This is a genomic window from Constrictibacter sp. MBR-5 (assembly GCF_040549485.1).
GTDB lineage: Bacteria > Pseudomonadota > Alphaproteobacteria > JAJUGE01 > JAJUGE01 > Constrictibacter.
Genome location: NZ_JBEPTK010000017.1, coordinates 1 through 84,488 on the forward strand (window position 1 = coordinate 1; position 84,488 = coordinate 84,488).

Below are 84,488 nucleotides of genomic sequence, written 5' to 3' on the forward strand. Positions count from 1 at the left end.
CCGACCAGCACGTCGTTGCCCTCGACGCCGTAGAGGCGGTCATTTCCGGTACCGGCGTTCAGGATGTCGTTGCCGCTCGTGCCGATGATGGTGTCCGCCGCATTGGTGCCGGTGAGGATCGCATTCTGCAGGCCCGCCAGACTAGCTGTTGTCAGTGTGTGCAGTCCGGTGATCTCGATCTGGAAGTCGCCGCGCCCGTCGCCATCGACGCCGCCGAGGAGGTAGGTGTTGCCGTCGTACTGGAAGGCGCGCAGTTCGCCGGCGTTGGCGGCGCTGCTGACGGCGGTCATGCCGAGGAAGGTGAAGCCCTGGTTCCCCGCGGCAGTGAGGTCGGCGTCCATGGCCGATAGGTCGATCACGTCGCCCGTGTTCCAGTCGGCGACGACGTCGCGCCCGGCGCTGAACGGCGTCTCGGTGGCGGCACGGTAGACGAAGCGGTCGGCGCCCTCGCCGCCGGAGAGCCGGTCTTTGCCGGTGCCGCCCTCGAGCACGTCGTTGCCCTCAACGCCGTAGAGCCTGTCGTCGCCGCTCGTTCCGATGATGGTGTCGGCCGCATTGGTGTCGGTGAGGATGACGTTCTGCAGGCCCGCCAGAGTGCCCGTCGTGAGCGTGTGCAGTCCGGTGATCTCGATCTGGAAGTCGCCGCGCCCGTCGCCATCGACGCCGCCGAGGAGGAAGGTGTTGCCGTTGTGGTGGAAGGCGCGCAGTTCGCCTGCTCCGGCCGCGCTGGTCACGCCCGTCATGCCGAGGAAGGTGAAGCCCTGGTTGCCGGCGCCGGCGAGATCGGCATCCATCGCCGAGAGATCGATCACGTCGCCCGTGTTCCAGTCGGCGACGACGTCGCGCCCGGCGCTGAACGGCGTCTCGCCGGCAGATCCGAACACGTAATTATCCGCGCCGGCACCGCCCGCCAGACGATCCTTCCCCAAACCGCCTTCGAGCACGTCGTTGCCGGAATACCCGTAGAGCGAATCGTCGCCGGTCGAACCGATAAGGACGTCGTCACCCTCCACACCGTAGAGGCGGTCGTTTCCGGCACCGCCAATCAGGCGGTCGCGCCCGACGCCGCCGAGCAGGACGTCGTCGCCGGCCCTGCCGTCGAGATAGTCTCCTCCCAGACCGCCGGCCAGTCGATTGGCGCCGGCGTCCCCGAGAAGGTAGTCGCCCGCGCTGCCGCCGATCAGGTTCTCGATGCCGCTGAGCGTATCGCCGCGCGCACCGGCGAACTGGCCGTTGTAGTCGGTCACGCCGTCGTAGAGCCGGACGTAGACGACCTCGGTCTCGCCGCTGTAGTCCGCCGTGTCGTTGCCGGCGCCGCCGATCAGCGCGTCGCCGCCGGCTCCGCCGGCAAGCAAATCGTCGGAAAAACCGCCGATCAGGGTGTCGTTCCCCGCGCCGCCTGTTGCGACGATACGGCGGTCGGAAGCGCTTCCATCGACAGTGTCGGCTTCCAGACCCCCGTCAAAATAAACAGTTCTGTCTAGAATGTCAGTCCCTGAAAGCGCCTGGAGAATCAAGTTGATGGGTGCTCTCGTGGCACTGAATTGAACTGCGCTGAAATCATCCACATAGAAAAGGGTCTCGCCAGAAATCGGATCCCTGACTTCGACACGATTGCCAGCGGCACCGACTTCCCAATTGGTTGCAGTAAAGTCCGAAGAGCGCACCTGAAGCTGCGGCGTCGATCCTGCGGTAGTCGTCGGTACAAAGACCGAAAACTCCGGCGCCGTTGGAATCCCGAAAACGACGGTTGACGCATCAGGCTCGATACGGTCCGGATAAATAGTGCTTCCCAAAGGCTCCGATATGTAGCGTGTAGCGCCTATAGAAACCGGAATGAACAGCGAGTCATAGCTGCTGTTTTCCAGGTTTCCGAAAATCTCGTCCCGGAATCCATCAAGGTAACTAGCGACCTCCAGATAAAGCCCCATGTCGTGGAGCTCGGTTGGAGTGAAATCTGAGTTGTCGTTCAAGTCCTCGAGAACATAGCGATCGCCAGCGTTGTCGGACAGTGCCTGCGCCCCTTGAATTGCATCTCCGCTCACTGTGATGTTTGCAAAGTTATCCAAATGTGGGAATAGCAAGCCAGTGGGAGCTAGGTTGTAACCTGGGTTAGCAAATACGACACCTTCGACATTCAGGGCATCGCCCGAAATGGGATCCAAACCCAAAAGCTCAAAATCTCGAATTTGATTGGCAGTCGCAAATGCCTGTGCCATTGCGCCGCCCATGCTGTGCCCCGTTACATAAATTTTATCATAATTGGAATAATCTATCTCTTGAAGTAGCTGGCTATAGAGGGGGAAATGAGCGACGGTCGCAGTTGACCAGTCCAGAGCCCATTCAAGCTTAGAATCGGTTCCAGTAAATGCTATGACAAGTGAGTTCCCGTCCGGCGACTCCGCGAGCAAAGCTGAAGCGCGACCGTTAATGGCGCCTTCACCACTCCGAAAATGATCCCCAACGATTAGTCCAGTGCTTATGCCAAGACTCGCGGCATATGTGCTGTCTACAATTTTCCAGCCAGACTCCCGCAATTCGTCCGCGCCATCGTTTTCTACGTATGCGGCATAAGAGAACTGCGCCATAACGCTCAGCTTCTGCTGCCCGAACAGGTCTTCAGCCGATGCCAACTGCGGCCCTTGGACCTGCGCCCCTGAAACCGAAGCGACTACGGTTGAGTTAAAGGCGTCTTCGCTGTCAATCGCGTTGAAGCCGACATAATCTGTCCCCGGCGGGCCCACCACAAAGGCCCAATCCCCGATCTGATCGATCGGGCGCTCATAGGCCACGTTCGGGTCCATCTTCTGGCCCAGATAGGTAAGATGGCCTCCGCTGCTCGTTCGGTCCTGTACCGCGAAACTCACGATGTCTGAAAGCCCGTCGGGGTCACTGTAGGTGAACAGGTCGGTCACCGAGATGGTATCGCCGGGGTCGCCGATGTAGTTGGTTGCGCTAGCAGTTGGGCGGTAGTTCGTCGGAGGCGCGGCGCCCTCCGTTGTCAGGCTGACGGAATAGGCGCCGGTATCGTCCCACCAGGCCCCATCTCCGCCCGCGCTAATTGCGAGGTAATAGGTCTGCTGCCCGCTTCCGGGCGCATCAAAGACGAAGTCGGGGTTGGCGCTCTCATCACGAATATCCGGCGACAGCGTCCGCCCTTGGGCATCCCTGAGACGAATGAACACCTCGTCGAGCGTGTCGCCGCCGTCCAAGCCCGCGTTAGCGCTGAATATGTAACGCTGTCCGCCCGTCAGCGTGACCCGGAAGTAATCGGCATCGATGTAGTCGCCGCTGACATCGTCCTGCTGAATCTGGCCGAACGCCGTTGCGCCAACAGCAAGAGATGCACTCGTTGACGTGGTGGCCGGTACGCTGTCAGTTCCCGATGCACCATTGTCAGTCAACCGCAATCGGAAATCGCCGGTCGCGGTGCGAAAGTCGCTGTCGTTGTCGTCGCTCGCGCTGACGGCGACATAATAAGTGCCGCCGGCCGAGCCGGTCGTGTAGGAGAAGCTCGGGGCGGTGCCCTCTGCGAGGTTCGATGACCCGCCGCCATAGATCCCCGTCACAGTATTGCCCGCGCTGTTCTTGAGGCTGATCGCGACCTGTCCTGTGCTCAGCGACAGAGATTCGGCGTCGAAGACATAGCTGCGACCAGCGGCCAGCGTGACTGCGTACCAGTCTTTGTCAACATAGCCGCCGGCCAAGTCCGACGTCACCCCGTCGCCAGAGATCGGCTCGGCGTCGATCGTGCCAATTTGCCAATTCCCTCCGCTGAGGTTCGCGGACGTGTCCGTGCCCTCATGCACGGTGTCACCCGCAACCGTAATGTAAAAGAACTGAAGGTTGTCGTTCTCGTCCGGCTCGGCGATCCGGTCGTCGTAGTCCGTCATCACGGGGACCTGGTATGTGCCGGGCCCGAAGTTGCTTGGGATCGCTATCTCAAGGGTCTGGTTCGAAGTCGTGTCGCCGGCGGCCACTACGCCTGTGGAGTTCGTGTCCATCTGGATCAGGTTGCCGCTGGCATCCTTGATGAAGGCTGCGGCCGTGCTGGAGCCGGCGTCGGCCGTGCCGTCGTTTCTGATGTTGATGTCGACGGTAAAGGTCTCTCCTGCGAAGAACGTCTGTGAGACGGTTTCGCCAAGATCCAGATCCTGGCTCCCGACATCCATGTCGCTGATCCGAAGATTTGGCTCGCCGCCCACAACCGTTATGTAAAAGAACTGAAGGTTGTCGTTCTCGTCCGGCTCGGCGATCCGGTCGTCGTAGTCCGTCATCACGGCGACCTGGTATGTGCCGGGCCCGAAGTTGCTTGGGATCGTTATCTCAAGGGGCTGGTTCGAGGTCGTGTCGCCGGCGCCCACTACACCTGTGGAGTTCGTGTCCATTTGGATCAGGTTGCCACTGGCATCCTTGATGAAGGCTGCCGCCGTGCTGGAGCCGGCGTCGGCCGTGCCGTCGTTTCTGATGTTGATGTCGACGGTAAAGGTCTCTCCTGCGAAGAACGTCTGCGAGACGGTTTCGCCAAGATTTAGGTCCTGGCTCCCGACATCCATGTCGCTGATCCGCAGATTTGCTGCAGCCATCGCAGTTGCACCCCATGGTTTGCGACGCCAGCCATCGGCCGCTTGTCGATCGCGCCGCTTATTCGTCCAATAGTTGTTTATCAGGCTGACCCGTTTCCGGTCGACCTAAATCGTCGGAGCTTACACGCTCGTTTTTGCTCATTCCCATGGTCGTCACCGCGACACTCAACCTACCTCCGCGACATCCTGGCCCGCCTCGCCTCCCACTGTGCAAAGCAGATCGAGGAACTGCTGCTCTTGAATGGGCCGCCGCCAAGCGCCCCGCGGACATTGCCGCATAACGACCCGGCCAATCTCTCTCGGCTTGGCAATCGGCGCGCCTTCATCCGCGAGATCATCGACCAACGTCCCTCGCCGGACGCTTGCCGTAGGGACCTTCGAGGTAGGTCGTAGCGTCTACCAGGGCTCACAGTAGACCCTGCTCCCCAGGACGAAGGTACCATTCCTCAGGCTGGTCCCGGTCTGGCCGCCATGGATGCCGCCGTGGAAGGTCACCGTCGAGCCGGACACGCTGCAGGTGCCAGGATTTGCCTCGTCGGCGTCCACGTAGCGGCCACCGGGCCGCACATGGAAGGCGAGCCCCGCCAGCAGCTGACTTCGGCCGCCAGCAACTTGCCCCGATCCTGAGCCGGTGCTACCGCCGTAGCAGGCGTGCTCGCCCATATTTAGGCCACCACCACCGGAAGTGGGAGAAGCGCTGCCAACCGCGCTGGCCGGTGCCGTGCCTGGGCCGGCTGAACCGGGAGCGCCGGACGGCTGCCCGATGCCAGCTTTCCTGATGTGGTCCGGCCGATTAGTGACGCGATAGATGCCGCCATCCCGGCTTAATTGCGGGTAGGGCGTGCAGCGCACGCGCATCGTCTCACCGGGTGGCGCGGTTTCTATTACCACGCACGGCACCCAATGGTCGGATGCTTCAATCTCAACAGCGTCGTCGATCCGGAAGCTCTGGGCCCGTGCTGCCGAGGTGTCCGACGCGACAGCGGCCGCGATTAGAGCGAGAATCGTTCCGTAACCAGAAAACCTTATCATGATTCGGTCTCCAGATAGCCGATGCGCCGCGGTGCGGCGCTGTGAGACAGTGAATAGGCTCCGGATGATCGTGTCCCATCCTGTGGTGTAGCTGCGGCGGTGCGATCGCCGCGATCTCCGGTAGGGCCGGGTTCTGTCAGGCGGATAGGATGGGCAGGCTGACGAAAGGATCATCGCTCAGGGCACCGACGCTTTCCAGGGTCATGTAGCGCAGCGCTGGATGGCCCATTCGTCGTTCTGTTCGAGCAGGATGGCCCCGACCAGGCGGATGATGACCGCCTCGTTGACTCGGCGAGCTTGCGCTCGGCCTCCACCCAGCGGCCATAGGCCTGGCAGTAGGCGGCGAAGGCGGGGCGGTCGTCGAGCTGGCTGATGATGCCGAGCTTCTCCAGCTGCTACGCCAGACGCTTCCACTCCGCCTTGGCGGTGGGCTGAGATGCGCCGGGCAGGTCGGTACGGCGGTGACCGGCTTCGGCTCGTTCGGGTTGAGCCGGCACTTGCCGGTATTGCCGTGGATCAGCTTCAGCGCCGTCGGCGTCGGCCGCCGCCCCCGCATCAGCCGGTCCCCGGAGCCGGTTCGCGCGCGGGGCTCTCCTGTTCGCTTCCGTTTGACACTTCTTGCGCCTGATCGGCAAGTGGCTGAGGGCGGGGGTGCTCGACCAGGGCACGTTGCTGGCCATCGACCGGGGTATGCCTCAGGGCGTAGCAACTGGGCCGGCGCGGAGTAATCAACGCCGACGGGACCTGCGCCCGCCTCGGTATTAAGTTTCTCTACCGTCGTCCACGACGCAGGATCGGCCGTCTGGAAGCCGTTTTCCTTGCGCTTCCTGCTCTTGTCGGGATAATTGCATCCATTAGAAAGGGCAAACTGATTTGGGCGGGGGGGAGTCGTATGGCAACCGTGGTTGCAGCTACTCAGTTCGGAAATAACTATGTTGACGGGATTCTTTACGGCACACGCTGGTCCGGCCAGGTTACTTACAGTTTCGCGGACAGTGTTGCGGACTTCGGCTCGCCTTATCCTTTCACGCTGGGCGGTTTCCAGACGATCACTGCTGCCCAGCAGGCGGCGATCCGCTGCATAATCGGCGACAATGTCGCGGCGGTTCCTCAGCCTCCGTTTACCTACGGATCGTTCTCAGATGTCTGCAACATCCAGATCGCATTGGCCGACAACCCATTCGGACCACCGGACATTGTCATTGGCGAGGTCGACACAGTCGATGGGCAGAACCTACCCACGGCCCGCGTGCTCGATTTCCCGGAACTTGACCAGCGCAAATCCGGGGGCGACGTCGTCTTCGGCAACGACGGAGCGATGTTCCGCAACCCGCTTCCCGGTAACTTCGCATGGATAACCCATGCCCACGAACTCGGACATGCGCTGGGCCTCAGCCACGGCCACAACTCCGGCGGTTCGAGCTTCGGCATAACGGTCCCGGACGACCGGAACGCCGAAGAGTTCACGATTATGAGCTATTCGACCGTCCCCAATGACTTCATCAAGGCGTACGACAACGAGCCATGGGGCCACCCGCAGACGCTGATGCAGCTCGATCTTCTCGCGCTGCAGCATCTGTACGGGCCGAACTACAGCACGAACAGCGGCAACACGATCTACAGATGGTCACCCCTCACGGGCGAGATGTTTCTGAACGGCGTCGGCCAAGGGAAGCCCGGGGGCGGACACCCGGATGCCAACAAGATCTTCATGACGGTCTGGGACGGCAACGGGATTGATACCTACGATCTCTCGAACTACACGACGAACATGCACGTCGACCTGCTGCCGGGCGGCTGGTCGCGGTTCAGCGATGCGCAGACGGCCGTCAAGGGCATCACCCAGCTGATCGTTGAGCAACAGCCATCCGAGGCGCACCAGGCGAGCGGCAATGTCTACAACGCCTACATGTTCAAGGGCGACCAGCGTTCGCTGATCGAGAACGCGAATGGGGGCTCTGGCCACGACTGGGTCGAAGGTAACATCGCCGCGAACTTGTTGCGCGGGAATGGCGGCGCCGACATTCTGAATGGCCGCGAAGGCAATGACCAGCTCTTTGGCGGCTCCGGCAACGACCTTCTCTTCGGCGACAAGCGCGAAGGCGGCCCTGCCTATAGCGGTTCCGGATATCTTCAGCTGGGCTCCGGCGCGACGAATTCCTCGTTGCAGACCGCCTTCGATCTCACCCCCTATGCCGGGCGGCAGTTCAACCAGGACGTCCGCAATAGCGACACCAATCCGCACGTCAGCGTGGACGTCACGGGGAACGGGAACGGGCAGGATTACTTCCGGATTTTCATCCCTGGCCCCGGTCTGCTCGTCGCCGACATCGACTACGGCACACAACGTGGCCTCAATGCCTACATGGTTCTCTTCAACTCCAGCGGGGCTCTGCTTTCGTCGAGTGACGAATCGGGCGTGGACTCCGGTTCTTCTTTCGATCTGCTTGCGAAGCCCAACGATGCGACGAGCGAACGGGGTTCGGAAGATCCGCACATCGTCTACAGCGTCAGCGTCCCCGGCTGGTACACGCTGGCCATCGACGATCACATCGGCCGCGGGGTGTACGTCAACGGCAGCTATCGTCTTTCGATCACGCTGCCGAATTACGACGAGAACCCGGGCAGCGAAGGCAACGACCGGCTGGACGGCGGGATCGGGGACGACCGCCTGTTCGGCCAGGGCGGCAATGATATCCTGCTCGGCGGACAGGGTGCCGACACCCTCCAGGGCGGAGCAGGGACGGATACAGCGGACTACTCCGGGTCGCCCGGAGGTGTCACCGTCACACTCGTGAACGGCACGGGTCAGGGCGGAGATGCCCAGGGCGACCTACTGTTCGAGGTCGAGAACCTCACTGGGTCGGCGCATGCCGACCGGCTGACCGGCGACGCCGGCCGTAATGTCCTGATAGGCAATGGCGGCGACGACACCCTGTTGGCCGGGCCGGGGAATGACGGCGCAGTAGGCGGTGCCGGGAACGACCGTCTATATGGCGAGGAAGGCGACGACGAGCTGGTCGGCGGCATCGGCGACGACATGCTGTATGGGCATTTCGGCGCCGATGTGCTCGAAGGCGGCCTGGGCAAGGACCGGCTGGCCGGCGGGGACGGCGCCGACCGGTTCGTTTTCCGCTCTATTACGGAGACGCCGTTCAGCGCCGGCCGGGACGTCATTGTCGGCTGGGGTACGGGCGACGTCGTTGACCTCTCTCCGATGGATGCCGACGCTACCCTCGTGGGCAACCAGGGATTCACCTGGCTCGGCATGACCGCGGTGACCAGCGCCGTGGCCGCGGCTGAGCTCCGGGCGTTCCAGGTGAACGGCAACACCTTTCTGCTTGGTGGCGTGGATGCCAGCGGCCGGGGCGACTTTCAGATCGAGCTGACAGGCCTGCATACGCTCAGGACGTCCGACTTCCTCGGCATTGACCGGGTCAACCTCACGGGGACCGATGGCACCGACACCATGATCGGCCTTAGCGGAGACGACGTCCTCGACGGCGGGTCTGGCAACGACCGTCTGTACGGCGTTGAGGGCGACGACGTGCTGGTCGGTGGCGCCGGCGATGACATGCTGTACGGCCATTTCGGCGACGACGTTCTCGAAGGGGGGCTGGGCAAGGACCGGCTAGCGGGCGGCGACGGCGCCGACCGCTTCGTCTATCGCGCCGCCACAGAGACGCCGTTTAGTGTGGACCGCGACTTGGTCGTCGGATGGGACGGCGGCGATATCGTCGATCTCTCGGCCATGGACGCCGATCTCGCCGCCGCCGGCAACCAGGGCTTCACCTTCCTCGGCATGACGGGCGTGACCAGCGCGGCCGGAGCAGGCGAACTGCGCGCCTTCCAGTACAACGGCAACACCTACCTCCTCGGCGGCGTCGATGGCGACGGGCGCGGCGACTTCCAGATCGAGATCGCCGGACTGCACACGCTCGCGACAGGCAGTCTGGCGGGCCTGCAGAATGCGATCCTCACCGGCACCAATGCGGCCGACACCATCATCGGCACGAGCGGCAACGACATCCTGAACGCCGGTACCGGAAATGACCGCCTCTACGGCGTCGAGGGCAACGACGTGCTGGTCGGCGGAGCTGGCGACGATGCCCTCTACGGCTATTTCGGCGACGACGTGCTCGAAGGCGGCCTGGGCAAGGACCGGCTCGCCGGCGGTGACGACGCCGACCGCTTCGTCTACCGTGCCGCCACCGACACGCCCTTCGGCACCGGCCGCGACCTGATCGTCGACTGGGACCGCGACGACGTGATCGACCTCTCGGCCATGGACGCCGATCTCGCCGCCGCCGGCAACCAGGGCTTCACCTTCCTCGGTATGACCGCCGTCAGCAGCGCCGCCAACGCCGGCGAACTGCGCGCCTTCCAGTACGACGGCAACACCTTCCTCCTCGGCGGCGTCGATGGCGACGGGCGCGGCGACTTCCAGATCGAGATCACCGGACTGCACACACTGACAACAGCTAGTCTGGCGGGCCTGCAGAATGCCATCCTCACCGGCACCAATGCGGCCGATACGATCATCGGCACGAGCGGCAACGACATCCTCGTCGGCAACAGCGGCGACGACCGGCTCTACGGTCTGGACGGTGACGACATCCTTATGGGTGCGACCGGCGACGACGTGCTCGAGGGCGGATCGGGCAAGGACCGGCTCTCCGGCGGCGAGGGCGCCGACCGCTTCGTCTACCGCGCCGCCACCGAGACACCGTTCAGCGCGGATCGCGACCTGATCGTCGGCTGGGAGTCCGGCGACGTGATCGACCTCTCGGCCATCGACGCCGATCTCGCCGCCGTCGGCAACCAGGGCTTCACCTTCCTCGGCATGACGGGCGTGACCAGCGCGGCCGGAGCAGGCGAACTGCGAGCCTTCCACCACAACGGCAACACCTACCTCCTCGGCGGCGTCGATGGCGACGGGCGCGGCGACTTCCAGATCGAGATCGCTGGGCTCCAATCTCTGGGGGTGGACCAGATTTGGCTGGGGTGAACTGTTTGGTAGCCGTAAAAGCGCACCGGCGATGGAGGTCAGCGCCGCAGACGGCGGCTTGCGCTCGAGAGCGTCTTCGCCAATGTGACCCTGCTCCGTCTCCGCCGCCCGCGGAGAGGACGAGCATTTTCTGCGAACCGGCCGGCCTGCGCGGAGTGCAGCCGCACCTCACTGTGTCCCGCCGTCAGCTCCGGTCCGACACAGTCGTGCAGACTTCCCCCTGGAGGCAGTGGTCGGGGCCCGGTCGCCGATGCTCTCGGCCAAGCCGTTGGGAGGGTCTGATCTACGGGCTCTTTCCACCCTTACCGCGTTCTGATTGGTGAGAGGCGCTCTCTATCGCCGCGGTCTTCGGCTCGCCGCCCAACGTTTCATCCCGCGTCCCGCTCATCACGCTTCCGAGGCGCGCACTTCGAGCCAGATCAGGCGGCGCATGTTGTAGGCAAGGTTGACCATGCCGGTCTTCATGCGCGCGCGGGCGCGAGCGGTTTTGCAAACGTCCGCGTGCTCGACGCAGCGCGGACCGCAGACGTCTTTGCGTTCGGCCAGTCGTGCGCGTTATCGGCCTGCCTTGGGGCTTGCAGTGCTGGATGCGGCTCACCTTGCCTTCCGCGCGAGGAAGCGTGCGAATCTCTGCCTCGGCGGCGGACCCAGCCCGACGACTTGTGCTGCGACCAGTAATTGCGATACCACCAACGGCTATACCTGATAGCAAGCGGAAGGGGATGGTTTTGTCCACGATCACCGGCACGTCTGGGGATGACGATCTGAGCGGGACGCTCGGCGACGATGTGATCGAGGGGCTCGCGGGAGACGATACCCTGCGCGGCGGTGCCGGTGACGATCGGCTGGAAGGGGGAGACGGCTGGGACGATCTCGATGGCGAATATGGCGACGACACGCTGATCGGCGGCGGCGGCTACGACACGCTCAGAGACAGCCTCGGCGGCAACGATCAACTCTTCGGCGGCGAGTACAACGACTATCTCTATGTGTCGCGCACCGGCAATCAGGCCGTCAGCACGGTGCTCCTCGATGGCGGTGCAGGGAATGACGTCGTCAGCTTCTATGCACCCGGACGATATGTGGACACGGTGGTCCTCAATGGGGGTGCGGGCGCCGACGACATCGACGTCCGGGGGGGAGCGCAGATCTCGATCGACGCGGGCTCGCAGAACGACCGCGTCACGATCGACACCCTCGGCGGAGCATACACGATCACCCTGGGGTCGGGCGCGGACGTCCTGGAACTGTATCGGCCGTACAATGGGTTCGCGGCGGGCAATCCGATCCTGGTGACGGACTTCGCGACCGGCGCAGGTGGCGACCGGCTGGACATCCAGGCCTATCTCGGGGACGCACTTCAGAACTGGAACCCGAACACCAACCCGTTTGGCGAGGGATATCTGCGTCTGGTTCAGGATGGTTCATCGACGCTGCTGCAGATCGACCGCTACGGCGGCGGTGACGCCTATGCGACGCTGCTCACCTTCCAGAACACCACGGCAGCGGACTTTACGGCCGAGAACCTCGGCGGCTATCCAAGCGACGGCTCCAGCCCGCCCGGTCAAGCGATCACCGGCACGTTTGGGGATGACGATCTGAGCGGGACGCTCGGAGATGATGTGATCGAGGGGCTCGCGGGAGCCGATATCTTGCGCGGCGGTGCCGGGGACGATCGGCTGGAAGGGGGAGACGGCTCCGACGATCTCGACGGCGAATACGGCGACGACACGCTAATCGGCGGCGGCGGCTATGACACGCTCAGAGACAGCCTCGGCGGCAACGACCAACTCTTCGGCGGCGAGTACAACGACTATCTCTATGTGTCGCGCACCGACAATCAGGCTGCCAGCACAGTGCTCCTCGATGGCGGTGCGGGGGATGACACCATCGGCTTCCATGATACAGCCGGACGACATGTGGACACGGCGATCCTCACGGGGGGTGCGGGCGCCGACGACATCGACGTCCGGGGGGGAGCGCAGATCTCGATCGACGCGGGCTCGCAGAACGACCGCGTCACGATCGACACCCTCGGCGGAGCATACACGATCACCCTGGGATCGGGCGCGGACGTCCTGGAACTGCATCGGCCGTACAATGGGTTCGCGGCGGGCAATCCGATCCTGGTGACGGACTTCGCGACCGGCGCAGGTGGCGACCGGCTGGACATCCAGGCCTATCTCGGGGACGCACTTCAGAACTGGAACCCGAACACCAACCCGTTTGGCGAGGGATATCTGCGTCTGGTTCAGGATGGTCCGTCGACGCTGCTGCAGATCGACCGCTACGGCGGCGGTGACGCCTATGCGACGCTCCTCACCTTCCAGAACACCACGGCGGCGGACTTTACAGCCGAAAACCTCGGCGGCTATCCAAGCGACGGCTCCAGCCCGCCCGGTCAAGCGATCACCGGCACGCTTGGGGATGACGATCTGAGCGGGACGCTCGGAGACGACGTGATCGAGGGGCTCGCGGGAGCCGATATCTTGCGCGGCGGTGCCGGGGACGATCGGCTGGAAGGGGGAGACGGCTCCGACGATCTCGACGGCGAATACGGCGACGACACGCTGATCGGCGGCGGCGGCTACAACACGCTCAGAGACAACCTCGGCGGCAACGACGAACTCTTCGGCGGCGAGTACAACGACTATCTCTATGTGTCGCGCACCGGCAATCAGGCCGTCAGCACGGTGCTCCTCGATGGCGGTGCAGGGAATGACGTCGTCAGCTTCTATGCACCCGGACGATATGTGGACACGGTGGTCCTCAATGGGGGTGCGGGCGCCGACGACATCGACGTCCGGGGGGGAGCGCAGATCTCGATCGACGCGGGCTCGGAGAACGACCGCATCAGGATCGACACTCTCGGCGGAGCATACACGGTCACCCTGGGGTCGGGGGCGGACGTCCTGGAACTGCATCGGCCGTACAATGGGTTCGCGGCGGGCAACCCGATCCTGGTGACGGACTTCGTGACCGGTGCAGGCGGCGACCGGCTGGACATCCAGGCTTATCTCGGGGACGCACTTCAGAACTGGAATCCGGACACCAACCCGTTCGGCGAGGGATATCTGCGTCTGGTTCAGGACGGCCCGTCGACGCTGCTGCAGATCGACCGCTACGGCGGTGATGACGCCTATGCGACGCTCCTCACCTTCCAGAACACCACGGCGGCGGACTTCACGGCCGAGAACCTCGGTGGATATCTCGGACGCACAGTGAAGCCTATTGGTCAGCCCATCACCGGCACGTCTGAGGACGACGATCTGAGCGGGACGCTCGGCGACGATGTGATCGAGGGGCTCGCGGGAGCCGATACCCTGCGCGGCGGTGCCGGTGACGATCGGCTGGAAGGGGGAGACGGCTCTGACGATCTCGACGGCGGAGATGGCGACGACACCCTGGTGGGTGGCGTTGGTGCTGACCGATTGATCGGCGGCGCCGGCAACGACACGGCGGACTACAGCGGCGAGACGGAGGTGGTCTACGTCCGACTGTACGACGGCGTGACCGACTACAACGGCCGGTTCGCCGGCGCGCGCGGCGATGCTCTAAGCAGCATCGAGAACCTGATCGGCGGCAGCGCGGACGACTACCTGCTCGGCGATGCCGGCACCAATCGACTGACCGGCGGTCTGGGCAACGACTACCTTGACGGCAAGGGCGGTGACGACGTCCTGCTCGGCGGAGCCGGACGCGACCGCCTCATCGGCGGCACCGGAGATGACCGGCTCTACGGCGTCGAGGGCAACGACGTCCTGATCGGCGGGGCCGGCGACGATGCCCTCTACGGCTATCTCGGCGACGACGTGCTCGAGGGCGGCACCGGCAAAGATCGCCTGGCGGGCGGCGACGGCGCCGACCGGTTTGTGTTCGGATCTGCCGGCGAGACACCGTTCAGCGCCGGGCGCGACGTCGTCGCCGACTGGAACACGGGCGACGTGATCGACCTATCGGCCATGGACGCCGACCTCGCCGCCGTCGGCAACCAGGGCTTCACCTTCCTCGGCATGACGGGCGTGACCAGCGCCGCCGGAGCAGGCGAACTGCGCGCCTTCCACCACAACGGCAACACCTACCTCCTCGGCGGCGTCGATGGCGACGGGCGCGGCGACTTCCAGATCGAGATCACCGGACTGCACACACTGACAACAGCGAGTCTGGCGGGCCTGCAGAATGCCATCCTCACCGGCACCAATGCGGCCGACACCATCATCGGCACGAGCGGCAACGACATCCTGAACGGCGATGCCGGGAACGACGGGCTCTACGGTCTGGACGGTGACGACGTCCTTGTCGGTTCGACCGGCGACGACGTGCTCGAGGGAGGGCTGGGCAAGGACCGGCTGGCGGGCAACGGTGGCGCCGACCGCTTCGTGTTCGGATCTGCCGGCGAGACGCCGTTCAGCGCCGGGCGCGACGTCGTGACCGACTGGAACACGGGCGACGTGATCGATCTCTCGGCGATGGATGCCGATCTCACCGCCGCCGGCAACCAGGGCTTCACCTTCCTCGGCATGACGGGCGTGACCAGCGCGGCCGGAGCAGGCGAACTGCGCGCCTTCCACCACAACGGCAACACCTACCTCCTCGGCGGCGTCGACGCCGACGGGCGCGGCGACTTCCAGATCGAGATCACCGGACTGCACACACTGACAACAGCGAGTCTGGCGGGCCTGCAGAATGCCATCCTCACCGGCACCAATGCGGCCGACACCATCATCGGCACGAGCGGCAACGACATCTTGAACGGAGATGCCGGGAACGACCGGCTCTACGGTCTGGACGGTGACGACATCCTTGTCGGTTCGACCGGCGACGACGTGCTCGAGGGCGGGCCGGGCAAGGACCGGCTGGCGGGCAACGGTGGCGCCGACCGCTTCGTGTTCGGATCTGCCGACGAGACGCCGTTCAGCGCCGGGCGCGACGTCGTGACCGACTGGAACACGGGCGACGTGATCGATCTCTCGGCGATGGATGCCGATCTCACCGCCGCCGGCAACCAGGGCTTCACGTTCCTGGGCACGACGGGCGTGACCAGCGCCGCCGGAGCAGGCGAACTGCGCGCCTTCCACCACAACGGCAACACCTACCTCCTCGGCGGCGTCGACGACGACGGGCGCGGCGACTTCCAAATCGAAATCTTCGGTCTGCAATCTCTGGGGGTAGACCAGATTTGGCTAGGGTGAACTGATCTTGGTAGTCGGTCGGGGATACCGAGCTGCCACGCTGGTGCAGAATTCCTCCTGCAGGCACTCGTCCGGGACCGATCGACGATGCCCTCGGCGTCCGCGACTTGGCGACACACGGGGGGCCTCAACGGAGGAAAGCCCTTGGAGAAGGTTGGACTCGGGTCCCTCTCCCTCCGCCAATGCGCCCTGGGGCGACTCTCTCCGTCGCCAGTTGCGGGGCCGGAAAGCGCGCAGAACAGCGCCGTTTCGGCCGAAAGCTCATGACTGCGCGGCTCCGCCGGAGGGGCGTTTTCCTCTCTCTCGGGGCGGTTCTCTCCGAACCTCATGACTTCGGCCGTTTAGTACCGAGCTCATAAGTGTCTGATATGGCGGGGTTTTATGGCCGCTGAAGCTCGGTACTTTTCGAAGAACAGATTGGCAACCGAGGGAAGCCGGCCTCCAACTACCGCATTGATTTTGCTGCGCATAATGCCGCCCCACGCACGGCGGCTGATGAAAGACCCCGGAGCCGCTTCAGTGCTGGTCCCGAAAGATATCGACCTTCGTTTCCAGGCATTGGCGGAGAGAGAGATCCGTGGCGCCGATGGCGAACCAGCTGCGGATGTAGGGGTCTTCGATCGTCACCGTCCGTGCACCGACCAGATAGGGGCCGAAGATCGAGTCGTAGGTGTGGCCGCTATCGCCGTATTGAATCGTGAAGTGCTTCTCGGTCGGTGCTCCGGATGGCGGCTCCGGCTGCGGCTCCGCGGCCGTCGGAGGTGGTGCGGGAGGGCTTGAACTCGCTGGTGCGTCGTGCGGCGCAGGCTCCTCCGTCGCCACGACGCGGAGGCGCCGCCGAGCCGGTTCCAGGGTCGCCGCGGCATTCCGCGTTTCCGGGCAATAGACGATGATCTCCTCGCCCGCCGCATTGAGATAGGAGAGGTCGATGCGGGCGAACTCGTCGTCCGGCTTGCGCTTGTTCATCTGCTCCTTGATGCGACGGCGGCATTCGATCGCATAGGCCGCATACTCCTCGAACTCCTCGTCGCTCGGCTGGTCGACCGGGTGGAGGATCTTCAGAATGGCGCAGAGCGTTTTCTTAATGCCCTTCTCGTCGCGGCCCTCGACGGCACGGCCGAGCCGCAAGCGCCTACTGACCTCCTCATAACGGTTCGAATGCTTGAGCTGGTAGTGGAACGCTTCGGCCAGATAGTCGGTGATGAGGCCGTAACGGTCGGTCAGGAAAGCGCTGCTGTTCTTCGGCATCTCCCACCCGGGGAGATAGCAGGCGAAGCGGTCCATGATCGCCAGGTCGAACTGCGGCGGCAACGGCAAGAACAGGTCGTACTCGGTCGAGTTGACGATCTGTTCGATCGACTGATCGATATTGCCGACGAAAGCCATGCTGGCGTCCGCGATGACCTCCACGCCGCGCGAGAAGCGGCCGTTGGCCATGTAGTCCTTCATGATCTGGATCGTGTCGGGATCCTTGACCTCGTCGAAAGCGACCGTATCCCAGAAACCGACCAGCCCGATCTTGTGGCGGGCATTGTTGTAGAACAGGATCGACTTCGTTGCCTGACCACCGCTGATCAGCGTCGAATAGGGCGAGAACTCGCTGAAGAAATAGGATTTTCCGGTTCCGCGGGGGCCCAGTTCGATGAAGTTGAAATTAGCCTCCACCAGCGGCGCGAGGCGGGCGATGAAGTGGAATTTCAGGCGCTTCGACAGCTTGGCGGGTTCGAGCCCCACCGAGCGCAGCACGACGTCCATCCATTCGTCGCGCGAGAAGGCCGCACGCGCCTCGCCGTAGGCCGAGAAGTGAAACCGGCTGAGCTGGATCGGCCGAAGATCCTCGACATAGAAGGCGTAGTTGTCGGCGTCGACGTCGTTGTGGGCAATGGTCACCTCGGCCCAGATACCGCCCTCAAGCAGCCGGTCGTTGTCGCGGTACCATTTCTCGCCGATGGCGATACGCTGCGAGGCGAAGTTCTCCAGCGAGGCCCAGTGGCGCTTCTCCTTCTCGACATAGCGCACATGGACCTTGTCGATGAACTTGTGCTTCCCCTTCATCGCCACGCGCGACTGCGCCGCATTGGATTCGTCGGGGCGGACGTAGTTCTCCTGAAGGGTGGCTAGCACCGCTTCCATGCCGGCCTGAATCTCGGCGGCGTCGTCGCTGGCGCAGTAGCGGGCGAGCAGGAACTCCAGCACGAAGGTGGGGACGTTGGTGCCCTTCTTGATCCGGTGCAGCAGGTCCTTGCGGACAACCTTTCCCGAGAGCACATCGTTCAGCTTGCGGTCGAGCGCATCGAGGCCAGGGTCAGACTGCATAGTCGGTTTCCAGATCGATCGTCGCATACGCCGTCATCGTGACCGGGTTCAGCGCCTTCAGCACGAACTTGCCCTCATAATCCGGCTCCATCCGCAGCGTCACCTGTTCGCGTCCGCCCGGTTTCAGGGCGATCGTCCCGGTGGCGGCGTTGACCGGTCCGCCGGGTTTGGCTTCGCCGACCACGTTACCCTTGCGATCGTGCGCCTCCAGCAGGATTTCGACGTCGGCGCCGAGCGAGAACATGTCCGCAGACTCCGCCGCGACCTCGACGACCGGCAGGCGGGTTGTGATGCGCTTCGCCCCGTTCTTGTAGGAGAGCGTCACGCTGGCCCTGGTTAGTTCCGGCTGCCTTTCTTGACGCAGGCGCACCGTCAGCACCGGCACGATCGCTTCCTGCAGCGATGCGCCGCCGTGAAAATAGAGCAGACCTCGGCGATAGGGGGCCATGCTGCGGGGACCGGCGAAGCGGGCGAAGTCGCCGCGAATGCCGACCTTCTCCGCTGCGACGGCGAAGTTGCCGGTATCGCTGGCGCCGTCGCCGAGCAGACTGCGGTCGTGGACGGTGATCCAGTCACCCGGGGGCCGGGCGCAGAGGTCGCCGGCCTCGGCGTGGGCGTTGAGGAAGAAGCCGTGATCGGTTGCGATCACGACGTCGGCGAAGCGTGAAGCCTTCAGCTTGTGGACGGCCAAGCGGATCTGCTTCAGCATCTTGGGAAGCAGGCTAAGTGCGGTGCCGGCGCTGTGTTCCAGGTGACTGTCGATCTCGTTCGTCCGCAGCACCAGCAAGTCGACCGTGCTCGGCCTCGCACGAGGCGGTGACGCAGCGGCCCTCGCGGACATCACGGGCGCCGCGCAGAACTACCTGAACGCGCAGCGCGCGATCAGTGCCAGCGGTCCGGCGTTCTTCCAGGTCTTCGACCGGGTCACCGACAGCCTGAAGGCATTCGTCGGCGACACGACCGGCATGCTGTCGTCGGGCGCCACGGCGTCCGCATCCCTGGCACCGCTTCTCGGCGACATCGAGAAGGCGACTGCGGACGGGAACGCCGCCATCGTCGCCGAGCTGGTCGGACTGCGCGGGACCCTGGCCGGTGGGCTGGCGAGCGGGCCGACCGCCGCTGCGATCGTCAACGTGCAGCCCGCCGCCGTTACGGGAATGGCGGACTTGGCTGCAGCCGGTGCCGCGACCCGCGGGGCGACCGGCGACGCGGCCGGCGCCATGGCGCGGGTGGCGAGCAACACGGAACAGCTGGGGCCGATCCTGAAGAGCCTCTCGTCGGAAGCGGCGCGCGGCTTCGAGCGCCTGGTGCAGGAGAACCGCATGCTGAACCGCAAGGTGGAAGAGCTGACCGAGGCGGTCCGTCGCCAGCAGGATGCGCTCGACCGGCTCACGGCCAGAGTGAGGGCCGCCTGATGGCGATCGTCGGCCTCGCCGCGCACCAGACGAGTGCTACGACCGGAACGGGAGCCTACGATCTCGACGGGGACGTCGGCGGCGCCCTGAGCCTCGTGCAGGGTGCTGCGATCGAGAGCGGCGACAATGTCGGGCCGTGGGCGGTCGAGTATGTCGCACGCTCCGGCACCGACATCGAGAACGGCATCGGCACCCTGACGGCCGGCGCCCCGGCGACGTTGACGCGCGACACGATCATCCGGTCGACCAATGGCAACGCGGCGATCGCCTGGGGCGGCGGTACGCGCGACGTCTTCCTGGCGCCGGGTGCCACGACGCTGAGCCTCCTGTCCGAGGCGACCGCCGATGCCGATCCCGACACGCTCGCGCGCCGGGACGCCTCGGGGCGGCTGCGCGCCGCCACGCCGACTGCCTCGTCGCATCTGACGACCAAAGGCTATGTCGACGCGGCAGACGTCTTCCTGCAGGACGCGGTCGAAGATGCGCAGACCGCGGCCGATGCGGCCCAGGATGCGGCTGATGCCGCGGCGGGTGCGGGCACCGCGCACGCGGCACGGACCGACAACCCCCACGCCGTCACCAAGGCGCAGGTTGGCCTGGGCAATGTCCTGAACGTCGCGCAACTCCATCTGAACGCCGCAACGGTCGGTGCGGCCGGCTCCCTGGCCCTCTCGGACGGCACGACGACCTTCATCTTCAAGTGGGGAACGGTCGCCGGCCTCACCCAGGAAAGCGGCACAGGCACAGTCTTTCCCGAGCCGTTTCCGACGGCCTGCCTCGGCGGCTGGACGCAGCATGCGGCGTGCCTCGCCCTCGGCGTGGTGCGGCTGGGGGCGCCGCCGGGTGGGGCAGGTCACGGTCGACTTCGAGGGCGACGTTTCGTCCGGCTATCCCGACACGGCCGCCGCGATCGTCCGGCGCCTCGCGACGCTCTATGGCGGTGTCGTCGATCCGGACGAGATCGACGCCGCCGCGTTCGCCGGACTGGCGGCGCCGCAGGCGATGCACCTCTGGCTGGGCCCGCAGGACGGCCGCACGATCGATCAACTGATCCGCACGCTGATGGACAGCGTCGAGGGCTGGGCGGGCTTCACGCGCGACGGCCGGCTGACGCTCGGACTGCACCGGTCGCCGGAAGTGGAGCCGGCGACGACGGATATCGGGGCGGCCGACGAGATCGGCCGCAGCCTGACGATCGTCCAGTCCGACGACCCGGTCTGGCGCGCGCGCATCGGCTACGACGGACTGGAGCTGGTGCAGTCGGCCGACGAACTCGCCGAGGGCGTGGCCGCCGACGAGCGCGCCTATTACGGCCGGCAACATCGCGTCGCGCCCTATGCCGACACCGTCGTCGAGGGCCTGCACGCGCGGCCGCGCGACGTGGAGCGCACGACGCAGCTCGACGATCCGGCCGATGCTGCCGACCTCGCCCGGACGATCGTCCTGCGCGACGGGCAGATCCGGCGGGTCTGGAGCCTCGATGTCGCACGCGGGCTGCTGCGATTCCGGCCGGGTGCCGTCGTGCGCCTGACCTCGCCCCGCTACGACCTGGGCAGCGGCCGGACGCTGCGGGTGCTGCGCGTCGTCGAGCGCGCGAATACGCGAACGGTCCGGCTCGATCTCTGGGGGTGACATTGGGCAACATGATACTGGCGCTGCCGACGATCTCGGACCGTGCGGTCATCGCGGCCGGCAGCGCCGCGGCGACGATGGAAGCGGCGAACCTGCAGAGCGTGCAGCCGGGCGACCGCTGGCGCGCGACCGACCTCAGCAACGCCTGGCTGCAGATCGACCTGGGTGCGGCCGCGGCCTTCCGGATGATCTGGCTGGGCTACACCAATGCGAGCTCGGATGCGTCTTGGCGGGTCCGCGCCGCGGACGCCAGCACGGATCTGCTCGGCGACCCCGACTACGACAGCGGCTGGATCCCGCATCGCGTTGGCGACACGACGGACTGGGGCCGGACGCATGCCTTCCTCTGGCTGACCGCGGCGATCGCGCGCCGGCACTGGCGCATCGACATCGACGATGGCGACAACCCGGACGGCTGGTACGAGGCCGGGCGGCTCTATCTCGCCGACCCCTGGCAGCCCAGCCGCAACCGTCGCTACGGCGCCGCCGACGGCTATGCCGACGACAGCGGCGCCGAACGCGCGCGCGGCGGGCAGTGGCGCGAAGGCAGCTTCACCCTCGGCTTCATGGATCGGGAAGAGATGCAGGCGAACGCCGCCCGCATCGACCGGCTGGTCGGCACGCGGCGCGACCTGCTGATCGTCTACGACCCCGACGACACGGGCCGGCTGATGGACGAGTGCTTCTATGCACGCCTGACCGAGCTGCGCCCGCTGCTGCTGCCGCATCACCGGCTCTACGAGAAGAGCTACGCCTTCGCCGAGTGGGAGCTGCCCTGATGAGCCTCGCGAACCGCGCACAGCAGACGAGCAGCACGAAGGGCACGGCCACCTACGTCCTCGACGGAACCAAGCCGGGGCGGCAGCGCCTGTCGACCGCGATGGCGAAGGTGGCGGCGCGGCTGGGGCTGGCGGGCGGAACGGCGGGCCCGTGGACGATCCGCTACACCGCAACGGATGCGACCGGCCGGCACGAGGTCGGCTACGGCACCCTCACGCGCGGGACGGCCGGCGCCTTCGACACGCTGACCCGAGACGAGATTCTCGACAGCGCCGCGAACGACGGCGCCGTCAATTGGCCGACCGGCACGCGCACGATCACCGTCACGATCGACGGCGATGCGGTCGCTTCGCTGCTCGACCTGAACGCCCCGCTCGGCCCGGTGCAGCGCACCGGCCGGGATCGCTACGGCTGGGGCATCGTCGCCGACGGCGAGACGGACAATGCCGACGCGCTCGAAGCGGCGATCAACGGTGCGAACGGACAGAAGATCATCCTGCCGCCGGGCACGTTGCGGGTATCCCGCGCGCTGAACATCACGGCCGACGCTTTCCACCTGTGCGGCGAGAAGGCCGAACGCGGCCAGCCGACCCTGGTCATCGACAACGCAGGCACGGTCATCGACGCCAGCGAGATCGAAGCCGGGCAGTGGTTCATCAGCCGCTACGAGACCTCCAACCCGGCGAGCATCATCGGTCCGTTCGTCGTCGAGAATCTGGGCGTCGTGCTCGGAGCGGCGCACGGGTTCGAGTTCGGCCGCGCCGACCTGGCCGCCGGCAGCCTCGATCGCGCGAACTACGACCTGCTGCAGGATGCGCTCGGCCAGCGCTACGTGTTCGGGGTGCAGTTCCGCAACGTGCGGATCAAGGGCACCGACCCGGTCCGGAACTCCGATGCCGGCGGCGTCCTGCCCCGAAGCGGCCAGCGGCTGATCATGCTGACGAAGGCGTTCGAGGTCACCATCGAGAACCTTTCGACGCGCGGCGGCGACATCGCGATCGAGACCTGGGGCGCCGATTGCATCGTCATCGACAACGTCCGCCTGAACCACAATCACATCCCGCTGCTGCTCCAGCGGTCGGGGTTCTTCGGCGCGGTCCAGAATCGTGTGCAGCGGTTCCAGTCGGAGCACTACACCTTCGGCTGCATCATCGCGGACTCGATCACGGCATCGATCATCGACTATCGCTGCGAGGCGAACGTCAATTTCGGCGGGGTGCCGCCGAAGCACGGCCGCTGGGACATGACCGACGACCTGGGTATCACCTGCGCGGTCACGGCCGACTTGGCACCTGGGACGGCGGGCATCGTGATCCCGTTCTCAGAGAACATGGAAGGGGTCATCCACCCCTACGCCTCGCTGCTGCGGATCTTCAACGACGGCCACTCGGAATATGTCTGGCCGATCGCGGTGTCGGGGGCGAACGTTACCGTCTGGAGCCTCGCCTTCGCCTTCGACTGGAGCGACGCGACGGCGAACGTCGAGCGCATCCACGGCTACTCGATTTTCGGCGGCGGCACCTACAACGTCGAATGCCTGAACGGCGACCCGGAGGCGTATCTGAGTTGCCCGACCTTCGTCTATTTGAAGCAGTCGGGCTCGATGTATGTGAAGAACGCCGGCAAGAATCCCGGTCTGAAAAATCCGACTGGCATGGAGGTCAGCTCCGTCGTCATCGGCAACAAGGTCGATCTCGATCCGAACTTCAATGCCGGCCTCTATATGGACGGGGTGTCGTCGTCACTATCCCCAGAGCCTCACCCGCTCGCTTGGCACGCCGACTATCCCGCCCAGAAGGGCTGGCACCCGCAGAACGCCGGCTTTCGTATGGCGCGGCGGACCGCGCCGGACGAGATCGCCGATGTCCCCGGCTTCCGGCAGTGGGCCTTCACGCCGGACGGCTACACGATCACGACGGACAGCCTCGACGCACGGATCGTGCGCAAGGTCGCGGGCGATGCCGACACCGAGGAGAAGCACTCGGTCTGGGAGATCCCCACCACGGCCGCGGCGACCTTCTACAACAAGACCATCCCGAGCCAGGCGCGGGGGACGGCGCTCGAAGTCGTGATCGTCGCTCGTGCCCGCAGTGTCGCCACGACGATGACGTGGCAGGTGCTCGGCGTCGGCGGCTCGCTGGCCAAGAACGTGGCGCTCGGCACTGACTGGGCGATCGTGCGGGTGCCCTACAACGGGGTGCCGACGCAATGGGGCAGCGGCCGCACCGGCAGCAACGCCGGCGTGCGTCTGGTCGCCGGCGACCAGGACATCCAGATCCGCGCCGTATTTGTGCGCGAGAAGCCGATCCAGGACATGCCGAACGGGCATCTGGCGCGCGCGTCCTATCGCAAGTTCCTGGGGATCTCCGGCGGTCCGCCGAAGACGTCCGGCGCCGTCGCGATGGCGGTGGCGAAGCCGACCGCGGGGGCGCCGAACAACGCGCGGCTGCGGGTGCAATTCTCGGCCACGCCGCGCGGCGGCACCCAGGGCTATTGCTGGGTGAGCGGCGAGTATCTCATCCACGTGAGCACCTATAGCGGCACCGCCGCGGTGGTCGGGGCGATCGTCGAGAAGCACAAGACCCAGCAATCGATCAACGCGTCCGTGCTGCAGCTGGACGTGACGATCACGGTTGCCGGATCGGGCTCCGACCTCACGCTGTCCGCGAACGTATCGCTGGCCGGCTCGTCGAACGGCGGGGTGACCGAGGTCATCGCCTACATGGATGTCGAGGTCCTGGGCGAGCCGGTGCAGCTGGAGGCGGTATAACCCATGCCAGTGATCGCGCGGGCGCCTCAGCAGCTTCACTGGCCTGTTCGCCTGGAGCGAACTGGGCCGCCTGAAGGCAGGGCACCAGTGAGCTGTTGCCCTTCATCGGCACCAGCTACGATGACATGCTCGCGGGCGATTCCGAAGCCAACCGGATCGACGGCGGTGCCGGAAACAACCTGATCAACGGCCATGCCGGCGATGACTGGATCGTCGGTGGAGCCGGCGCCGACCAGATGGATGGCGGCGACGGCATCGACACGGTCGACTACTCGACTTCGCCGGGCGCTGTGTTTGTCCGGCTATGGGCTGGTGATGGGCAATGGTCGGACGCGCAGGGAGATCGGCTGGCGCGGTTCGAGAACCTCATCGGCTCTGCCTTCGACGACATGCTGGCCGGTGATTCCGGAGCCAATCGGATCGAAGGCGGTGATGGCGACGACCTCATCAACGGCCATGCCGGGGATGACTGGCTGGTCGGCGGGGCGGGTGCAGACCGGCTCGACGGGGGTGCCGGTTTCGACACCGTCGATTATTCAGCCGCTCCGGGCGCTGTGTTCGTGCGCCTCTGGGCTGGGGACGGACAGTGGTCGGATGCCGCTGGCGACCGCCTGGCTGGCATCGAGGCAGTGATCGGCACCGCTCACGACGACGTCATAGCCGGAGGCGCTGGCAACGATACGTTGATCGGTGGTGCGGGTGACGACTTCCTATCGGGCCAAGCGGGCGATGATCGGCTGGAGGGCGGTGCCGGGAACGACACGCTCCTGGGTGGCGCGGGCAACGATGTCTTCGTCTTCGCCGATGGTGGCGGGAGTGACGTTGTGATGGATTTCGAGGTCGGGGATCGGCTGGATTTCTCGCAGGTATCGGGGATCACCAGTTTTGCCGACTTCCAGGCGGCTGCGGTCGAAGAAGTTGGCGGTTTCGGGATTCGCATCGACGATGGCGAGATCACGATTCAGGGGATATCGCTAGGTGCCTTTCAGGAGAGCAGCCTGATCTGGTGATCCGGCTACGACGGTTGGCTTGGGACAGGCGCGTGATGGTAGAAGGGGATTTGCCGGGCCAGGGTGGCCACCCGGGCCCCCCATCAATCCTTGTCACTCCGCTGCGGTCGCCAGCGGCACGAGCCGCTCGATCTCCGCAATGGCCTGGAATTCGGTCAGGTACTCCTGGCGGTGCTGCGACAGCCAGCGCACGACCCGCGCATTGTCGAGGAGCTTACGGAGGTATCCCCTGGTGACGGTCAGGTGCAGGTTGTCGATGCCATAGGTCTCCTCCACGGACTTTACCTGCGCCTGCAGGCTCGCCAGCTCCCGCTCGAGGCGCGCAATCTGTTCAGAGGTGACCGCCCTCTCGCCAGTCGGTTTCTTCTTTCGGGGGTCGACGATCTGGGCCTCGGGCGTCGCTGCCAGGATCGCCTTGGCGAACGTGACGCTATAGTTGTGTTGCCCCATCATCAGCTCGGCCGCCTCCATCTGGCGCATCGGCGCCATGCATCTGAGGACATCGAACGTCTTCGCCGGACAGGGCGTGTCCTTGAGGATCTCGACCGTGTCGGCGCCGATGCCATCAAGCATGCGAGTCCGCCTCCTGACCGCCGCGGCTTCGATCCCCAAGGCCTCCGCAATCAACTTCTCCGGCACCCCACGGTCGATGGCACGCAGGAGCATCCGGTGCTCCTGGATCGGGGCCAGCCGGTTGATCCGCTTGTTGTAGGTGTAGGTCTCGTCGTCGGTGGCGACCAGGCATTCCACCTCAGTGATATCGAGTTCCTTGAGCGCCTCGACCCTCAGGTGACCATCGAGCAGAAAATACCGGCCCCGATGATTGGGATCGGGGGTCACCACCGGCGCCTCCACAAGGCCAACGACGCGCACCGAAGTGAGGATCTGGGCGTATTTCCGGCTCTCCCTGGTGCCGGGCCGCAGGGTCTTTAGCGGTAGCAGACTTGCCACCGGGAGGAGGACGGTTTCGCGCTCGAAGCCGAGCATTACGCCCTTGCCGGTCTTGTCGTCCGTCATTTCCGGACCTCCCCGTCGATGCGCGCGGCGAGCGCCTTCGGCATGGCGGCGAGATCCTCGGCGCGCAGCAGCGTGGAGAATCCCTCATCCGCCAGAAGGTCCTTCATCGCCTCGACGACGAACAGCAGCCGTGCCTGCGCGAAATCTGCTTTGCGCGCCAGCAGGCGCTGCTTGTCGGCCTCCCGCTGATAGACGCGCAGCAGGTCGTCAGCCGTGAGGCGCTTCGATGCGGAACGGCGGCCCAGGCCCGTGTCCTTCACCGCCTTCTTTTGCCGAAGGCGCTGGTCGAGGATCCGGCGAATGGCGCCGATCTTCTTTCCCCGAACCTTGCCGCTCTCGTAAGCCTCCATCAGGATCGTCTGTGCTTCGTCACTCTCGGCCTGAACGATCTGGATCGCCATGGCGATCGGGATCAGGCCGCCCTCGACCGCCGCGACCAGCCGCTCCTCGCCGCGATCGAGAAGCGTAACGATGTGGTTGACCCAGCTTCGCGAGCAGCCGATCTTCTGGGCGATCTCGACATCGTTGTAACCGCGCCTCGCGAGGTTACCGATCTCGCCCATGAGATCGATCGGCCGGTGCTGCCGCCGGGCGATGTTCTCGACCAGGCTCATCATCAGACATTCCGTTTCCGGGACATCGATGACGATGGCCGGGATCTCCGTCTCTCCCAACATGCGGTAGGCTTCGAGCCGCCCCTCGCCGCAAACCAGATCGTAACGAGTGGACGTGTCGGTCTGCCGGCGGGTTACGGTGATTGGGCGCTTGAGCCCGATCGCCGCGATGTTGTCGACGATCTCGCGGTGCTGCCGACGATTGCGGGCGCGCGGATTGAGAACATAGATCGCGTCGACCGGGACCATCTCGATGGCCTGGGAGCGCAACGGAACGGTCATCATGCAGCCTCTCGAATGCGGACCGGTGTGGCGAGTTCGTTGAGGATGTCGAGCGTCTCGAAACGATAGGCGTCGAGGGAAAGCCCGTTCTCCTCGGCGAGCCGGATCTGCGTGCTCGCCACGTCGATCCTGGGGAACACATAAAAGTCGAGCGGTCGCCGATTGCGCGCGTCCATACGCACTGCGACCGTGATGTCGGGATCGAGGCCGGTATCGAAACGCAGCCGCCAGCGCAGTGCTCCGGCCGGCGTCTCCTTGCAGCGGGCAATGACGACGGACAGCGAGAACTCGCCGTTCACTTCGAGGAGGTCGCCTCCCTCGGTACTGCGCACCGCTGCGCCAGCTTCGGTAAGAAGCGTGACGATCTCGTCGACCATCTCCGGATGCAGCCGGCGGAGCGCCCGGTTGATCTCGATGTAGCGATAGTCACGGCGCGGCGTGTAGCCGACGAGATAGTAGGCGCGCAGGAGACTGCCGAAGCGGTGCCGATAGGCGCTGCTGGACGGCAGGTGGTCGGTCTCGTCGATGATCAGCCCCGACAGTTGGCCTTGCACCTCGAACAGGCGTCGCAGGCCCTTGAGAAGCTCGGCGTCGCTCAGCCGCTGCGAGCGCTCGGCGATGATCCTCTGGGCAGCCTCGAACTGCTTGCGATCGACGACCGGCTCGAACACACCGTCTGCGCGAATCCAGACGTCCGGGCTGTTGCGAACTCGCTTCTTCTTGAGCTTGAACGAGACCCGGTTCCAAACGTTGTCGCCGACATACTTCTCGTTGATCAGCACCTGATGCACGGTGCCGCGTGTCCAGGAACGGCCGAGGTCGGTGAGTACGCCGCAGGCGTTCAGGAGGTCGGCGATCTCGCGCTCAGGCTTGGCCTCCTGGACGAACGCACGATACATCCAGCGCACCGTCTCCACCTCCTCGGGCGCGCCGGGAACCAGCACCACGCGGTCGGTCTGGATGCTCTTGTGCTCGCCTCTGGAGAGTTCGCCCTTGGGCGCACCGCTCTGGTCGATCAGGCGACGACGGAGCGCATACCCGGCCGAGCCGCCCTGGCGATAGCCGTGTTCGATCAGGCGGCACTGGCCCATGAAGACCTTGGTCGACAGCTCCCGACTGTACTCGCCCGCCATCGCCCGCTTCACGCCCTTGACGATAGTCGACACCGGGCTGCCGTCGTTCTCGAACTGCTCGGCGCAGTACTGGACGAATATGCCAGCTCGTTTGCAGATGTACTCGTAATAGGCGCTCTCGTCGGCGTCCTGAAACCGGCCCCAGCGGCTCACGTCATAGACCAGGATGGTGGTGAAGTCCGCTTTGCCGCGCTCGACGTCCTCGATTAGCTGCTTGAGTGCGTTACGGCCGTCTAGGCGCAGCCCGCTCCGACCCTCGTCAGCGTAGGTGCGGACGATCTCCATACCGCGCCGCTCGGCGTATTGGCGGATGGCGTCGGCCTGATTCTCGGTCGAATATTGCTGGTGCTCCGTCGACATCCGGACGTACGCGGCGGCACGGACGCGGATAGCGCGCGTCTCCTCATTCCCGCCGTCACCAAGATAGTCCCCCATCCTGGTCCTTCCGCATCAGGGCCGATGCCCTGCGGTTGTTCGTTCGACATGCACGAGCGCTGAGGGGCGGCATCCGCCGTTCCTGAGGTCTCCGCCCGTCGATTGTAGATGCGGAGGGTCGGAAACATGTTTCCGAAAAAGGGCAAGGTTCTTTTAGGGCGACATGACCGAGAAAACGGCAGCACGGACTTTGCGGCAATCATCGCCGCGGCGCTGCAGACGGAGCTCGGCAACAGCCATCGGGCGACGAAGACCGTGATGCGCTGGACCGGCGCGAGCGAGCGCACCGTCAAGCACTGGCTGGCCGGCCGCCATGCACCGGGTGGCGAATATCTGATTGTCATCATGCGGGAATCAGATGCCGTCTTCGAGACGGTCCTGGCGGCGGCGGGTCGCCGCGACGCCATGATCGCCGCTCGGATGCTGGCCGCGCAGGGGACTATGGTCGAGGTGATGACGATGATCGAGCGGGAGCGCGAGCGGAGCGTCTACGAGACATCGTGGGCGGCCGATTCGGATGGAGCCGGTGGGCCGAGGACGGCGGATGACCGAGTAAATGACCCAATAAACGACCGAGTATGTGACGCTGTAAGCCTGCCACTGGATAACCTCAATCCACGGCAGCACTGGTATCGTCAAGCCTTGGCCTCGGGCCGTGACGTCCGCACGGCGGACCTTCAGCGGCGGTGGGGCGTGTCGGAGAAGACCGCCCGGCGCGACGTCGCCATCCTGAAGGCCCGCGGCATGATCGAATTCGTGGGGTCGTTCAAGACGGGCAGGTATCGGCTCCGTCAATAACAGCCCGTTGACGAAGTGCCGTTCAGTCCGCCGGGTGTGTGATGTCGATGGTGACGGCAACCACGGGCTGGATGCCGTCGGGGACGACAATCGCGACGATCCCACCATCAGATCCGCCTGACGCTCACGCTCCCGACCCAGCGCCATCTCGCACCCCACCAGCCTGCGAGGATAGCGAATCCGACAGACCCGACTTCGTCAACGGGCTGATAACAATGTCTCTTCCAGCGCAGACGCCGCTGGCGCTCAGCCCGGCATAGCGCTCGTCCAGGTCGAAGAAACCAGCCTGTCCCGCCCTGCCGAAGCCGCCCTCGCCGACCACCCAGAGGAATCAAAATCGCGCGCTGCAGCCAGCAGTTCGCAAGCCGTCCCCCTGCTGTCCCGTTCTGGCTATGAGTGAGCTTCAGCCCTGAGAAACAGGTTGCCATTTGGGAATGTTGCGGCTAGCGTCGAAAGCTGGACGGCACGCGATGCTACTTCTTAGGGCGTTTCGACATGAATGATTCGGCTGAGGCTGTCGTCACCGAAAGTAGTGATGATCGAGAAGCCTACACTTCCCCATGCATCCAGAAGCTCGGTCGGATCGCGACTATCGTGGAAGCCTCCAGCGGAAGCGGCACCGATGGGGGTATCTACGCGTCCTGAGGTGATGCACTGGGACCCGATGCTTTGTAGATTTCGCCTGTCTCCGGCAGATGATCGACGATTGCTAGGCCATGCTCATCCTTGATGGAATTGACGGACGACGCGTCCGGCCGGCGCTGCTGAAGGGGATAGCGGCTTTCAGGTGTCGCGGCTGAAATATGTCCGCTGCTTCGATTGAAACTGCGCCGGATAGTGCTCTCGAACATGGGGATCGTCGAACAAGATTCGTCCTGCACTCTCTACCCATGCATGACCTTCTATTCGGCCATTAATCTCCCGACAACCGATTTTCACTTCCGCCGGGTATCCGCTTCGGCGAAGATAAAACGTCGCCAGCAGTGCACGCCGCAAACACTTCCCTTCTCTGCCAAGAATCTTGTCGGTTACCAGACGGCACATTTGAATAATTGTCGTCTGCGGCAGATGGAGCCCTCCGTCATTGCGACGATCGAGCCAATCTGCTGTCCGGCGGTAACCGAGCGTTCTCAGGCGAAGCTCTATCATCGCAGCAATGTAGCACATACGGATCAGCAGTCGTCGCTGCGCCCGATCGAGCGTCCACAGCCTCCACATCGTCCGTGCCAATCGCACTGCTATCGCCTCGCCTGAAAACGCCGCCACCATCGTTTACGCCACCATCGTCTAACAGCCCGATTTTTTCAACGCCGCCGCAGAATTGACCCCATGTACGACTATCACCACTTTGCAATGCCGAAGAACGTGGTGGCCTCGGTCGGCCCGGATGTTGCGCTGGTGCTGAACATGGATTCAGACGAGGTCTATCAACTCGATCCAGTCTCGCAGGCTTTCTGGGAAGCGCTCGATACGCATGAGGGCGATGCGACTGCGGTCTTCCAAAGCCTTCTGGATCGGTTCGCTGTGAGCGAGGAAAGATTGCGGGCCGACCTCGATGCGCTCGTCACCTCGCTGGTTTCCGAAGGCTTGCTGCATGCCGAGTAGTCCTGCCCGGCCGGAGACAGCAGGAAAGGAACCGCACCAACGCGCATCCGAGACCGAGAGATCCTATTGCGCGCTGGGATATCGTATTCGCGCCAATGTCGCCCTCGAGGGCCTGCCTGCCGCCGAACCGGCGTCGGCGTGCGGCGATCCGGTTTCCCTTCGCTTCGTTCGGGAGGATGTCGCGTGGCCGCCGGTCGACGTTGGCGCGACGTTCCACCCCGAATGCGATCTCGCGGAGCCGCTTCAGGCAAACGCGCTGGTTCTCGCGGACAGAGGAGCGCGCGTCTGGGATTGGTACACCGCGTTCGACGACCTGCCCATGACCAGGGTCCGCTGCGACCTCGCCGAGCGTACGATCACAATGTCCTGCGGCGAGAACCTCGACAGATTTCGCGTGTCATACCACCTCGTAAGCCCCGTCCTTCCATACTGGGCGAGACGCGACGGACGCCTCGGCCTGCATGCCGCAGTGATCGCCGTTGATGGTACGGCAGTCGTCATCCTGGGCGACAAGAGCATGGGCAAGTCCACGCTTTGCGCAGCTTTCCTTAAGCGCGGACACGCCATCTGGTCGGATGATATCGCGGTAATCACCCCCGATTTGCATTCCGTCTACCGCGGGAGCGGTATGTTGCGGACGAGCGAAGCCACGGCCCGGGTGATCTTCGGTGACGACGTGCTACTGCGAAAGTGCAGTTTCTCGAAACATGTCATGGATACGGGCCCGGCGAGCGTATCGGGCGAGACAGAAGCGATCCCGATCGCCGCGATCTTTCACCTGTCGCCGTTCTCTGAGGATCCGTCTTCGAGGATTATTCGCCTTCACGATCCGCTCGCGAGAATGGCGGTGCTTCGGAATCTCGGCTCGACGGCATTTCCCGCCCCCCGACCATCCGCGCAAGCGAATTCCTCGCGGCGACGGCGCTGGCCGGCGCCATACCGGTCTTCACGGTGATGCGGCCGCGAAACCTTGCCGTCCTGCCCGATACGGTCGAACAGGTCCTCCATTTCGCCAGGGAAATGGAGGGGGCGCATGTCGAATAAGGGATTTGGGTCGCAACTCGACGGCTGCCTGTGGTGGGACGCTGGTCGCCAGCGCAAAACCAAGATTGCCGGCTACGCCGCGGCGCGCGATGCCTTCCAGACCAATCGGTACTTCCTTTCGGGTAAACGATCACAGAGGCAGGACCCGGCAGCCGGCCCCCTAGCGCTGCTGCGAGAGTTCTGCCGACACTGGCAGTCGAGGTGGGTGCAGGCCTACACTTCGCACCCCGAAGTCGGCCCGATAGCCAAGGCCGCAATTCGCAAGAGGCAGGGAAGCGCGTTCGAGGCACGGAATGTCGCGATGATCCATCGTCGCGTCGGCGAGAGACTGGCGTGCTTGCCAGTTGCCAGGAACTTCGACCTCAATGGTGACTTCGCGAGGCCGCTGAGTTTCCTGCTGGCCGCCGAACTCTTGGGTGTAACCCTCCAGCCGGATCTATGCCACCAGGCGGCAGGAATCGGTGTGGTGCAGATTGCGCAGGAATTGGCACCTGAAGACAAGCTTCCGGCCTATCGTGCGCTGCAATCTCTTCACCGTGCGTTGCACGGCTGCGTCGAGAGCGGCGCGCTCGAGCCCGATGGATTGATGCGGAGGTTTCTCGATATCGAGGCTGAACACGGTCTCGATCGCGACTTCAGCCTGATGAGCGCGGCAAATTTCCTGGCGGGCTCGGTCACGCTGGGCACGGCTATGGCGCTTTGCCTGGACCGGATCACGACGTCGGACCACCTTACCCTGCTGGCCCAAACTGGCGACGACATGCTTCCGGCGATTGTCGACGAAATCCTGCGTCTCTATCCGCCTGCACGAAACATTCGATTGATGACTCAGGCTACGGAAACGGCGGAACCCGAACTCCTCTTCTTCAGCGTTGCGCGGGCCAATACCGATCCGGCCGCTTTCCCTAAGCCCGACCAAATGGCATTCGACCGGGTCGGCCCGCCGCACCTGTCATTTGGCAGCGGCGCGCACATTTGCGACGGCGTGCGACTGGTGCGGCTGACGCTCAAGGTAGCCCTGCCTACGATCCTCAACCGGATGCACGGGCTCGAGGTGAGGGAAACCGGACCGATGGAATTCACCGCACGTTTCGATCGTCTCGCGTCGCCACCGGCACAGTAGTCGAACGCCGAACGTGCAACAGACGCTCGCCACCGTCATCGACGTGATCCGCCCGGTCTGGGATGGCGTTATTCCTCGTGACGTGATCGCCGATGCTCGCCGGATCGCTAGCGAGTTGCCGCCGGTTGCCAAAGGCGGCTTCGAGTTCGATCTCCTCTCCCCTCTGTCATCCGTCGATGTACTGCAGTGTTTCGACGTCGCGGACGACGGCATGAGGGCGCTTGATACCTACTTGGGACAGCGCCCCGCGACGACCAGCGCAACATGGGCATATCTTGCCAGGTTGGTGGGCGACCTGCTGAACCCGCTACGACCTTGGCACCGTACTGTCGAAAGCGTCTGGCTGGAGATTGATGCAGAGAGGTTCACGCCTGGCAACTGGGAACCTTCCGTCTTCCTCGAATTCTCGCGCAACGCGCCGCCGTCCACGGAGGACCTGATCGAAGCTCTCTCGGCGATGCCGCTTCGCGATTTCGCCCGGAAGGCAGAGGCCGTTCAAGAAGTCGCGGAGCTCCTTTCCGATAACGCCTGGATTTCACATCTCGGCGCGATGTTGGCCCGCGAAGACACGCCGTTGCGGATCAACATCAAGCGGCTCTGCGCGCCTGCGTGCGCAGGTCTCTTGTCCCGGCTCTCTATCGCTGGCGATGCGTCGCGTGTGGTCGAGATCTTCGATGATGCTTATCGCTCGACCTTGTGCATCGATGTCACGGATCGGATTCTGCCCCGTGCGGGTGCCGAGTACCAGTTTACGTCACCGCCGGCGCGGGAATTGGGGTGGAGGAGCCTTGCCGAGCGCGCCACTCAACGGGTCATGGAGCGCGCGCCCTGGTCCGTCATGGAGCAGTGGAACGCAGAGCTCACGCCGCTCTCGGCGGTGGATACATGGCCGGACACGATGATCCTTTCCGACCTTGCCGGCGGTGAGGATCGACAACTCGTCCTGCAGGTCATCCCAAGCCACATCAAGATCACCTACCCGGGCGACTATCGTATCGGCGCCAAAGGTTATGTCGGGTTTCAGCCGCGCTCCCGACCTCTTCCGTCTCCTCGCGACGTTGAACGCGCTTCCGCACCCCCACCCGCTTCGGAAAGCCCAAGCGCGGCGAACGGCCTATCCATGCGTGACGCAATGGACCGCGGGCTCGAATTTCTTCTCGAGGCGCGGTGCCAGAACGGCCTGTGGCGCGATTTCGAATTTGCATGCATGCATAGCGACGAATGGATCACAGGCTATGTAGGCGCGCAAATGCTCAATAGCGGATGCGCTAAGGCGGCCGAAGCTGCTCGTGAGGCATGGGCCACGCTTCGAGCTCGGCGTTCTGCCGGCGCCGGATGGGGATACCAGAAGTCCACTCCCCCGGATGCAGACAGTACGGCTTGGGTTCTGGCGCTGGCACGGGATCTGGGCGAAACGGACGCTCACGTAACCCGCGGGCTTGCCTTTCTCGCGGCCCACCGGGGAAGCCGTGGCTTTCGCACCTATGATCCCGATATGCTGCTCAAGCTGGACGAAGCCCTGCCCGACACGGCAGCGCACAGGAAATGGCACGACGAACAGGTGGAGATTACCGCATCCGCGGCACGTGCCGGTCTCGAGATAGCGGTTCAGGATCTCCTGCGCGCGCAGCGTAACGACGGCTCATGGGAAGGCTTCTGGATCGACGGCAGCGAGTATGTCACTGGTCTAGCGGTCGAGGCGCTGCGGCGCTCCGGCAGAGCTATCGGCGATCAGGCGATAGGCCGGGCAGGCTCCTGGGCTCGTGCGAGAATGGCGAGGGAGAGCAACAGCTTCAAGCTTGCCTGGCTGCTGCGCAGGCCGGTCGAGGGTTCAGGCGAGAATCTGTTTTCCGATGAGGTCTTCCGCGCCGCTATCACACGGCTCCTTCGGTTGCAGCAGGAGGACGGGTCATGGCCTGCCAGCGGCATCATGAAGGTCCCCTTGCCGTCGGAGGCCGGCGATAGCGTCGAGATGGCGGATTTTCCCGATTGCCACCGCGTCTTCACCACAAGCACCGTGGTCGGGACGCTCGGACGACTTCTGGCGGCGCCTGGTTGAAGCTTTCGCTATGTCGGTACAAGCAGCAATGAAGTATCTTGATCAGATGGCTCGCGGGGATCGGCCGCCCTGAGCCACAGGACATTGCCGGACACCTCGACCTCACTCCCCTTATAGCCCGCGCACGCGACGCCCATCATGAATTTTCCGACGACGACCTGAGAAAAGCCTTCATTCAAAGGCGCAGGCTCGCCCTTTTCGCCAGCAAGGCAAGGTCAGGTTGAGGTCCATCGAAGAGGGCGGGGTTTGTCGGAGCAAATGTGATCGATCGAACCGCGATCAGCTGATCGACTAGACTAGATCAAGTCCGGCGAAACGTTCTGGGTGAAATTTGTAGATTGCGCCCATTATCGACGAGGAACGCGCTCCAACCCATTTGGTCGCCGTCCAGCGCGACGCCTGCTCCATCGCCGAGCGCACCCTTGTGTCAAACGGCGTTCAAAGCTGTTCACGCCCGCATTGGCGAGGCTCTCGCGCGCCAGCTCCAGGAGGGTCATGCCGCGGTACTGGCGCGCGGCGTCCTCCAGCGCGAAGAGCGTCGGGCTGTAGCGGTGCAGGAGCGCGTTCGCCACCGCATCGCGGCGGGTGACCCGCTCGTCCCTGCCGCCGAGCGGCACCGAGACATGCGGGAAGGTGCGCGTCTCCTCGGATTTCTCCGCGACCTTGTCGAGGATCACGCGTCGCGCCTCGTCGATCGAGACGCCGCGCTTCACCAGGTCCTCGGCGAAGCCGCGTTCGAGGCTCAGCCGCCCGGCGAGATCGTAGATCGTCGACACCCGGTCGCGCTCGACGTCGCGTGCGCGGGTCACCAGCGCCTCGGTATCCTCGGGGCGGGCGGCGGTTGCCGGCTGCGGCGGCACCGGCGTCCGATCCTTCGTCTGGGTGCGGGTGTCGTTCGCGGGTTCGTTCCGGTCGGTCACCGTCGTTGCCTCCTCTGTCTCGGCCGTCACGACCGTCCCGGTCGTCTGGTCGGCGTTCCTGGTCGCCGGGCTCGTCGTCGCATCCGTCATCGGGCTGGCTCCTGTCGTGGTAGAGGGCGCGTCCCGGCGATGAAGGACGCAGTCATGAAGCGGGGATCGGCTGCGGAAGCCGGCGGCGGGGTCGGCGCCGACCGCCACGGCAGAGACCTCGAACGGCGTCCAGTCGACCGCCCGCCAGAGCTCCCGCCCGCCTTCGGGCTTCGAGACCTCGAAGCGGTGGACCTGATAGCCGATCGAGACCGCGCGGATGTGCCCGGCCTGGATATCGCGCCAGATCGGCTCCACTTCCGCACGCTCCGACAGCCGCACGCGTGCAACGCCCCGTCCGTTCTCGATCCGCGCTGAGCCCGGCACGACCGATCCGATCACCGCATCGAGCTCGGCCAGTTCGTGCACTTTCAGGAAGGGTGCGCCGGCGTTGAGGCGGTCGAGCCGCACATGCGCCGGATCGAGGCTGAGCTCCTCGTCGTAGGGCTCGCCGAACAGCGTCATCCGCCGGACGCGGGCGCCGGCCGACCAGACCACTTCGACGGTGCGCTCGCCCACATCCGCGGAGTTCGGCGCAAGCTCCGCCGACCGGCGCAGGGCCGGTAGTTCGATCGTCGTGTCCAATGGGTCAGTCCTCGGCGTGAGGTCACGGTGCGCCCAACGCGTCTCAGACAAGGTGTCTGGCCGCCTGTAGCTTCCGGCGCTTTTTGTGCAAGAATTCCCCCTTCAGAAGTCGGAGGGAGGATGACTTCAGGGGTGAAGACAAGCGACCTCATCGCCGGGTCGCGTTCGACAGGGCTCCAGCAGATGCTCGGAAAGAAGCGATGGCCGGTGTTCCAGGACTATCTGGATGACCTTGGTCACGGGTGGTGGGCCATCAAGTCCAGCTGATCGACGTAGGTTTTCCCGCAAAACCCTCTGTATCGATGAACCGTCGATGATCGAGGGGTTAGACTGTCGATGATTCTGTCGGCCAATAGGGGTGCTCCATCGAACAGAGGAGCAATCCGATGCCGACTCCCTTCCCCTCGCGCCAGGCAGCCCCGACGAGCTGGACCGGCACTGCGAGGATCAAGGCCAACACCTCGGACGCGGAATGGCGCTGCACGCGCTGTAACAAGCTGCTCGGCGTCTGCCGGGACGGCCGCATGCACCTGCGCTTCGGCCGGGAGCACGAGTATTTCGTGGGCTTCCCCGTCGTGGCGACCTGCCGCGGCTGCGGCGCGCTGAACCAAGCGGCCGCTCCCACGCGCTGAGGCGCTCCCCCTCCCGATCCCCTGAAATCGCAGAGACGCATGACGTCCTGACCTGGCCACGAGAAGGCGCCGGACGCCTGGCCGCAAGGCAGGCGTCCGATGTCCTACGCGTGGCATGAGATCCGCGACCACCTCATGCGAACCTCCTCCACCCTCCGCTTCCAGCGCAGCTTCGACACGCTCCGGCAAGCGAACGATCTTCTCGCACCGTTCCACGATCCGGCGGCGATGCTCGACGCGTTGCACCACGGGCCGGACGGCCCGGACCGGAAGAACCTCATTCTCACGGCACTGGTCGAGGCGGCGCAGAACGACGAGCCCGCGTCCGATTGCGCCCTGACGGCACTGTTACTGGCGCTCTGGCCCGGCCTGGATGCCATCCGGCGCCGGTTGATCTGGCGCAGGCCCGGCTCGGCGGACGACATCGCAGCCGATCTGTTGGCTCGGACCACCGAGGCGGTCCGCGGCATCAACCTGGAGCGCGTCAATCGTATCGCTGCAACGGTTCTCCGGAACATCGAGCGCGACATGATCCGGGCACGCCAGCGCGAGGCGGAGCGCGAAAGCGTCACGAAAAGCATCGGGTCCGACGACATGCTCGCCGATCGGGCTGGGCTGCATCCCACGGGAGCTGACGCGCACCTGCACGCCGATATCCGGCGGCTGATCGGCGCGGATGCGACGCTCGTGATCCGCGTAGCGGTCGAGGGCTTTTCGCAGGCCGAGGCCGCCGTCGAGATCGGCCTGTCCGAGGCGGCAACCCGCAAGCGCTACCAGCGCGCGACGCGGAAGCTGCGCGACGTCCTCCAAGAAATTGCTGACCCAGTGTCCCAATCCGCAGGCGTCGGTGGCTTTTGGAATGTGAACGCCTTGAAGCGCTCCACTCCGATTGAAGGCAGCGTCGCATGAACCACTCCTCCGATCCCTCGCCCGACGACCTCAAGCGGCTGCCGGGCCTCTACCGGCGCTGGGAACTGACCGAGGTCTTCGTGCCGAACAGGTTCTACCGGATCGAGAATGCCGGCACGCATACCGACGGTACGCCGCTCCTTGCGGTCTATGTCGGCGATTCCGCCTCCGTTGGCTCGGAGGCCGCCTGATGCGCATTCCCGCCTGCTTCATCCGACAGAGCAGCGACATGCCAGAGACGCCGGATCATCTCGCCCGTCTTCGTCAGGTGCACTACGGCCTGGAGGACCTCCCCGAGACGATTCACGTCCCGCAGCACCCGAGCCGCGACGCCGGCGCTCTGCTGGCGATCGACCGGGCGAAGATCGACGACGTCGCCTTCGCCATCATTGCCGCCGAGCGGGACAGCGCGGCTGCATACCGCCGCTGCTCGGCACTCCAGCGGCTTTACAAGCTCGCGCGGGAGGCCGGCGGCACGGGCACCGATCCGGCGGTGGAAGCTGCTCTGCGTCGCGAGCGGGATTGATGGCGGCCGAGGCCACCGCGCCTGTCTCCGCCGAGATCCGGGCGCACGTCGAGATGCTGCACCAGCTGGCCCACCCGCTGAGCGGCAGCGGGCAGCTGGTGGTCGCAAGCTATGGCGAGGATCCCGACGGCACCAACCCCAGGACCGGCAAGACCGGGGCGCCGATCTCGGCAGCGGTTGAACATTTCCGGATCGGCGACGTCGACGGAATGGTCGCAGCCGTGGTGCGCCTCGGCCGGGATCGGTACCGGAACGTCTACATCCCGCTCGCGGTCCTGCGTTCCGATCTTTCTCGCGGCAAGAAGGGCCAGGAAGAGGACGTGATCGGCGTACTGGGCTTCGTCATCGACGACGACCCGGACCGCGACAAAGGGGCCACCGAACTGCTGCTGCCGGCGAACTACGTCCTGCAGACGTCGGTGACGCCGCAGGCGAACCGCCAGCACTTCTATCTGCTCGACGAGATCCTCGGTGGCGAGGCGGCGAAGCCGATCGCGGCAGCACTGACCGAATTCCACGGCACCGACCACGGCTCGAAGGATCTCAGTCACGTCTGGCGCGTGCCGGGCTGCCTGAACTGGCCGAACGCGAAGAAGGTGCACCGGTTCGGCCGTCCGCGGGAGCCGCAACTCGTGACCGTCCTGCAGCCGTGGGACGGGTCGCTCACCGCCGTCGGTGATCTCAGGGCGGCGCTCGATGCGCACGCACTCTCGGACCGTGCCGGATCCATGGGTCGCGATCGGAGGCTGGACACCGACCCGACGACCCAGACGCATAACGCGCGCTCGCCGCATCCGGACCGGCCGGAAGTGCCCCCGGAACTGACCGACAGGTTCGCAGCCCTTCCGGGCTGGCTGCGACACAAGATCATCCGCGGCCGGCCCGAAGGCGAGCGATCCCGCGCCCTGTTCGACGTGATCGCCAATCTGCACCGGGAAGGCTGGACCAGGCAGGAGATCCAGACCGTGATTGCTGCCCACCCGAACGGGATCGGCGCCAAGTATGCCGATCGCGGTGATCTCGACCGTGAGATCGACCGGGTGCTGCAGAGGTGCACGCCCGCGAGCGACGCGCCCGTGGACTGGCCGGACCATTGGAGAGACGGCGCCGAAGGCGGTGGCGGCGATGGCGACGATGGCCCTGCACCGGTTGGCTTCACCGAGGACGCGCTCGCCGATGCGTTTGCCGACCGGCACCAGGAGGGCTGGCGCTACGTCGCACCCTGGGGGCAGTGGCTGACCTGGAGCGGCGCAGTCTGGCGCCGCGAGAATACGCTGCAGGCCTTCGACCTGGCGCGTCGCATCTGCCGCGAGGCGGCGGTGTGCGCAGAGACGGCAAAGATTCGGACGAAGCTCTCGACCGCCGCCACCGTTGCGGCAGTCGAGCGGCTAGCCCGCTCCGATCGCCGGCACGCCAGCACGACCGAGATCTGGGACGGTGATCCCTGGTCGATCAACACGCCCGCCGGAATCGTCGATCTCCGGTCCGGCGCCAGCGGCCGGCACGATCCCCAGCGCTACATGACGAAGCTCGCCGGCGCGGCACCCGGAGGTGATTGTCCGATCTGGATGGCGTTCCTCGAAACGCTCAGCGGCGGCGACCGCGACCTGCAGGCCTACCTCCAGCGGATGGCAGGTTATTGCCTGACAGGTGTCACGACAGAGCACGCGCTCTTCTTCTTCTACGGTACCGGAGCGAACGGCAAATCGGTCTTCGCGAACACACTCACCGCGATCATGGGCGACTACGCCACCGCCGCCGCGATGGACATGTTCATGGCGACGCACGGCGACCGCCACCCGACCGATATGGCCGGGCTTCGTGGCGCACGTATGGTCACATCGATAGAGACCGAACAGGGCAGCCGCTGGGCCGAGAGCAAGCTGAAGGCGCTCACGGGGGGCGACAGGATCACGGCGCGCTTCATGCGCCAGGACTTCTTCGAGTTCACGCCGCAGTTCAAGCTGCTGGTCGTCGGCAACCACAAGCCCTCAATCCGCAACGTCGACGAGGCGATGCGTCGGCGCCTGCACATGGTGCCGTTCACGGTCACCATCCCGCCGGCCAAGCGCGACAAGAGCCTCTCCGACCGTCTCCTCGCCGAGCGCGACGGCATCTTCGCCTGGGCGCTTGCCGGCTGCCTCGAATGGCAGCGCACCGGCCTCCGGCCGCCTGCCGCCGTGATGGCGGCGACCGAGGACTACTTCGAGGCCGAGGACGCAGTAGGACGCTGGATCGAGGAGCGCTGCACCGTCGGGCCAAGTCGGAGCGCGACCTCCGCCATGCTCTACGGCGACTGGAAAGCCTGGGCGGAAGCCAATGGCGAATACGCGGGCTCGCAGAAGCGATTCAGCGAGTCCCTCACCACCCGCGGATACGAGCGGCGAAACACCAACTCGGCCCGCGGATTCCGCGGGATCGGGCTTCGCGACTGCAATTCTGACCTGCATCCCGGAGGATGAAATTGCCTTTAGAACCAGTGCACGTGACGGATGTGACGGATCATCCCCTTATAACCGTCTCGCGCGCGCGCATGCGCGCGTGTGGCGGGGATAAGGAACAACCCGTCACATCCGCAACGTCCGTCACCAGGAGGATGGGCGGCTGGCCCGACGCGCTGCTCGCGCTCGCCTTCTCCGGCCGGCTGATGGCGGCGGCCCGCGCGTGCGGCATCAGTCCCGCCGTGTCCAACGGAGGTGTCGCATGACGTGGCACCCGAGAGGCTATGGCGGCAGGCGCCGCGATCCCGAGCAGATCAAGCGCGACGGCTGGCGCGAGCAGGGCCTGCTCGCCGTGGCGGCGAACGACGATCGGCTGACCTGGCTGGAGCGCGAGCTCGTCCGCCAGCTCGGCGAGAAGCTCTATGGCCCGAGCCGCCGCATCACGGAGGCGCACGATGTCTGACCAGGACTGGACCGCCGAGGCCGTCGCCGACCACTTCGCGGAGGCGTTCCGCACGCTGCGCAAGCTGCCCCCGGTCAGGGTGCAGGGGTACTTCAACCGCTGGCCGGAGATCGTGCGCAGCAGCCGGGAGATCGCCGCCATGGAGCCCCAGCCGATGCGGATCTGGCCTTCGACGGCGGCCATCGCCCGGCTCGAACAGACGTTCGACTGGGTGCACTGGATCGACGTCGACGAGCGCAAGGTCGTCTGGTCGCGCGCCGCGCGCGTGCCATGGAAGCTGATCAGCTATGAGCTCGGCTGCGACCGCACGACCGCCTGGCGGCGCTGGCAGCTGGCGCTCACCAAGATCGCGGCACGGCTGAATGCCCAGTGAGTCCAATGTGTAGCAACACTTTTTCGTTCGACACCCGCAACATCGCCGGGCTATCCGTTGGGCAATATCGGGAGAGTGCGCCTCGGGGCTCGCTCTCCCGTTTGCGTTGAGGCGGACCACGCTGCGGCATCGCGCACGGGGAGTTCGCGGGTCCTTCCTGGCGCCGGTCGTAAGCGGGAGGACCCAGCGCGGCATATCGCCAGCGTCAGGGCGGATTTTTTGGGAAGCCACCCCGGAATCCACCCGTCCGATAGACGCCCAAAGCCGCAGAAACCCGCCACTTTCCGGGTGGACTCCGGTGGACTCCAGCTGGACTCCGGGATCCACCTGGATCCACTCGGCGGAGTCCACCACGGAAGCCGCGCCGGACGCTGCCTCGCCTCGCACCGATCCGACCCACCGCGACAGCGCGGTCCATGTTGCAGGCTACCCCAGCCTCCTCGCCGGACCGACGGAGTGATGGTCAAGCAAGGCCGTACTTCCGCGCGCGCGCCACAAAGGCGTCGTAGCCGATGAACTTCTCGAAGGCCGGCGCCTGATCGCGAACACGCGGCCCCTCATCGGCATCCGCGGTCTGCCGGAAGGCGGCGAGCGCCGCTTCCACGGCCTGATAGGCGGCGAAGAGAGTGAAGCCGTAGTAAAGTACCAGGTTCGCACCCGCAGCCTTCTCGTCGGCAACACTGAAGCCGCGCTTATCGGTGACGACTACCCTGCCCGGGATCTGGCTACGTACGGCCTTCAGGTCGCTGGGCAGCATCCCGGCGGGAAAGACCATATCCGCACCTGCCTCGACAAAGGCCTGCATCCGCCGCACGGCCTCGCCGACGTCCTTCTGCGCCAGAACGGCATCCGTCCGTGCGATGATGAGGAAGTTCGGATCCTGGCGGGCGTCCACGGCTGCGCGGATCTTCTGAAGCATCGTGTCCAGCGGGGCGAGGACCTGCGGCACGTCGGCATGCTTCCCGAATTCCTGGTCCTCGATGTGGATACCTGCAACACCGGCGCGCTCGAACGCCTCGACCGTCCGCCAGATATTCGCAGCGTTCGCAAAGCCGTTCTCGGCGTCCGCAATCACCGGAACACCGACCGCCGCCGCCACAGTCGCAGCCCTCCGGACCAGATCGTCACGCGTCAGAATGCCCACGTCCGGAAGGCCGAGTTCGCTGGCTGCGGTGGCGTAGCTGCCGATGTAGGCGACGGGGAAGCCCGCCCGCTCGATCAGCTTGGCGCTGACGGCGTCATAGGCGCCGGGGGCGACAAGGGTATCGCCGGTATCGAGCGCGGCTCGAAGCGTGCGGCGGTGCTGTTGCGCGTTCATCGGATCTCTCGTTTGCCAGGGCGAGGTGGCGACAGACGCCGATTATGCCTTCCATGCCCCCTGCGCATGAGATGCCTCTCCTCGCTGCCGCGTGCGCGACGAGCGAGCCGGAGATATTGCTGAAGGAGTGCGGCAGCGATCTTCGGCATATCCGCAAGATCGTCACCGACTCGTCGCGCCTCGTCTCCGCGTCGCCGTCTATCCGGTCGTCGGCCGCTGGCTGGGAGGCGTGCAATCCGTCTCGACCGGCGTCGTCGTCTCGATTCTGGGACGCCCGGAATGGCTGGTGGAGATCGACATCATCGCAGCGAAGCCGGACGTTGCAGCCACCGCGTGACGAGGCTCGATGCGGTTGGGGGACACACAACATTGCACGTCCCCCAACCACGACAATGTCCGACGCGCCGACGCCGGTGCATCCTACTCCGCGGCCATCGCCTGCTTCGGCGGGCGCCCGCGGCGCGCAGGCTTAGACGGAGCAGCAGCCGCCGCCTTGCTGGCCCGGCCCTTCTGGCCGAGCCCGATGCGCTTGGCCATGTCGGAGCGCGCCTGGGCATAGTCCGCTGCGACCATCGGGTAATCGGAACTCAGCCCGAACGTCGTGCGGTACTGATCCGGCGTCATCCCATGCGACGTCGCGATGTGCCGCTTCAGCGTCTTCTGGTGCTTGCCGCACACGAGGCAGACGAGATGGTCGGGGGCCACCGACTTGCGCACCGGGACCGCCGGCGTGATCTGCTCTGGCTCCGGCGCCGCCTGCTCGCGCACGAACGAGGACGACACACCCTTGATGAGGGTCGGCAGGTCGGCAGTGGGCAGGGAGTTGTTGGCAACGAAGGCGGACACGATCTGCGCGGTCAGCTCCGCCAGCTTGGTCTCGGTCAATTTGTCGGTAACGGCGTCATCGGACATAAAGACTTCCACTCGATCAAAATCAGCAACCATCACTGCCGCAGATAGGTTAGCCATGAGCAGCTGCAACAGCGGCCCACCCGCCAAAGTGAAATAAAGGTTACCGAATCGTCTCTAGACGATGTGGAGGGCGACAGACCCGACGAAGTACGCCGCGACATCAGGCCGGCGGCGCAGGATCGGGGTGCTATGTCGTGAAGCTACACGATCCGGTAGACCCGCCCGCGGCCCTCGACCTTCTCAGAGGTGACGTCGAGCTGCAGCTTCCTCTTCAGCGCCCCGGCAATCGCGCCCCGCACCGTGTGGCTCTGCCAGCCGGTCGCCGCGACCACCTCCTCGATGGTGGCGCCCTCGTCCCGGCGCAGCATGTTAATCAGCAGCGCCTGCTTCGTACCAGTGCGGGGCGGCTTCGCTTTCGGCGCATCATCCGAGGAAGGTGCCTCGGGTTGCTCGACCTCGATACCGATGGCTGCCAGCCCCTGCTGGCTGATGCGCTCGCCATCGTCGGCCTTCTCGGCCAGTCCCCGCGTCACGAGGGCGTTGACCACCTTGAGCGCCGCACCGCCCTTCAGGCTCGCCGGGAGCGGCTGGAGCGAACGGTCGGCGCGCTGTGCGGCGGCAGCGAGGACGAGGCGCTGGGTATCGGTGAGGTTGCTCATGGTCGTCTCCGGGTTTGGGGGTCCGCACGATCGCGTCCCTGCTACGACCCGGAGCCCCCGGCCGCGGACGGCGCAGGGGCGGTGCGGGAGGGGTGTCGGCGTCAGTCCGCCAGCGGCGCCTCGAAGTGCCCGACGAAGCCGGTGAGGTAGGGCAGGCCGCGCGGGATTCCGGTGTCGCGCTCCGTCTGCCGCCCGATGCGCCAGCCCATCCAGCGCATCACCGCCGCGTCGATCGCCGCCGCCAATTCCAGCCCGGCGTGCAGCCCGTTCGCCACGTCGTCGGCGAAGTGCCGGCCGTGCCGGCTGTCGAGGAAGTCCCGCACCGCCTCCTGCGAAAAGCCCGTGGCGCGCCCGACCGCCGCCAGCGCCAGCGCCCAGGCCTCCCCCTGGTCCGCATGCCCGCGCAGGGTGGCGAAGAAACCCCAGCCCTCGTTCTCGCTCGCCAGGATCGTCGTGGTCATCGTCGCGCTCCCCTCTGCGGCTCGCCGCCGCGTCGAAGACACTGATCGCTCTACTGCGAAGCCATAGCCACTCAATTAGAACGGGTAATCCGATATTGATCCGGCCAGCGCACACGGCTCCTGGCATTGGAGAGGAGGATCGCGGGTCGGTATCCGCCGCCGTTCCGGAACATCGCGGATCTGGTCGAGGCGATGAACCCGAAGACTGCGGCATTCTTCCTCGCCTTCGTCCCCCAATTCGTCGAACCGGCTAAGGGCGACGTCGCGCTCCAGTTCATGGTGCTGGGCTTGGTGTCAGTCACGCTCAACGCCCTCGCCGACATAGTGGTCGCATTCGCAGCGGGACGTGTTCGCGAAGGGGCCGCATCGCGCCCGGGAGTGATTCGACGACTGCGGGAAGCCTCCGGCGGCCTGATGATCGCGCTGGGTGTCGGATTGGCGGTGCGCCATCGCCGGACCGACGCAGCCAGACATCGATCATCTTATTGGGCAGGCCTGATAAAGTAATGGCGCTCCGTCTGTGCATTTTTTCGCAGTCATCGTAGTAGATAGCAGATACGCGCAGATCGCATTGATTGACAACCCGCAGGCCTTGCCCTAGAGATATTGCAGATAGGAGAGGGGGCGGGGAAGTCATATAGCTGTGGCCTTTGCCTCATGGGACCGGAGGCGCCCATCTTATCTTACAACCGCGTATTCCCTAGGGGGGTATCGATGCAGGCTGAGGCCCGCACATCCGCGGATATCCGCCATTCCGGCGCTTCGGGAACCTCGGCAAAGACGTCGATACAGTCGACCAACTCCGGAGACGGACGCCTGACCGGCGCCGATCTCGCGGTCGAACAGCGTTCGGTCGGCTACCTTATTCCCTACGCGTGCAACGCCCGCACCCATTCCGAGAAGCAACTCGCCGAGATCGCCGCCTCTATCCACGCCTTCGGCTGGACCAATCCCATCCTGGTCGACGGCGAGAACGTGTCATCGCCGGGCACGAGCGCCTGCTGGCGGCGCGCAAGCTGGGGCTGGCCCAGCCGAAGGCACCGTGCCGGTGATCGAGCTGGCGGGCCTCAGCGAGGCGGAGCGCCGTGCCTACATCCTCGCCGACAATCGCCTCGCCCTGAACGCCGGCTGGGACCAGGATCTGCTCGCGGCAGAGGTGGCAGACCTCGATGCACTGGGTGTGGATCTCTCGCTCGCCGGGTTTGCCGAGAGCGAGATCGGCACGCTGCTCGACCACTTCCGCCAGGGCGGCTCGTTCGCCGACGAGGCCCCTGCCCCGCCTGTGGATCCGGTCAGTCGTGCGGGCGACCTCTGGTGCCTGGGTGAGCACCGGCTGCTGTGCGGCGATGCACTGAAGTCGGAGGACGTGCAGCGGGTGCTGGGCGGGGTCGCTGGCCGACATGGTCTTCACGGATCCGCCCGACAACGTCGACCACAGGGTGTCGGCAAGCGCCGCATCGCCAACGACGCGCTGGGCGACGGCTTCGGCGCCTTCCTGCAGACCGCCTGTGCGGCGTTCGTGCCGCTGACCAAGGGCGCCATCTACATCTGCATGAGTTCGCCCGCATTCGCCGCGCTGAAGGCCTGCTTGGGGCTGCAGGTGGACGCTGTCGACCTTCGTCATCTGGACGAAGCGACAGGACCGGGTGCGGCGCGGATCGAGGTCCAGTTCCCGGCTCTAGCGGGTGCAGCGGGTTGGGCCAACTTCGGCGGGAAGACGATACGGAACCTCAGGTGCGCCGCGGTGCTTCTGATGGCGTGAGCCCGTAGCGCAACGGATCTGCCGCGTCACCGTACGCATGCGACATTGCCCCCAGCGATGATGATGCACCGAGCCGGACTGATCGGAGGAATGGCCTTACTCGCCGTACGCGCCGGGATCGGGACGGTCCTTGCCGGCCGCAGGCCCCGCCTCGACGTCGAGACGCGGCTGGACGCGCTGGTGCGGCACGACCTCCCCTTGAAGGCTCGGGTGGAGATCCGCTGGAACCATCATCACGTGCCCTTCATCGAGGCGGGCGACGATCGGGATCTCGCCGTGGGGCTCGGCGCGGTGCATGCGCATCTTCGCCTCGTCCAGATGGAGTTCATGCGACGCGCGGCACGGGGGCGGCTGGCCGAGGTCCTCGGACCGGCGACGGTCGGGCTGGACGGCATGCTCCGGACGCTGGGGCTGGGCCGCGCAGCGCCGCCCGCGGTCGCGGCCTTGCCGGCCGAGACGCACGAATGGCTCGCGGGGTTCGCCGACGGCATCAACGCCCAGATCAGCGCCATGCGCGTTCGGCCGGAGGAATTCCGCGTTCTCGGAATGCGCGCCGAACCGTGGAGCATGGAGGATCTGGTGGCGGTCGGGCGGCTCGCTGCGACCGACTTCAGCTGGCGGGTCTGGCACCGCCTCCTGCGGCTGCGCCGGCGCGAGGACTGGCCTCAGATCTGGCAGCGCCTGATGCGGGAGGGCTTCGTACCGAGTTTTTCCGGCGCGGGCTCGGGCGAAGGCGGACCCGGCGCACCGCTCCTGGCCGGGCTGGGCCGCGGCGGAAGCAACTCGTTCGCGATCGCCGCCGGTCGAAGCGCCACCGGCGCCGCGCTGATCGCCAGCGACCCGCATCTTCCCATCGCCCTGCCGAACCTCTGGCTGATCGCCGGCATGAAGTCGCCCGGATATCACGCGGTCGGACTGATGATTCCCGGGGTGCCGGTGGTCGCCCTGGGCCGCAATCCCTGGATCGGATGGGGCGGAACGAGCCTGCACGCCGCCAGCAGCGACCTGATCGACGTGACCGGCCTCCCCGACGACGCGATCGCGGAGCGCCGGGAGCGGATCCGCGTCCGATGGGGCAAGGCCCGCGAGATCACCGTCCGCGAAACGCCCTACGGGCCGATCATATCCGACGTGTCCATGCTCGACATGCCCGCCGGCCGCAGGCTCGCCCTGCGCTGGATCGGGCACCGGCCGAACGACGAGATCACGGCGATGCTCCGGCTCGCCCGCGCGCGCGACTGGGACGGGTTCATGGACGCGATCGACGGCTTCGCGGTCCCCGCCCAGAACATGATCTACGCCGACCGCGAGGGTCGCGTCGGACAGGCGATGGCGGCGCACCTGCCCCGCCGCCCGCAGGGCGCGCCGACGGACTTGGTCGTCGGCATGGATGTCGATGCGCACTGGCGCGACCTGGCGACCGCCAAGCATCTGCCGTCGACGGTCGATCCCGCAGCCGGTTTCGTCGCCTCGGCGAACGACCGTCCCGACGCCGCGGCGATGCCGGTCGGCTTCTTCTTTTCGCCGGACGAGCGGGTCGATCGCCTGCGCTCGATCCTAGGCGCCGCCGACCACCTGACGGTCGAGGATCTGCAGGCGCTGCAGCGGGACGTCTCGATGCCGTCGTCCCTGCCGCTGCGCGACGCGCTGCTGCGGGCCGTCGGGCCGCCCGGTATGGCGGATGCCGACGTCCGGCGGCTCTGTGCGGCGCTGCGGGACTGGGACGGTCGTCACACGGCGGAATCGGCCGGCGCCCTCGCCTTCGAGGTGCTGATCCATCACTTCCTGAAAGCGCTGCACGGCGAGAGAGACTTCGCGATCTACAGCGCCACCTGGGACGCTCTGACCCTGCTCGGCCAGGACCTCGCGACGCTGCCGGCAGACAGGCTGTCGGCCGCCGCGAGGGAGGCGGCGCGTCGGGCGGCGCGGGTCACGAAGCGCCACCGGAACTGGGGCGACATCCACCGGCTGCGGCTGTCGCACGGCCTTTCGATCCTGCCCGGGAGCGGTCGTCGCTACCGCTTCGCCGATCTGGCCGTCGGCGGCGGCAACGAGACGGTGATGAAGACCGCCTACGGGCTCGCGGCGGGCCGGCACGCCGTGCGGCTCGGCGCCAACGCCCGGCACGTTTCGGACCTCTCCGACCTCGACGCCAACCGTTTCGTACTGCTCGGCGGCCAGGACGGCTGGCTCGGCAGCACGACCTTCCTCGATCAGCTGCCCCTCTGGCGTAACGGCGACTATATCGCGGTGCCGATGCGGCCGGAGACGGTGCGCCGCGACTTCCGACGCCTGACGGTTCTCAGCCCGAAGGACCCCGCAGAAACCGCGCGGACACGGCCGGCGCGCTCATGATCCGCGCGACGCCGCTTCTCCGGGCCTACGCGGCGTTCCGTGGCCGGCAGCTCGGGCGCATGGATCCGGCACGGGCACAGCGCCGGCAGTTGCAGCGTCTCGTGCGGCAGGCGCGGACGACCCGCTTCGGACGCGATCACGGCTTCGGCGAGATCCGAAGCGTCGAGGACTTCCAGGACCGCGTGCCGCTGCGCCGCTACGAGGATTTCTGGGCCGCATATTGGCAGGACGGCTTTCCGACGCTCGACGACGTCACGTGGCCGGGACGCATCCCCTATTTCGCCGTCACGTCCGGCACCACCACCGGCAAGCAGAAATACATCCCCGTGTCACGCCGGATGGTGTCGGCCAACAGGCGCGCGGTGCTCGACCTGCTGACGTTCCACCTCGCCGCCCGCCCCGACAGCAGGGTACTGGACGGCAAGAACTTCATGCTGGGCGGCAGCACCGCCATGGCGGAGGAGGCGCCCGGCATCTTCGCGGGCGACCTCAGCGGCATCGCGGCACGCGAGGTGCCGCGCTGGGCGCGGCTCTTCTACTTCCCTCCCCCCGATCTCGCGCGGATAGCCGACTGGGAAGAGAAGATGGCGGCCCTCGGCCCGCGGTCGCTGGAAGAGCCGATCCGGACCGTCGGCGGGACGACCAACTGGATGCTGCTGTTCTTCGACCAGTTGGCGCGGCTGCGGCCGGACACGCCGGGAAGGCTCGCAGACCTCTACCCGGCCCTGGACCTCGTCGTCTACGGCGGCGTGAGCTTCGCCCCGTATCGGGGCCGCTTCGAGCGGCTGCTCGAGGGGAGCCGCGCCGAGCTGCGCGAGGTCTATCCGGCGAGCGAAGGATTCATCGCCGTGGCGGACCGCGACCCCGGCGACGGGCTGCGGATGCTCCTCGACAACGGGCTGTTCTTCGAGTTCGTGCGGACCGCCGATCTGCAGTCGGCCACGCCGCCGCGCTTCTGGATCGGAAACGTCGAGCGCGACGTCGACTATGCCCTGCTTCTCAGCAGCTGCGCCGGCGTCTGGGCCTATGTGCTCGGGGATACCGTCCGGTTCGTCGATCTCGACCCGCCGCGCCTGCTGATCTCCGGACGCACCTCCTATTCGCTGTCCGCCTTCGGCGAGCATCTGATCGGCGAGGAGATCGAAAGGGCCGTGCTCGATGCCGCCTCCAACGCGATCGGCCAGCCCGTGAACGATTTCGCCGTCGGCCCGGTCTTCAACGAGAAGGGCGGCGGCACGCCCGGCGGCCACCTCTACGTGGTGGAGTTCGCGGGCCCGCCGCCGCAGCGGGAAGCACTCCGGGCGTTCGAGCGTCTGCTCGACGAACGCCTCTCCGCGCTCAACCAGGACTACCGGGACCATCGGGCGGGCGGATTCGGGATGGATCCGCCGAAGGCGGTCGCGGCGCCGGAAGGCACCTTCGCCGCCTGGATGCGCGAGCGCGGCAAGCTGGGGGGCCAGCACAAAGTGCCGCGGGTCATGAACGAGCCGGGCCGGATCGAGGAACTGGCCCGCTACGCCCAGGGCGCGGCCGGGGCGGGCGGCGGTACGGCATGAGCGACGGCGGATCGGACAAGGGTCCGGCGCCAAAGGCGATCCTCGGGCGCCTGATGCTGGAGTTCGGCCCCCTGCTGGCATTCTTCGCGGGCTATAAGGCGTTCGGCTTCATGCCTGCCACCAGCATCTTCATAGCGGCGATCGTCTTCTCGATGGGTTTCTCGTGGCTGCGCCGTCGCCGCCTTCCGGTACTGCCCGCCTTCACCGCGGCGGTCGCGCTCGCCATGGGCGGGCTGACGCTCGCCTTTCACGAGGAGCTCTTCGTGAAGCTGCGGCCGACCGTCATCAACGGGATCTACGCCCTCGGCCTCATGGGGTCGATGCTGCTGCACAAGCCGCTGCTCCGGCAGGTCTTCCAGGGAACGCTGCGGCTGACGGACAAGGGCTGGCGCGGGCTCACTTGGCGCGCGGCGATCTTTCTCCTTTTGCTGGCGGCCACGAACGAACTCGTCTGGCGCACGCAGCCGACCGACGTCTGGGTCAACTTCAAGGTCTTCGGCATCATCCCGCTGGACGTGCTCTTCGCCCTCTCCCAGTGGCGCTACGTGAAGCGGCACTGGCGAGCCGAGCCGGCCGCAGGACGCGGCACGGTCAGGTCAGGCGCTGCTCGATCCGGTCGACGATAGGCAGGATCCTCTCGCCGAGTGCGATCGCCTTGCCTACCACTCCGTGCAGCGGAATCCGCCGGATCGGCGTCACCGCGACATCCATCGACTCCGCCGACCGACCGCAGACCCGCTCGGCAACAAGCTTGCCGAGGGCGGTGCCGAGCGCCAGTCCTTCGCCGTTGTAGCCGAGCGCCACGTGCAGTCCGCGCTCCGGCTCGTGCAGGTGCGGCAGCGAATCCCGCGTGATCGCCACATGACCGGACCAGCCATACTCCCATTCCACCGCGTCGAGATGACCGAACAGCGCCCGTCCCGTGCGCCGCGCCGCACGGTGCAGCGCCGGGCCGCGCAGGCCGCGCGTGCCGCCAGGCCCTCCAAGGATCAGCCGTCCGCAGGGCGATATCCGGAAGGAGATCAGCGCCCGCCTGCGGTCCGACGCCACGTGCCGCTGCGGCAGGATCGCCGTGCGCATACCCTCAGGGAGCGGCCGGCTCGCGACCTGCGAGGCGCGCAGGGCGACGACGCTGCGATGCAGGCCGGGAATGAGCGAGCCGCTGTACGCGTTCGTCGCCACGACAACTGAAGCGGAGCGCACGTCGCCGCCATCGGTCTCCACGCGCCAGCCGTCGCGGCTGCGGTGCAGTGCACTCGCGGTGGTCCGCAAGCAAAGCCTCGCTCCGAGCGCGGTTGCCGCGCGGGCCAGTCCCCAGGCGTAGTTCAGGGGGTGGATGGAGCCGCCGCGGGCGTCGACGACCCCACCCCGATAGGCGGGCGTACCCAGCAGCACCACCGCCTCGTCCCGGTCGATCACCCGCACGGGCGCGCCGAGATCACGCCACTCCTGCGCCCATCGGCATAACGTTCTCATGCCGCGGGCGGTGGCAGCGGCCTGGACGGCGCCCGCGCGGACGGCGGCGCAGTCGATGTTCCACCTGGCGACGAGATCGAAGACGAGATCGGGGCCGCCGCCGCTCCAGGCCGCCAGCCGCGCGGCGGCCGCCGCGCTCAGGCGTCCTTCCAAGGCGGACGGCGGCGCCTTCAGTCCCGGCAACACCTGACCGCTCGACCGGCCCGTGGCGCCGCCCGCGAGATCGCCCGCCTCGATTAGGGTCACGCGCTGCCCGCGCTCGGACAGGTGCAGCGCCGCGGATAAGCCCGTGACGCCGCCGCCGACGACGACCGTATCAGCCTCGTCTGCGGAACCGACGGCCGTGCGCGGCGGCGCCTCCCCGGCCGTCGCGGCCCATAGGTTGCCGTTCAGCGGCGGCAGCCTCTCAGTGCGAATCGGATCCTCCGAACGCCAGGGCCGCCGATCGTCTGCCCCATGCTGCGGGACTGCCGGAGAATGCCCGATAGGATCGGCAGATCAGATCGAGGCGCTCGCGGTCCGCGGCGAGCGTTTCAACCGCCACCCAGCCGTTCCATATGGCCGCGATGCACCAGTCGGGGTCCCCGAGCCGCGCGCCCGGCAGCCGATAATGAAATGCGGGCCGGCTGCCGATCTTCTCCTTCGGAAGCCGACGGCGGACCCGCTCCTCGTCGAGGTTCAGGAACAGGGGAAGCATGTCGAGGTCACGGTTGCGGGTCGGATTGGCGTCGATGTAGGCGTCGATCAGCGCATCGGCATCGGGCCAGTAGGCAGGGTCCATGAGCCTGCGGCGGTAGGCTTCCGGATACGGCGCCGCAAAACCCAAGGTGCGCCGCAGACGCTTGGGCTGAAAGCTCTCGCGCAGCCAATCGTCGAGGCCCACGAACGCCTTCATGATCGCGACCACGGTTTCGACATCGCGCTTCGGAACCTCCGGATTCAGGTGAACGGCGAAGGCGAAGAGCGATCTTTCGAAAGTGCCGCTGGCGCCCGCCTTCCTCAGGACGTCGACGGCCCGCTCGAGCTTCGGAAGGTCGTGCATCGGCAGCGGCGCGGTGACGAATTCCGACGGCACGACATGGCGCGCGGCCTTCCCGACATATTTCGCGGACAGGGCCCGGAGACGCCCCATCCAACCGTCGTTCGGATCCGCCGGGTGGGCATAGCGGGTGTCGAGCTTCACGGTGAAGTCGCCGATCTCGGAGCCCGAGATCCGGACATCGTGGTCGTCCACGCTGCAGGACCGGCCGCCGAACGCTCCCTGCAGGGCGGACGCAGCGGCACGCGGGGTAATCGAGCCGAATTCCACTTCCACGCCCACGCAACGGGGCGCGCCCTCGTGACCGACGGTCACCGGCGGAAAGCGGAAGCCGGTGCGGTCGGTGATCGCCGACAGCGACATGGGCGTCGCATCGGCTTCGGTTGATCCGGCGGCACGATAGATCATCGCCTGCGAAACCGCAGGCTCGGGCCCGGGTTCCCGTCCAGCCGGGAACTTCGCGCGGAAGTCTCTGTTGCCGAAGTCTGCGGCGCCGGATGCCTTGGAAGCGCACAACCGATCCAGCGGCCGGACCGCCGGCATTCAGTTCCGCTTTAAGCCGCAAGGGAAAGAAGTGGCCCTATCGACATCGTCCAGCCGCGATCGTCCCGATCAAGGGCCCACGATGATCGTCGTCGGCCGCCCCGACCACCACGACAACCCGCGCCGACGGCAGTCGCCCGCCCGCCGGCGCCTAGCCCGGCGGTGGTTTCGCGCGGTCAGCGCCATGGCAGCCGCCCTGTTGCTTACCGGATGCGACGGCCCGCAGAGCGTGTTGGCGCCGTCCAGCGAGGACGCGCGCCTCATGGCGCTGCTCTCGTGGTGGTTCTTCGGTGCGGGCGCGCTGATTCTCGCCGTTACGTTGGGATTGCTGGTCATCGCCCTGAGCCTGGCGTGGCGGGGCGGCCAGTCGCGACCGATCTCCTTCCGCGCATCGATGGTGCTGGTCGTCTCGGGAGGCGTGGTGGCACCGGCGCTCGCCGTAGTGGCGGTGACGTACACGGGCGTCATGATCGGCGATGAGACCGAAGGCGCCGACGGTCGAAGCGCAACCGCTCCGACCGTCGAAGTCGACGGGCGCATGTGGTGGTGGGAGTTCCGCTACCTCGACAAGAACGGCGCGGTGATCGCCGTGACGGCTAACGAACTGCATCTGCCGGTGGGAGAGCGGGCGCGGTTGCGTCTGACGTCGGACAATGTGATCCACAGCTTCTGGGTGCCGAACCTGCAGGGCAAAACCGACCTGATCCCGGGCAAGGACAACGTGCTTTACGCACAGCCGGCTGTCTCCGGCGTCTGGCGCGGGCAGTGCGCCGAGTTCTGCGGCATGCAGCACGCTCTCATGGGATTCGTCGTCGTCGCTCAGCCCCGCCCCGCCTATGAAACATGGGTCGCAGACCAGGCCGCGGATGCTGCGGTGACCAGCGGCCCCGGGCTCGACGCATTCCTGAAAAACGGCTGCGGCGTGTGTCACGCGATCCGGGGCACCGCCGCCGATGGCCAGGCCGGTCCCGACCTCACCCATCTCGCCAGCCGGGCGACGCTGGCGGCCGCGACGCTGCCCAACACCCGTGGCAATCTCGGCGGCTGGATAACCAGCACTCACGAGGTCAAGCCCGGCGCCCTGATGCCCGCGATCGCACCCGAACCGGAGGAACTCCAGCACCTTCTCGATTTTCTCGGCGCGCTGAAATGAACGACATCGACCCCGCCCTCGACCTGCGCGCTCGCCGGACCGATCCGATTCACGAGGAGTTGGCGGAGATCGAGCGGACCTGGCTGTCGCCGCCGGGCTTCTTCGGCTGGTTCACCCATGTGAACCACACCAGCATCGGCCTGCGCTTTCTCGTTACCTCGTTCGCGTTCTTCCTGATCGCGGGGCTGCTCGGGCTGGCGATGAGGCTGCAGCTCGTCACGCCACTGAACGATTTTCTCGGCCCGGAGACGTACAATCAGGTGATGACCGTCCATGGGACGGCAATGATGTTCCTGTTCGCGATACCGGCGGTCGAGGGCGTCGCGATCTACTTCGTGCCGTTGATGATCGGCGCCCGGGATCTGGCGTTCCCGCGACTCAGCGCCTTCGGCTACTACATCTATCTCATCGGCGGGACGGTGTTCTTCGCGTCGCTCTTCGTCGGCATGGCGCCCGCCGCCGGATGGTTCAACTACGTCCCGCTCTCCGGTCCTGAATACGCCGAGGGACGGGGAGTGGACATCTGGGTGACGATGATCACCTTCATCGAGGTGTCGGCGCTCACCGCCGCCGTCGAGTTGATCGTCAGCATCTTCAAGCTGCGCGCGCCGGGCATGTCGCTGAACCGGATGCCGATCTTCGTCTGGGCCGCACTGGTCATGGCTTTCATGATCATGTTCGCGATGCCGTCGGTGATCGTCGCCAGCGCCATGCTCACCATGGACCGCCTCGTCGACACGCAGTTCTTCAATCCCGACCTCGGCGGCTCACCGCTCCTCTGGCAGCACCTCTTCTGGTTCTTCGGCCACCCGGAGGTCTACATCATCCTCGTGCCCGCGCTCGGCATCGTCACCACCATCGTGGTCACCTTCACCCAGCGCTCGGTCTTCGGCTACACGGCATTGGTGCTCGCGATCGTCGGCGTGGGCATGGTGAGCTTCGGACTCTGGGTCCATCACATGTACGCGACGGGCCTTCCACTGCTCGGACGCTCGTTCTTTCAGGCGGCCTCGTCGATGATCGCCATCGCGTCGGGCGTGCAGATCTACTGCTGGATCGCGACGATGTGGGGCGCCAGGATCCGCTTCGATACGCCGATGCTGTTCGTTCTCGGCTTCTTCGCGATCTTCGTGACCGGCGGGCTCACGGGGGTGATGGTCGCCTCGGTACCGTTCGACCGGCAGGTCCATGACACCTATTTCGTCGTCGCGCACTTCCACTACGTGCTGGTGGGTGGAGCGGTCTTCCCGTTGCTGGCAGGGCTCTACTACTGGTTCCCGAAGGTCACCGGCCGGATGCTCCACGAGCGCCTGGGGAAGTGGAGCTGCGGCATCGCGTTCGTCGGCTTCAACCTGACCTTCTTTCCGATGCACCAACTCGGACTGGAGGGGATGCCGCGGCGGATCTACACGTACCTGCCGGGCCTCGGCTGGGACTTCCTGAACCAGCTCGCCACCGTCGGTGCCTTCGTCCTGGCCGCCGGCTTCGCGCTGACCTTCTGGAACGTGTTCCGCAGCCTTCGGGCGGGCGACGCGGCGCCGGCGAACCCGTGGCACGCGCCGACGCTTGAGTGGGCGACGACCTCACCGCCGCTCAACTGCAATTTCGCCGAGCAGATCGTCGTGCGCAGCGACCAGCCGATATGGGACTGGGAGCGCACCGGCAGGCGCGCCGTGGTCGGGGGAATGCGCATCGACCGTCGCGAGACGATCGTGACGACCCTGTTGGATGCGCGGCCGCAGTCCGTGCAGATCCTCCCCACCCCGACGCCGTGGCCATTCTATTCCGCCGTTGTCCTGTCGGTCTGTTTCTTCGGTCTGATCTTCAGCCCGTGGTTCTACGTCGCCGGGATATTCGGCGCGTTCGCCACGTTCGTGTTCTGGTTCCTGCCGCGCAGGCGAAGCGAGGTGATTTGACCGACGCCGCCATCGAAACCGAGATCGCTGTCGACGCGTCCGGGCTGCCGCGCCTGACGCCACATACGCATCCGCTCTGGTGGGGCGTCCTGGGCGCCGTGGCGATCGAGGCCGCCGTCGTAGCCAATCTGCTCACGAGCTACTTCTACCTCATGTCGCAGAGCGAGACCTGGCCGCCGGCCGGGATCAAACCGCCGGATCCTTTCTGGGCGACAGTGGTTCTCTGCGTATTGCCGCTCAGCAGCGTGACCATGTGGTGGGCCGGACGCGGCAGTGACGCCGACCGGAAGACGCAGCTGGCCATGGGCGTGACGGCGAGCGTGGCGCTGGCGAGCCTCGCGCTCGTCTTCCGCTGGCTCCAGTTCGCCGCCTTCGGGGTGCGGTGGGACGAGCATGCCTACGGCTCGATCCTCTGGGCGATCACCGGCTTCCACTTCACCCATGTGGTCTCGGCGATCCTCGGAACCGCAGTCGTCGCCGTACTGGCCTGGATGGACTACTTCACCTCGGAACGACAGCTCGGCGTCGTCGTGGACACGCTCTACTGGTATTTCGTCGCCGCCGTGTTCCTGCCCATCTACCTGGTGCTCTATTGGGCGCCGCGCTGGTTGTGAGAGTCGGGAATGTCCGAGCGCACCCATGAGCGGTCATGTGAGGAGAGAGCAGACGACCTGATACTGGCACGCCAGGAAGGCAGGGAGGCACTCACGCCATGGGTCGGCTGGGTGCTGGCACCGGCTGCGTGGGCGCTGCACCAAGGGATCGGCTATGCGATGGTCACATGGCTCTGCCGCATCGACCGGATTTGGCCCTATCACGCGCTGACCGTCTTCTGCCTGGGGATCTGTAGCCTCGGCGCCCTGGCCTCGCTCCACGCGCTGCGCCGCTCGCGACGGATTCGGCCCGAACGCAGCCGACAGCGCATGCGGATGATGGCGCTCATCGGTCTCATGTTCTGCGCCGCAGCCCTGGGCGGGATCACCGTCGAGTATGTCGGATCGTTCGCGATCGAGGTCTGTGCCGGTGTCTGATCTCCGCCTCATCGTTCCGCTTCTCGTGCTGCTGTCGGCGGGGCCCGCCTCGGCGCATACGGCGCACGATGCCGGCTGGACCGCAGACCCGCTCGTGCTGCTCGCCATGGCCGCAGCGGGATCGGCCTATACGCTCGGGCTCCTCCGCCTGTGGCGACGGGCGGGGCCGGGGCGCGGCTTGCACGGGCTCCGCGTCACCCTGTTCGCTTTGGGGTATCTGCTCGCCGGAGGGCTTCTGCTCTCGCCGCTCGATACCTGGGCGGAGCGGCTGCTCTCGGCGCACATGATCCAGCATTTCGGCCTGATGCTGGTCGCGGCGCCACTGATGGTCCTGGGGCGGCCCGGACTGGCGTTCCTGTGGGCGGTGCCGGCTTCGCGCCGCGCTGCGCTCGGGCGTCTCGCCGGCGGTGCGGCGGGCCGGGCTTGGCGCGCGGCGACACATCCACTGGGTGCCTGGATGATCTATCTGGTCGCGCTCTGGATCTGGCACATGCCGGCGCTCCACCAATGGGCACTGCGCAGCGATGCCGTGCATGCAGCGCAGCACGCGAGCTTTCTCGGCGCGGCCCTGCTGCTCTGGACCGCCGTTCTGGAACGACCGCGGGCTGAGGGACGTGCCGGCGCTTTCTTCGCGGTGTTCGCGACGGCGGTTCACTCCTGCGCGCTGGCGGCGCTGCTGACGACGGCGCGGACCCTCTGGTATCCCGCCTATGCCGCCGGAGCGGGTGGGTGGGGCCTCACGCCGCTGCAGGACCAGCAGCTCGGCGGGCTGATCATGTGGGTCCCCTGCTGCGCCATCCTTCTGGGCGCAGCCGTCGCCGTCTTCGCCGGATTGCTGCGCGACGCGGAACTGCGCGCCGAGAGGTTCCCTCCGTGAAGCCGCTTCTGGTGTTGCTTGCGCTGGGCGTGCTTCTCGGCTGCGAGTTCGGCGGGAAAGACCGAGAGGCGGCCCGCACTCTCCTGGCGCAGCACGGTTGCGGCACCTGTCACGTCATTCCAGACACGCCCGGCGCGAACGGGCGCACCGGTCCGCCGCTGACCGCGATGGCACGCCAAGCCTATGTGGCGGGGGTGCTGCCCAACACGCGGGAGGCGCTGGCACGGTTCATCGCCGACCCGCAGGCGGTTGATCCCAGATCCGCCATGCCCGATGTCGGGATCACGCCGGACGAGGCCCGCCTTCTGGCCGACTATCTCTATGCCGTAGGGAGCGGGTCGTGAGGCGCGCCGTCCGGTTGACCCTCTTCGGACTGAGCGCTGTCGTCACCGCCGGTATCGCGGCGTTCGTGTTCGGCGAATTCTACAATCTCACCGCCATCCGCCAGCATCCGCTCTGGGTGTTCCGGGCGATCGCGGTCGGCCGCGACACGGTCGTGGCGCTGGACGCGCGCGATGTGGAGGTCCCCGCCGACTTCGCGCCGAGCGCCGACCCGGAGGGTGTCGCGCTCTACCGCAAGCATTGTGCCCAGTGTCACGGCGCACCCGGGGTCGCGCCGGCGGAGTTCGCTCTCGGCATGATGCCGGTGCCGTCGAACCTGGTCGCCGCGGCGCGCGACCGGCCGCCCCGGGAGATCTACTGGTTCATCCGCTTCGGCCTGAAGATGAGCGGCATGCCGGCCTGGGAGATGCGCATGAGCGATGCCGACATGTGGAGCCTGACCGCGCTGGTCGAGGCGCTGCCGAGCCTGTCGCCGGCGGACTACGCGGCGCTCGCGGCCGAGGTCCCTGACCGGACGGATGCCCTGGTGTCGGTGCAGTCGGAGGCGGCCGAGACGGCGACGGACACGGCGATCGGCGACCCCGAACGCGGTCGCATCGCCATGCAGGTGCATGCCTGTCTGCAGTGTCACATGATACCCGGACTGGTCGGGAAGCCCGACCTGCATGTCGGGCCATCCTTAGGCGAGGCGGGACGCCGTCGGTACATCGCAGGGGTGCTGCGGAATACGCCCGAAAACATGGTGCGCTGGATCATGGACCCTCAGGCGGTCGACCCGCTGAGCGCCATGCCCGACCTCGGAGTCCCCGAAGCCCTCGCGCGCGACATGACCGCGTACCTCTACACGATCTCCGGAAGACTGCCGCCCGGGCGATCGGGGACGCCGTAGCAATCCGGGGGTTCTCGAGCGGATGTGCTCATGGCCGGGGAACCGGTCGCACGTTTCCGTTTTCTAGACATCGGCGTGCGTCGACAGCCGACGCGCCAGGACGGAACAACAGGGTCTAAAGACTTCTTCGGGCAGCGGCAGTCGCCGGAAGTCGCGTTGGGCCACGGAGGTCGGGGTCATGACCCAGTGAGGTGGCCGCGCATGCTGGGGACGCTCGCATCATTGTCGGCCTGCGCCGTCGGGCCAGACTTCGAGCGCCCCGATCCGCAAGCCCCTGCCGGCTACGTCGCGGGGAATCCGGTTCGCGAGACGGTGTCGCTGCCGGCAGCAGGGGGCGGCGAACAGGTCCTGCTGTACGGACACGGGCCGCCGGCGGCGTGGTGGCGGTTGTTCGACTCCGCCGCGCTGGATGGTCTCGTGGCACAGTCGGTTTCACAGAACCTGGATCTGGCCGCAGCACAGGCACGTCTGCGCCGAGCCGAGGCTTTGCTCCGAGCCGACACCGGACTGCAGCTATCCGACGATCGGCATCGAGGGCGACGCTTCGCGGCAAAGGCCGCTATCCGCCGGCAGTGCGTCGGGCGGCAGTGCGGTGGGCGGCGGCGCTTCCGGAGCCGAAACGGCGCAAGGCGGCTCTCCCCGCGGTGGCAGCGGCGGCAGCGCCTACAACGTCTACACCGCCTCCGGCGTCGTGAGCTACAATCTCGACCTGTTCGGGCGGGAAGACCGCCTGATCGAGGCCCAGGCCGCCCGGACGCAGCAGCAGCGCTTCGAGGTGCAGGCCGCCTATCTCTCGCTCATCGGCAACGTCGTCAGCACCACGCTCGCCGGGGCGGCGCTGCGTGCGGAGATCGCACTGCGGCAGGAATTGATCGCGGCGCAGGACCGGCGGCTCCGCTTCATCGACGTGCAGGTGGCGGAGGGTTATGTCGCGCGCGCGGACTTGGTGACGGCGCGTGCCGATCTGGCGGCGGTCCGGGCGCCGCTACCCGTCCTCGCACAGCGGCTCGCCGAGAACGAACATCGCCTGGCACTGCTCGTGGGCCGCGCACCTGGCGGCTGGGCTCCCCCGCCCGTGCGGTTCGAGGACCTCGAACTGCCGCGGCGGTTGCCCGTCACCCTGCCCTCGACGCTCGCGCGGCAGCGGCCTGACATCCTGGCGGCGGAAAGCGCCCTGCATGCGGCGAGCGCCGAGATCGGGGTCGCGACGGCCGATCTGTATCCGCAGATCACGCTGAGCGCGTCCTACGGCGTCGGCGGCGTCGATCTACCCAACCTGCCGGCCTCGCTCGACCCGATCTGGACGCTCGGTGCGGGTCTGGCGGCGCCGATCTTCCAGGGTGGCCAGCTCCGCGCCTTACGAGATGCCGCCGTGATGGCCTTCGAAGCGGCGCTGGCGGAGTACCGACAGACCGTGCTCGACGCGTTCGTGGAAGTGGCGGACGCGTTGCGCGCGATCGAGCACGATGCACGCGCGCTGCGGGCACAGCACGAGGCGGTCGAAGCGGCGCAGGAGAGCCTAGATCTCGCCGAGTTCCGGTTCGAGGCCGGCGTCGTCGACTATGTCGACGTCCTGATCGCACGGCAGCAGTACCAGGAAGCGTCGATCGCCTACGTCAACGCCCTCGGGCGCCGCTACCAGCACACTGCGGCGCTCTTCGCTGCCCTGGGCGGGGCGGTGCCGCAGGAAGCGGCCGCGCTGCATACCGCCGCGTTGCGTTCGGGGCCGCCAACATCCTGGTCGACCGTCCGATGAGGCGGGACGATGCCCGCTCCGCATCCGCCCATGCGGACGGCGGGGACGCGCAGGACGAGAACGCCCGCACCACGGAGAAGCGCAGCGTAACGCACCCTCCGCGACGCATCCTCGGGTTGATCGTCGCGCTGGCTGTCGTAGCTGGAGGCGCCTATCTCGCCTACCGCGCCATTTGGTCGGAGCAGGGTGGGGAGCAGCAGCAATCGCGGCCGCCGGTCACGGTGGCCGCAGCCAGGGCCGAGAGCGAGACTTGGCGGACACGGCTCACCTCCGTCGGGTCCCTACAGGCCGTAAACGGCGTCGACGTCACGACGGAGGTCGCCGGCATCGTCAGCGAGATCAGCTTCGAGTCGGGCCAGAGCGTGAGCCGCGGCGACCTCCTCGCGCAGCTGATCGCCGAGACCGATCGGGCACAACTCGCCAGCCTGCAGGCGCAGCTTCAGCAGGCGCGCTCCGATCTCGCCCGCAACCGTCGGCTCGTCGGCCGCGGTGCCATCGCCCGAAGAGAAGTGGAGCAGGCGGAGACCAGCGTCGAGAGCCTGCGCGCGCAGACACGCGAGCGGCAGGAGGCCATCGGGAAGAAGCGGATCGAGGCGCCCTTCGACGGCGAACTCGGGATACGGCGCGTGAATCTCGGACAGTATCTGTCGCCGGGCCAGGCCGTCGTCACGCTACAGTCGATCGCCCCCATCCACGTGAACTTCACGCTGCCGGAGCAGCACTACGGCCGGACCGATGCCGGCATACCCCTCGAAATACGCGTGGACGCCTACCCCGACCGGGTATTCGAAGGACGGATCAACGCGACCAGCCCGGACGTCGATGCCGAGACCCGGAACTTCTCGATCCAGGGAATTCTGCCGAACCGTGATCGCCTGCTGCGGCCCGGCATGTTCGCCGAGATCGCGATCGTGCTGCCCGACCGACGCGAGGTGGTCACCCTCCCCGCAACCGCGATCAGCTACAATCCCTACGGCGACGCCGTCTATATGATCGCCGAGGCGTCCGCCGAGACCGCCTCGTCCTCTTCGGGTCCACAGGGGCAAGCGGGGAGCGACGGCGATGGCGGCGTTTTGACGTGGCTTTCCGACCTCTTCGGCGGAGACGACGACGTCTCCGCGCCGGCGGAGGAGGACGCGACACACCAGGCTCGGAACGGGCCGCCGAGGATCGCCAAGCGTGTCTTCGTCGAACTGGGCGAGCGCCGGGACACCAAGGTCGCCGTCGCCAACGGCGTCGAGGTGGGCGATCTGGTCGTCACCGCGGGCCAGCTGAAACTGGACGATGGCGCGCCGATCGTCGTCTCCGATGACGATGTGCTCGAAATGGCCCCGGCCAAACCGGCCGGTCCCTGACGCATGGGCGCCTTCACCGATCTCTTCGTCAGACGGCCCGTACTCGCGACGGTCGTCAGTCTCGTCATCCTGATGCTCGGCCTGCGCTCGATCCAGTCCCTGGAGATCCGCCAGTATCCTCAGACGAGCTCGACGATCATCACGATCGCGACACCCTATCCCGGGGCGGATTCCGAGCTCGTTCGCGGCTTCATCACGATGCCTCTCGAACAGGCGATCGCGAGCGCCGACGGCATCGACTACCTGGAGTCCACGAGCATTCAGGGAACGAGCAGCATCCAGGCGCATCTGGAGCTCAACTTCGACCCGAACGCCGCCGTCGCCCAGATCATCACGAAGATCAATCAGGTCAGGAACCAGCTGCCGCCGGAGAGCGAGAACCCGGTGGTGACCGTGCGGACCAGCGAGAGTTCCGCCTCGATGTATCTCGCGTTCCGCAGCGGACCGCTGGAGCGCAACCAGCTGACCGACTATCTGTCGCGTGCGGTCCGGCCGCGGCTGGAGAGCGTGGCCGGGGTTCAGCAGGCGAACATCCTCGGCGAGCAGGTGCTCGCCATGCGGATCTGGCTCGATCCGAGGCGGATGGCGGCGCTGAACGTCACGGCCGCCGAGGTGCGCGCGGCGCTGGCGGCGAACAACTACCTGGCGGCAGTCGGCAACACGAAGGGCACGACGCTTTCCGTCGACCTCAACGCGAACACGAGCCTCACCTCCGCGCAGGAGTTCGAGCAACTCGTGGTGCGGGAATCCGGCCCGAGCCTGATCCGGCTCAGCGACGTCGCGGATGTCAGGCTCGGCGCCGAATCCTACGACACGTCCGTGTTCTTCGACGGCCGGCCCGCCGTCTTCATGTCGATCGACGTGGTTCCGACCGCCAATCCCCTCTCGGTCATCGCCGCGGTCCGAGACGTCCTGCCCGAGATATTCGACCGCCTGCCGCAGGGGGTCGAGGGGCTGATCGTCCACGACAATACCGTATTCATCCGCAGTTCCATCCGCGAGGTTCTCACCTCGCTGGCCGAAGCGCTGCTGATCGTCACGGTGGTGATCTATCTCTTTCTCGGGTCGCTTCGCGCCGCCTTCGTTCCTGCGGTGACGATGCCGCTGTCGCTGGTCGGCGGCGTGTTCCTGATGCTGATGTTCGGGTTCTCGATCAACCTGCTGACGCTTCTGGCACTGGTTCTCGCCATCGGGACCGTCGTGGATGACGCCATCGTGATCGTCGAGAACGCCTCGCGACACGTCGAGGCGGGCGATGCGCCGATGGATGCCGCCCTGAAGACTGGCCGCGAGCTCGCAAGCTCGATCATCGCGATGAACATCGTCGTGGTCGCGGTGTTCGCACCGGTGGCATTCATGGGCGGACTGACCGGAAGCCTGTTCACCGAATTCGCGTTCACGGTTGCGGGTGCCACGGTGATCTCCGGCGTCGTCGCCCTGACGCTGTCGCCGATGATGTGCTCGAAGCTGCTGCACCAGGACCGGCAGAAGGGCCGGCTGGCGCGATGGATCGACAGGGGCTTCCGGTGGCTGTCGGAAGGCTACGGCCGGGTCCTCGACCGCGCTCTCGATCTGCGCTGGCTCGTCGTCGGCATCGGAGCCCTCGTGCTGGTCAGCTGCTATTTTCTCTATGCGGCGGCGGAGAGCGAGCTGGCGCCGACCGAGGACCAGGGCTTCATCATCGCGAGCGCCACGGGCGACCCGAACATCTCCAGCGATCAGATGGCGCGCTGGACGGGCCAGATCGGCGACGCCATGCAGAGCATCGACGCAACCGAGCACGCCTTCGTCATCAACGGCGCCGGCGGCGGCGGGTCGGTCGGCTCGGCCAACAGCGCCTTCGCCGGACTGTCGATGAAGACCTGGGAGGACCGCGAACGCACACAGATGGAGGTCCTGCCCGAACTGCAGCGCAAGATCTCGGGTATCGCCGGCCTCCAGACCGTCGCCTTCGCACCGCCGGCGCTTCCCGGGGCGGGCCAGGGGACGCCGGTACAGATGGTGATCGGTGCGATCGACGAGCCGCGGGCGATCTACGAGACCGTTCGGATCATACTGGAACGCGCCCGGCGCTCCGGCATGTTCGCCTACATCGAATCCGACCTGAAGTTCGACCAGCTGCAGGTCGAGATTGCCGTCGACCGCGCCAAGGCGGCCGACCTGGGGATCGACATGCAGCAGCTCGGCGCCGACCTGGCGACGATGCTCAGCGCCGGCTACGTCAATTTCTTCAGCACCGAGGGGCGCAGCTACCGGGTGATCGCACAGGTCGACCGGCTGCACCGACTGACGCCCGAGCAGGTGACGAACTATCGGATCCGCACGCGATCGGGCCAGCTCGTTCCGGCCTCGACGATCATCGACCTGGAACCGACGGTGGCGCCCCGCCAGCTCATCCGCTTCAACCAGCTCAACGCCGCCACCCTCTCCGGCGTACCGGCACCGGACGTGCCGCTGGGCGAAGCGCTCGCCTTCCTGCGCGACACGGCCGAGGAGGCGCTGCCGGGCAACTACATCCTCGACTGGGCCGGACAGTCCCGTCAGTTCGTGCAGGAGAGCACTGCCCTCTATACGGCCTTCGCGCTCGCGGTCGTCCTGATCTACCTCGTGCTCGCGGCCCAGTATGAGAGCTTCCGCGACCCCGCGATCATGCTGGTCACCGTACCGATGTCGCTGGCCGGCGCGTTCCTGTTCATGGCGCTCGGGGTGGTCACCGACAACATCTACGCGCAGGTCGGACTGCTGGCGCTCGTGGGCTCGATCATCCGGCACGGCATCCTGCTGGTCGAGTTCGGCAACGATATGCAGGAACAGGAAGGTCTGGATCGGCGGCGCGCCATCGAGAAGGCGGCCGCCGTGCGGTTGCGGGCCATCCTCATGACCAGCATCGCCACGCTGGCCGGCATGGTTCCGCTGCTGCTGGCGTCGGGCCCGGGCGCGGAAAGTCGCTTCACGATCAGCCTCGTGCTCGGCGCCGGAATGGCGGTCGGCACGGTCTTCACCTTGTTCGTCGTGCCGGCGATGTACTCGCTGGTCGCGCGGGAACGCAACGGTGCACCGGCACGCGGGCCGCAGGACAGGGCGCGTGACGCGGGACGATCTGCGTCGGCCCGCGGTGAAGAGGAACCGGTGGATGAGCCGGAGGCGCAGGACTGGCGGCATCGCTCGGCACCGCCCCGCGCTACGCCGTCTCCGCAGCTGGCTGGGCCCCCTGCCCCCAGTTCATCTCCAGGCCGCCGTCGATGGTGAAACTCTGCCCGGTGACGTAGTCGGCGTCATCCGAGGCGAGATAGAGTGCGAGCCGCGCGACCTCCCACGGCTCGCCGGGACGCTTCCAGGGGATGTTGGGCAGTTCCCGCGCCATTGTGTCGGGATCCTCCGTCCGGACCTCCGTCATTGGCGTGCGGATGAGGCCCGGCGCGACGGCGTTGACGTTGATGCGCAGGGGCGCGACTTCGAGCGCGAGAGACCGGGTGAAGGTTAGCAGCCCCGCCTTTCGCCGCGCCGTAAGCGGCGTTCCGGGCGCTGGGTATGACCTCGTGTACGGACGTCACATTGACGACCTTGCCCCCGCCTCCGGCCGCTTTCCGACATCGAACGAATGCGCGGCAGCAGAAGAACGGCCCATAGAGGTCGGTCTTCACCACACGGTCGAATTCATCGGTCGTCGTCTCCGCGCCGTCGAGAGCGCCGGGTGGGTAGCGAAGTCGAGTACGGAGTATCTCGACGAGGTCGCCGAAGAGTGCGCGGAGATGGTCGTTGCGGGGCTCGAAGGCGCTGCTGGGTAAGAAGGTGGGGTCGGTAGGGAGCGGGGGAAGAAGGCGGAACGCCTCGCCCTCGCTCCCGTCTTTCAGTAGTGCAGAAGGCCCTATCGCCCTCTCCGCGGCAAGGCCGAGGAGATCGGGCGGGCGATGGCAGTACTGTGCGATGCCGGCTGGGCCGAGCCGGCGGAAGGCCGACACGACGGAGAACGTTGGGCGATCAATCCGGCCATTCACAGCTGCTTCGCTGGCGCCGCTGCTGCCGAACGGGAACGACGGCGGCAATCCGTCGAACTCGTCCGGCAGCGGGTCACCGATCTTTGACCCGCGGAACGTCCCAAACGTCACTCGCGCGCACGAGCTTAGAATGGAATGGATACTCTCTCCCTCATTCTCTCCTCAGGCGCGCAAGTGACGTTTGGGACGGTCGCAATGCTGGCGCACTCGACGTGGAGCGCGCCGGACGCCTTGGAGGAAACCCATGACAGCCGCCAGCATTATCGAAGATGCTGCCAGCATCGTCGCGGAGCGCCGTCGGCAGTATGGTCCAGCGCGCCCGCTGCTCACCCAAGTGGCAGCGCACTGGTCGGCGACGCTGGGTGTCGAGGTCACGCCGGAGCAGGTGATCCTGTGCATGATCGACGTGAAGCTGGCGCGCCTCGCACACAACCCAACGCACCGCGGCAGCGCGGTCGACGTGGCGGGGTATGCTGCGATCCTGCATGAGCTGACGGAGTGACCGTTAGCGGTGCTCGGCGCGCCGAACAGGCTTGTGCCACTCAGGCTGCGCTTTCCAACGCACGGCCGTAGCCGCTGCTCCATCATGCGCGTCATGAGCACCCCGCCGCCGATCCGCCGCGCCCGTGATGAGCAACTGGTCGTCAGAAAGCTATGCCGGCGCAGGCGCCCGGGCTTTGGTGTCCACCATCCAAAAGGGATCGGACCGCCACCTCGATCACATCGAACCGGTTCCGCCACTCGGCCAATCCAAGCCACTGACGCTCATGTTCCTTCGTCCCAGGTCTGAGGCGTTGCTTGTAGAGGTAGAGGTGCGCACCAGCGCGATTGACACGCGCTCCCGTCGCGACCTGCGCCCGCACCACATCGCCAGGGATGATGTAGAAGTCGACATGAGGCTGCAGAGGGATCTGGTCTCGGCCGTCCCGACGAGGACCGAATGGTCGGGGGTTCAGGACCACACCAATGTCGACCACGACCTCGATATCGAGCTGCAGATCCTTCGCCTCCGGCAGGCCCGCCGTATGCGTCCACCCGATCGAGTCAACGTACGTGCCACCCTTGACCTGGATTCGCAGCCGGTCGCCAACCAGAATGTCGTAACCCGGCATATTCCGGCGTAAGTCGTTGGCGTCGATCACCGTCATGAGACGGCGGACCGGGCGCAGCATCGCCATGGCCGCGTCCATGGCGAGCATCTCGCTCAGTCGATGCCTTTCCCCTCTGCTGAAGACACCTGCCTTACCGGTCGATATCTCATTGGCGACGGCGACGTTCAGCCGATCAATGACGATGTCGCCGGGGCGCCACAACGGGTCCCCAATCTTGAGGGCCGGCATCGGTCAGGACAGCCGATGGATAAGGTCTTGCGGCGGGACGGCACCGTACGGGATCTTCACGCCGCCATTGGACGGATCCCGCTCGGGCGCGTCGAGCGGGATCGGGGCCCGCGGATCGCCGGCAACCATGCCCGCGTGGTTGAGCCTGTTTTGCAGAGTGGACAAGTCCACCCGAGCCGTCCCGTCAGAATTGCGTAGCCAACCGACTGCGAGGTCGTCGCTCCCCAGCCCGTAGGTCGAGACAAGGCGGCCCCAGAGATCATAGACCATGCGGTTGTCGCGATCCGTGACCTCCACACCGGGGAACTGCCACCAGCCGAGCCAGCGGAAACGGGAGCAGGCGTAGGTCGGTTTGAAGGTGAAGAAGCCATCGTAGTAGGGACTGTGAACGATCTTCAGCGCGCCGATCGCGCCGCTATCGCCGATCTCCCCGCCGACCCACAAGCGCCGCCGCACCTTGGTCGCCTTGTATCCCGCTGTATCCCGCCAAGCATCCCAGGACGGTACATTCTCCCAGGACCGCCGGCCCGGCGTCCCCGCCTCTTCGTCACACGCCCGGCCGAGAGCGCGGCAGACGTGCTTCACGGCGTCGGCCGCCGATGCGAGGAACCACTCCTTGTTGCCATTGCCCGTAGTCGCCTTGATTAAGCCGGACCGGCTCGCTCGTTCGGCCGCATTCAGGGAAACTGCATCCTAGAACCGCCATACCGCGAGACAGGAGATGTCGCGCGGTGTCTGGCTACGCGCTTGGCGATAGCGCAACGGCCAGTTCGAATCCTTGCCGATCTTAACGAGATCCGACCTTCCTGCATCCTGCAGAACATAGACTACCCTATCTTGCACGAGTGGTTCGCCCTCTCTCAGTTCGGATCCCGTTCTTGGCACGGCGCCGCTCGCGGCAGAACGACGCCTCCAGTCTGATTACCTATCAATTACGCGGTTGCAAGCGGCGGGCTCATACTCGGGACCGACTATGCTATCTTCGCGGTAGGTCGCATTCGAGGGGCCACGCTCGACCGAAAGGAGCGCTATCAGATCAGAGACGCCGCCTGAAGCGATCGGCGGCATCGAGTAGAGTAGCTGCGTGTGACGATCAGGCGATCCGGTAGATCCGCCCGCGCCCCTCGACCTTTTCGGACGTGACGTCGAACTGCAGCTTCTTCTTCAGCGCGCCGGCAATCGCGCCGCGCACCGTGTGGCTCTGCCAGCCCGTCGCCACGACCACCTCCTCGATGGTGGCCCCCTGGCTGCGGCGGAGCATCTCGATCAGCAGCGCCTGCTTGGTACCAGGGCGCGGCGCGCGGGTCTTCGCCTGATCCGGCGTAGGCTGCTCGACCCCCGCGCCTATGGCCGCCAGCCCCTGTTCGCTGATGCGCTCACCCTCCTCGGCTTTCTCCGCCAGCCCGCGGGTCACGAGCGCGTTAACCACCTTGATCGCCGCACCGCCCGTCAGGCTCGCCGGCAGCGGCTGGAGCGACCGGTCGGCCCGCTGTGCGGCGGCGGTGAGGACGAGGCGCTGGGCGTCGGTGAGATTGCTCATTGTCGTCTCCGGGTTCGAGGGCCCGTACGATCGCGTCCCTGCTACGATCCGGAGCCCCCGGCCGCGGACGGCGCAGGGGCGGTGCGGCAGTGTGTGGCGCGTCAGTCGGCCAGCGCCGCCTCGTGGTGGCCGACGAAGCCCGTCAGGTGGGGCCCCCAGCCGCGGGGGATCCCGGTGTCGCGCTCCGTCTGCCGGCCGATGCGCCAGCCCATCCAGCGCATCACCGCCGCGTCGATCGCCGCCGCCAGTTCCAGCCCGGCGTAGCCCGTTCGCCACGTCGTCGGCGAAGTGCCGCCCGTGCCGCCTGGGCGCTCTTCCCCGGTGCCGTCGCCTATGTCTGGCACGGCGCGCTGCTCGCCGGCACGGTGGCCGACAGCCTCGTCGCCTGCGGCTTCGATATCCGCGCGCAGATCATCTGGGCGAAGGAGCGGCTGGTGCTCTCGCGCGGCGACTATCACTGGCAGCACGAGCCCTGCTGGTACGCGGTGCGCCGCAAGGCCGGCGGCGCCTGGGCGGGCGACCGCAGGCAGACGACGCTCTGGTCCATCCCGGGGCGCGACCAGGATGCGGCCACCGTGCACGGCACGCAGAAGCCGGTGGAGTGCATGCGCCGGCCGATGCTCAACAACACCGCGCCCGGACAGGCCGTGTACGACCCCTTCCTGGGATCGGGTACCAGCATCATCGCCGCGGAGACCTGCGCGCGCGCCTGCTTCGGCCTGGAGCTCGACCCGGCCTATGTGGATGTGATCGTCGAGCGCTGGCAGCGCTTCACCGGCGGCACCGCCCGGATCCTGGGCGAAGAGGTCACCTTCGACGACCGGAAGGCCGCCCTGTCGGCTGAGCCTGCCAAGGCCGACTGATGGCGTTCCGTCCGCCGCACGTCGCCGACCCGGTGGACCGGCGCCGGGTCGAGGCGATGGCCGGCTACGGCATCCCCGAGGCCGATATCGCACGGGTGCTCGGCATCGCTCCGAGCACGTTGCGCAAGCACTATCACCACGAACTCGCCACCGGCCACATCCTCACCAACGCCAAGGTGGCGGAGAGCCTGTTCAGGAAGGCGACGGGCGACCACCGCCAGGCGGTGACGGCGGCGATCTTCTGGCTGAAGACCCGGGCACGCTGGAAGGAGGTCCCGCCGCAGGACGGCGACCGGGACGAGCCGGTCACCGTCAGGATCGTCCGCTTCGCCGACCCGACCGAGCTGGCCGCGCCGACCGCGCCGGCCACGCCGGCGGCCCGGCCGCTCGCGTTGCCGAAGGGCTGAGCGGTGGGAAGGCCATCGCACCTGCCCGGACCGGTGGAGCGCCGCCAGGTCGAGGCCATGGCGGGCTACGGCGTCCCGGAGGCGGACATCGCCCTGGTGCTGCGCATCGACCCGAAGACGCTGCGCAAGTACTACCGCGACGAGCTCGACACCGGCCACATCCTCGCCAACGCCAAGGTCGCCGAGAGCCTGTTCCGCAAGGCCGCGGGCGACCATCGCCAGTCGGTGACCGCCGCCATCTTCTGGCTGAAGGTGCGCGCCCGCTGGAAGGAAGTCCCCCGGCAGGACCCCGACCGCGACGAGCCGGCCACCGAGATCGTCCTGGCCTGGGCCGAGCCGGCCGCGCCGGCCGCGCCGGCCGCGCCGACCGAGCCGAAGGACCCCGCCTAGTCGCCTCCCCGGCGTCGGCCGCACGCTACAGATGCCGCCGCCAGACGCTATCCGGTTGATAAGGAACGGCTTCCGAGCAAACACCAAACGGTGGTTTGCAGTTTGAACGGAGGCCGGGCATGGACCGGGCGATCGCCTACTACCGCGTCTCGACACGGGCCCAGGCCCTCTCGGGGCTCGGCATCGAGGCGCAGCGGGCGGCGGTGCATCGCTTCGCCGAGGCCGAGGGCGTCACAATCGTCGCCGAGCACGTCGAGGCGGAGAGCGGCAAGGGCACGGATGCGCTCCTGCGGCGGCCGCAACTCCGGGCGGCCCTGGACGCGGCCCGCCACGCGCGGTGCCCGGTCATCGTCGCCAGGCTGGACCGGCTCTCGCGCGACGTCGCCTTCATCGCCGGGCTGATGGCCCAGCGCGTGCCGTTCCTCGTCGCCGAGCTCGGGCTCGATGCCGACCCGTTCATGCTGCACCTCTACGCCGCCCTCGCCGAGAAGGAGCGCCGGCTCATCGCCGAGCGCACCAAGGCAGCCCTGACCGCACGCAGGGCCCGCGGCACGAAGCTCGGCAACCCGACCAATGCGCCGGCCGCTGCCGCCCTGGGGCGCGACGTGCAGGTCTGCGAGGCCGACCGCTTCGCCGCCAACGTGCTGCCGGTGATCCGCGCCATCGAGGCCACCGGCATCGCCAGTCTCCGCGGCATCGCCGCAGCCCTCGACGCCCGCGGCATTCCCAGCGCCCGCGGCGGACGCTGGCAGGTCTCCAACGTCAGGAACGTCCTCAGGCGGAAGGTGACGGCCGAGCGGCTTTGTTAGGCGGGAGCAAGCAGGGAGTCGCTGTCGACAGGAGCGAGGCCTCCAAACCGTCTTCTATGGTCGGCACCTGCAACGGCTCCCGCCGCACCGCATCTACGGCCGTTCGATGACCACTTCGAGATAGGTGCTCGGCAAAACGAGCGCCTCGTCGCCGCTGCGGTTCTGGCTGCGCAGCAGGTCGAAGATCTCGGCCTCCAGAGTCGCCTGGGCGTTCGCGCCGATCGACGCGAGGGCCCGGTGGGTGGGACCGTAACACCGCCGGAAGACGTCGAGCCAGTGCTCCGGCGGCAGATGCCAGAAGTGAAGTCGCGGCGCGCCACCTGCGCCGTCCGCCGCGACCATCCGTCGGTGCCGCGGTCAGAATTGCGCGCGCAGGGTGAGTTCGACGAAGTCGACGCTCTCGGATCGGCCCGTCTGCCGGATGAAGGCGCCCGGGATGAAGTGGGCGTAGATGGCGGTGGCACTGAGGTCGGCGGCGATCTGCCAGGTGGCGTTGAAGGACAGTTCCGTGCCGACGTGGCGCGCGTCGCTGCCGGTGCCGGCGCGTAGCAGGCCGCCGCCCGGCCCGTAGATCCCGTCGTCGCGCTGCAGGCGCCAGTAGAAATCGACGTCCAGGGTCAGCGACAGACCGTCGGCCGGCTCCACCGTCACGCCGGGATGCAGGTTGAAGAAATTGCGCGGGCCGAGCAGCGCCAGTTCGGAGAAGTAGTTGCCGCGCGGGAAGAGCGGATTGAACGTGCCGAGGTCGCTGTCGTCCGGGTCGTCGTCGCCGCTGGCGACATTGGCCGAGAGCCCGAAGCGCGGCGTCCAGGGCAGGTCGCGCCAGGTGTGGCCGGTGTCGGAGGCGACGCTCCATGCCGCGATGTCGCCGGATCCGAAGCTGCCGAACTGGTAGATGAACTCCCAGTTCCAGTCCCAGCCGGACTGCGCGCCCCACAGGCGGGTGCCGACGGTATGGCGCCGCTCGCGCGCCGTGCCCTGAGCGAAGCTGCCGGCGTCGTTCGCATAGCCGAGATAATAGAGGTCGAGCGACGTTCCGGCCGGGAGCCATCCGGGTTGCGTGTCCACCGCGTAGACGCCCCACAAGGCCTGGTCGTGGTCGATGCCGTCGTCGAACCGGCCCGGATCGATCCGCGCCGGACGCACGGCGAGGGCGTCGACCCGCCAGTCGTCGAACGACAGCCGCGCCCGGCCGCCGTCGAACTTGCGCCGTACGTTCGGCCCCTCGCGCACGTCGACCAGCCGCGCCGAGCCGTAGCGCAGTTCCTGCCGGCCGAGCCGCAGCGTGACGTCGCCGCCGGTGCCGGCCGGTGCGGAGAGATCGACGAAGGCCTGCTGGACGTCGAGCCGGTTTTCGTCGACGGGACCGGGCGGGCCGGCGCGGCCGTCTTCCAGGGCGCTGTAGATCTGGCCGAACAGGCGCAGGTGCGGTCCCAGGTGCAGGTCGCCGTGCAGCACGTAGCGCTGCAGGAACACGCCGTCCCGGTCCTGGAGGTCGTCACCCCAGGCGGGGTCGCGGGTGTACTCGTAGCGCTCGCGGACCTCGCCGCCGAGCGACAGCCACGCCACGCCGTCGCCGCTCAGCGGAATGCATTTGAGCGCGTCGTACCAGCGGGTCCGCGCAGCGGGATCGCAGAGCGCCGACCAGTCCTCGTCCTGGCGCAGCGGGGCGAAGTCCGGCCGCGCGGTCTCCGCGAGGGCGGCGGACGCGACCGAGGCCAGGAGCATGGCGGAGGCCAGCAGCCGCAGCGGGGTCGGCCCGGGGGACGCGTCCGGCATCGCTCACCCCCGCCGGCCGTCGAGGCCGAAGCGGCCGCTGCCGGCAGCGATCAGCGCCAGGAAGCCGCCGACGATCGCCAGATGCTCCAGGCTGACGGTCAGCTGCTGCTGGAAGGCGGCACCTTCCAACCCGAAGGGCCAGTGTGCGAGCAGGGTCGCCGCGACGGTGAACAGAAGCAGGAGCGCCGCACCGAGCCGCATCCGCAGTCCGAGAAGAACGCTCGCTGCACCCGCGACCTGGACCAGGATGGTTGCCGCCATCGCCACCGCGGGCAGCGGCAGGCCGAGCGCCGCGGCCTCGCCGACGGCGCCGCTCCAGTGCGCGAGCTTGTCGAGCCCGCTGTAGAGGAACACCGTGCCCAGGCCGATGCGCGCCAGGAGCAGCAGGACGTCGCGGTTCATCGCATGGCCTCCACCCGGAGCGTCGGCGCGGTCCATCGGTCGAGCGCGAGGTCCGTCCCGCGGAAGCCCAGGGTCATCGCCACCACGAGCAGCGCGCCCACCAGCTTGGGCGGTGCCGGCAGGGGCACGTCGAACCAGCGGCAGCCGCCGCCGATCGCGAGCCCCAGGACGATCCCGACGAGGGCGGCGGTCATCGGCCGGCGCCTTTCGCCGTCTCACCGGTCGGGCCGCCGCAGAGGTGGCGGGAGTGCGCGGCGCGATGCGCGGCAACACGGTCGACCAGGATGTAGCCGCAGGTCATCGCGAGCACGAGCAGCGCGCCGACCAGGGCCGGCGGCGCCGGCAGGGGGATGCCGGCAAGGCGGCAGACGATCCCGATACAGGCGCCGAGCAGCAGTCCGATGACGATCTTCATGGCTGAACTCCCTCTCGCCGTCAGCCGCGGACGGGGGCGACGAAGTGGCGGACGACCGGCCGGTCGGGGGCGATGTGGAAGGCGTGCGCCACCGCCTGCAGGTCGGCGTCGCTGCGCGTGACGCGCTCGTGCTGGCGCTGGTGCTCCAGCCAGGAGCCGACGAGGAAATATTCGAGGTAGCGGCCGGGCTCGGTCGTGTCCTCGAACAGGCCCCAGGCATGGGCACCGTCGCGCCGCCGTTCGCCCTCGAGCGCGTCCATCGCGGCGACGAAGGCGGCCGCACCGGCGGGCTCGATCCGGTATTCCACGGTGACCAGCACCGGCCCGCGATCGTGCGTGACGCTCTCGTCGACCACGGGTGCCGGCCAATGCGCCGACGGCGCATGGTCGAGCGTCTCGCCCTGCCCGAGCTTCCAGCGGAAGGTCAGCGGGATGGCGGCGACCGCACCGGCCGCCGCGATCAGCAGGGCGGCCGGGATGCCGAGATGCGCCGCCGCCTGTCCCCAGACGAGGCTGCCGGCGCTCATCGCGCCGAAGAAGACGGTGACGAAGACCGACAGGCCCCGCGCCCTGACCCAGTCCGGCAGCGCGGTCTGCGCCGAGACGTTCAGGCTGGAGAGGACGGCGATCCAGGAGGCGCCGGCGACGAGGCTGACGGCCCCGGCGGCATAAGGATCGCGCACCAGGGCGAAGACGAGGAGCGTCGCCGCCGTGCCCAGCGTACCGGTCGCCACCAGGCGGTCGGGACCCAGGATGGCGTTCAGGCGCGGCAGCAGCACCGCCCCCGACACCGCACCGGCGCCGACGCAGCCGAGCAGCACGCCGTAGAGCATCGGGCCGCCGCCGAGCAGGTCGCGGGCGATCAGCGGCAGCATCGCCCAGTAGGCGCTGGCGAACAGGAAGAAGGCGACGGCGCGGACCAGCGTCGCCCGCATCGGTCCGCTGGCGCGCACATAGCGCAGCCCGGCGCGCAGGGCGCCGACGAACCGTTCCGGCGGCAGCGTACGCGCGGCCGCGGCGGGCAGATGCCACCAGATCAGCGCCGCGACGACCACGACGAAGGAGAGCGTGTTCAGGAAGAACGGCGCCCAGATGCCAACCACCGCGATGACGACGCCGGCGAGCGCCGGACCGATGGCGCGCGAGACGTTGATGCCGACGGAGTTGAGGGCGACCGCCGGGCGCAGGTCGCGACGCTCGACCAGCTTCGGCACGATCGCCTGCCATGCCGGCGCTACGAAGGCGGCGCAGGTGCCCATGACGAAGGTGAAGCAGAGCAGCGTCAGCGGCGTGATCCAGCCCGCAAGCACCAGGAGGCCGAGCGTGCCGGCGGCGACGATCATCACCGCCTGCACGGCGATCAGCAGCCGCCGCCGGTCGACGATGTCGGCGAGCGCCCCTGCCGGCAGCGAGAAGAGGAAGACCGGCAGGGTCGTCGCGGTCTGGACCAGCGCCACCATGAACGGCGACGGGCTGAGCGACGTCATCAGCCAGCCGGCGGCGACGTCGTGCATCCAGGTGCCGATGTTGGAGATCACCGTCGCCGTCCACAGGACGGCAAAGGCGGGGTAGCGGAAGGGTGCCAGGGCGCCGGTGGTCGCGCCGGTCGCCGCACCGTCTGCCGCCGCGGGCTTCGCGCTCTCGTCCATGTGCGCCGCCGCTAGCCGGCCATGAAGCAGGAGCAGCCGAGCGCGCCCCAGAAGGCGCCCTTGTCGTCGACGGGCAGCGGCGTGGTCCAGGCGATCTGGTGGGCGTGGCCGTGCAGCCCGCAGCCGGATCCGCAGCCGTCATGGCAGGCGCGCGCATGGCGAGACGGTCCGCTGTCGCCCGCACCCCGTGTCCAGTGGCCGCCGAACAGGCCGACAGGCGACCAGTCCGGGCTGGGCGGCGGCAGCGGCGGCGCCAGATCCCGGAAGTCGCCTGCCCCGTGGACCGGCCGGCCGCCGACGATGGTCAGCACGGAGACGATGTCCTTGATCGCCTCCTCGGGCACGGCGAAGTAGTCGTCGGACAGGACGGCGACGTCAGCGTAGCGGCCGGCCTGCAGCGTCCCCTTCACGTCCTGCTCGCCCGAAAACCAAGCCGAGCCCGCGGTCCAGAGACGCAGCGCCTCGGTCCGGTCGACGCGGTTGCGCTCCGGGTAGAGGCGCATGCCGCCCAGCGTCCTGCCGCTGCTCAGCCAGTAGAGCGAGACCCACGGGTTGTAGGAGGCGACGCGCGTCGCGTCGGTGCCGGCGCCGACCGGCAGGCCGGCGGCCAGCATCTTCGCCACCGGCGGCGTCGCCTCGGCCGCCGCCGCGCCGTACCGGTCGACGAAATACTCGCCCTGGAAGGCCATCCGGTGCTGGACGGCGACGCCGCCGCCGAGCGCGGCGACACGGTCGATGTTGCGGTCCGAGATCGTCTCGGCATGGTCGATGATGAAGCGGGTCTGGAACGGCTGGCGTCCGTTCACCCGCTCGAACACCGACAGGAAGCGGTCGATGCTCTCGTCGTAGGTCGCGTGGATGCGGAACGGCCACCTGTTTCCCACCAGCAGTTCGACGATCGGCTCGAGTTCCGATTCCATCACCGGCGCCAGCTCCGGCCGCGGTTCCAGGAAGTTCTCGAAGTCGGCCGCCGACCAGGTGAGGTTCTCGCCGGCCCCGTTCATGCGCAGGTACCCGCCGCCGGCCCCCGGCTCGGTCATGGCGATCCAGCGCTCGTAGTCGGCGAGCTCGCTGCCGGCCTTCTGGGCGAACAGGTTGTAGGCGACCCGCACCGTCATCTCGCCGGCATCGTCGAGCTGCTGGATGACGCGATAGTCGTCGGGATAGTTCTGCCCGCCGCCGCCCGCGTCGATCACCGACGTGATGCCCAGGCGGTTCAGTTCGCGCATGAAATGGCGGGTCGAGTTCGCCTGCTGCTCGACCGGCAGCGTCGGTCCCCGCGCCAGGGTCGAGTAGAGGATCAGCGCCGACGGCCTGGCGATCAGCAGACCGGTCGGCATGCCGTGCGCGTCGCGCTCGATCAGGCCGCCCGGCGGGTTGGGCGTATCCTTGCCGAAGCCCAGCACGTCGAGCGCGGCCTTGTTCAGCAGCGCCCGGCCGTAAAGGTGGAGAATGAAGACGGGGGTGTCGGGTGCGGCCGCGTTGATCTCGTCCAGGGTCGGCATGCGCCGCTCGGCGAACTGGAATTCCGACCAGCCGCCCACGACCCGCACCCATTGCGGTGCCGGCGTCCGTTCCGCCTGGGTCTTCAGCATCCGCAGCGCGTCGGCCAGGGACGGCACGCCCTCCCAGCGCAGCTCCATATTGTAGTAGAGCCCGCCGCGGATCAGGTGGGTGTGGCTGTCGTTGAGACCCGGCACGGCGCGGCGGCCCTTCAGGTCGACGACCCGCGTGGCCGGACCGGCCAGCGGCATGATCTCCGCGGCCGGGCCGACGGCGAGGATGCGGCCCCCGGCGATCGCCAGCGCCTCCACTTCGGGATTGGCGCGGTCGAGCGTGGTGATGCGGCCATTGGTCAGGATCAGGTCGGCTTCGGTCATCGCGGCTCCTTCGGCGCGCCGGAAGACAGTTCCGGCGCCGGCACCGACCAGTGCGGCGGCGGCGACGGATTTGAGGAGGGTGCGGCGGCTCGGCTGCATGGCGGGTCCTCCAGGCGGCGGGCCGGAGCCGCGCCCGTAAGACGGGGCGGCTCCGGCCCGCGCGGTCAGCCGGCGTGAACCGGCGCCAACGCCTCGTGCTGCTGGGCGGTGCGCTGCGGCGCCTTGTGGACCATGGTGTAGGCGTAATCGACGCCCATGCCGTAGGCGCCGGAATGCTCGCGGACCACTGCCATCACCGCGTCGTAGGTCTCGCGACGGGCCCAGTCGCGCTGCCACTCCAGGAGCACCTGCTGCCAGGTGACCGGCACCACGCCGGCCTGGATCATGCGCTGCATCGCATAGTCGTGCGCTTCCTTCGACGTGCCGCCCGACGCGTCGGCGACCATGTAGATCTCGTAGCCGCCCTCCAGCATCGCGCCGAAGGCGAAGGTGTTGTTGCAGACCTCGGTCCACAGGCCGGCGCAGACGATCTTCCTGCGGCCGTTGGCGGCGAGGGAGTCGCGCACCTTCTGGTCGTCCCAGGAGTTCATCGAGGTGCGCTCGAGCAGCTTCTTGCCCGGGAACACGTCGAGCAGTTCCGGGTAGGTGTAGCCGGAGAAGCTCTCGCTCTCGACGGTCGTGATGGTCACCGGGATGTCGAAGATCTTGGCCGACTTCGCCAGTGCCACGGTGTTGTTCTTCAGCACCTGCCGGTCGATCGACTGCACGCCGAACGCCATCTGCGGCTGGTGGTCGATGAAGATCACCTGGCAGTTCTGCGGGGTGAGCTGTTCGAGCTTGGGATCGGTCATCGCTTGTCTCCGGGTCGTGTCCGAAAGGACGGGGATCAGGCCTGGATGAAGGCCAACAGGTCCGCGTTGAGCTGGTCGCGGTGGGTTTCGGCGAGGGCATGGGAGGCGCCCGGATAGACCTTCAGCGTGGCGTCCTTCACCAGCTTGACGGTCTCGTGGGCGGAGGCCGCGATCGGCACGATCTGATCGTCGTCGCCGTGCACGATGAGCGTCGGCACGTCGAACTTCTTCAGATCTTCGGTGAAGTCGGTCGCCGAGAAGGCCTCGATACAGTCGTAGACGTTCTTGAAGCCGGCCTGCATGCCCTGCAGCCAGAAGGAATCGCGCATGCCCTGCGAGATCTTCGCGTCGGGCCGGTTCGCGCCGTAGAAGGGCGTCGTCAGGTCCTTGAAGAACTGCGAGCGGTCGGCGAGCACCGCGGCGCGGATGCCGTCGAACACGTCCATGGGCAGGCCGCCGGGATAGGCGTCGGTCTTCAGCATGATCGGCGGCACGGCGCCGATCAGCACGGCCTTGGCGACGCGGCCGGTGCCGTGCCGGCCGATGTAGCGCGCGACCTCGCCGCCACCGGTGGAATGGCCGACATGGACGGCGTCCTTCAGGTCGAGCGCCGCCGTCAGCGCCGCCAGGTCGTCGGCGTAGGTGTCCATGTCGTTGCCGTTCCAGGGCTGGCTCGACCGGCCATGACCGCGACGGTCGTGGGCGATCACGCGGTAGCCCTTCGACCCCAGGAACAGCATCTGGCTGTCCCAGGCGTCGGCTGTCAGCGGCCAGCCGTGGCTGAAGACGACCGGCTGGCCGGTGCCCCAGTCCTTGTAATAGATCTCGGTTCCGTCCTGCGTGATGATGGTCGCCATGTGCCTCTCTCCTCGTCTTGGCTTCGGGCCGGTGCCGCGCATGCCGCGCGCGCGCCGGGCAAGGGCCGCCTCTATGCCGGCGGCCAGCGCATCCGGCCGCAGCGGCTTGGTCAAAAAGCAGTCCACGCCGGCATCCTGCGCCCGCCGCCGTGTCATCTCGTCGGGGTAGGCGGTCATCAGGATCGTGGGCAGCGGGATTCCGTCCGCCGCCAGCCGGCGGTGCAGTTCCAACCCGGTCATCCGCGGCATCTGCATGTCCACGATCAGGCAGAGTACCTCGGCCGCGGTGCCGGACTGCAGGAAGGCTTCCGGATCGGAATAGGGTGCCACCGCGAAGCCCAGGGCCCGCACCAGCCCGGCGATCGCCGCGAGCGCCGACCCGTCGTCGTCGACGATCGCAATGACGCTGCCGGCCGTGTCCGCCTCCCCTCGCCATATCCCGGCACGTCGCCGGCAGCACGGAGGATCGCCGTCGCGGCGGTATCGCCGCAATCAGACGATGGTATCGGAGAACCAATCCATGGACGGGGCGCGGACGGGCCGGATCAGGACTGGCCGGATCAGGACCGGCGATCCTCCGCCAGCCGGTCCACGATCCGCACGAGGTCCGGCAGGGTCTCCGCCTGCATCTTGCGCATCACCTGGGCGCGGTGCGCCTTCACGGTGATCTCGCTGAGGCCGAGGGCGGCGGCGATCTGCTTGTTCAGCCGCCCGGCGGCGACCATCATCATGACCTCGCGCTCCCGCGGCGAAAGACCGGCGACGCGTTCGGCCAGGACGGCACGCGCCGTCGCCGCGGCACGCCGTGACGCGTCGATGGCGAGCGCGCGGTGGACGGCGTCTAGAAGATCCTGGTCGCGGAACGGCTTGGCGAGGAACTCGACGGCGCCCGCCTTCATCGCGGCCACGGACATCGGGATGTCGCCGTGACCGGTGATGAAGACGATCGGCCGCTCGTGGCCGTCGCGCGCCAGTTCGCGCTGGAACTCCAGTCCGCTGCGGCCGGGCAGCCGCACGTCGAGGATCAGGCAGCCGGGTTCGCCGCAGAGGCCGGCATCGACGAAGGCCTGGACCGAGGCGAAGGCGCGGGCGGCGAGGTCGACCGAGCGCATCAGGCCGAGCAGGGAGTCCCGCACCGAGGCGTCGTCGTCGACGATGAAGACGGTGGAGACCGCCGCGGGCGTCGCGCCGTCCATCACGCCCGCTCCGCACCAGCAGTCGGGAGCGTAGCGGTCGGGACCGTAGCGGTCGGGAGCGCGGCAGGCAGGGTGAAGCGGAAAACGGCGCCACGCGGCACGTTCTCGGTCACCCAGAGGCGCCCACCATGCGCCTCCACCACGGAACGGCAGAACATCAGGCCCAACCCCATGCCGTGCGCCTTCGTCGTGAAGAAAGGCTCGAATATCCGTTCGCGCAAGGCTTGGTCCAGCCCCGTTCCGCCATCCTCCACCGAGACCAGGACGCTGCCCATGCCGTCGGCTTCGGAACGCACCAGCACCGCGCGCTCCGCGTCGGGCGCAGCGTCCACGGCCTGGAGGGCGTTGCAGAGGAGGTTCGCGACGACGTGGCGAATCTGGACCGCGTCGCCGACGGCCGCGGGAAGGTTCGGGTCGAGAGCCGTCCGGAGGTCGACCCGAGCCAGCCTCGCATCCGCCCGGACCGCCGCCAGGGCATCGCCGATCACGACGTTCACGTCCAGCGGGCCGTGCTCGCGCCGATCCTCGCGGAAGAGGCTGCGAATGCTCTGCACGACCTCGCCCGCGCGGTGGCCGTCGGCGATGATGCGCCCCAGCGCGGCGCGCGCCTCCTCGATATCGGGCGGGCGCTTCTGCAGCCAGCGCAGGGCGGCGTCGGCATTGGTGACCATGCTGCCCAGGGGCTGGTTCACCTCGTGCGCGATGGCGGCCGACAACGCCTCCATCGTCGCCAGCCGCCCCTCGCGCTCGCGCCGCTCGGTGGCGAGCGCGCGGGCGAGCTGCGCATGCAGGGTCGTCGTCTCGGCGAGCAGCACGACCAGCACGACCGTCGCCGACACCAGTCCGAAGAAGCGGCCCGACCACCAGCCGACGCTGAATCGACCGGAACTCAGGAACGAGAGCAGGAGCAATTCGACCAGGAACGTGAAAATCACGACCAACAGCCAGAGGTCGAGTATCGAACGGAGACGCAGCCATAACAGGGCGAGGGTGAAGAGACCGAGCGCCGTCGCCACCGAAGGCACGTAGATCCAAAGGCTCGTGGTGTTGCGCGCATCATTCATGAAGCGCGGCATCATCTGGTCGGCCGCAATGAAGGCCCAGGTCAGGCCAATGGTCGCCACCACGGCTCCCGTCACGGACAAGGCGACGATCCGTCGAACCGAAGGCCGCCGCGCCGACATGAGCGGCGCGTCCTTCAGCAGGACGTAACACAGGACGAAGCCGGGGAAGGCGACCCGCCGCACCGCGGCGATCCAGGCGGTGACCTGTACGCCCTCGTTCAGCGGACCGAGTGGCGGGAACACGCCCGGAAAGGTCAGCGCCCACGGAACGGCGGTCAGGGCAGCGAACAGGTAGCCGGTCGCGAGAAGCAGCATCGCCCAAGACCGCTGGATCGAGAACATGAGAAACAGCAGAATGGACGTGATCAGGTCGTTGATCAGGACTGCGGTGGCATACGCCGGCAGGAATGCTTCGCTGTTCGCTATGGGGATCGACGCGAAGGGCGCGGTCACGGCCAGGGTGACGAGAAGAAAGAGAACCACCGCCCCCGCCGCCCGCGCCTGCTGCGGATCGGGCGGTGTCGTGGCCACCAGGAACCGGTCGTGGTCCACCCTGTCAAAAGGCGCGCTCCACATGATTTGTCCCCGATCGACGGCGAGATGCCGCGCCCTGTCGCTCGGATGCCGAGCATCGTCGGCAGGCGATGGACGAGGAGCAACTTATACCAACGGCCGAAATTAGTGACCTGTGAGCCCAGTCTCTCATGCCGATCGAGATGATGGTCTGGGGCTGGGTGACGAGCTTGTTCCAAGCGTCGCAGCCTGCGTCGAGAATGGCGTCGTGGTCTTGGAAGACGCGGTTGGAGAGCCAGTTCTGCCGAAGATACTGCCAGACGTTCTCGACCGGGTTGAGTTCCGGTG

At 66.9% G+C, this 84,488-nt stretch carries 71 protein-coding genes and 4 pseudogenes; 39 read left to right on the forward strand and 36 right to left on the reverse strand.

Annotated features, from left to right (window positions below; translation table 11 throughout):
* From ABIE65_RS23515 to ABIE65_RS23530, 4 genes and pseudogenes are all read right to left on the reverse strand, one after another.
* The coding region (locus tag ABIE65_RS23515) for a CARDB domain-containing protein (RefSeq protein WP_354081185.1) at positions 1-4,586 on the reverse strand (4,586 nt) is incomplete at its 3' end.
* A gap of 396 nt (positions 4,587-4,982) precedes the next feature.
* Positions 4,983-5,618: a hypothetical protein gene (locus tag ABIE65_RS23520; protein WP_354081187.1), complete on the reverse strand. Its 636-nt coding sequence runs from the start codon at positions 5,616-5,618 to the stop codon at positions 4,983-4,985.
* Positions 5,619-5,754: 136 nt separating this feature from the next.
* Positions 5,755-5,903, reverse strand: a pseudogene (locus tag ABIE65_RS23525) (IS256 family transposase); the annotation flags it as partial.
* 50 nt (positions 5,904-5,953) lie between these two features.
* Positions 5,954-6,010 (reverse strand): annotated as a pseudogene (locus tag ABIE65_RS23530) (hypothetical protein); the annotation flags it as partial.
* A 500-nt stretch (positions 6,011-6,510) separates the two neighbouring features.
* On the opposite strand from ABIE65_RS23530, the gene ABIE65_RS23535 reads away from it, so the two are divergent.
* A complete protein-coding gene (locus ABIE65_RS23535) occupies positions 6,511-10,626 on the forward strand; it encodes a M10 family metallopeptidase C-terminal domain-containing protein (protein ID WP_354081189.1) in 4,116 nt (1,371 codons plus the stop codon).
* Between the two features lie 728 nt (positions 10,627-11,354).
* Positions 11,355-15,818 (forward strand): calcium-binding protein, encoded by a 4,464-nt coding sequence (locus tag ABIE65_RS23540; protein WP_354081191.1) that lies wholly within the window; start codon positions 11,355-11,357, stop codon positions 15,816-15,818.
* A 516-nt stretch (positions 15,819-16,334) separates the two neighbouring features.
* Here the strand turns inward: ABIE65_RS23540 and brxL are convergent.
* Together brxL and ABIE65_RS23550 are read right to left on the reverse strand one after the other, a co-directional pair.
* Complete coding sequence (gene brxL / locus ABIE65_RS23545; RefSeq protein ID WP_354081193.1) at positions 16,335-18,134, reverse strand: BREX system Lon protease-like protein BrxL; 1,800 nt, start codon at positions 18,132-18,134, stop codon at positions 16,335-16,337.
* Positions 18,124-18,915 (reverse strand): PglZ domain-containing protein, encoded by a 792-nt coding sequence (locus tag ABIE65_RS23550; RefSeq protein ID WP_502918565.1) that lies wholly within the window; start codon positions 18,913-18,915, stop codon positions 18,124-18,126. Before ABIE65_RS23550 ends, brxL begins: the two co-directional genes overlap by 11 nt.
* Before the next feature lie 13 nt (positions 18,916-18,928).
* Between ABIE65_RS23550 and ABIE65_RS23555 the strand changes: the two genes are divergently transcribed.
* Positions 18,929-19,549 carry a hypothetical protein gene (locus tag ABIE65_RS23555; protein ID WP_354081197.1) on the forward strand — a complete coding sequence of 207 codons (621 nt, stop codon included), beginning with the start codon at positions 18,929-18,931 and terminating at the stop codon, positions 19,547-19,549.
* Between the two features lie 55 nt (positions 19,550-19,604).
* Here the strand turns inward: ABIE65_RS23555 and ABIE65_RS23560 are convergent, their stop codons facing one another.
* Entirely contained in the window at positions 19,605-19,952 is a 348-nt protein-coding gene (locus ABIE65_RS23560) for a hypothetical protein (protein WP_354081198.1), read from the reverse strand.
* 392 nt (positions 19,953-20,344) lie between these two features.
* Between ABIE65_RS23560 and ABIE65_RS23565 the strand changes: the two genes are divergently transcribed.
* From ABIE65_RS23565 to ABIE65_RS23580, 4 genes are all read left to right on the forward strand, one after another.
* Positions 20,345-21,181 (forward strand): hypothetical protein, encoded by an 837-nt coding sequence (locus ABIE65_RS23565; protein WP_354081199.1) that lies wholly within the window; start codon positions 20,345-20,347, stop codon positions 21,179-21,181.
* A gap of 11 nt (positions 21,182-21,192) precedes the next feature.
* Positions 21,193-21,960: a hypothetical protein gene (locus ABIE65_RS23570; protein ID WP_354081200.1), complete on the forward strand. Its 768-nt coding sequence runs from the start codon at positions 21,193-21,195 to the stop codon at positions 21,958-21,960.
* On the forward strand, positions 21,960-24,731 hold the full coding sequence (locus ABIE65_RS23575) for a hypothetical protein (protein ID WP_354081201.1): 2,772 nt from the start codon (positions 21,960-21,962) through the stop codon (positions 24,729-24,731). The genes ABIE65_RS23570 and ABIE65_RS23575 overlap by 1 nt, the downstream gene beginning before the upstream one ends.
* A gap of 95 nt (positions 24,732-24,826) precedes the next feature.
* Positions 24,827-25,741, forward strand: a complete 915-nt coding sequence (locus ABIE65_RS23580; RefSeq protein WP_354081202.1) for a calcium-binding protein — start codon at positions 24,827-24,829, stop codon at positions 25,739-25,741.
* Between the two features lie 93 nt (positions 25,742-25,834).
* Here ABIE65_RS23580 and ABIE65_RS23585 read toward each other — a convergent pair whose 3' ends face one another.
* The 3 genes from ABIE65_RS23585 to ABIE65_RS23595 are packed head-to-tail and all read right to left on the reverse strand — an operon-like array spanning position 25,835 to position 29,222.
* Complete coding sequence (locus tag ABIE65_RS23585) at positions 25,835-26,758, reverse strand: plasmid partitioning protein RepB C-terminal domain-containing protein (RefSeq protein ID WP_354081203.1); 924 nt, start codon at positions 26,756-26,758, stop codon at positions 25,835-25,837.
* Positions 26,755-27,654 (reverse strand): plasmid partitioning protein RepB C-terminal domain-containing protein, encoded by a 900-nt coding sequence (locus ABIE65_RS23590; RefSeq protein WP_354081204.1) that lies wholly within the window; start codon positions 27,652-27,654, stop codon positions 26,755-26,757. Before ABIE65_RS23590 ends, ABIE65_RS23585 begins: the two co-directional genes overlap by 4 nt.
* Positions 27,654-29,222, reverse strand: a complete 1,569-nt coding sequence (locus ABIE65_RS23595) for a recombinase family protein (RefSeq protein ID WP_354081205.1) — start codon at positions 29,220-29,222, stop codon at positions 27,654-27,656. The genes ABIE65_RS23590 and ABIE65_RS23595 overlap by 1 nt, the downstream gene beginning before the upstream one ends.
* 126 nt (positions 29,223-29,348) lie before the next feature.
* Here ABIE65_RS23595 and ABIE65_RS23600 point away from each other — a divergent pair, with 126 nt between their 5' ends.
* Positions 29,349-30,020, forward strand: a complete 672-nt coding sequence (locus ABIE65_RS23600; protein WP_354081206.1) for a DeoR family transcriptional regulator — start codon at positions 29,349-29,351, stop codon at positions 30,018-30,020.
* 783 nt (positions 30,021-30,803) lie between these two features.
* Here the strand turns inward: ABIE65_RS23600 and ABIE65_RS23605 are convergent.
* Complete coding sequence (locus ABIE65_RS23605; RefSeq protein WP_354081207.1) at positions 30,804-31,289, reverse strand: lasso peptide biosynthesis B2 protein; 486 nt, start codon at positions 31,287-31,289, stop codon at positions 30,804-30,806.
* A 60-nt stretch (positions 31,290-31,349) separates the two neighbouring features.
* On the opposite strand from ABIE65_RS23605, the gene ABIE65_RS23610 reads away from it, so the two are divergent.
* From ABIE65_RS23610 to ABIE65_RS23625, 4 genes are all read left to right on the forward strand, one after another.
* The gene (locus tag ABIE65_RS23610) at positions 31,350-31,625 is read left to right on the forward strand and encodes a PqqD family protein (protein ID WP_354081209.1); all 276 of its coding nucleotides are present in this window, start codon (positions 31,350-31,352) and stop codon (positions 31,623-31,625) included.
* The gene (locus ABIE65_RS23615) at positions 31,615-32,580 is read left to right on the forward strand and encodes a hypothetical protein (protein WP_354081211.1); all 966 of its coding nucleotides are present in this window, start codon (positions 31,615-31,617) and stop codon (positions 32,578-32,580) included. Before ABIE65_RS23610 ends, ABIE65_RS23615 begins: the two co-directional genes overlap by 11 nt.
* Before the next feature lie 78 nt (positions 32,581-32,658).
* A complete protein-coding gene (locus tag ABIE65_RS23620) occupies positions 32,659-33,792 on the forward strand; it encodes a cytochrome P450 (RefSeq protein ID WP_354081213.1) in 1,134 nt (377 codons plus the stop codon).
* Between the two features lie 13 nt (positions 33,793-33,805).
* Entirely contained in the window at positions 33,806-35,851 is a 2,046-nt protein-coding gene (locus ABIE65_RS23625) for a hypothetical protein (protein ID WP_354081215.1), read from the forward strand.
* Positions 35,852-36,198: 347 nt separating this feature from the next.
* Here the strand turns inward: ABIE65_RS23625 and ABIE65_RS23630 are convergent, their stop codons facing one another.
* Entirely contained in the window at positions 36,199-37,443 is a 1,245-nt protein-coding gene (locus ABIE65_RS23630) for an HK97 family phage prohead protease (RefSeq protein ID WP_354081217.1), read from the reverse strand.
* 386 nt (positions 37,444-37,829) lie between these two features.
* On the opposite strand from ABIE65_RS23630, the gene ABIE65_RS23635 reads away from it, so the two are divergent.
* The 7 genes from ABIE65_RS23635 (at position 37,830) to ABIE65_RS23665 (ending at position 42,787) form a co-directional block, all read left to right on the forward strand.
* A complete protein-coding gene (locus ABIE65_RS23635) occupies positions 37,830-38,075 on the forward strand; it encodes a hypothetical protein (protein WP_354081219.1) in 246 nt (81 codons plus the stop codon).
* 99 nt (positions 38,076-38,174) lie between these two features.
* Complete coding sequence (locus ABIE65_RS23640) at positions 38,175-38,984, forward strand: RNA polymerase sigma factor (RefSeq protein WP_354081221.1); 810 nt, start codon at positions 38,175-38,177, stop codon at positions 38,982-38,984.
* Complete coding sequence (locus ABIE65_RS23645; protein ID WP_354081223.1) at positions 38,981-39,175, forward strand: hypothetical protein; 195 nt, start codon at positions 38,981-38,983, stop codon at positions 39,173-39,175. The genes ABIE65_RS23640 and ABIE65_RS23645 overlap by 4 nt, the downstream gene beginning before the upstream one ends.
* On the forward strand, positions 39,175-39,510 hold the full coding sequence (locus ABIE65_RS23650) for a hypothetical protein (RefSeq protein ID WP_354081225.1): 336 nt from the start codon (positions 39,175-39,177) through the stop codon (positions 39,508-39,510). Before ABIE65_RS23645 ends, ABIE65_RS23650 begins: the two co-directional genes overlap by 1 nt.
* The gene (locus ABIE65_RS23655) at positions 39,510-41,972 is read left to right on the forward strand and encodes a phage/plasmid primase, P4 family (protein WP_354081227.1); all 2,463 of its coding nucleotides are present in this window, start codon (positions 39,510-39,512) and stop codon (positions 41,970-41,972) included. Before ABIE65_RS23650 ends, ABIE65_RS23655 begins: the two co-directional genes overlap by 1 nt.
* Before the next feature lie 241 nt (positions 41,973-42,213).
* Positions 42,214-42,414 carry a hypothetical protein gene (locus ABIE65_RS23660; RefSeq protein ID WP_354081229.1) on the forward strand — a complete coding sequence of 67 codons (201 nt, stop codon included), beginning with the start codon at positions 42,214-42,216 and terminating at the stop codon, positions 42,412-42,414.
* Positions 42,407-42,787 carry a DUF6362 family protein gene (locus ABIE65_RS23665; RefSeq protein WP_354081231.1) on the forward strand — a complete coding sequence of 127 codons (381 nt, stop codon included), beginning with the start codon at positions 42,407-42,409 and terminating at the stop codon, positions 42,785-42,787. The genes ABIE65_RS23660 and ABIE65_RS23665 overlap by 8 nt, the downstream gene beginning before the upstream one ends.
* A 463-nt stretch (positions 42,788-43,250) precedes the next feature.
* Here ABIE65_RS23665 and ABIE65_RS23670 read toward each other — a convergent pair whose 3' ends face one another.
* The 4 genes from ABIE65_RS23670 to ABIE65_RS23685 form a co-directional block, all read right to left on the reverse strand.
* Positions 43,251-44,105 (reverse strand): isocitrate lyase/PEP mutase family protein, encoded by an 855-nt coding sequence (locus tag ABIE65_RS23670; RefSeq protein ID WP_354081233.1) that lies wholly within the window; start codon positions 44,103-44,105, stop codon positions 43,251-43,253.
* 420 nt (positions 44,106-44,525) lie between these two features.
* Positions 44,526-45,086, reverse strand: coding sequence for a Ros/MucR family transcriptional regulator (locus ABIE65_RS23675; protein ID WP_354081235.1), 561 nt, complete (start codon positions 45,084-45,086; stop codon positions 44,526-44,528).
* A 131-nt stretch (positions 45,087-45,217) separates the two neighbouring features.
* Positions 45,218-45,676, reverse strand: coding sequence for a DUF3489 domain-containing protein (locus ABIE65_RS23680; protein WP_354081237.1), 459 nt, complete (start codon positions 45,674-45,676; stop codon positions 45,218-45,220).
* A gap of 101 nt (positions 45,677-45,777) precedes the next feature.
* On the reverse strand, positions 45,778-46,137 hold the full coding sequence (locus tag ABIE65_RS23685; RefSeq protein WP_354081239.1) for a hypothetical protein: 360 nt from the start codon (positions 46,135-46,137) through the stop codon (positions 45,778-45,780).
* 192 nt (positions 46,138-46,329) lie between these two features.
* Between ABIE65_RS23685 and ABIE65_RS23690 the strand changes: the two genes are divergently transcribed.
* The 5 genes from ABIE65_RS23690 (at position 46,330) to ABIE65_RS23710 (ending at position 52,436) form a co-directional block, all read left to right on the forward strand.
* Entirely contained in the window at positions 46,330-46,644 is a 315-nt protein-coding gene (locus tag ABIE65_RS23690) for a LysE family translocator (RefSeq protein WP_354081241.1), read from the forward strand.
* Positions 46,645-47,179: 535 nt separating this feature from the next.
* Positions 47,180-47,899 carry a ParB N-terminal domain-containing protein gene (locus ABIE65_RS23695; RefSeq protein ID WP_354081243.1) on the forward strand — a complete coding sequence of 240 codons (720 nt, stop codon included), beginning with the start codon at positions 47,180-47,182 and terminating at the stop codon, positions 47,897-47,899.
* Positions 47,900-47,989: 90 nt separating this feature from the next.
* Positions 47,990-50,254, forward strand: a complete 2,265-nt coding sequence (locus ABIE65_RS23700) for a penicillin acylase family protein (RefSeq protein WP_354081245.1) — start codon at positions 47,990-47,992, stop codon at positions 50,252-50,254.
* Positions 50,251-51,810, forward strand: a complete 1,560-nt coding sequence (locus tag ABIE65_RS23705; RefSeq protein WP_354081247.1) for a GH3 family acyl-acid amido synthetase — start codon at positions 50,251-50,253, stop codon at positions 51,808-51,810. Before ABIE65_RS23700 ends, ABIE65_RS23705 begins: the two co-directional genes overlap by 4 nt.
* Positions 51,807-52,436 (forward strand): inner membrane-spanning protein YciB, encoded by a 630-nt coding sequence (locus tag ABIE65_RS23710; RefSeq protein WP_354081249.1) that lies wholly within the window; start codon positions 51,807-51,809, stop codon positions 52,434-52,436. Before ABIE65_RS23705 ends, ABIE65_RS23710 begins: the two co-directional genes overlap by 4 nt.
* On the opposite strand, the gene ABIE65_RS23715 is transcribed toward ABIE65_RS23710, so the two are convergent.
* Together ABIE65_RS23715 and ABIE65_RS23720 are read right to left on the reverse strand one after the other, a co-directional pair.
* On the reverse strand, positions 52,402-53,772 hold the full coding sequence (locus tag ABIE65_RS23715) for an NAD(P)/FAD-dependent oxidoreductase (protein ID WP_354081298.1): 1,371 nt from the start codon (positions 53,770-53,772) through the stop codon (positions 52,402-52,404). The two genes, ABIE65_RS23710 and ABIE65_RS23715, sit on opposite strands and share 35 nt — an antisense overlap.
* Positions 53,693-54,733 carry an amidoligase family protein gene (locus ABIE65_RS23720; RefSeq protein ID WP_354081251.1) on the reverse strand — a complete coding sequence of 347 codons (1,041 nt, stop codon included), beginning with the start codon at positions 54,731-54,733 and terminating at the stop codon, positions 53,693-53,695. Before ABIE65_RS23720 ends, ABIE65_RS23715 begins: the two co-directional genes overlap by 80 nt.
* A 67-nt stretch (positions 54,734-54,800) precedes the next feature.
* Here ABIE65_RS23720 and ABIE65_RS23725 point away from each other — a divergent pair, with 67 nt between their 5' ends.
* From ABIE65_RS23725 to ABIE65_RS23770, 10 genes are all read left to right on the forward strand, one after another.
* Positions 54,801-56,021: a cytochrome c oxidase subunit II gene (locus ABIE65_RS23725; protein WP_354081254.1), complete on the forward strand. Its 1,221-nt coding sequence runs from the start codon at positions 54,801-54,803 to the stop codon at positions 56,019-56,021.
* Positions 56,018-57,937 (forward strand): cytochrome c oxidase subunit I, encoded by a 1,920-nt coding sequence (gene ctaD, locus ABIE65_RS23730; RefSeq protein ID WP_354081256.1) that lies wholly within the window; start codon positions 56,018-56,020, stop codon positions 57,935-57,937. The genes ABIE65_RS23725 and ctaD overlap by 4 nt, the downstream gene beginning before the upstream one ends.
* A complete protein-coding gene (locus ABIE65_RS23735; protein WP_354081257.1) occupies positions 57,934-58,551 on the forward strand; it encodes a cytochrome c oxidase subunit 3 in 618 nt (205 codons plus the stop codon). Before ctaD ends, ABIE65_RS23735 begins: the two co-directional genes overlap by 4 nt.
* A 9-nt stretch (positions 58,552-58,560) precedes the next feature.
* Positions 58,561-58,968 (forward strand): hypothetical protein, encoded by a 408-nt coding sequence (locus ABIE65_RS23740; protein WP_354081259.1) that lies wholly within the window; start codon positions 58,561-58,563, stop codon positions 58,966-58,968.
* Positions 58,961-59,845 carry a cytochrome c oxidase assembly protein gene (locus ABIE65_RS23745; protein ID WP_354081260.1) on the forward strand — a complete coding sequence of 295 codons (885 nt, stop codon included), beginning with the start codon at positions 58,961-58,963 and terminating at the stop codon, positions 59,843-59,845. Before ABIE65_RS23740 ends, ABIE65_RS23745 begins: the two co-directional genes overlap by 8 nt.
* Entirely contained in the window at positions 59,842-60,189 is a 348-nt protein-coding gene (locus tag ABIE65_RS23750) for a c-type cytochrome (protein WP_354081262.1), read from the forward strand. The genes ABIE65_RS23745 and ABIE65_RS23750 overlap by 4 nt, the downstream gene beginning before the upstream one ends.
* Positions 60,186-61,076, forward strand: a complete 891-nt coding sequence (locus ABIE65_RS23755) for a c-type cytochrome (protein WP_354081264.1) — start codon at positions 60,186-60,188, stop codon at positions 61,074-61,076. Before ABIE65_RS23750 ends, ABIE65_RS23755 begins: the two co-directional genes overlap by 4 nt.
* A 409-nt stretch (positions 61,077-61,485) precedes the next feature.
* The gene (locus tag ABIE65_RS23760; RefSeq protein WP_502918563.1) at positions 61,486-62,832 is read left to right on the forward strand and encodes an efflux transporter outer membrane subunit; all 1,347 of its coding nucleotides are present in this window, start codon (positions 61,486-61,488) and stop codon (positions 62,830-62,832) included.
* Positions 62,829-64,187 (forward strand): efflux RND transporter periplasmic adaptor subunit, encoded by a 1,359-nt coding sequence (locus ABIE65_RS23765; RefSeq protein ID WP_354081268.1) that lies wholly within the window; start codon positions 62,829-62,831, stop codon positions 64,185-64,187. The genes ABIE65_RS23760 and ABIE65_RS23765 overlap by 4 nt, the downstream gene beginning before the upstream one ends.
* Positions 64,188-64,190: 3 nt before the next feature.
* Positions 64,191-67,436, forward strand: a complete 3,246-nt coding sequence (locus ABIE65_RS23770; RefSeq protein WP_354081269.1) for an efflux RND transporter permease subunit — start codon at positions 64,191-64,193, stop codon at positions 67,434-67,436.
* Here ABIE65_RS23770 and ABIE65_RS23775 read toward each other — a convergent pair.
* On the reverse strand, positions 67,369-67,674 hold the full coding sequence (locus ABIE65_RS23775; protein WP_354081299.1) for an SDR family NAD(P)-dependent oxidoreductase: 306 nt from the start codon (positions 67,672-67,674) through the stop codon (positions 67,369-67,371). The genes ABIE65_RS23770 and ABIE65_RS23775 overlap by 68 nt on opposite strands.
* Before the next feature lies 1 nt (position 67,675).
* Positions 67,676-68,296 (reverse strand): annotated as a pseudogene (locus ABIE65_RS23780) (SDR family NAD(P)-dependent oxidoreductase); the annotation flags it as partial.
* Positions 68,297-68,429: 133 nt separating this feature from the next.
* Here ABIE65_RS23780 and ABIE65_RS23785 point away from each other — a divergent pair.
* Positions 68,430-68,687 carry a DUF6378 domain-containing protein gene (locus ABIE65_RS23785; RefSeq protein ID WP_354081271.1) on the forward strand — a complete coding sequence of 86 codons (258 nt, stop codon included), beginning with the start codon at positions 68,430-68,432 and terminating at the stop codon, positions 68,685-68,687.
* A gap of 142 nt (positions 68,688-68,829) precedes the next feature.
* Here ABIE65_RS23785 and ABIE65_RS23790 read toward each other — a convergent pair whose 3' ends face one another.
* From ABIE65_RS23790 to ABIE65_RS23805, 4 genes are all read right to left on the reverse strand, one after another.
* A complete protein-coding gene (locus ABIE65_RS23790) occupies positions 68,830-69,525 on the reverse strand; it encodes a hypothetical protein (protein ID WP_354081272.1) in 696 nt (231 codons plus the stop codon).
* 3 nt (positions 69,526-69,528) lie between these two features.
* A complete protein-coding gene (locus ABIE65_RS23795; protein ID WP_354081274.1) occupies positions 69,529-69,981 on the reverse strand; it encodes a hypothetical protein in 453 nt (150 codons plus the stop codon).
* Between the two features lie 637 nt (positions 69,982-70,618).
* Positions 70,619-71,065: a DUF3489 domain-containing protein gene (locus tag ABIE65_RS23800; protein ID WP_354081276.1), complete on the reverse strand. Its 447-nt coding sequence runs from the start codon at positions 71,063-71,065 to the stop codon at positions 70,619-70,621.
* A 101-nt stretch (positions 71,066-71,166) separates the two neighbouring features.
* Positions 71,167-71,409 (reverse strand): hypothetical protein, encoded by a 243-nt coding sequence (locus ABIE65_RS23805; protein ID WP_354081278.1) that lies wholly within the window; start codon positions 71,407-71,409, stop codon positions 71,167-71,169.
* A 21-nt stretch (positions 71,410-71,430) separates the two neighbouring features.
* Here ABIE65_RS23805 and ABIE65_RS23810 point away from each other — a divergent pair, with 21 nt between their 5' ends.
* The 4 genes from ABIE65_RS23810 to ABIE65_RS23825 all read left to right on the forward strand — a co-directional run bounded on the left by ABIE65_RS23810 (position 71,431) and on the right by ABIE65_RS23825 (position 73,534).
* Positions 71,431-71,928 (forward strand): DNA-methyltransferase, encoded by a 498-nt coding sequence (locus ABIE65_RS23810; protein WP_354081280.1) that lies wholly within the window; start codon positions 71,431-71,433, stop codon positions 71,926-71,928.
* Positions 71,928-72,335: a hypothetical protein gene (locus ABIE65_RS23815; protein ID WP_354081282.1), complete on the forward strand. Its 408-nt coding sequence runs from the start codon at positions 71,928-71,930 to the stop codon at positions 72,333-72,335. Before ABIE65_RS23810 ends, ABIE65_RS23815 begins: the two co-directional genes overlap by 1 nt.
* 3 nt (positions 72,336-72,338) lie before the next feature.
* On the forward strand, positions 72,339-72,725 hold the full coding sequence (locus ABIE65_RS23820) for a hypothetical protein (protein WP_354081283.1): 387 nt from the start codon (positions 72,339-72,341) through the stop codon (positions 72,723-72,725).
* A 119-nt stretch (positions 72,726-72,844) separates the two neighbouring features.
* Positions 72,845-73,534, forward strand: a complete 690-nt coding sequence (locus ABIE65_RS23825) for a recombinase family protein (RefSeq protein ID WP_354081285.1) — start codon at positions 72,845-72,847, stop codon at positions 73,532-73,534.
* Between the two features lie 93 nt (positions 73,535-73,627).
* On the opposite strand, the gene ABIE65_RS23830 is transcribed toward ABIE65_RS23825, so the two are convergent.
* The 12 genes and pseudogenes from ABIE65_RS23830 to ABIE65_RS23890 all read right to left on the reverse strand — a co-directional run.
* On the reverse strand, positions 73,628-73,876 hold the full coding sequence (locus ABIE65_RS23830; protein WP_354081287.1) for a hypothetical protein: 249 nt from the start codon (positions 73,874-73,876) through the stop codon (positions 73,628-73,630).
* 15 nt (positions 73,877-73,891) lie between these two features.
* Positions 73,892-75,313, reverse strand: coding sequence for an alginate export family protein (locus ABIE65_RS23835; protein ID WP_354081289.1), 1,422 nt, complete (start codon positions 75,311-75,313; stop codon positions 73,892-73,894).
* 3 nt (positions 75,314-75,316) lie between these two features.
* On the reverse strand, positions 75,317-75,715 hold the full coding sequence (locus ABIE65_RS23840; RefSeq protein ID WP_354081290.1) for a DoxX family protein: 399 nt from the start codon (positions 75,713-75,715) through the stop codon (positions 75,317-75,319).
* Positions 75,712-75,909: a DUF1427 family protein gene (locus ABIE65_RS23845; protein WP_354081291.1), complete on the reverse strand. Its 198-nt coding sequence runs from the start codon at positions 75,907-75,909 to the stop codon at positions 75,712-75,714. Before ABIE65_RS23845 ends, ABIE65_RS23840 begins: the two co-directional genes overlap by 4 nt.
* A complete protein-coding gene (locus tag ABIE65_RS23850; RefSeq protein ID WP_354081292.1) occupies positions 75,906-76,130 on the reverse strand; it encodes a DUF1427 family protein in 225 nt (74 codons plus the stop codon). The genes ABIE65_RS23845 and ABIE65_RS23850 overlap by 4 nt, the downstream gene beginning before the upstream one ends.
* Before the next feature lie 20 nt (positions 76,131-76,150).
* A complete protein-coding gene (locus tag ABIE65_RS23855; RefSeq protein ID WP_354081293.1) occupies positions 76,151-77,779 on the reverse strand; it encodes an MFS transporter in 1,629 nt (542 codons plus the stop codon).
* Positions 77,780-77,790: 11 nt separating this feature from the next.
* Positions 77,791-79,758, reverse strand: a complete 1,968-nt coding sequence (locus ABIE65_RS23860) for an amidohydrolase (protein ID WP_354081294.1) — start codon at positions 79,756-79,758, stop codon at positions 77,791-77,793.
* 65 nt (positions 79,759-79,823) lie between these two features.
* Positions 79,824-80,510 carry a hydrolase gene (locus tag ABIE65_RS23865; RefSeq protein ID WP_354081295.1) on the reverse strand — a complete coding sequence of 229 codons (687 nt, stop codon included), beginning with the start codon at positions 80,508-80,510 and terminating at the stop codon, positions 79,824-79,826.
* Between the two features lie 35 nt (positions 80,511-80,545).
* Positions 80,546-81,859 (reverse strand): alpha/beta fold hydrolase, encoded by a 1,314-nt coding sequence (locus ABIE65_RS27895; RefSeq protein ID WP_502918564.1) that lies wholly within the window; start codon positions 81,857-81,859, stop codon positions 80,546-80,548.
* A gap of 68 nt (positions 81,860-81,927) precedes the next feature.
* Entirely contained in the window at positions 81,928-82,563 is a 636-nt protein-coding gene (locus tag ABIE65_RS23880) for a response regulator transcription factor (RefSeq protein WP_354081296.1), read from the reverse strand.
* Positions 82,563-84,158 (reverse strand): sensor histidine kinase, encoded by a 1,596-nt coding sequence (locus ABIE65_RS23885; RefSeq protein WP_354081297.1) that lies wholly within the window; start codon positions 84,156-84,158, stop codon positions 82,563-82,565. The genes ABIE65_RS23880 and ABIE65_RS23885 overlap by 1 nt, the downstream gene beginning before the upstream one ends.
* A 157-nt stretch (positions 84,159-84,315) precedes the next feature.
* A pseudogene (locus tag ABIE65_RS23890) lies at positions 84,316-84,488 on the reverse strand (IS630 family transposase); the annotation flags it as partial.

Excerpts from the sequence above, each read along its gene's own strand:
- ABIE65_RS23785 (WP_354081271.1), top strand. The coding sequence starts at position 68,430 with ATGACAGCCGCCAGCATTATCGAAGATGCTGCCAGCATCGTCGCGGAG.
- ABIE65_RS23790 (WP_354081272.1), bottom strand. The coding sequence starts at position 69,525 with ATGCCGGCCCTCAAGATTGGGGACCCGTTGTGGCGCCCCGGCGACATC.
- ABIE65_RS23650 (WP_354081225.1), top strand. The coding sequence starts at position 39,175 with ATGCGCATTCCCGCCTGCTTCATCCGACAGAGCAGCGACATGCCAGAG.
- ABIE65_RS23700 (WP_354081245.1), top strand. The coding sequence starts at position 47,990 with ATGGCCTTACTCGCCGTACGCGCCGGGATCGGGACGGTCCTTGCCGGC.
- ABIE65_RS23765 (WP_354081268.1), top strand. The coding sequence starts at position 62,829 with ATGAGGCGGGACGATGCCCGCTCCGCATCCGCCCATGCGGACGGCGGG.
- ABIE65_RS23740 (WP_354081259.1), top strand. The coding sequence starts at position 58,561 with ATGTCCGAGCGCACCCATGAGCGGTCATGTGAGGAGAGAGCAGACGAC.
- ABIE65_RS23840 (WP_354081290.1), bottom strand. The coding sequence starts at position 75,715 with ATGAACCGCGACGTCCTGCTGCTCCTGGCGCGCATCGGCCTGGGCACG.
- ABIE65_RS23520 (WP_354081187.1), bottom strand. The coding sequence starts at position 5,618 with ATGATAAGGTTTTCTGGTTACGGAACGATTCTCGCTCTAATCGCGGCC.
- ABIE65_RS23575 (WP_354081201.1), top strand. The coding sequence starts at position 21,960 with ATGAGCCTCGCGAACCGCGCACAGCAGACGAGCAGCACGAAGGGCACG.
- ABIE65_RS23800 (WP_354081276.1), bottom strand. The coding sequence starts at position 71,065 with ATGAGCAATCTCACCGACGCCCAGCGCCTCGTCCTCACCGCCGCCGCA.
- ABIE65_RS23620 (WP_354081213.1), top strand. The coding sequence starts at position 32,659 with ATGTCGAATAAGGGATTTGGGTCGCAACTCGACGGCTGCCTGTGGTGG.
- ABIE65_RS23655 (WP_354081227.1), top strand. The coding sequence starts at position 39,510 with ATGGCGGCCGAGGCCACCGCGCCTGTCTCCGCCGAGATCCGGGCGCAC.
- ABIE65_RS23605 (WP_354081207.1), bottom strand. The coding sequence starts at position 31,289 with ATGGTGGCGGCGTTTTCAGGCGAGGCGATAGCAGTGCGATTGGCACGG.
- ABIE65_RS23585 (WP_354081203.1), bottom strand. The coding sequence starts at position 26,758 with ATGACGGACGACAAGACCGGCAAGGGCGTAATGCTCGGCTTCGAGCGC.
- ABIE65_RS23670 (WP_354081233.1), bottom strand. The coding sequence starts at position 44,105 with ATGAACGCGCAACAGCACCGCCGCACGCTTCGAGCCGCGCTCGATACC.
- ABIE65_RS23600 (WP_354081206.1), top strand. The coding sequence starts at position 29,349 with ATGTTTCCGAAAAAGGGCAAGGTTCTTTTAGGGCGACATGACCGAGAA.
- brxL (WP_354081193.1), bottom strand. The coding sequence starts at position 18,134 with ATGCAGTCTGACCCTGGCCTCGATGCGCTCGACCGCAAGCTGAACGAT.
- ABIE65_RS23760 (WP_502918563.1), top strand. The coding sequence starts at position 61,486 with ATGGTCTCGTGGCACAGTCGGTTTCACAGAACCTGGATCTGGCCGCAG.
- ABIE65_RS23660 (WP_354081229.1), top strand. The coding sequence starts at position 42,214 with ATGACGTGGCACCCGAGAGGCTATGGCGGCAGGCGCCGCGATCCCGAG.
- ABIE65_RS23565 (WP_354081199.1), top strand. The coding sequence starts at position 20,345 with ATGCGGCGTGCCTCGCCCTCGGCGTGGTGCGGCTGGGGGCGCCGCCGG.
- ABIE65_RS23645 (WP_354081223.1), top strand. The coding sequence starts at position 38,981 with ATGAACCACTCCTCCGATCCCTCGCCCGACGACCTCAAGCGGCTGCCG.
- ABIE65_RS23845 (WP_354081291.1), bottom strand. The coding sequence starts at position 75,909 with ATGACCGCCGCCCTCGTCGGGATCGTCCTGGGGCTCGCGATCGGCGGC.
- ABIE65_RS23710 (WP_354081249.1), top strand. The coding sequence starts at position 51,807 with ATGAGCGACGGCGGATCGGACAAGGGTCCGGCGCCAAAGGCGATCCTC.
- ABIE65_RS23665 (WP_354081231.1), top strand. The coding sequence starts at position 42,407 with ATGTCTGACCAGGACTGGACCGCCGAGGCCGTCGCCGACCACTTCGCG.
- ABIE65_RS23880 (WP_354081296.1), bottom strand. The coding sequence starts at position 82,563 with ATGGACGGCGCGACGCCCGCGGCGGTCTCCACCGTCTTCATCGTCGAC.
- ABIE65_RS23855 (WP_354081293.1), bottom strand. The coding sequence starts at position 77,779 with ATGGACGAGAGCGCGAAGCCCGCGGCGGCAGACGGTGCGGCGACCGGC.
- ABIE65_RS23595 (WP_354081205.1), bottom strand. The coding sequence starts at position 29,222 with ATGGGGGACTATCTTGGTGACGGCGGGAATGAGGAGACGCGCGCTATC.
- ABIE65_RS23590 (WP_354081204.1), bottom strand. The coding sequence starts at position 27,654 with ATGACCGTTCCGTTGCGCTCCCAGGCCATCGAGATGGTCCCGGTCGAC.
- ABIE65_RS23770 (WP_354081269.1), top strand. The coding sequence starts at position 64,191 with ATGGGCGCCTTCACCGATCTCTTCGTCAGACGGCCCGTACTCGCGACG.
- ABIE65_RS23860 (WP_354081294.1), bottom strand. The coding sequence starts at position 79,758 with ATGCAGCCGAGCCGCCGCACCCTCCTCAAATCCGTCGCCGCCGCCGCA.
- ABIE65_RS23705 (WP_354081247.1), top strand. The coding sequence starts at position 50,251 with ATGATCCGCGCGACGCCGCTTCTCCGGGCCTACGCGGCGTTCCGTGGC.
- ABIE65_RS23835 (WP_354081289.1), bottom strand. The coding sequence starts at position 75,313 with ATGCCGGACGCGTCCCCCGGGCCGACCCCGCTGCGGCTGCTGGCCTCC.
- ABIE65_RS23680 (WP_354081237.1), bottom strand. The coding sequence starts at position 45,676 with ATGAGCAACCTCACCGATACCCAGCGCCTCGTCCTCGCTGCCGCCGCA.
- ABIE65_RS23825 (WP_354081285.1), top strand. The coding sequence starts at position 72,845 with ATGGACCGGGCGATCGCCTACTACCGCGTCTCGACACGGGCCCAGGCC.
- ABIE65_RS23865 (WP_354081295.1), bottom strand. The coding sequence starts at position 80,510 with ATGACCGATCCCAAGCTCGAACAGCTCACCCCGCAGAACTGCCAGGTG.
- ABIE65_RS23720 (WP_354081251.1), bottom strand. The coding sequence starts at position 54,733 with ATGATCTATCGTGCCGCCGGATCAACCGAAGCCGATGCGACGCCCATG.
- ABIE65_RS23635 (WP_354081219.1), top strand. The coding sequence starts at position 37,830 with ATGCCGACTCCCTTCCCCTCGCGCCAGGCAGCCCCGACGAGCTGGACC.
- ABIE65_RS23685 (WP_354081239.1), bottom strand. The coding sequence starts at position 46,137 with ATGACCACGACGATCCTGGCGAGCGAGAACGAGGGCTGGGGTTTCTTC.
- ABIE65_RS23610 (WP_354081209.1), top strand. The coding sequence starts at position 31,350 with ATGTACGACTATCACCACTTTGCAATGCCGAAGAACGTGGTGGCCTCG.
- ABIE65_RS23615 (WP_354081211.1), top strand. The coding sequence starts at position 31,615 with ATGCCGAGTAGTCCTGCCCGGCCGGAGACAGCAGGAAAGGAACCGCAC.
- ABIE65_RS23690 (WP_354081241.1), top strand. The coding sequence starts at position 46,330 with ATGAACCCGAAGACTGCGGCATTCTTCCTCGCCTTCGTCCCCCAATTC.
- ABIE65_RS23815 (WP_354081282.1), top strand. The coding sequence starts at position 71,928 with ATGGCGTTCCGTCCGCCGCACGTCGCCGACCCGGTGGACCGGCGCCGG.
- ABIE65_RS23830 (WP_354081287.1), bottom strand. The coding sequence starts at position 73,876 with ATGGTCGCGGCGGACGGCGCAGGTGGCGCGCCGCGACTTCACTTCTGG.
- ABIE65_RS23535 (WP_354081189.1), top strand. The coding sequence starts at position 6,511 with ATGGCAACCGTGGTTGCAGCTACTCAGTTCGGAAATAACTATGTTGAC.
- ctaD (WP_354081256.1), top strand. The coding sequence starts at position 56,018 with ATGAACGACATCGACCCCGCCCTCGACCTGCGCGCTCGCCGGACCGAT.
- ABIE65_RS23640 (WP_354081221.1), top strand. The coding sequence starts at position 38,175 with ATGTCCTACGCGTGGCATGAGATCCGCGACCACCTCATGCGAACCTCC.
- ABIE65_RS23570 (WP_354081200.1), top strand. The coding sequence starts at position 21,193 with ATGATACTGGCGCTGCCGACGATCTCGGACCGTGCGGTCATCGCGGCC.
- ABIE65_RS23850 (WP_354081292.1), bottom strand. The coding sequence starts at position 76,130 with ATGAAGATCGTCATCGGACTGCTGCTCGGCGCCTGTATCGGGATCGTC.